Annotated in this window: 92 protein-coding genes and 2 riboswitches (1 of these 94 only partly in view); of the genes, 30 read left to right on the top strand and 62 right to left on the bottom strand. The window is 70.6% G+C overall.

The window, feature by feature from the left end:
• The 4 genes from ACFPIH_RS21465 to ACFPIH_RS21450 form a co-directional block, all read left to right on the top strand.
• Positions 1-519 carry the 3' portion of a sensor histidine kinase gene (locus ACFPIH_RS21465; protein ID WP_381174551.1) on the top strand. Its footprint begins 2,832 nt before the window's first position, so only the last 519 of its 3,351 coding nucleotides appear in the window; its start codon lies beyond the left edge, outside the window; its stop codon occupies positions 517-519.
• Between the two features lie 10 nt (positions 520-529).
• Positions 530-943 (top strand): roadblock/LC7 domain-containing protein, encoded by a 414-nt coding sequence (locus tag ACFPIH_RS21460; protein ID WP_328753410.1) that lies wholly within the window; start codon positions 530-532, stop codon positions 941-943.
• A gap of 96 nt (positions 944-1,039) precedes the next feature.
• Positions 1,040-1,627 carry a DUF742 domain-containing protein gene (locus ACFPIH_RS21455; RefSeq protein WP_381174549.1) on the top strand — a complete coding sequence of 196 codons (588 nt, stop codon included), beginning with the start codon at positions 1,040-1,042 and terminating at the stop codon, positions 1,625-1,627.
• The gene (locus ACFPIH_RS21450) at positions 1,608-2,189 is read left to right on the top strand and encodes a GTP-binding protein (RefSeq protein WP_006375305.1); all 582 of its coding nucleotides are present in this window, start codon (positions 1,608-1,610) and stop codon (positions 2,187-2,189) included. Before ACFPIH_RS21455 ends, ACFPIH_RS21450 begins: the two co-directional genes overlap by 20 nt.
• A gap of 293 nt (positions 2,190-2,482) precedes the next feature.
• On the opposite strand, the gene ACFPIH_RS21445 is transcribed toward ACFPIH_RS21450, so the two are convergent.
• Together ACFPIH_RS21445 and ACFPIH_RS21440 are read right to left on the bottom strand one after the other, a co-directional pair.
• Positions 2,483-2,674 (bottom strand): acyl-CoA carboxylase subunit epsilon, encoded by a 192-nt coding sequence (locus ACFPIH_RS21445; RefSeq protein ID WP_381174546.1) that lies wholly within the window; start codon positions 2,672-2,674, stop codon positions 2,483-2,485.
• Positions 2,675-2,731: 57 nt separating this feature from the next.
• Positions 2,732-4,327: an acyl-CoA carboxylase subunit beta gene (locus ACFPIH_RS21440; protein ID WP_381174544.1), complete on the bottom strand. Its 1,596-nt coding sequence runs from the start codon at positions 4,325-4,327 to the stop codon at positions 2,732-2,734.
• A gap of 325 nt (positions 4,328-4,652) precedes the next feature.
• On the opposite strand from ACFPIH_RS21440, the gene ACFPIH_RS21435 reads away from it, so the two are divergent.
• Both ACFPIH_RS21435 and ACFPIH_RS21430 read left to right on the top strand, forming a co-directional pair.
• Positions 4,653-5,261 (top strand): YceI family protein, encoded by a 609-nt coding sequence (locus ACFPIH_RS21435; protein WP_381174542.1) that lies wholly within the window; start codon positions 4,653-4,655, stop codon positions 5,259-5,261.
• A gap of 83 nt (positions 5,262-5,344) precedes the next feature.
• Positions 5,345-5,983, top strand: a complete 639-nt coding sequence (locus ACFPIH_RS21430; protein ID WP_381174540.1) for a hypothetical protein — start codon at positions 5,345-5,347, stop codon at positions 5,981-5,983.
• Positions 5,984-6,091: 108 nt separating this feature from the next.
• On the opposite strand, the gene ACFPIH_RS21425 is transcribed toward ACFPIH_RS21430, so the two are convergent.
• Complete coding sequence (locus ACFPIH_RS21425; RefSeq protein ID WP_381174538.1) at positions 6,092-6,850, bottom strand: TetR/AcrR family transcriptional regulator; 759 nt, start codon at positions 6,848-6,850, stop codon at positions 6,092-6,094.
• An 89-nt stretch (positions 6,851-6,939) separates the two neighbouring features.
• Between ACFPIH_RS21425 and ACFPIH_RS21420 the strand changes: the two genes are divergently transcribed.
• Together ACFPIH_RS21420 and ACFPIH_RS21415 are read left to right on the top strand one after the other, a co-directional pair.
• Positions 6,940-7,329 carry a VOC family protein gene (locus ACFPIH_RS21420; protein ID WP_381174536.1) on the top strand — a complete coding sequence of 130 codons (390 nt, stop codon included), beginning with the start codon at positions 6,940-6,942 and terminating at the stop codon, positions 7,327-7,329.
• Positions 7,330-7,482: 153 nt separating this feature from the next.
• Positions 7,483-8,265, top strand: a complete 783-nt coding sequence (locus tag ACFPIH_RS21415) for a serine protease (RefSeq protein ID WP_381174534.1) — start codon at positions 7,483-7,485, stop codon at positions 8,263-8,265.
• A gap of 73 nt (positions 8,266-8,338) precedes the next feature.
• On the opposite strand, the gene ACFPIH_RS21410 is transcribed toward ACFPIH_RS21415, so the two are convergent.
• From ACFPIH_RS21410 to ACFPIH_RS21400, 3 genes are read right to left on the bottom strand one after another with little or no spacing between them, the layout of a single operon-like run.
• On the bottom strand, positions 8,339-9,703 hold the full coding sequence (locus ACFPIH_RS21410) for a hypothetical protein (RefSeq protein WP_381174532.1): 1,365 nt from the start codon (positions 9,701-9,703) through the stop codon (positions 8,339-8,341).
• Between the two features lie 32 nt (positions 9,704-9,735).
• Positions 9,736-12,753, bottom strand: coding sequence for a glycoside hydrolase family 3 protein (locus ACFPIH_RS21405; protein ID WP_381174530.1), 3,018 nt, complete (start codon positions 12,751-12,753; stop codon positions 9,736-9,738).
• A 35-nt stretch (positions 12,754-12,788) separates the two neighbouring features.
• Complete coding sequence (locus ACFPIH_RS21400; protein WP_381174528.1) at positions 12,789-13,103, bottom strand: ATP-binding protein; 315 nt, start codon at positions 13,101-13,103, stop codon at positions 12,789-12,791.
• Here ACFPIH_RS21400 and ACFPIH_RS21395 point away from each other — a divergent pair.
• Positions 13,065-13,457 (top strand): hypothetical protein, encoded by a 393-nt coding sequence (locus tag ACFPIH_RS21395; RefSeq protein ID WP_381174526.1) that lies wholly within the window; start codon positions 13,065-13,067, stop codon positions 13,455-13,457. The genes ACFPIH_RS21400 and ACFPIH_RS21395 overlap by 39 nt on opposite strands.
• 1 nt (position 13,458) lies before the next feature.
• Here the strand turns inward: ACFPIH_RS21395 and cimA are convergent, their stop codons facing one another.
• From cimA to ACFPIH_RS21380, 3 genes are all read right to left on the bottom strand, one after another.
• The gene (cimA, locus tag ACFPIH_RS21390; RefSeq protein ID WP_381174524.1) at positions 13,459-15,072 is read right to left on the bottom strand and encodes a citramalate synthase; all 1,614 of its coding nucleotides are present in this window, start codon (positions 15,070-15,072) and stop codon (positions 13,459-13,461) included.
• Between the two features lie 533 nt (positions 15,073-15,605).
• The gene (locus ACFPIH_RS21385; protein WP_381174522.1) at positions 15,606-16,694 is read right to left on the bottom strand and encodes a branched-chain amino acid aminotransferase; all 1,089 of its coding nucleotides are present in this window, start codon (positions 16,692-16,694) and stop codon (positions 15,606-15,608) included.
• Between the two features lie 257 nt (positions 16,695-16,951).
• Positions 16,952-17,995 carry a 3-isopropylmalate dehydrogenase gene (locus tag ACFPIH_RS21380; RefSeq protein WP_381174520.1) on the bottom strand — a complete coding sequence of 348 codons (1,044 nt, stop codon included), beginning with the start codon at positions 17,993-17,995 and terminating at the stop codon, positions 16,952-16,954.
• A gap of 131 nt (positions 17,996-18,126) precedes the next feature.
• Here ACFPIH_RS21380 and ACFPIH_RS21375 point away from each other — a divergent pair, with 131 nt between their 5' ends.
• Entirely contained in the window at positions 18,127-19,719 is a 1,593-nt protein-coding gene (locus ACFPIH_RS21375) for a purple acid phosphatase family protein (protein WP_381174518.1), read from the top strand.
• Positions 19,720-19,785: 66 nt separating this feature from the next.
• Here ACFPIH_RS21375 and ACFPIH_RS21370 read toward each other — a convergent pair whose 3' ends face one another.
• The 4 genes from ACFPIH_RS21370 to ACFPIH_RS21355 all read right to left on the bottom strand — a co-directional run bounded on the left by ACFPIH_RS21370 (position 19,786) and on the right by ACFPIH_RS21355 (position 23,859).
• Positions 19,786-19,917: a hypothetical protein gene (locus ACFPIH_RS21370; RefSeq protein WP_381174516.1), complete on the bottom strand. Its 132-nt coding sequence runs from the start codon at positions 19,915-19,917 to the stop codon at positions 19,786-19,788.
• Between the two features lie 182 nt (positions 19,918-20,099).
• Positions 20,100-20,990 carry an alpha/beta fold hydrolase gene (locus tag ACFPIH_RS21365; RefSeq protein ID WP_381174514.1) on the bottom strand — a complete coding sequence of 297 codons (891 nt, stop codon included), beginning with the start codon at positions 20,988-20,990 and terminating at the stop codon, positions 20,100-20,102.
• A 77-nt stretch (positions 20,991-21,067) separates the two neighbouring features.
• Positions 21,068-22,699 carry an L-glutamate gamma-semialdehyde dehydrogenase gene (pruA, locus tag ACFPIH_RS21360; protein ID WP_381174512.1) on the bottom strand — a complete coding sequence of 544 codons (1,632 nt, stop codon included), beginning with the start codon at positions 22,697-22,699 and terminating at the stop codon, positions 21,068-21,070.
• Positions 22,700-22,932: 233 nt separating this feature from the next.
• On the bottom strand, positions 22,933-23,859 hold the full coding sequence (locus tag ACFPIH_RS21355; RefSeq protein WP_381174510.1) for a proline dehydrogenase family protein: 927 nt from the start codon (positions 23,857-23,859) through the stop codon (positions 22,933-22,935).
• Between the two features lie 175 nt (positions 23,860-24,034).
• On the opposite strand from ACFPIH_RS21355, the gene ACFPIH_RS21350 reads away from it, so the two are divergent.
• Positions 24,035-25,261 (top strand): PucR family transcriptional regulator, encoded by a 1,227-nt coding sequence (locus ACFPIH_RS21350; RefSeq protein WP_381174509.1) that lies wholly within the window; start codon positions 24,035-24,037, stop codon positions 25,259-25,261.
• A 51-nt stretch (positions 25,262-25,312) separates the two neighbouring features.
• Here ACFPIH_RS21350 and ACFPIH_RS21345 read toward each other — a convergent pair whose 3' ends face one another.
• Positions 25,313-25,897 (bottom strand): TetR/AcrR family transcriptional regulator, encoded by a 585-nt coding sequence (locus ACFPIH_RS21345; RefSeq protein WP_381174507.1) that lies wholly within the window; start codon positions 25,895-25,897, stop codon positions 25,313-25,315.
• 97 nt (positions 25,898-25,994) lie between these two features.
• Here ACFPIH_RS21345 and ACFPIH_RS21340 point away from each other — a divergent pair, with 97 nt between their 5' ends.
• Positions 25,995-27,512, top strand: a complete 1,518-nt coding sequence (locus ACFPIH_RS21340; protein WP_381174505.1) for an MFS transporter — start codon at positions 25,995-25,997, stop codon at positions 27,510-27,512.
• A gap of 90 nt (positions 27,513-27,602) precedes the next feature.
• Here the strand turns inward: ACFPIH_RS21340 and serA are convergent, their stop codons facing one another.
• The 6 genes from serA to ACFPIH_RS21310 all read right to left on the bottom strand — a co-directional run bounded on the left by serA (position 27,603) and on the right by ACFPIH_RS21310 (position 37,875).
• Positions 27,603-29,192, bottom strand: coding sequence for a phosphoglycerate dehydrogenase (gene serA, locus ACFPIH_RS21335; RefSeq protein ID WP_381174503.1), 1,590 nt, complete (start codon positions 29,190-29,192; stop codon positions 27,603-27,605).
• Positions 29,193-29,602: 410 nt separating this feature from the next.
• Positions 29,603-30,601: a ketol-acid reductoisomerase gene (ilvC, locus tag ACFPIH_RS21330; RefSeq protein WP_381174501.1), complete on the bottom strand. Its 999-nt coding sequence runs from the start codon at positions 30,599-30,601 to the stop codon at positions 29,603-29,605.
• Between the two features lie 118 nt (positions 30,602-30,719).
• Positions 30,720-31,244 carry an acetolactate synthase small subunit gene (gene ilvN, locus ACFPIH_RS21325; protein ID WP_381174499.1) on the bottom strand — a complete coding sequence of 175 codons (525 nt, stop codon included), beginning with the start codon at positions 31,242-31,244 and terminating at the stop codon, positions 30,720-30,722.
• 20 nt (positions 31,245-31,264) lie between these two features.
• Complete coding sequence (locus tag ACFPIH_RS21320; protein WP_381174497.1) at positions 31,265-33,112, bottom strand: acetolactate synthase large subunit; 1,848 nt, start codon at positions 33,110-33,112, stop codon at positions 31,265-31,267.
• Positions 33,113-33,366: 254 nt separating this feature from the next.
• Positions 33,367-36,531: a putative bifunctional diguanylate cyclase/phosphodiesterase gene (locus tag ACFPIH_RS21315; RefSeq protein WP_381174707.1), complete on the bottom strand. Its 3,165-nt coding sequence runs from the start codon at positions 36,529-36,531 to the stop codon at positions 33,367-33,369.
• A gap of 369 nt (positions 36,532-36,900) precedes the next feature.
• Positions 36,901-37,875 (bottom strand): 2-hydroxyacid dehydrogenase, encoded by a 975-nt coding sequence (locus ACFPIH_RS21310; RefSeq protein WP_381174495.1) that lies wholly within the window; start codon positions 37,873-37,875, stop codon positions 36,901-36,903.
• Positions 37,876-37,951: 76 nt separating this feature from the next.
• Here ACFPIH_RS21310 and ACFPIH_RS21305 point away from each other — a divergent pair, with 76 nt between their 5' ends.
• Together ACFPIH_RS21305 and ACFPIH_RS21300 are read left to right on the top strand one after the other, a co-directional pair.
• Positions 37,952-38,950 (top strand): aldo/keto reductase, encoded by a 999-nt coding sequence (locus tag ACFPIH_RS21305; RefSeq protein ID WP_381174493.1) that lies wholly within the window; start codon positions 37,952-37,954, stop codon positions 38,948-38,950.
• Between the two features lie 123 nt (positions 38,951-39,073).
• A complete protein-coding gene (locus tag ACFPIH_RS21300) occupies positions 39,074-40,219 on the top strand; it encodes a PQQ-dependent sugar dehydrogenase (protein WP_381174704.1) in 1,146 nt (381 codons plus the stop codon).
• A gap of 6 nt (positions 40,220-40,225) precedes the next feature.
• Here ACFPIH_RS21300 and ACFPIH_RS21295 read toward each other — a convergent pair whose 3' ends face one another.
• The 12 genes from ACFPIH_RS21295 to ACFPIH_RS21240 all read right to left on the bottom strand — a co-directional run bounded on the left by ACFPIH_RS21295 (position 40,226) and on the right by ACFPIH_RS21240 (position 51,997).
• A complete protein-coding gene (locus tag ACFPIH_RS21295) occupies positions 40,226-40,402 on the bottom strand; it encodes a DUF6191 domain-containing protein (protein WP_381174491.1) in 177 nt (58 codons plus the stop codon).
• Positions 40,403-40,440: 38 nt separating this feature from the next.
• On the bottom strand, positions 40,441-43,428 hold the full coding sequence (locus tag ACFPIH_RS21290; protein WP_381174702.1) for a helix-turn-helix transcriptional regulator: 2,988 nt from the start codon (positions 43,426-43,428) through the stop codon (positions 40,441-40,443).
• 95 nt (positions 43,429-43,523) lie between these two features.
• Positions 43,524-43,712, bottom strand: coding sequence for a hypothetical protein (locus tag ACFPIH_RS21285; RefSeq protein WP_381174489.1), 189 nt, complete (start codon positions 43,710-43,712; stop codon positions 43,524-43,526).
• 210 nt (positions 43,713-43,922) lie between these two features.
• The gene (locus tag ACFPIH_RS21280) at positions 43,923-44,525 is read right to left on the bottom strand and encodes a hypothetical protein (protein ID WP_381174487.1); all 603 of its coding nucleotides are present in this window, start codon (positions 44,523-44,525) and stop codon (positions 43,923-43,925) included.
• A 35-nt stretch (positions 44,526-44,560) separates the two neighbouring features.
• Positions 44,561-45,136, bottom strand: a complete 576-nt coding sequence (locus ACFPIH_RS21275; protein ID WP_381174485.1) for a GNAT family N-acetyltransferase — start codon at positions 45,134-45,136, stop codon at positions 44,561-44,563.
• Positions 45,114-47,321, bottom strand: coding sequence for an MMPL family transporter (locus tag ACFPIH_RS21270; RefSeq protein WP_381174483.1), 2,208 nt, complete (start codon positions 47,319-47,321; stop codon positions 45,114-45,116). Before ACFPIH_RS21270 ends, ACFPIH_RS21275 begins: the two co-directional genes overlap by 23 nt.
• Before the next feature lie 189 nt (positions 47,322-47,510).
• Positions 47,511-47,822 (bottom strand): hypothetical protein, encoded by a 312-nt coding sequence (locus tag ACFPIH_RS21265; RefSeq protein ID WP_381174481.1) that lies wholly within the window; start codon positions 47,820-47,822, stop codon positions 47,511-47,513.
• 86 nt (positions 47,823-47,908) lie between these two features.
• On the bottom strand, positions 47,909-49,423 hold the full coding sequence (gatB, locus tag ACFPIH_RS21260) for an Asp-tRNA(Asn)/Glu-tRNA(Gln) amidotransferase subunit GatB (protein ID WP_381174479.1): 1,515 nt from the start codon (positions 49,421-49,423) through the stop codon (positions 47,909-47,911).
• Between the two features lie 15 nt (positions 49,424-49,438).
• Entirely contained in the window at positions 49,439-49,678 is a 240-nt protein-coding gene (locus ACFPIH_RS21255; protein WP_381174477.1) for a hypothetical protein, read from the bottom strand.
• Entirely contained in the window at positions 49,675-51,180 is a 1,506-nt protein-coding gene (gene gatA / locus ACFPIH_RS21250) for an Asp-tRNA(Asn)/Glu-tRNA(Gln) amidotransferase subunit GatA (protein ID WP_381174475.1), read from the bottom strand. The genes ACFPIH_RS21255 and gatA overlap by 4 nt, the downstream gene beginning before the upstream one ends.
• A 5-nt stretch (positions 51,181-51,185) precedes the next feature.
• On the bottom strand, positions 51,186-51,482 hold the full coding sequence (gene gatC / locus ACFPIH_RS21245; RefSeq protein WP_018531282.1) for an Asp-tRNA(Asn)/Glu-tRNA(Gln) amidotransferase subunit GatC: 297 nt from the start codon (positions 51,480-51,482) through the stop codon (positions 51,186-51,188).
• A 143-nt stretch (positions 51,483-51,625) separates the two neighbouring features.
• Positions 51,626-51,997, bottom strand: a complete 372-nt coding sequence (locus tag ACFPIH_RS21240) for a DUF4267 domain-containing protein (protein ID WP_381174473.1) — start codon at positions 51,995-51,997, stop codon at positions 51,626-51,628.
• 101 nt (positions 51,998-52,098) lie between these two features.
• Here ACFPIH_RS21240 and ACFPIH_RS21235 point away from each other — a divergent pair, with 101 nt between their 5' ends.
• A complete protein-coding gene (locus tag ACFPIH_RS21235) occupies positions 52,099-52,701 on the top strand; it encodes a TetR/AcrR family transcriptional regulator (protein WP_381174471.1) in 603 nt (200 codons plus the stop codon).
• Between the two features lie 184 nt (positions 52,702-52,885).
• On the opposite strand, the gene ACFPIH_RS21230 is transcribed toward ACFPIH_RS21235, so the two are convergent.
• The 5 genes from ACFPIH_RS21230 to ACFPIH_RS21210 all read right to left on the bottom strand — a co-directional run bounded on the left by ACFPIH_RS21230 (position 52,886) and on the right by ACFPIH_RS21210 (position 60,076).
• A complete protein-coding gene (locus tag ACFPIH_RS21230) occupies positions 52,886-55,246 on the bottom strand; it encodes a putative bifunctional diguanylate cyclase/phosphodiesterase (RefSeq protein WP_381174469.1) in 2,361 nt (786 codons plus the stop codon).
• Positions 55,247-55,507: 261 nt separating this feature from the next.
• Positions 55,508-57,760: an NAD-dependent DNA ligase LigA gene (gene ligA, locus ACFPIH_RS21225; protein WP_381174467.1), complete on the bottom strand. Its 2,253-nt coding sequence runs from the start codon at positions 57,758-57,760 to the stop codon at positions 55,508-55,510.
• Between the two features lie 15 nt (positions 57,761-57,775).
• The gene (locus ACFPIH_RS21220) at positions 57,776-58,780 is read right to left on the bottom strand and encodes a methionine synthase (protein ID WP_381174465.1); all 1,005 of its coding nucleotides are present in this window, start codon (positions 58,778-58,780) and stop codon (positions 57,776-57,778) included.
• A 50-nt stretch (positions 58,781-58,830) separates the two neighbouring features.
• Complete coding sequence (locus ACFPIH_RS21215; RefSeq protein WP_381174463.1) at positions 58,831-59,529, bottom strand: SDR family oxidoreductase; 699 nt, start codon at positions 59,527-59,529, stop codon at positions 58,831-58,833.
• Positions 59,530-59,536: 7 nt separating this feature from the next.
• Complete coding sequence (locus ACFPIH_RS21210; RefSeq protein ID WP_381174461.1) at positions 59,537-60,076, bottom strand: LOG family protein; 540 nt, start codon at positions 60,074-60,076, stop codon at positions 59,537-59,539.
• A 50-nt stretch (positions 60,077-60,126) separates the two neighbouring features.
• On the opposite strand from ACFPIH_RS21210, the gene ACFPIH_RS21205 reads away from it, so the two are divergent.
• Positions 60,127-60,450 (top strand): DUF427 domain-containing protein, encoded by a 324-nt coding sequence (locus ACFPIH_RS21205; protein WP_381174459.1) that lies wholly within the window; start codon positions 60,127-60,129, stop codon positions 60,448-60,450.
• A gap of 38 nt (positions 60,451-60,488) precedes the next feature.
• On the top strand, positions 60,489-61,265 hold the full coding sequence (locus ACFPIH_RS21200; RefSeq protein ID WP_381174457.1) for an alpha/beta fold hydrolase: 777 nt from the start codon (positions 60,489-60,491) through the stop codon (positions 61,263-61,265).
• 13 nt (positions 61,266-61,278) lie between these two features.
• Here ACFPIH_RS21200 and mnmA read toward each other — a convergent pair whose 3' ends face one another.
• Complete coding sequence (gene mnmA / locus ACFPIH_RS21195) at positions 61,279-62,403, bottom strand: tRNA 2-thiouridine(34) synthase MnmA (RefSeq protein WP_381174455.1); 1,125 nt, start codon at positions 62,401-62,403, stop codon at positions 61,279-61,281.
• Between the two features lie 87 nt (positions 62,404-62,490).
• Here mnmA and ACFPIH_RS21190 point away from each other — a divergent pair, with 87 nt between their 5' ends.
• Together ACFPIH_RS21190 and ACFPIH_RS21185 are read left to right on the top strand one after the other, a co-directional pair.
• Positions 62,491-63,153, top strand: a complete 663-nt coding sequence (locus ACFPIH_RS21190; protein WP_381174453.1) for an N-acetylmuramoyl-L-alanine amidase — start codon at positions 62,491-62,493, stop codon at positions 63,151-63,153.
• Positions 63,154-63,368: 215 nt separating this feature from the next.
• Entirely contained in the window at positions 63,369-64,931 is a 1,563-nt protein-coding gene (locus ACFPIH_RS21185; RefSeq protein ID WP_381174451.1) for a multicopper oxidase family protein, read from the top strand.
• Here ACFPIH_RS21185 and ACFPIH_RS21180 read toward each other — a convergent pair.
• From ACFPIH_RS21180 to ACFPIH_RS21165, 4 genes are all read right to left on the bottom strand, one after another.
• Entirely contained in the window at positions 64,918-65,601 is a 684-nt protein-coding gene (locus ACFPIH_RS21180; RefSeq protein WP_381174449.1) for a GntR family transcriptional regulator, read from the bottom strand. The two genes, ACFPIH_RS21185 and ACFPIH_RS21180, sit on opposite strands and share 14 nt — an antisense overlap.
• A gap of 36 nt (positions 65,602-65,637) precedes the next feature.
• Positions 65,638-66,807, bottom strand: coding sequence for a cysteine desulfurase family protein (locus ACFPIH_RS21175; RefSeq protein ID WP_381174447.1), 1,170 nt, complete (start codon positions 66,805-66,807; stop codon positions 65,638-65,640).
• Positions 66,808-66,880: 73 nt separating this feature from the next.
• Positions 66,881-67,162 (bottom strand): DUF4190 domain-containing protein, encoded by a 282-nt coding sequence (locus ACFPIH_RS21170; RefSeq protein WP_381174445.1) that lies wholly within the window; start codon positions 67,160-67,162, stop codon positions 66,881-66,883.
• Positions 67,163-67,182: 20 nt separating this feature from the next.
• Complete coding sequence (locus ACFPIH_RS21165; RefSeq protein WP_381174443.1) at positions 67,183-67,341, bottom strand: hypothetical protein; 159 nt, start codon at positions 67,339-67,341, stop codon at positions 67,183-67,185.
• Between the two features lie 131 nt (positions 67,342-67,472).
• Here ACFPIH_RS21165 and ACFPIH_RS21160 point away from each other — a divergent pair, with 131 nt between their 5' ends.
• A complete protein-coding gene (locus ACFPIH_RS21160) occupies positions 67,473-68,117 on the top strand; it encodes a TetR family transcriptional regulator (RefSeq protein WP_381174441.1) in 645 nt (214 codons plus the stop codon).
• Between the two features lie 72 nt (positions 68,118-68,189).
• On the opposite strand, the gene ACFPIH_RS21155 is transcribed toward ACFPIH_RS21160, so the two are convergent.
• Both ACFPIH_RS21155 and ACFPIH_RS21150 read right to left on the bottom strand, forming a co-directional pair.
• Positions 68,190-68,570, bottom strand: coding sequence for a hypothetical protein (locus tag ACFPIH_RS21155; RefSeq protein ID WP_381174439.1), 381 nt, complete (start codon positions 68,568-68,570; stop codon positions 68,190-68,192).
• 225 nt (positions 68,571-68,795) lie between these two features.
• Entirely contained in the window at positions 68,796-69,635 is an 840-nt protein-coding gene (locus ACFPIH_RS21150; RefSeq protein ID WP_381174437.1) for a thioesterase family protein, read from the bottom strand.
• 140 nt (positions 69,636-69,775) lie between these two features.
• On the opposite strand from ACFPIH_RS21150, the gene ACFPIH_RS21145 reads away from it, so the two are divergent.
• A complete protein-coding gene (locus ACFPIH_RS21145; protein ID WP_381174435.1) occupies positions 69,776-71,014 on the top strand; it encodes an alpha/beta hydrolase in 1,239 nt (412 codons plus the stop codon).
• On the opposite strand, the gene ACFPIH_RS21140 is transcribed toward ACFPIH_RS21145, so the two are convergent.
• The 10 genes from ACFPIH_RS21140 to ACFPIH_RS21095 form a co-directional block, all read right to left on the bottom strand.
• Positions 70,923-71,579, bottom strand: coding sequence for a trimeric intracellular cation channel family protein (locus ACFPIH_RS21140; RefSeq protein WP_381174433.1), 657 nt, complete (start codon positions 71,577-71,579; stop codon positions 70,923-70,925). The two genes, ACFPIH_RS21145 and ACFPIH_RS21140, sit on opposite strands and share 92 nt — an antisense overlap.
• A 56-nt stretch (positions 71,580-71,635) precedes the next feature.
• The gene (locus ACFPIH_RS21135; protein WP_381174431.1) at positions 71,636-73,027 is read right to left on the bottom strand and encodes a M1 family metallopeptidase; all 1,392 of its coding nucleotides are present in this window, start codon (positions 73,025-73,027) and stop codon (positions 71,636-71,638) included.
• A gap of 96 nt (positions 73,028-73,123) precedes the next feature.
• On the bottom strand, positions 73,124-74,419 hold the full coding sequence (locus tag ACFPIH_RS21130) for an ABC transporter ATP-binding protein (RefSeq protein WP_381174429.1): 1,296 nt from the start codon (positions 74,417-74,419) through the stop codon (positions 73,124-73,126).
• Entirely contained in the window at positions 74,416-75,513 is a 1,098-nt protein-coding gene (locus tag ACFPIH_RS21125; protein WP_381174427.1) for an ABC transporter ATP-binding protein, read from the bottom strand. The genes ACFPIH_RS21130 and ACFPIH_RS21125 overlap by 4 nt, the downstream gene beginning before the upstream one ends.
• Entirely contained in the window at positions 75,510-76,508 is a 999-nt protein-coding gene (locus ACFPIH_RS21120) for an ABC transporter permease (RefSeq protein ID WP_381174425.1), read from the bottom strand. The genes ACFPIH_RS21125 and ACFPIH_RS21120 overlap by 4 nt, the downstream gene beginning before the upstream one ends.
• 110 nt (positions 76,509-76,618) lie before the next feature.
• On the bottom strand, positions 76,619-78,424 hold the full coding sequence (locus tag ACFPIH_RS21115; RefSeq protein WP_381174423.1) for an ABC transporter substrate-binding protein: 1,806 nt from the start codon (positions 78,422-78,424) through the stop codon (positions 76,619-76,621).
• A 105-nt stretch (positions 78,425-78,529) separates the two neighbouring features.
• Complete coding sequence (locus tag ACFPIH_RS21110; RefSeq protein WP_381174422.1) at positions 78,530-79,537, bottom strand: ABC transporter permease; 1,008 nt, start codon at positions 79,535-79,537, stop codon at positions 78,530-78,532.
• A 350-nt stretch (positions 79,538-79,887) separates the two neighbouring features.
• On the bottom strand, positions 79,888-80,685 hold the full coding sequence (locus ACFPIH_RS21105; RefSeq protein WP_381174420.1) for an enhanced serine sensitivity protein SseB C-terminal domain-containing protein: 798 nt from the start codon (positions 80,683-80,685) through the stop codon (positions 79,888-79,890).
• Between the two features lie 141 nt (positions 80,686-80,826).
• On the bottom strand, positions 80,827-81,630 hold the full coding sequence (locus ACFPIH_RS21100) for an enhanced serine sensitivity protein SseB (RefSeq protein ID WP_381174418.1): 804 nt from the start codon (positions 81,628-81,630) through the stop codon (positions 80,827-80,829).
• Between the two features lie 77 nt (positions 81,631-81,707).
• On the bottom strand, positions 81,708-82,382 hold the full coding sequence (locus ACFPIH_RS21095; protein ID WP_381174700.1) for an AAA family ATPase: 675 nt from the start codon (positions 82,380-82,382) through the stop codon (positions 81,708-81,710).
• Between the two features lie 171 nt (positions 82,383-82,553).
• A riboswitch (glycine riboswitch) is annotated at positions 82,554-82,662 on the top strand.
• Positions 82,663-82,785, top strand: a riboswitch (glycine riboswitch).
• 75 nt (positions 82,786-82,860) lie between these two features.
• Here ACFPIH_RS21095 and gcvT point away from each other — a divergent pair.
• The 8 genes from gcvT to ACFPIH_RS21055 all read left to right on the top strand — a co-directional run bounded on the left by gcvT (position 82,861) and on the right by ACFPIH_RS21055 (position 94,246).
• Positions 82,861-83,982 carry a glycine cleavage system aminomethyltransferase GcvT gene (gcvT, locus tag ACFPIH_RS21090; RefSeq protein WP_381174416.1) on the top strand — a complete coding sequence of 374 codons (1,122 nt, stop codon included), beginning with the start codon at positions 82,861-82,863 and terminating at the stop codon, positions 83,980-83,982.
• A 110-nt stretch (positions 83,983-84,092) separates the two neighbouring features.
• Entirely contained in the window at positions 84,093-84,470 is a 378-nt protein-coding gene (gene gcvH / locus ACFPIH_RS21085; protein WP_381174414.1) for a glycine cleavage system protein GcvH, read from the top strand.
• A 10-nt stretch (positions 84,471-84,480) separates the two neighbouring features.
• Positions 84,481-85,746 carry a serine hydroxymethyltransferase gene (gene glyA, locus ACFPIH_RS21080; protein ID WP_381174412.1) on the top strand — a complete coding sequence of 422 codons (1,266 nt, stop codon included), beginning with the start codon at positions 84,481-84,483 and terminating at the stop codon, positions 85,744-85,746.
• Between the two features lie 58 nt (positions 85,747-85,804).
• Positions 85,805-87,172, top strand: coding sequence for an L-serine ammonia-lyase (locus ACFPIH_RS21075; protein ID WP_381174410.1), 1,368 nt, complete (start codon positions 85,805-85,807; stop codon positions 87,170-87,172).
• Between the two features lie 1,218 nt (positions 87,173-88,390).
• A complete protein-coding gene (locus ACFPIH_RS21070; RefSeq protein ID WP_381174408.1) occupies positions 88,391-88,780 on the top strand; it encodes a hypothetical protein in 390 nt (129 codons plus the stop codon).
• Between the two features lie 1,357 nt (positions 88,781-90,137).
• Entirely contained in the window at positions 90,138-90,299 is a 162-nt protein-coding gene (locus ACFPIH_RS21065) for a hypothetical protein (RefSeq protein ID WP_381174406.1), read from the top strand.
• Positions 90,300-90,530: 231 nt separating this feature from the next.
• Positions 90,531-91,859, top strand: a complete 1,329-nt coding sequence (locus ACFPIH_RS21060; RefSeq protein WP_381174404.1) for a trypsin-like serine peptidase — start codon at positions 90,531-90,533, stop codon at positions 91,857-91,859.
• 146 nt (positions 91,860-92,005) lie between these two features.
• On the top strand, positions 92,006-94,246 hold the full coding sequence (locus ACFPIH_RS21055) for an autotransporter outer membrane beta-barrel domain-containing protein (RefSeq protein WP_381174402.1): 2,241 nt from the start codon (positions 92,006-92,008) through the stop codon (positions 94,244-94,246).
• A gap of 569 nt (positions 94,247-94,815) precedes the next feature.
• Here the strand turns inward: ACFPIH_RS21055 and ACFPIH_RS21050 are convergent.
• Together ACFPIH_RS21050 and ACFPIH_RS21045 are read right to left on the bottom strand one after the other, a co-directional pair.
• Complete coding sequence (locus tag ACFPIH_RS21050; RefSeq protein WP_381174400.1) at positions 94,816-95,343, bottom strand: hypothetical protein; 528 nt, start codon at positions 95,341-95,343, stop codon at positions 94,816-94,818.
• Between the two features lie 266 nt (positions 95,344-95,609).
• Positions 95,610-96,389, bottom strand: coding sequence for an inositol monophosphatase family protein (locus tag ACFPIH_RS21045; RefSeq protein WP_381174398.1), 780 nt, complete (start codon positions 96,387-96,389; stop codon positions 95,610-95,612).
• Between the two features lie 55 nt (positions 96,390-96,444).
• On the opposite strand from ACFPIH_RS21045, the gene ACFPIH_RS21040 reads away from it, so the two are divergent.
• On the top strand, positions 96,445-97,344 hold the full coding sequence (locus ACFPIH_RS21040) for a LysR family transcriptional regulator (RefSeq protein ID WP_381174396.1): 900 nt from the start codon (positions 96,445-96,447) through the stop codon (positions 97,342-97,344).
• Between the two features lie 9 nt (positions 97,345-97,353).
• Here the strand turns inward: ACFPIH_RS21040 and ACFPIH_RS21035 are convergent, their stop codons facing one another.
• The 6 genes from ACFPIH_RS21035 to ACFPIH_RS21010 form a co-directional block, all read right to left on the bottom strand.
• Positions 97,354-97,962, bottom strand: a complete 609-nt coding sequence (locus ACFPIH_RS21035; RefSeq protein ID WP_381174394.1) for an NAD(P)-dependent oxidoreductase — start codon at positions 97,960-97,962, stop codon at positions 97,354-97,356.
• 107 nt (positions 97,963-98,069) lie between these two features.
• Positions 98,070-98,672 carry a DedA family protein gene (locus ACFPIH_RS21030; RefSeq protein ID WP_381174392.1) on the bottom strand — a complete coding sequence of 201 codons (603 nt, stop codon included), beginning with the start codon at positions 98,670-98,672 and terminating at the stop codon, positions 98,070-98,072.
• 54 nt (positions 98,673-98,726) lie between these two features.
• On the bottom strand, positions 98,727-99,833 hold the full coding sequence (locus tag ACFPIH_RS21025) for an FAD-dependent monooxygenase (RefSeq protein ID WP_381174390.1): 1,107 nt from the start codon (positions 99,831-99,833) through the stop codon (positions 98,727-98,729).
• 124 nt (positions 99,834-99,957) lie between these two features.
• The gene (locus tag ACFPIH_RS21020; protein WP_381174388.1) at positions 99,958-100,824 is read right to left on the bottom strand and encodes a hypothetical protein; all 867 of its coding nucleotides are present in this window, start codon (positions 100,822-100,824) and stop codon (positions 99,958-99,960) included.
• A 66-nt stretch (positions 100,825-100,890) separates the two neighbouring features.
• Positions 100,891-103,566 carry a right-handed parallel beta-helix repeat-containing protein gene (locus ACFPIH_RS21015; RefSeq protein ID WP_381174386.1) on the bottom strand — a complete coding sequence of 892 codons (2,676 nt, stop codon included), beginning with the start codon at positions 103,564-103,566 and terminating at the stop codon, positions 100,891-100,893.
• Entirely contained in the window at positions 103,563-115,154 is an 11,592-nt protein-coding gene (locus ACFPIH_RS21010; protein ID WP_381174384.1) for a scabin-related ADP-ribosyltransferase, read from the bottom strand. Before ACFPIH_RS21010 ends, ACFPIH_RS21015 begins: the two co-directional genes overlap by 4 nt.
• Between the last annotated feature and the right edge of the window lie 189 nt (positions 115,155-115,343).

Raw genomic sequence — 115,343 nt, 5'->3', positions numbered from 1 at the left:
CAGTACGCTCCGGAAGCGGAGTCCACGCAGACCGCTGACGCGGGTGAGCGGGACCACGTAGGCTTCGACCGTCCGGGACCGGCCCCCTCCGCCGTCCACGCGCTGACCGACGCCGGGCTTCCCCGCCGCGGATCCACCGCGGCGAACGGTTCAGCCGGCGCCGCGCGGCCCGTGCACCAGGAAGCACCGGCCCCCACTCCGGACAGCAACGGCACCAACGGCGACGACAGCTGGCGTTCGGCCAACGACGCGCGCTGGCAGCAGGCCTCGCAGCTCCGGAAGCCCAAGGCAGGCGGGGTCACCTCGTCCGGTCTGCCGCGACGGGTGCCCAAGGCCAACCTGGTCGAGGGCGCCGCCGAGAGCACCCCCCAGGGAGGCCCCCAGGTCTCCCGCGCCCCGGAGGACGTCCGAGGCAGGTTGAGCAACCTGCGTCGGGGTGTCCAGCGCGGGCGCAACGCAAGCAGTGAAACGAACGGCCAGGGCTTCGGTCCTGACAGCACCTACAACCAGGAGCGTTAGTGTGAGCCCGATGAGCCAGGCGGCACAGAACCTGAACTGGTTGATCACCAACTTCGTGGACAACACCCCGGGGGTGTCCCACACGGTGGTGGTCTCCGCCGACGGACTCCTTCTGGCGATGTCCGACGGCTTCCCCCGCGACCGTGCCGACCAGCTCGCGGCCGTCGCCTCCGGTCTGACGTCACTGACGGCGGGCGCCTCCCGGATCTTCGAGGGTGGCGCCGTGAACCAGACCGTTGTGGAGATGGAGCGGGGATTCCTGTTCCTCATGTCCGTATCGGACGGTTCCTCGCTCGCGGTTCTCGCACATCCGGAGGCGGACATCGGCCTCATCGGGTACGAGATGGCACTTCTGGTGGACCGTGCCGGTTCGGTCCTGACCCCCGATCTTCGTGCGGAGCTCCAAGGGAGCCTTCTCAACTAACAGTCGGACGGTGCGTTTTGGCGTCCCGAGGCCGTAGGGTTTCGGGACGCGGCTCCACAGTGATGGGTGCCCGGCGCAGTCGGAGGAGGAGAGAAAGTGGCAACACCCCCAGGCGGTTCCCATTCAGGCAACTGGTCGTACGGCCCTGCCCAGGGCCCGAACGACGGTTCCCAGAACCCGAACCGTTACAACTTCCCCTCCACACCCAGCCAGCAGCGGCCGTACACGCCCCAGGGTCCGCAGGGCCCCGGTCCGTCGCCGTACGACCAGCCGCCGGCCCCGCGCATCCAGCCCGTGCAGCCGCACCGCCGCACCCCCGAGCCGGCACCCGCCGGGGCGTCGAACAACCCCCTGGTGCGTCCGTACGCCATGACCGGCGGCCGGACCCGCCCGCGCTACCAGCTCGCCATCGAGGCGCTGGTGCACACCACTGCGCAGCCGCACCAGATGCAGGGCCAGCTGCCCGAGCATCAGCGGATCTGCAATCTGTGCCGTGAGATCAAGTCGGTGGCCGAGATCTCGGCCCTCCTGACCATCCCTCTCGGCGTGGCCAGGATCCTCGTCGCCGACTTGGCGGAGGCGGGCCTGGTCGCCATTCATCAGCCCGGCGGCGACGAGAGCGCCGGCGGCCAGCCAGACGTGACACTGCTCGAAAGGGTGCTCAGTGGACTTCGCAAGCTCTAGCGGCGGTCCTTCCCGCTCCACCACCTCAGCGAAGATCGTGGTGGCGGGTGGCTTCGGCGTGGGCAAGACCACGTTCGTCGGGGCCGTCTCGGAGATCAACCCGCTGCGTACCGAGGCCGTGATGACGTCCGCGAGCGCGGGCATCGACGACCTCACCCACACCGGGGACAAGACCACCACCACGGTGGCCATGGACTTCGGCCGTATCACCCTCGACCAGGACCTGATCCTGTACCTCTTCGGTACGCCGGGCCAGGACCGCTTCTGGTTCATGTGGGACGACCTGGTACGCGGCGCGATCGGCGCGATCGTTCTGGTGGACACCCGCCGTCTCGCCGACTGCTTCCCCGCGGTCGACTACTTCGAGAACTCGGGTCTCCCCTTCGTGATCGCCCTCAACGGCTTCGACGGCAGTCAGCCGTACAACCCGGACGAGGTGCGCGAGGCCCTGCAGATCGGCCCGGACACCCCGATCATCACCACCGACGCCCGCCACCGCGCGGACGCGAAGTCGGCGCTGATCACCCTGGTGGAGCACGCCCTGATGGCCCGCCTCCGCTAGCGGACACAGCGGCCGGCCATGGGCGACTTCCGGTCACTCGTCACTCCTGACACACCGGTACGACGCCGTCGGCACCCCACAACGGCCCACACGGCACCTGTGCCGTCGTACGGCCCGGCATGGAGGATTCTCCCTGCCGGGCTGTCTCAAAGTCCCCCACAGAGGCGCACAGGGCTTCGGGGGACGAACGGTTTTGCGCCACGGACCGGTACACGACGCCGGGGACCGGTACACGAGAAGGGCCCCCTCCGGCTGGAGGGGGCCCTTCTCGTCGTTCTCGCGCGCTGTGCCGGCTAGTGCCAGCTGTGCGGGGCGCGGAAGCCGCCCTCGCGCTCCAGGCGGCGCCAGCCGGCCCGGGGGCGGCGGTGCGCCTGGGGGGTCTCGGAGGGGCGGGCGGCGGCACGGGCCAGCAGGATCGCCGTGATGGCGGCGACTTCCTCGGGCTCGGCGTGGCCCTTCTCGACGCGGATGTCGGGAGTGTTCATGGGTGTCAGTCTCCGTGAGAGAGGTTTCCGCGCGGGTGTCGCGGAGAGTCCGCAGGGTTACTGCGGGGGGTTGCCGTGCTTACGGGACGGCAGGTCCGCGTGCTTCGACTGGAGCATCGCCAGGGAGCGGACGAGGACCTCGCGGGTCTCGGCGGGGTCGATGACGTCGTCGACCAGGCCGCGCTCGGCCGCGTAGTACGGGTGCATCAGCTCGGACTTGTACTCCTTGACCATGCGGGCCCGCATGGCCTCGGGGTCCTCGGCCTCGGCGATCTGGCGCCGGAAGATGACGTTGGCGGCACCCTCGGCGCCCATCACGGCGATCTCGTTCGTCGGCCAGGCGTAGGTGAGGTCGGCGCCGATGGACTGGCTGTCCATGACGATGTAGGCACCTCCGTACGCCTTGCGGAGGATGAGGGAGATGCGCGGCACGGTCGCGTTGCAGTAGGCGTAGAGCAGCTTCGCTCCGTGACGGATGATCCCGCCGTGCTCCTGGTCGACACCCGGGAGGAATCCGGGGACGTCCAGGAAGGTGACGATCGGGATGTTAAAAGCGTCACACATCTGGACAAAGCGTGCAGCTTTTTCCGAGGCCTCGATGTCCAGGACGCCCGCGATGGTCATCGGCTGGTTGGCGACGATGCCGACCACCTGACCGTCGAGGCGGGCCAGGGCGCAGATGATGTTGCGCGCCCAGCGCTCGTGGACCTCCAGGTACTCGCCGTCGTCGACGATCTCCTCGATGACCTTGGTCATGTCGTACGGCCGGTTCCCGTCGGCCGGGACCAGGTCGAGCAGGGTGTCGCCGCGCCGGTCGGCCGGGTCGGTGGACTCGACGCGCGGCGGGTTCTCACGGTTGTTCTGCGGCAGCAGCGACAGGAGGTAGCGCACCTCCGCGATGCAGGTCTCCTCGTCGTCGTACGCGAAGTGGCAGACGCCGGAGGTCTCCGCGTGGACGTCGGCGCCGCCGAGGCCGTTCTGGGTGATCTCCTCACCGGTGACGGCCTTGACGACGTCCGGACCGGTGATGAACATCTGCGAGGTCTCACGGACCATGAACACGAAGTCGGTGAGGGCGGGGCTGTAGGCCGCGCCGCCCGCGCAGGGGCCGAGCATCACGCTGATCTGCGGGATGACACCGGACGCCTTTGTGTTGCGCTGGAAGATGCCGCCGTAGCCCGCGAGAGCGCTGACGCCCTCCTGGATACGGGCGCCCGCGCCGTCGTTGAGGGAGACCAGGGGCGCGCCGGCCGCGATGGCCATGTCCATGATCTTGTGGATCTTCGTGGCGTGGGCCTCGCCCAGCGCGCCGCCGAAGATGCGGAAGTCGTGGGCGTAGACGAAGACCGTACGGCCCTCGACCGTGCCCCAGCCGGTGATGACACCGTCGGTGAACGGCTTCTTCGCCTCCAGGCCGAAGCCGACCGCGCGGTGCCGGCGCAGCTGCTCGACCTCCTGGAAGGAGCCCGGGTCCAGGAGCAGCTCGATACGCTCCCGGGCGGTCAGCTTGCCCTTGGCGTGCTGCGCCTGGGTCGCCTTCTCGCTCGGGCCGGCCAGTGCCTGCGCACGGATTTCGTGCAGCTCGGCGACCCGGCCGCGCGCATCCGCCGGCTCGCTCGCCGGCTCGCTCGTCGCCTCTTCCAAAACGGTCATGTAGCGACCTTACGAAGCCCGCCAAGGAAAGCGAGACGTCGACTCCGTACAGTCTCCGGCGCGTTTTCCTGGTAGCACCGAACAGAACCCTGGGGGCATGCAGCCGTTCTGACTGCTCAGGGGGCCCGGGCCTTGTAGGGGTCACACAAAGAGGAAGAGCGAGACCCACCTGACATTCGGGGCGTGGCGGGCTCGTCCGGCCGGGTGACGGGAGGAGAGTATCCGGCCTCGAAGGGCACCCGGAAGGAATAGGTTCCGCATCACTCACGTTAGGCTCGTTGAAGATTCAACGTCATCGATCTTCCCGTCCCCCAAGGAGCACGTCATGGGTATCTTCGGCCGCAAGGACAGCACCGAGAACACCGCCGCCACGGGCGCCGGCGTGAATCCGGACCTCGCCGCGCTGACCGGCGAGTACACGATCGACCCGGCCCACACGACGATCGGCTTCGTCGCCCGCCACGCGATGGTCACGAACGTCAAGGGCAAGTTCGACGACTTCACCGGCTCGCTGCACCTGGACGGCAGTGACCCGGCCAAGTCCACCGCGACCCTCGACGTGACGATGGAGAGCATCGACACCGGGTCCGCCGATCGTGACGGCCACCTGAAGAGCGCGGACTTCTTCAAGACCGACGAGTTCCCGACGATGACGTTCCGCTCCACCTCGGCGGAGGCGCTCGGCGGCGACGACTACCGCGTCACCGGTGACCTCACCATCCTCGGTGTCACCAAGGAGCTGACCATCGACCTCGAGTTCAACGGCTCCGCCAAGGACCCGTTCGGCAACGAGCGCGTCGGCTTCGAGGGCAAGGCGGAAATCCTGCGCTCCGAGTGGGGCCTGACCTGGAACGCGGCGCTGGAGACCGGTGGCGTACTGGTCTCGGACAAGATCAAGCTCAACTTCGACATCTCCGCGATCAAGAACGCGTGACGATCTGATCCAAAGCGGTACATAAGGGCCGGAGGTGATCATCCTCCGGCCCTTCTCTGTGATATGTGCCACAGTCGCGTTCCATGAGCACCAGGACCGGACCCCAGCACTACCCGGGCGCGAACCGCGACCACTGGTACCAGAGCAAGTTCGGCGGTGACCGCATGGAGGTCAACGTCGTCGTGCTGCACACCACCGAGGGCCGCAGTCTCCCCGACTACCAGGGCGGCGCGAGCGCCCCGAACCTCACGGCGGTACCCGACTTCGCCGCGCGCAGGCTGCGCTGGTACCAGCACTTCGACATCGATGTCTCCTCGCGCGCGCTGGTCAACCTGCGCGGCGGCGTCGAGACGAACACCCTGAACGTCTGCCAGGCGGAACTCGTCGGCACCTGCGATCCCGACCTCCACACCAAGTGGAAGACCGGCGACAAGACCCACATCTACTGGCCGAAGGCCCCCGAGTGGGCCCTGCGCTCGCTGGCCGAGTACCTGGCCTGGATGAACATCCACCACGACGTCCCCCTGCGCGGCCCGTCCCTGTGGCCCGCCTACCCCAGGTCGGCCGGCAACCAGGGCGGCCAGCGGATGAGCCACAGCCGCTGGAACGCCTTCAAGGGCGTCTGCGGCCATATGCACGTCCCGGAGAACGAACACGGCGACCCGGGCGGGATCGACTTCGGCGCCCTGCTCGACTTCGCCAAGTCGGCGGCCCAGGACTGAAGCAGGTTCCCCGGGCACTGGTCCCGGCCGTCCCGGCCGTCCCCAGTGCCCGGCTCGCCGTCGACTTGACCGTCCGCAGCGCGGCGAAGGCGTCCTGAACCACTTGCGTCACGCGTCGATCAGCGTGGCGAACGAGTCGAGGACGCGCCGCAGCCCGAAGTCGTAGGCGTGGGCGGGGTCGTAGGCGCTGCCGTGCGCCGCACCCGCCGCCGCGCCGACCCGGACGGCGGTGGGGTAGGCGTCCTCGTCGAGGACCCGGGCGAGGAGGGGGCCGTTCAGCTCCCACCACCGCTCGTCGTTCATGGCGCTCTCCTGCCGCGCGGCACGGGCGTCGGCGGCGGCGCGGGAGCAGGCCTGCACGAAGGTGAGCAGATGGGCCAGGCAGTCGTCCATCTCGACGTCGCCGAGGCCGAGCCCGTCGAGCGCCGACAGTTCGTGCTCGTACTTCGCCATCTGGCCCGGCCCCAGCGGAGGGCGGGCGGTGGACACGGCGGCGGCCCACGGATGGCGCTCGTACAGGGCCCGGTTCTCCTCGGCGACGGCGGTGAGCCGCTGCCGCCAGGGCTGATCGGCGGTGTCGGTGCGGGGCATCCGGGCATAGGCGGCGTCGACCATGAGGTCGAGGAGTTCGGCCTTGCCGGGGACGTAGGTGTAGAGCGTCATCGGCACCACGCCGAGTTCCTTGGCCACGCGGCGCATGGTCAGCGCGTCCAGGCCCTCCGCGTCGGCGACGGCCGTGGCGGCCTCGACGACCGCGTCGACGCTCAGCCCCCGTCGTGGTCCTCGGCGACCGTCGGGGGACGTGTCGCGCCACAGCAGTTGCAGGGTGCGGGCCGGGTCGCCCGCGCTGGTTCGTTCCGTCGGCACCGGATCATCTTCCCGCACGACGTCTCCCACAACTCTGTACGATGTACATTGTACTGCGTACAGAGAAAATCAGCAGAGAAGAGACCGCCGTGCGTATCACCTCCAGTGCCGTGTCCCTCAACGTCGACGACGTCCCCGCGTCCAGCGTCTTCCTCGCCCGGCACTTCGGCTTCCGCGAGGAGATGTCCGCCGACGGCTTCGCCTCCCTGACCCGCGACGACGCCGGCCTGAACGTCATCTACCTGCGGCGGGGGCTGGACACCCTCCCGGCCGACCAGCGCGACGAGCGCGCCGCCGGTCTGATCCTCGCGTTCGTCGTCGAGGACCTGGAGGGCGAGCTGGCGCGGCTGCGCTCCGAGGGCGTGACGATCACCATGCCGCTGACGGAGGAGGAGTGGGGCGAGCGCGCCTTCCAGGTCCGCGACCCCAACGGCGTCGTCGTCCAGCTGGTCGACTGGAACGGGCCGGGGAGCCACTGAGCGCCGTGGCCGAATATCCCCCCTTGTGCGAGGGCTCACAGGATCCACATAATCCAGCAATAGATTTGACCTGACCATGCCAGTGCATGGCCGTTTCTTTGCCGTCTCTATTGGCATGTGCACGTCATCCCACCCCCCACGGAAGGCAGCACCTTGAAGAAACTCCTCACCGCCCTCAAGAGACTCGCGGCCGTCGGCGCGACCGCCCTCGCCGTCGCCAGCCTCCAGCCCGTCTCCGCCGCGCAGGCCGCCCCCTCCCCCGTCATCGGCGGAACCCGGGCCGCGCAGAGCGAGTTCCCGTTCATGGTCCGGCTCTCCATGGGCTGCGGCGGCGCGCTCTACACCCAGCAGATCGTGCTGACCGCCGCGCACTGCGTCAGCGGGACGGGCGCCAACACCAGCATCACCGCGACCGCCGGCGTCGTGGACCTCCAGTCGACCACCGGCCGGGTGCAGGTCAGGTCCACGTACGTCTACCGGGCCCCCGGCTACAACGGCAACGGCAAGGACTGGGCGCTCATCAAGCTCGCCGCGCCCATCAACCTGCCGACGCTGCCCATCGCCACGACCACGACGTACAACACCGGCACCTTCACCGTCGCCGGATGGGGCGCGGCCGTGCAGGGCGGTGCCCAGCAGCGCTACCTGCTCAAGGCCACCGTGCCGTTCGTCAGCGACGCCACCTGCCGTGCCTACAGCGGCTACAGCGGCCTGGTCGCCAGCGACGAGATCTGTGCCGGCTACGCGGCGGGCGGCGTCGACACCTGCCAGGGCGACTCGGGCGGTCCGATGTTCCGCCGGGACGCCAACAACGCCTGGATCCAGGTCGGCATCGTCAGCTGGGGCATCGGCTGCGCCCAGCCCAACGCTCCCGGCGTCTACTCCGAGGTGTCCACCTTCGCCTCGGCGATAGCCTCCGCGGCGGCCTCGCTCTGACGCCCACCGTCTGAACGCCGTGTCCCGGGGGCATCCTCCCGCTCCCGGGGCACGGCGTTCACGGCGTCCTGTGTCAGAAGCCGCCGCCGAAGTCGCCTCCGCCGCCCCCGCCGAAGTCCCCTCCCCCGCCTCCGTCGCCGAAGCCTCCGCCGAAGTCGCCGGAGTCGAAGTCCGCGCCGGAGACGTCACCGCCGTCGTAGCCGCTTCCGGTGAAGTCGCCGTAACCGGTTCCGTAGTCGGCGCCGTAGGCCGGCGCGGACATCAGTCCGCCGAGCATCGTGCCGACGAGGAGGCCGGGGAGCAGGCCGCCGCCGAAGTAGCCGCCGGCCCAGGGACCGTAGGCGGGGCCGGCCTCCCAGTAGGGGCGGCGGCCGTAGTCGCTGTCGACCTCGCGGATCACCGGGTCGCGGCCGTCGGCCAGCCGCGTGGCGTCCGCCGCGCAGACCGGCACCTCTCGTGTGGCCCCGCCGGGCGGGGTCCAGGTGGCGTCGGCGACGGAGGGGCCGTGGCGAGGGTCGAAGAAGCACGGCGGGCGGCGTTCCGGCAGGGGTTTCCGCTCGCGGCGGGCGGCCAGCCGGGCCAGGGAGAAACGGCCGTCCTCCAAGGCCTGGGTGACGGGGGTGACGTCCTCCGGTGCGGCCGCCGCGGCCATGGCCGTCTTGGCCCGGTCGTAGGCGTCGAGGGCGTGTTCGTAGTCGGCGCGCATCGCGTCGTCGGCGCCGGGCTCCGCGGGGTGGAAGTCCAGGCGGTCGAGTTCCTCGCCGAAGGCGGTGATGTCCTCGTCGACCACCACCCTCAGACGTTCCAGGGCGGCCCGCCGCTCCTCCTCGTGCCGGCGGCGGCTTCGGCGGACCAGCGCGTACGTGCCCGCGCCGCCCGCCACCAGGACCACACCGACCGTGACCAGGGCCGACGTCGAGACTCCACCGCCGCCAGAGCCGGACGAGCCGCTCCAGCTCGCGGGGGCCGAGCCGCCCATGTTGGCCAGGGCCCGGTCGGTGAAGTCGTCCAGCTGGGCCTTGGCGTCGCTCTCTCCCTGGACGCTGGTGACCAGGTTGCGGACAGCCGTGCGCGGCAGGACGGAGGAGTCGGCGCGGGCGTCGAGACGGTCGCCCAGGCGGATCGCGTACAGACCGGTGATCCCGGTGGCGGTGCGCAGGCTGGTGAAGAGGTCGGCGGTGGGGTAGTCCGCCGGGAGGACCGCGACGAACAGCGGCTTGTCGGCCTTCTCGATCCGCTCCTGAAGGGTGTGCGCGTCCGCCCGGGAGAGCTGGGCGGACGCCGCCGGATCGACGTAGACCGGGCTGTCGCGCAGTGCCCGGGCGACGGCCGACACGCTGGTCTCGGCCGTCGCCCGGGGCGCGAACACGGTCAGGAACGCCAGCGCCAGCGCGGCGAGCAGCACCAGGAGGCTTCGGGGCCGTACGACACCCTTCATGCTTCGAAACTACCCGAAGCCCACCGAACCGGTCACTCGGCGCGATACGCCTCGATCAGCTTCCGCACCGCCTGTCCGTACCGTCCGCCCAGCAGCAGGTGGTCCGCCTCGGCGAAGGGCTTCGCCACGGCGGCCGTGATCCGGTCGCCGACGCGCTGCTGGACGATCTGGCGGGCCTGGTCGACCGCCGCGCGGCCCGCCTCGGCCGTACGCGCCCGTCCGGCCTCGGTCCACAGCCGGTGCAGGGTGTGCAGTCCGCCCCCGGGCACCTTCGTCAGCGTGGTCAGACCCCAGCCGTACGGGAACTGCGGGTCGTACGCCGCATCGCCGACGTTGATCGGCAGCTGGGCCTCGGAGCGGGGCCAGGTCACCGGGAGCCGCCCGGAGAAGGCACGGCGGCCGTAGAGGACGTCGGCCACACCGTCGCCCTCGGTGCCGGGCAGCCAGCTCGCGACCAGGGCGTCGATCCCGCCGAGCCGGTCGCCGATCAGCTGCGGACGCCCGGAGACGATCAGTACCGCGCACCGCATCGCCGCGCACACCTTGTCCACCGCCGCCCGGTCGGCGGCGCTCAGCTCCAGGTCGTGGCCGTTGCCGACGTCTCCGACACCCTCGGCGTACGGGGTCTCGCCGACGACGACCACCCCGACGTCGTGGCCGGTCAGTGGCGCGGAGGCGTCGCGCGAGTAGGTGATCCGGCCGGTGGTCGCCGTCTTCCGCATGGCGTCGAGGATCGTCGTGCCCGGGGTGATGTTCCCGGAGGAGCCCTGCCAGGTGACCGTCCAGCCGCCGGTCTGGTTGCCGAGGTCGTCGGCGTTGGAGCCGGCGACGTACACCTTCTGGTTCTTGCGCAGGGGCAGCACGCCGCCCGCGTTCTTCAGCAGCACCTGCGACTCGGCGGCGGCCTCGCGGGCCACGGCCCGGTGCGCCGGGGAGCCGATCTTCGCGGCGCCGGCGGTGTCAGCGTACGGGTGTTCGAAGAGGCCGAGCCCGAACTTCTGGGTGAGGACGCGGGAGACGGCGTCGTCGATCCGCCGTTCGCTGATCCGGCCCGCCGTCACCTCGTCGATCAGGGTGGTGGTGAAGTCCTTGTAGGCGTACGGGACCATGATCATGTCGAGTCCGGCGTTGACGGACGTACGGACGTCGCTCGCGTAGTCGCCGGGGAGCTGGTCGATGGCCGCCCAGTCGCTGATCACGAAGCCGTCGAAGCCCATCCGGCCCTTGAGCACGCCGTTGATCATGTCGGCGCGGGCGTGCATCTTCACCGGGCCCTGTCCGTCGCCCGCGATGTCGAGGGAGGAGTAGGAGGGCATGACCGTGCCGACGCCCCGGTCGACCGCCTCCTGGTACGGCGCGAGGTGGACGGCCTCCAGCTGCTTCCGGGTGACCTCGGTGACGCCCTGGTCGATCGTGTACGTACCCGTGGTGGAGGAGCCGTAGGTGGTGCCGCCGTCGCCGACGAAGTGCTTGGCGGTGGCCAGGACCTTGTCGTTCCGCCGCAAGTCCCGTCCGTCGGGGCGGCCTTGGAGGCCCTGGATGACCGTCTCCATCTGCTCGACGAGTGCCGGGTCCTCGCCGAAGGACTCGTAGGAGCGGCCCCAGCGTTCGTCGCGGGTGACGCAGAGACAGGGGGCGAAGTCCCAGGGGACTCCGGTGGCGCGGACCTCGGCGGCGGTCACCGCGCCGGTGCGCTCGGCGAGTTGGGGATCCCTGGTCGCCCCGATACCGATGTTGTGGGGCATGACCGTGGCGCCGACCAGGTTGTTGTGGCCGTGCACGGCGTCGACACCGTAGATCAGCGGGATCTGGAACCGGGTTGCCCGCGACCGGAGTTGGAAGGCGTCGATCATCCGCGCCCAGGCCTCGGGGGTGTTGGGCGTGGGAGTCGAACCGCCGCCGGAGAGAAGCGAGCCGAGGTCGTACGCGGCGATGTCGCCGGGGGCGGTCAGCGCGCCGCGCTCGGCCTGGGTCATCTGCCCGGCCTTCTCCGCCAGGGACATCCGGGAGAGAAGATCGGCGACCCGCTTCTTCACGGGCAACTCGCGGTTCAGATACGGCAGTCCGTGCGCGTCGACGACGACCTGCGGGGTCTCGGCGGGCGCCTTGGCACCGGTGACCGTGAGCTTCAGCGGGATGGTCTCGGCGGACTCGGCGGTACGGTCCTTCGTCGTCGCCACCTGGATCGTGCGGGTGGCTCCGGAGGCCGTGCCCGCCGGGAAGGTGACCGTGCCGGTGACCGGGGTGTAGTCGCGGCCGGGCTCGGCGGTACCGCCGGCCGTCTCGTACGTCACCGTCACGGGCTCGTCGATCGGGGCGGAACCGGTGGTGGCGACGGTGATCCGCACGCTCGCCGTGCCGCCCTCCCGCACCGGGTACACGGCCGCGTCGGTGGTGACGGAGGCGCGCAGGGCCTGGTCGGCGCGCCCGTACAGCTCGACGCCGTCCATGGCGAAGTCGCCCCGGGTGCCGGGCGGGAGGGTGACGGCGTATCCCCACATCTGCGTCAGCCCGAGGACCTGGTCGATGCCGCCGACCGGCTGGTAGTCGGTGCGGTAGACGAAGTCCGTGAAGGGGATCTCGATCTGCCGCCAGCCGGTGAAGTCGTCGGTGAAGGAGGTCGTCCAGAGTTCGGAGGCCTCGCCGTGGGCGCCGCCGTCCTTGATCTCGAAGCCGACACCGCGGCCGGTGCCGCGGCCCTCCCACCAGAAGCGGATGCCCCGGTGGGCGGACCAGTCGTGGGCGGGCTCGGTCGCGGCGTAGTCGTGGGTGAAGCCGCCCCAGCCGCTGATGTCGTACGTCCCGGCCAGGACCTTCTGTCCCTCCGGGGCGTCGGACCGCTCGGCGAGCCCCAGCGTCGGCGGGTCGTCGGCGTCGCTGCCCCAGGTGAAGATGCCCTCGGCGGGCTGCCCCCCGAAGGGAACCTCGCCCTCGAAGCGGTCGACCGGGGTGGGGGCGGGGTCGTCGGCCGCCCCGGCGGCGATCGGGGGCAGCAGCGCGGCAACCGCGGCGAACACAGTGGCGGAGACGAGCAGGGCGGTTCTCTGCATGGACCTTCCCTCGGCTCTCGTGGCTCTCTTACGGCTCAGAACACCCCGTGAGTCAATTGGCGACCTGGCGAACCGTCAAGGCACCCGTCGGCCACTCGGCCGAACTCGCACCGCACGACCTTGCCGGGGTCCCGCTCCCCCACCCCCCACCTGTCGGCCAACGCGGCGACCAGCAGCAACCCCCGGCCGGGTGGAACGCCGTGCAGCGGCGCGTTGGTGGCGAGTTCGCCGACACAGACACCGACCAGGTCCAACTGCCGGGCGTGGCCAACGCGTTGATCGTCGAGGAGCTGTAGCGGGAACCCACGACCGTGGGTGTCCTGGGTGCGTTCCGCGGTCTGGCCGCCCATCTGGGGGCGGCCCGGGACGAGCCGTCCGAACCGACGGGCCAACTACGTGCCGCGCTGGTCCTCCTCGTCACGTACGAGGCCACCGCCCACGTGTGCTTCTGCCTCACCCTGCTGGACGTCTTCGGCAGAGCGGACGTCGACGGTCGCCTGGCGACGGCGACACGGAGCCCCGACGGATACCTCGAACTGCTCGCCGAGGCCCGTCGGGAGTTGGCCGTGTCGCCCCACAGTGCTCGGGTCGTCATCGACGACGTCCGCCAGGCCTGGCAGTCGGAGCGCGTGCCCGCCGGGGCGCCGAGCCCGGTCGTCGTGATCCCTCCGCCGCGTCCTACGCCGTCGACGGCGGCCCCGTGACCTACTCCACCGGTGCCACGCCCGCGCGCAGCAGGCCGTATGTGTACGCGTCCTCCAGGGCCTGCCAGGAGGCGGCGATGACGTTTTCGGCTACGCCCACGGTGGACCACTCGCCCGTGCCGTCCGTCGTGGAGATGAGGACGCGGGTGGTGGACTGGGTGCCGTGGACGCCCTCCAGGATGCGGACCTTGTAGTCGACCAGGTCGAGCTTGGCCAGCTGGGGGTAGATCTTCTCCAGGGCGACGCGCAGGGCGCGGTCGAGGGCGTTGACCGGGCCGTTGCCCTCGGCGGTGGCGACGATGCGCTCGCCCTTGGCCCAGAGCTTGACCGTGGCCTCGTTGGCGTGGGTGCCGTCGGGGCGGTCCTCGACGATGGCCCGCCAGGACTCCACCTGGAAGTAGCGCGGAGGCTTGCCGCCCTGGACCTCGGTGCGCAGGAGGAGTTCGAAGGACGCGTCGGCGGCCTCGTAGGTGTAGCCCTTGAGCTCGCGCTCCTTGACGCGCTCGACGACCCGGCCGACCAGCTCGCGGTCGCCGCCCAGGTCGATGCCGAGTTCCTTGCCCTTGAGCTCGATCGAGGCGCGGCCCGCCATGTCCGAGACCAGCATGCGCATGGTGTTGCCGACCTGCTCGGGGTCGATGTGCTGGTAGAGGTCCGGGTCGACCTTGATCGCGGAGGCGTGCAGCCCGGCCTTGTGGGCGAAGGCGGAAACTCCCACGTACGGCTGATGGGTGGAGGGCGTGAGGTTGACGACCTCGGCGATGGCGTGCGAGATCCGCGTCATCTCGCGCAGCCGGCCCTCGGGGAGGACCTTCTTGCCGTACTTCAGTTCCAGGGCGGCGACCACCGGGAAGAGGTTGGCGTTGCCGACGCGCTCGCCGTAGCCGTTCGCCGTGCACTGGACGTGGGTCGCGCCCGCGTCGACGGCGGCCAGCGTGTTGGCGACCGCGCAGCCGGTGTCGTCCTGGGTGTGGATGCCGAGGCGGGCCCCGGTGTCGGCGAGGACGGTCGCCACCACCGCCTGGACCTGCGCCGGGAGCATGCCGCCGTTGGTGTCGCAGAGGATGACGACATCGGCGCCCGCGTCGGAGGCGGCGCGGACGACGGACTTGGCGTACTCGGGGTTGGCGCGGTAGCCGTCGAAGAAGTGCTCGCAGTCGACGAAGACCCGGCGGCCCTGGGCGCGCAGGTGGGCGACGGTGTCGCGGACCATCTCCAGGTTCTCGTCCAGCGTGGTGCGCAGGGCGAGCTCGACGTGGCGGTCGTGGGACTTGGCCACGAGGGTGATGACGTCGGCCCCGGAGTCCAGGAGGGCCTTGACCTGCGGGTCCTCCGCCGCCTTGGCACCGGCCCGGCGGGTGGCGCCGAAGGCGACCAGCTGGGCGTGCCTGAACTCGATCTCCTGCTGGGCGCGGGCGAAGAACTCGGTGTCGCGCGGGTTGGCACCGGGCCAGCCGCCCTCGATGAATCCGACGCCGAAGTCGTCCAGGTGCCGTGCGATCGCGAGCTTGTCGGCGACGGTGAGGTTGATGCCCTCCCGCTGGGCGCCGTCGCGCAGGGTGGTGTCGAAGACGTGGAACGAGTCGTCGAGCTCGCTGGTGTGCGTCGCGGTCATGTCTCAAGGCTCCTGTTGGGGATCTTCGGTCTTACCGGAATGACCGGCTCCACCGCCCTCATGGTCTCTCGTGCGCTCGCCTCCGGCTGCGGGTGGGCCAGAAAAGCGAAAAACCTCTCGCGGGTGCGAGAGGTCTGCGCGCGGGTCGAGGACGACGGTGGCCGCTCGTACGTGGTCGTACGTGGCGGTCACTGCGGACCGGCGCGCCTGCTGCCAATAATCGTGGCGAACGAGAACACGGGGGCAGTTTGGCACAAGTCGCGCCGGTGCGAATCGGGTGTCTCAGGATGCGAGCCACGAACTGGTCAGCGGGGTCGTAGCGGACGGGGCCGTGGGGGTACCGGGAGAGGCCGAGGGCGCGCAGCTTGCGGTAGGCCTCGTCGTCGAGGTTCTGACGGTGGAGGCCTCGTCGCCGTCGGGAAGTCGAGCGTCTCCACGGCCGCCTCACCCGCGCCCCGCCGTCCGAGCTCGCACCATGTCATGGGCGGGGCCCGCCCCGGGAGGCGGGACAGGCCCCTGCATCAACTTCCGGCTCAGCCGATGCGGTGCATCCAGCCGTGCGTGTCCTGCTTCACCCCACGCTGGATGCCCAGCAGGGCCTCGCGGAGACGGACGGTGACCGGGCCGGGGGTGCCGTCGCCGTGGGTCCAGGCGTCGGTCCGGGTCCTGACGTGCCCGATCGGGGTGACGACGGCCGCGGTGCCGCACGCGAAGACCTCGGTGAGGGCACCGGAGGCGGCGTCCGCCCGCCACTGCTCCAGGGTGATCACACCCTCCTCGGCGGTGTAGCCGAGGTCCCGGGCGACCTGGAGGAGGGAGTCACGGGTGATGCCCTCGAGGATCGAGCCGGTCAGCTCGGGGGTGACGATGCGGTCGCCGTAGACGAAGGCGACGTTCATGCTGCCGCTCTCCTCGACCCTGGTGCGGGTCACCGCGTCGAGGTAGACGACCTGGTCGCAGCCGTTCGCGGCGGCCTCGGCCTGCGGGAGGAGGGAGGCCGCGTAGTTGCCGCCGGTCTTGGCGGCTCCGGTGCCGCCGGGGACGGCGCGGACGTAGTCCTCGGCGACCCAGATGGTGACCGGCTTGACGCCGCCGGCGAAGTAGGCGCCGGAGGGGGAGGCGATCAGCATGAACAGGTACTCGTTGGCCGGGTGGACGCCGAGACCGGTCTCCGTGGCGAACATGAACGGCCGTAGGTAGAGGGACTCCTCGCCGCCGTGCGGCGGCACCCAGTCGGCCTCCTGGGCGAGAAGCGCGTCCAGAGCGGCGATGAAGAGGTCCTCGGGCAGCTCGGCCATGGCCATGCGGCGGGCGGAGGTGCGGAAGCGGCGGGCGTTGGCCTCCGGGCGGAACACCGCGACGGAGCCGTCGGCCTGGCGGTACGCCTTGAGTCCCTCGAAGATCTCCTGGCCGTAGTGCAGGACGTGGCTGGAGGGGTCGAGGGAGATCGGCCCGTACGGAACGAGCTGCGCGTCGTGCCAGCCGCGGCCCTCGGTCCACTTGATGGTCACCATGTGGTCGGTGAAGTGGCGGCCGAACCCGGGGTTCCCCAGGATCGCCTGCCGCTCGGCGGCGGCCAGCGGGCTGGCGGAGGGCTTGAGCTCGATCGTGGGCGTCGTCATGAGTGGTTGTCCTTCACCGGTTGTAGTGACGGGCCGCGCTCACACCCCCAGCGACCGGTGAGTTCCGGCCAGTGCTTGGACGTCCGAGCAATACCTCATTCCGCGGCTCCGCGTTCGATTATCGCAAGCGGGGTCCGGGGAAGAAAACGGCGTGAATGCGACCCGGGATTGATGGTGGCACCCGGCGGGGGACATGCGGAAGCCGCCGGGCGCGGAAGCGACCCGACGGCTTTTCGCGAATGACGCGGCTCGACGGGTCAGCCGGCTACGCGTACGGAGAGCGCGTCGCCGATCTCCGAGGTGCTGCGGGCGGGCTTGCCGGTGCGGTCGGCGAGGTCGGCGGAGACCGCGTCCTCGATCCGGGCGGCCTCGGCCTCGTAGCCGAGGTGGCGCAGCAGCAGGGCGACGGACAGCACGGTGGCGCTGGGGTCGGCCTTGCCCTGGCCCGCGATGTCCGGGGCCGAGCCGTGGACGGGCTCGAACATGGACGGGAACTCGCCGGCCGGGTTGATGTTCCCGCTGGCGGCGACGCCGATGCCGCCGGAGACGGCCGCGGCGAGGTCGGTGATGATGTCGCCGAAGAGGTTGTCGGTGACGATGACGTCGAAGCGGGCGGGGTCGGTGACGAGGTAGATCGTCGCCGCGTCGACGTGGATGTAGTCCGTGGTGACCTCGGGGAACTCCTCGGCCACCTTGTTGAAGATGTTCGTCCACAGGTGACCGGCGAAGGTCAGCACGTTGTTCTTGTGGACGAGGGTGAGCTTCTTGCGCGGGCGGGCCTGGGCGCGGGCGAAGGCGTCGCGGACCACGCGCTCGACACCGAAGGCCGTGTTCACGGAGACCTCGGTGGCGACCTCGTGCTCGGTGCCCTTGCGGATCGTGCCGCCGTTGCCGGTGTACGGGCCCTCGGTGCCCTCGCGGACCACGACGAAGTCGATCTGCGGCTCGCCGGCCAGCGGGGTGGCGACACCCGGCAGCAGCTTGCTCGGCCGCAGGTTGACGTGGTGGTCGAAGGCGAAGCGGAGCTTGAGCAGGAAGCCGCGCTCCAGGACGCCGGACGGGACCGCCGGGTCGCCGATCGCGCCGAGCAGGATCGCGTCGTGCTGCTTGAGCGCGTCGAGGTCCGCGTCGGTGAGGGTCTCACCGGTGGCGTGGTAGCGCTTGGCGCCGAAGTCGTACTCCTTGGTCTCCAGCTTCACATCCTGCGGAAGGACGGCGGAGAGGACCTTCAGGCCTTCGGCCACGACCTCCTGGCCGATGCCGTCACCGGGAATCACTGCGAGATTGATACTGCGAGACATGACGGCACCGTACTCCGGGTCCCATGGGATGACACGGACTGTCCGGCATACGGACAGCACATACGGGGTGGTCGACTGGCGTTCACCCGTACGCAGGACGCCCGTTGGGCGATGGGGGAAGCTTCGAAAACATGACCGTGCCTTCCAGGGGGACACCCCCCGGACCCCCCGTACCGGATGTCGGCATTCCGCCCCGGCTGGCCCGCGGCATGAGCATGGCGGAGCAGTACGAGTACCTGCGCACCAGGCTGACCAGGCGCCGCACGCTGGTGACGGCGGGAGCGGTGGCGGCGGGCGGACTGCTGACGGGGTGCGGGGGCGACTCCCCCGCCCCGAGGACGTCCACGAGCCCCACTCCGAGCGCCACGGGGAACTCCTCCGTCACGCCCTTCGGCCGGCATCTCGCCTTCGGCGCGGACCCGCGTACGCAGATGCGGATCTCCTGGCAGGTCCCGGCCGCCGTGCGCACGCCGTACGTCCGGATCGGCACCCGCCCGGACGACCTGGGCGGGAAGGTGCGGGCGGAGGTGCGCGACCTGCACACCCCGGGGATCGACGGGGTGCGCGGCGCGCTCGACCAGTACTACGTGCACGCGGCCGTGGCCGATCTGCTGCCCGGGACGACGTACTACTACGGCGTCGGCCACGAGGGCTTCGACCCGGCCGACGCGGCCCACCGCGCCACGGTCGCGTCCTTCCGTACGGCACCCTCCGGCGCCGAGCGGTTCGTGTTCACCGCGTTCGGCGACCAGGGCGTGGGCCGCTCGGCGGCGGCGATCGACCGGCTGCTGCTGAAGGCGGCGCCCGCCTTCCATCTCCACGCGGGTGACATCTGCTACGCCGACGGCACCGGCCGGGGCGAGAAGTCGGACGGCTACGACCCCACCGCCTGGGACGCGTTCCTGAAGCAGAGCGAGCCGGTGGCGCGGTCGGTGCCGTGGATGGTGACGACCGGCAACCACGACATGGAGGCCTGGTACTCCCCCGACGGCTACGGCGGCCAGCTGGCCCGCTTCTCCCTCCCCGACAACGGCTTCGACCCGCGCACGGCCCCGGGCGTGTACGCGTTCAGGTACGGCAACGTGGGCGTGGTGGCGCTGGACGCGAACGACGTGTCGTACGAGATCCCGGCGAACCTGGGCTACACGGAGGGCCGGCAGACGGCGTGGCTGAAGCGCACGCTGGACGCGCTGCGCAGGTCGGCGGACGTCGATTTCGTCGTCGTCTTCTTCCACCACTGCGCCTACTCGACCTCGGCGCACGCCTCCGACGGCGGGGTGCGGTCCGAGTGGCAGCCGCTGTTCGACCGGTACCAGGTGGATCTGGTGATCAACGGCCACAACCACGTCTACGAGCGGACGGACGCCCTCAAGGGCGGCCGGGTGGGCCGTACGGTCCCGGTCGGCGGGTCCACGGATCCGACGCGGGACGGCACCGTGTACGTCACGGCGGGCGGCGGCGGCCGTGATCTGTACGGCTTCCCGGTGGGCGTACCCGAGAGCTACGAGGGAAGCGTCCGCGACCGGGAGTCCGTGGACACCTTCCACTGGACACGCTCGCGCGAGAACGCGGCGGAGACGGTGGAGTGGTCGCGGGTGCGCTACCGGGGCTTCTCCTACCTCTCGGTGGAGGCGGTCGGCGGGCCGTCGGCGCGGCTGACGGTGTCGGCGCACGCGGAGGACGGCGGGCGCATCGACCGGTTCGAGGTGCGGCGCGGGTCCTGAAGTCCCTTTCGGGACCCGCGCCGCCACCCGTGCGGGTGCGGCTCCCGGACTACTCGCGGGCGAGGGTCAGTGGCCGGTCTCGCCGCCGTTGTCGCGGCGGTCGAGGGCGCGCTGGAGCGCGGCGGCGGCGTTCTTGCGGTCGGACTCGCTCGCACGGGAGGAGTGGCGGACGCGGCGGCGGACGGTCGTCTCGGCCATGGGAAATCGACTCCTTCAGAATTCCGTGGAGTGCGGAAAGGGGTACGAGACGCCGGTGGGCGGCGAGCGCTGGCCGCAGGGATTGCCTGCATCGGGCCCGGCTCACGACCGCCATTCGCTGGATCGAGCGAGTCGTTCGGCTCCTACAAAGCTAAGGGAGGAGCGCGCGCCTGTCTCCACAGTTAGTCGGACTTCCTACTATCTGAGACGGCGCCGGAGACCGCGCTGGTCAGAAAGCCGCTCACCGCGGCCCGGAATCCGTCCGGATCCTCGACCCACGGCAGGTGCCCGGCCTCCGGCAGCACCACCCGCCGCACCCGGGGCAGGGCCTTCTCCAGGGAGTCCACCGCCGAGCGCGGCCGGATGTCGTGGGCCCCGTCGATGATCAGCACCGGCACGTCGAGTCTGCGGCAGGCCGCCTCGATCGCGGGGTCGCGCCAGGTGGCGCTCAGCTCCTCGTCGAGGCGCGCCCTGCACTCGTCGTTGATCCCGAACCAGGGGTCGGCCATCCGGCGGGCGTGCTCCGGGGCCCGCGCGCGGTCGGGGAACTCCGCCGACCACCGGAGTTCGGCCCGCTCCCGCTCCTCGACCTCGGTCCGCTCCGGGCGGTCGGTCAACTCCCGCCAGCGGGCCAGCCGTTCGGGGTCCTCGCCGATTCGGCCGAGCAGGTTCTTGCGGAACGGCTCGAACCAGTCCTTGGCCGGCCCGATGCCCGTCCCGGCCACGTAGATCAGCGCCCGGACCCGTTCCGGGTGGGCGAGGGTGTAGGCGAGGGCCAGCTGGGCGCCCCAGGAGTGGCCGAGCAGGGCGATCCGGCCGGGGCCGTGGTGGTGCCGTACGGCGTCCAGGTCGGCGACGAACCGGGTGGTGGTCCAGGGCCCCTCGCACCGCTCGGAGCGCCCGCAGCCGCGCTGGTCCCAGCGCACGACCCGGGCGGAGCCGGCGACCAGCGCTGCCATGTCGCCGAACATGTCCCACAGGCCGGGGCCACCGTGGCAGAGCAGCAGGGGCGCGCCGCGGCCGGACACACTCGTCCACAGCTGTATGCCGTCTTCCGTGATCACCGTTGTCATGGCGGTCAGCCTGCCCAGCGGGCCGGTCCGTGTCAGATCCGGCCCGCTGGGTTGCGGCGATTATCGGCCCATGTCGCTCAGCCCATGTGCGGGTAGGTGTAGTCGGTCGGTGCGACCAGGGTCTCCTTGATGGCGCGGGTCAGCGTCCAGCGCAGGAGGTTCTGCGGGGCGCCGGCCTTGTCGTTGGTGCCGGAGGCCCGGCCGCCGCCGAAGGGCTGCTGGCCGACGACGGCACCGGTCGACTTGTCGTTGATGTAGAAGTTGCCGGCCGCGTAGCGCAGCTTCTCCATGGTGTACGCGGTCGCGGCGCGGTCACTGGAGACGACCGAGCCGGTGAGGGCGTAGTCGGACACCGCCTCCATCTGGGTGAGCATCTCGTCGTACCGGTCGTCCTCGTAGACATGGACGGCGAGGAACGGACCGAAGTACTCGGTGCGGAACACCTCGTTGTCCGGGTCGGAGCACTCGACGACGGTCGGCCGGACGAAGTACCCCACCGAGTCGTCGTAGGACCCGCCGGCGACGATCGTGCAGGTGGGGTCCTGCTTCGCGCGGTCGATGGCGGCCTTGTTCTTGGCGAAGGCGCGCTCGTCGATGACGGCACCGATGAAGTGGGACAGGTCGGTGACGTCACCCATGGCGAGGTGGTCGACCTCGGCGGCGAACTCCTCGCGGAAGCCGCCGTTCCAGAGGGACGCCGGGATGTACGCCCGGGAGGTCGCGGAGCACTTCTGGCCCTGGTACTCGAAGGCGCCGCGCGTGAGGGCGGTCTTCAGGACCGCGCGGTCGGCGCTCGGGTGGGCGACGACGAAGTCCTTGCCGCCGGTCTCGCCGACGATCCGCGGGTAGGAGCGGTACTTCTCGATGTTGGCGCCGACCGTCTTCCACAGGTACTGGAAGGTCTTCGTCGAGCCGGTGAAGTGGATGCCGGCCAGGTCGCGGTGCTCGAGCGCGACCTCCGACACCGCGATTCCGTCACCGGTGACGAGGTTGATGACGCCCTTGGGCAGGCCCGCCTCCTCCAGCAGCCGCATCAGCAGCACAGCCGCGTGGGTCTGCGTGGGCGACGGCTTCCACACCACCACGTTGCCCATGAGGGCGGGCGCGGTCGGCAGATTGCCCGCGATGGCGCTGAAGTTGAACGGCGTGATCGCGTAGACGAAGCCCTCCAGCGGGCGGTGGTCGAGGCGGTTCCACACGCCCGGGGAGTTCGCCGGGGGCTGCTCGGCCAGGATCTGGCGGGCGTAGTGGACGTTGAAGCGCCAGAAGTCGACCAGTTCGCAGGGGGTGTCGATCTCGGCCTGCTGCACGGTCTTGGACTGGCCGAGCATGGTGGAGGCGGCGATCGTCTCGCGCCAGGGCCCGGCCAGCAGCTCGGCGGCGCGCAGGATGATCGCGGCGCGGTCGTCGAAGGACATCGCACGCCAGGCGGGCGCGGCGGCGAGGGCCGCGTCGACGGCGTCCTGCGCGTCCTGCCGGGTCGCGTTGCGGTAGGTGCCGATCACGGCGCGGTGGTTGTGCGGCTGGACCACGTCGAAGGCGTCGCCACCGCCCATCCGCCGCTCGCCGCCGATGGTGCACGGCAGCTCGATCGGGTTGTCGGCCAGCTCCTTGAGCCTGGCCTCCAGCCGGGCCCGCTCGGGCGAGCCGGGGGCGTAGCCGCGCACCGGCTCGTTGACGGGGGCGGGGACCTGGGTCACAGCGTCCATGGGTGCTTTAACTCCTTGTCAGTGCTTGGTCAGAGTCGAGCGCACGAAAAACAGCAGGCTGGCCGGCTTCTCCGCGAGCCTGCGGCGAGACCACGTCGTGTCAGCCACGGGTGATCACGCTCCGGGCGAAGAAGAGCAGGTTGGCCGGCTTCTCCGCGAGCCTGCGCATGCTGCGCCTTCCCGGGGGACAACCCCCGGACCCCCGGCAGATGCTGCGGCGAGACCACGTCGTGTCAGCCACGGGTGATCACGCTCCGGGCGAAGAAGAGCAGGTTGGCCGGCTTCTCCGCGAGCCTGCGCATGAAGTAGCCGTACCAGTCGGTGCCGTAGGCGGTGTAGACACGCATACGGTGGCCTTCGGCGGCGAGCCGCAGGTGTTCGTCGCTCCTGATCCCGTACAGCATCTGGAACTCGTACTCGTCGGGCTTGCGGCCGGCCTGCCGGGCCAGCTCCTGCGCGATGGAGATGAGACGCGGGTCGTGGGACCCGACCATCGGGTACCCCTCACCCTCCATCAGAGTCCTCAACACCCGGACGTACGCCTTGTCGATCTCGTGCTTCTGCTGGTGGGCGACCTCGGCGGGCTCCTTGTACGCCCCCTTCACCAGCCGTACCCGGCTGCCGGCCGCGGCGAGCCGGCGGGCGTCGGCCTCGGTGCGGAAGAGGTAGGCCTGGATGACACAGCCGGTCTGCGGGAAGTCCCGGCGCAGTTCCTCGTGGATGGCGAACATCGAGTCGAGGGTGGTGTGGTCCTCGGCGTCGAGGGTGACGGTGGTCCCGATGGCGGCGGCGGCCTCGACGACGGGCCGGACGTTGGCGAGCGCCAGCTCGTGCCCGCCCTCCAGTGCCTGGCCGAACATCGACAGCTTCACGGACATCTCGGCACGGGTACCCAGCTCCAGCGGCCCGAGCCGTTCGACGAGGCGCAGGTAGGCGTCCCGGGCGGCGGTGGCCTGCGCGGGGGTGGTGATGTCCTCGCCGACGACGTCCATCGTCAGCTCCAGGCCCCGGCCGGTGAGGTCCTCGACGATCGGTACGACGTCGTCGACCGTCTCGCCCGGGATGAAGCGGTCGACGACCTGCCTGGTCACCGGGGCCGCCGAGATCAGGCGTCGCATCCGGTCGCTGTGCGACGCGGCGAGAATCACGGGACCCAGCACGGGGCACCTCCACAGACCAGCGGTCCGCAGACCGGCAGACAGAAGAGCAGCAGACAGAACCACCGTGAAACCTAAGGATCCCCTCGATCGTCGGCCATCGACAGCTGTCACGCATCCGTGCCGCAGATCTCAGACAGATGTATGAAGGCCTGCGGAATTGAGCGAGAATGCCCGGGTGACAGGCGATTACGAAGGCGACTACCAAGAGCTGGTCGATGAGATCTCGGAGCTGCTCGGCGTCCCCGCGACCCTGGAGAACCGGGACTTCGAGCTGATCGCCTTCGGCGCGTACGACAGTGAGGGCGAGCTGGACGCCTCGGCCCTCGACCCGGTGCGGGCCCGTTCGATCCTGACCCGGCGCTCGACGGCGGCCGTGCGCACCTGGTTCGAGGGGTTCGGCATCACGCGGGCGACCGGCCCGGTCCGGATCCCGCCGACCCCGGAGGCGGGGGTGAACCGGGGGCGCGTCTGCCTTCCCGTACGGCATGGCGGGGTCGTCCTCGGCTACGTCTGGCTGCTGGACGGCGATCCCGGGCTCTCGGACGCCCAGCTGGCCGCCGCCATGGAGGTGGCCGCCCGGATCGGCGCCCTCCTCGCGGACGAGGTCCGGCACGGCGCCGACCTCACGAGGGAGCTGCGGGCGGTGCTGACCGCGCGGTCCGGCTGGCCGCTCGACATGGCGGTGGCGGAACTGCGCACCGCCCTCGGCGCCCGCGCGGACGCCCCGCACACGGTGATCTGCGTGGCCCCCTGGCCGACCGGCGCCCCGTCCCTGCGCACCCTCCCGGGAGCGACCGCCCTGTGCACGGTGCCGTGGGGGCCGACGTCCCAGTGCCTGGCAGTCCTGATCCGACTCCGCTCGACCGACACCCTCACCCCGGCGACATCGACAGCGGGACGCCTGCTGGAGCGGGGCGGGGGCCTGGGCGCGGGCGGGGCGGGCGGGGCGAGCCGGGAGGGGGGCGCCGGTGGGGCGGGGGGTGCCATGGGTGGAGGCGCTGCGGGGGTCGCCGTTGGGCGGGTCGGGCTTGCGGAACTCGGGGTGGCCTGGCGGGAGGCCGTCGCGTCGGCGCGGGCGGTGCTGGCGGAGCCGCGGCTCGGGCCGGTCGCCCGGTGGGCGGCCCTGGGGCCGTACCGGATGCTCACGGCGCTGCCCCCGGAGTCCGGGCACGACCCGGCCGTACGGGATCTCCTCTCCCCCGCCCACCGGGACCTCGCCCACACCGCCGAGGTCTACCTCGACTGCGCGGGCCAGGCCGGCCGCACGGCCGCCGAGCTGGGCATCCACCGCCAGACGCTGTACTACCGGCTGTCGCGCGTCGAACAGCTCACCGGCCTCGACCTGGACGACGGCGAGGACCGCCTCCTCCTGCACATGGCCCTGAAGGCGGCCCGCCTCTGACCTCACGGGTCACATGCGGGCAGTTCCGTGCGGCCGGGTCGCCGGGGCTGATCAGCCAGCACGCGAGGCAGTCGCAGCGCCCTCGATGACCTGGCGCAGACCCTCGGTGAGTGCGTCGGCGTCGGGCGCGGTCTTGGGATCGAAGGTCCACTGCGCGATGAGCCCCAGCATCAGGGTCGAGTAGAAGCTGCCGAGCGTGTCGGCGGTGGCGTCCGTGACGTCCTCCTCGGGCACTCCCCTGAGGAGCGCGACGAATCCGCGTGAACCCTCCCGCTGCGCGCGCGCCAACTCGTCGCGCACATCGGGCAGTTGGTCACCCATGACGACGATCTCCATGCTGAGCCGCCAGAGCGAGCCGGGCTCCCGCATGGTGGCGACGACACTCGCCCACACGCTCCGGAACCGCTCCAGCGAGCCGGGCTCGCCCGCCACGTCCCCCTCGAAGGCGTCGGACGTCTCCTCGACCAGAGCGACGTACGCCTGCGCCAGCAGCGCGTCCTTCGAGCCGTAGTGGTAGCCGATGGAGGCGAGGTTGGTCCCCGACTCCTTCACGATGTCGCGCGCGGTGGTGCGCACGAACCCCTTCGCCAGCAGGCAGCGCTTGGCGCCTTCGAGCAGATCGTCGCGGTGTCCCATGGCCGCCATCGTACCGCCGATCCATACAGACGTCCCATACGAGCGACTTATACATCCGTCATAGACAAGCGTTTAATACGTGCGTACATTCCTCGGCATGACGAACTCGACGTGCACCGACCTGACCGCGACCGGCCACCGCGCCGGCCGCCGGGAGTGGACCGCCCTCGGCGTGCTGATGCTTCCGCTGCTGCTGGTCTCCATGGATGTCTCGGTCCTGTACTTCGCGATCCCGGCGATCAGCGCGGACCTGGAACCGAGCGGCACCCAGCAGCTGTGGATCTTCGACATCTACGCGTTCGCGCTGGCCGGGCTGCTGATGACGATGGGCTCCCTCGGCGACCGCATCGGCCGCCGCAGGCTGCTGCTCCTGGGCGCCGCCGCCTTCGGCACCGCCTCGCTCCTCGCGGCCTACGCGAACAGCGCCGAGACCCTGATCGCCGCCCGCGCGCTCCTCGGTGTCGGCGGGGCGACCCTGATGCCCTCGACGATGGCCCTGATCCGCACGATGTTCACCGACCCGGCGCAGCGCGCGAAGGCGATCGGTCTGTGGTCGGGGGTCATGACGGCCGGCGTCGCGCTCGGCTCGGTGATGAGCGGGATCCTGGTCGAGTACTTCTGGTGGGGCTCGGTCTTCCTGGTCAACCTGCCCGCGATGCTCCTGCTGCTGGTCCTCGGGCCGATCCTGCTGCCGGAGTCACGCGACCCCGCTCCCGGCCGCTTCGACTGGCCGAGCGTCCCGCTGTCGATGGCCGCCGTGCTCCCGGTCGTCTACGGCCTGAAGGAGATCCCCTCCGAGGGCCTGCACCCCCAGTACGTCGTCTCGATCACCGTCGGCCTGCTCTTCGCCGCGCTCTTCGTCCACCGTCAGCGCACCGCCGCGAACCCGATGATCTCCCCGGCCCTCTTCCGCGGTCCCGGATTCGCCCCCGCGGTCGTCCTGAACCTGGTCTCCTCCTTCGGGATGATGGGCTCGGCCTTCTTCACCACGCAGTACCTGCAGTCGGTGCTCGGCAAGAGCGCGCTGGAGGCGGCCCTGTGGGCGCTGCTGCCCTCGGTGCCGATCGGCATGGCCGCCCCGCTGGCCACCAGCCTGGTCCAGAAGGGCGTCGAGCGGGCCCACGTCGTCACGGCGGGCTTCGCGACCGCCGCGGCCGGCTACGCCCTGCTGGCCCTCGCCGGCACCGACTCGATGTGGCTCGTGCTGGTCGCCTGCGGGGTCCTCGCCTCCGGGATCGTCATGGTCATCTCCCAGATGACGGACCTGGCGATGGGCGCGGCCCCGGCCGAGCGGGCCGGCTCCGCCTCCTCCCTCCTTGAGACCGGCGCCGAGTTCGGCGGCGCCCTCGGCATGGCGGTCCTCGGCTCCATCGGTACGGCGATCTACCGCCACGAGATCCCGTCCTCGGCACCGGATCCGGCCCGGGAGACACTGGGCGGCGCGCTGGCGCTGGCCGACCGGGTCCCCGGACTCGCCACGGCCGCGCGGGAGGCGTTCACCAGTGGAATGCAGGCCGCGGCCATCGCGGGCGCGGTGGTGCTGGCGGGGTCGGCGGTGGCGGCGACGGTGAGCCTGCGCGAAGTAGCGTCCACAAGCAAACGCCGGACGAGCTGATCAACTCAGCCGTCCGGCGTTTGAGGACAAGGCCCGTTCAGGGCCGAAGCGGGGGCCTGGGGGCGGCAGCCCCCAGACCGGGCGGCAACCTCAGGCGAGGTTCACCGCACGAGCCGACGTCGCGCCGATCTCCGCCGCGACCTCGGCCAGCACCGCGGAGGACACCGTGTCGTCCACCGTCAGGACGGCCAGCGCCTCGCCGCCGACCGCCGCGCGGGCGACCTGCATGCCGGCGATGTTGATGCCGGCCTCGCCGAGGATCCGGCCGACGGTGCCGACGACGCCGGGACGGTCCTCGTACTTGAGGACGACCATGTGGTCGGCGAGGGCGAGGTCGACGTCGTACTCGCCGACCGCGACGATCTTCTGCAGGTGCTTCGGACCGGCCAGCGTGCCGGAGACCGACACCTCCTCGCCGTCCGAGAGCGTGCCGCGCACGGTGACGACGTTGCGGTGGTCGGTCGCCTCGGAGCTGGTGGTGAGGCGCACCTCGACACCGCGCTCCTGCGCGAAGAGCGGGGCGTTGACGTACGACACCGTCTCGTCGACGACGTCCTCGAAGACACCCTTGAGGGCGGACAGCTCCAGCACCTTCACATCGTGCTGGGTGATCTCGCCGTACACCTCGACGTCGAGGCGGACCGCGACCTCGCCGGCGAGCGCGGTGAAGATACGGCCGAGGCGCTCGGCGAGCGGCAGACCGGGCTTGACGTCCTCGGCGATGACACCGCCCTGGACGTTCACCGCGTCCGGCACCAGCTCACCGGCGAGGGCGAGACGGACCGACCTGGCGACCGCGATACCGGCCTTCTCCTGGGCCTCGTCCGTCGAAGCGCCGAGGTGCGGGGTGGCGACGACCTGGTCGAACTCGAACAGCGGGGAGTCGGTGCACGGCTCCTTCGCGTACACGTCCAGGCCGGCGCCCGCGACGCGGCCCTCCTTGAGCGCCGAGTACAGCGCCTCCTCGTCGACGATGCCGCCGCGCGCGGCGTTGACGATCCGCACGCTCGGCTTGACCTTGCGCAGCGCCTCGTCGCCGATCAGGCCGACCGTCTCGGGGGTCTTCGGAAGGTGCACGGTGATGAAGTCGGCGACCTCGAGGAGTTCGTCCAGCGACAGCACCTTGACGCCCATCTGCGCGGCTCGCGCGGGCTGCACATAGGGGTCGTAGGCGACGACCTTCATCCCGAAGCCGGACATGCGCTGGGCGACCAGCGCGCCGATCCGCCCCAGACCGACGACACCGAGGGTCTTCTCGGCGAGCTCCACACCCGTGTACTTGCTGCGCTTCCACTCGCCGTTCTTCAGCGCGGCGTTGGCCTGCGGGATGTGGCGGGCGGTGGCGAGGATGAGACCGCAGGCCAGCTCGGCGGCGGTCACGATGTTGGAGGTGGGCGCGTTGACGACCATCACGCCGGCCTTGGTGGCGGCGGAGACGTCCACGTTGTCCAGGCCGACGCCGGCTCGTGCGACAACCTTCAGCTTGTTCGCGGCGGCGACCGCCTCGGCGTCCACCTTGGTGGCCGAGCGGATCAGGATCGCGTCGACATCGGCGATGGCCGGGAGCAGTTCGGCTCGGTCCGCTCCGTTGCAGTGCCGGATCTCGAAGTCCGGGCCAAGCGCGTCCACGGTCGCGGGCGACAGCTCTTCAGCGATGAGTACGACAGGTTTCGAGCTCACGTGAGTCCTCACAAGTCCAATGCGTGCGGACGGCCGTCCCGACGGCCGCAGGCGGTGGAGGGGGGCTTTCCCGCGTGGAAGACGCACGACGTTGTGGGCCTGAACGCGTATATAGGCAGCAGTGTAGTGGTGCGCCGGAGGCCGCCTCACGCCTCTTGCGCAGGATCACCCGTCCGTGGAGGCAGGGATGGCCGAAAGGACCGGAGCAACACGCTCCGGCCCTTGAGGGGGCACCGCCAATCTCCCGCCTGCCCGGCGGCGTCTGGCACGCACATCTGCCGCGTTGTCGTCGGTCGCCGACGCTCCGCGTCGACTCCCTCCTCCGCCTTGCAGCTGCACGCACCAGACGCCGCCGGGCCCGCCCTACGGGCGGACGACGCGAGATTGGCGGTGCCCCCTCGGCCCGAGGCTTACGCCTCCTCGTTCACCCAGCTCATCAGCTTGCGGAGCTGCTTGCCGGTGGTCTCCAGCAGGTGCTCGGAGTCGGCCGTCTTGTACTCGTTGTACTTCTTCAGACCGCCGTGGTACTCGTCCATCCAGTTCTGGGCGAAGGTGCCGTCCTGGATCTCGGCGAGGACCTGCTTCATCTCGGCCTTCGTGGCGTCGGTGATGATGCGCGGGCCGGTGACGTAGTCGCCCCACTCCGCGGTCTCGGAGACCGACCAGCGCATCTTCTCCAGGCCGCCCTCGTACATGAGGTCGACGATCAGCTTCAGCTCGTGCAGGCACTCGAAGTAGGCGATCTCCGGCTGGTAGCCGGCCTCGACCAGGGTCTCGAAGCCCGCCTTGACCAGCGCGGACGTACCGCCGCACAGCACGGCCTGCTCACCGAACAGGTCGGTCTCGGTCTCCTCGGTGAAGGTCGTCTTGATGACACCGGCACGGGTGCCGCCGATGGCCTTGGCGTACGACAGGGCCAGCGCGAAGGCGTTGCCGGTGGCGTCCTGCTCGACGGCGGCGATCGCGGGGACGCCGCGGCCCTCCTCGTACTGGCGACGGACCAGGTGGCCCGGGCCCTTCGGCGCCACCAGGGCGACGTCGACGCCCGCGGGGGCCTTGATGAAGCCGAAGCGGATGTTGAAGCCGTGCGCGAAGAACAGCGCGTCGCCGTCGCTCAGGTTCGGCGCGATGGACTCCTCGTAGACCTGGGCCTGGATCGGGTCCGGGATCAGGATCATGATGAGGTCGGCCTCGGCGGCGGCCTCGGCGGGCGTCACCACACGCAGGCCCTGCTCCTCGGCCTTGGCCTTGGACTTCGAGCCCTCGTGCAGACCGACGCGGACGTCGACACCCGAGTCACGGAGCGACAGCGCGTGGGCGTGGCCCTGGCTGCCGTAACCGATGACCGCGACCTTGCGGCCCTGGATGATGGACAGGTCGGCGTCGGCGTCGTAGAACAGCTCGGCCACTTTGGGTTCTCTCCTTGTGTGCAGGTGTTGCGTCCCACCGTATGACGGCGGGGTGAAGGGCAGTTTCGGGGTCTCGGTATACGGGCGGCCGGTGCTCCCCGGCCGCCCGTTCCCAGCCTTACGCGGAACGGTCCAGCGCGCGCAGCGAGCGGTCCGTGATGGAGCGGGCGCCGCGGCCGATGGCGATCGTGCCGGACTGGACCAGTTCCTTGATGCCGTACGGTTCCAGCATCTTGAGCATGGCGGTCAGCTTGTCGCTGCCACCGGTGGCCTCGATGGTCACGGCCTCCGGGGAGACGTCCACGGTCTTGGCGCGGAACAGCTGGACGATCTCGACGATCTGGGAGCGCGTCTCGTTGTCGGCGCGCACCTTCACCAGAACGAGTTCACGGTGGACGGCCTGGGAGGGCTCCAGCTCGACGATCTTCAGCACCTCGACGAGCTTGTTGAGCTGCTTGGTGACCTGCTCCAGCGGCAGGGCGTCGACGCTCACCACGATCGTGATGCGGGAGATGTCGGCGTGCTCGGTGACGCCGACGGCGAGCGAGTCGATGTTGAAGCCGCGGCGGGAGAACAGGGCGGCGATCCGGGCCAGGATGCCCGGCTTGTTCTCCACCAGGACGGAGAGCGTGTGCTTGGACATGTCTCTTGGATCTCTCTCGCTCAGTCGTCTTCGTTGTCGCCGAAGTCGGGGCGGACGTCCCGGGCGGCCATGATCTCGTCGTTGGAGGTGCCGGCGGCGACCATCGGCCACACCATCGCGTCCTCGTGGACGATGAAGTCGACCACGACCGGGCGGTCGTTGATCGAGTTCGCCTCCTCGATGACCTTGTCGAGGTCGTCCGGGGACTCGCAGCGGATCCCGTAACAGCCCATGGCCTCCGACAGCTTCACGAAGTCGGGGACGCGGGTGCCCCGGGCGTCCGGGTTGACGTCGTTCGGGCCGCTGTGCAGCACGGTGTTGGAGTAGCGCTGGTTGTAGAACAGCGTCTGCCACTGGCGGACCATGCCGAGGGCGCCGTTGTTGATGATGGCGACCTTGATCGGGATGTTGTTCAGGGCGCAGGTGGTGAGTTCCTGGTTGGTCATCTGGAAGCAGCCGTCGCCGTCGATCGCCCAGACCGTCTGCTCCGGAGCGCCGGCCTTGGCGCCCATCGCGGCCGGGACGGCGTAGCCCATGGTGCCCGCGCCGCCGGAGTTCAGCCAGGTGGCGGGCTTGTCGTACTGGATGAAGTGGGCGGCCCACATCTGGTGCTGGCCGACGCCCGCCGTGAAGATCGTGCCCTCGGGGGCGAGTTGGCCGATGCGCTCGATGACCTGCTGCGGGGAGAGCGAGCCGTCGTCGGGCTGGTCGTAGCCCAGCGGGTAGGTCTCGCGCCAGCGGTTGAGGTCCTTCCACCAAGCGGTGTAGTCGCCCGGCTGGCCCTCGCTGTGCTCCTTCTGCACGGCCTGGATCAGGTCGGCGATGACCTCGCGGGCGTCCCCCACGATCGGCACGTCGGCGGCGCGGTTCTTGCCGATCTCGGCGGGGTCGATGTCCGCGTGCACGATCTTGGCGTACGGCGCGAAGCTGTCGAGTTTGCCGGTGACACGGTCGTCGAAGCGGGCGCCGAGGGCGACGATCAGGTCGGCCTTCTGCAGACCGGTGACGGCGGCCACCGAGCCGTGCATGCCCGGCATGCCCAGGTGCTGCGGGTGGCTGTCGGGGAACGCGCCCAGGGCCATCAGCGTGGTGGTGACGGGCGCCCCGGTCAGCTCGGCGAGGACCTTCAGCTCGGCGGTCGCGCCGGCCTTGATCACACCGCCGCCGACGTACAGGATCGGCCGCTTGGCGGCGGTGATCAGCTTGGCGGCCTCACGGATCTGCTTGGCGTGCGGCTTGGTCACCGGGCGGTAGCCGGGCAGGTCCATGACCGGCGGCCAGGAGAACGTCGTCTTCGCCTGGAGGATGTCCTTGGGGATGTCGACCAGGACCGGGCCGGGGCGGCCGGTGGAGGCGATGTGGAAGGCCTGCGCGATCACCCGGGGGATGTCCTCGGCCTTGGTGACCAGGAAGCTGTGCTTGGTGATCGGCATGGTGATGCCGACGATGTCGGCCTCCTGGAAGGCGTCGGTGCCGATCGCCTTGGACGCGACCTGCCCGGTGATCGCCACGAGCGGCACCGAGTCCATGTGCGCGTCGGCGATCGGCGTGACCAGGTTGGTCGCGCCGGGCCCGGAGGTGGCCATGCAGACGCCGACCCTGCCGGTGGCCTGCGCGTAGCCGGTGGCCGCGTGCCCGGCCCCCTGCTCGTGGCGGACCAGGATGTGCTGGACCCTCGCCGAGTCCATCAGCGGGTCGTAGGCGGGCAGGATCGTACCGCCGGGAATGCCGAATACCGTCTCGGCTCCGACCTCTTCGAGCGAACGGACGAGGGACTGCGCGCCCGTGACGTGCTCGACGGGGGCGGAGTGCTGTCCTCCGGATCGGGGCCGCGGCTGCGGATGAGCCCCGGGTGCCTGCTCGGTCATCGGTCTTCTCTTCTCGATGCTGAGGGTTCTGCTGAGGGTCGTACTGCGGGTTCTGCGGGTTTTTCGGGGTCTGCTACTGGTTTTGTGCAACAAAAAACCCCTCGTGCCAAAAGGCAAGCGAGGGGAGCGCGCCGGGTGTGGGTCGCTGGGATTCCGGGTCCGTCCGGACGTCACCAGCTTCAGCCGACGCGCTTTCCAAGTACGAGAATTCGGGTGCGCATGGCATTGACCCTCCCCCCGACGCGCACCGACTGTCAAGTGGGTGGGACGGGAGTCTCATTATGTGAGCGCAGCGCACTGCCGCCTCCGATGACGCCGCCTCCTATGACGGCCGCCACTCCACCGGTGTACACCCCCGCGCCGCCGCCCGCGAACGCTGGTTCCGCGGGCCCGTGCGGCACCGGACAGCGGCCGGTCGCGAGGGACCGCCGCAGCCGGTACTCGTCGAGCGGCCCGGAGAACGCCATGCCCTGGCCGTGGGTGCACCCCATGGCGCGCAGCGCGACGACCTGCTCGGGCAGGTCCACGCCGTCGGCGACGGAGTTCAGCCCCAGGTCGCACGCGATCCGCAGCAGCCCGCTGGTGATCTTGTGCAGCCGCGCGGACTCCACGACCCCCTCGACCAGGGAGCGGTCGAGTTTCAGTACGTCGACGGGGAGCCGGCGCAGCGCCGTGAGGGTGCCGTGGCCGCCGCCGAAGCCGTCGAGGACGATCCGTACGCCGTGCCGGCGCAGGGCGCCCAGGCGCCGCTCCAGTTCGTCCAGCGACACCTTGGGATCCAGGTCGGCGAGTTCGATCACCAGCGCCCCTGAGGGCAGCCCGTGCCGGGTCAGCAGCGCCTCGACGGAGCCGGGGGGCATCGACCGGTCGAGCAGCCGGCGGGCGCTCATCCGGACGGCCACCGGGACGGTGAGTCCGCTCGCGGCCCGGTCGGCGGCCTGCTGTACGGCTTCCTCCAGGATCCAGCGGCTCAGCTCGGCCGTGCGGTCGCTGTCCTCGGCGACCCGCAGGAACTCGGCGGGCGTGAACAGCACGCCCTGGGACGAACGCCAGCGGGCCTGTGCGGCGACGGACGAGATCCGGCCGTCCTCAAGGCGCACCACGGGCTGGTGCAGCAGCGCGAACTCGCCGTCGTGCAGTGCGGCCCGCAGCCGCGTGGCCAGCTCCGCCTTGCGTACGACGTCCTGCTGCATCTGCGGCTTGTACAGCTCGACCCGGCCCTTGCCGCCCGCCTTGGCGCGGTACATGGCGAGGTCGGCGTTGCGCAGGATCTCACCGGCCCCGAGCCCGGGTTCGGCGAAGGCGACGCCGATGGAGGCGGCGACCCTGACTTCGTTGCCATCGATCAGATAGGGCTGCGAGAGGGTGATCCTGAGGCGGTCGGCGAGCTCCAGGATGTGCCGCTCGCGGGCGGCCCGGTCGCGCGTGGTGTCACCGACGATCAGGGCCGCGAACTCGTCGCCGCCGAGCCGGGAGGCGGTGTCGCCCTTGCGGACGGCCTCCTGGAGCCGGTGGGCGGCCTGGACGAGCAGTTCGTCGCCGGCCTGGTGCCCGATGGTGTCGTTGACCGCCTTGAAGCCGTCCAGGTCGATGAAGAGGACGGCGGTGTTGCGCAGGGCGGTGCCGCGGTCGGAACTGCGGCGGCCGGACAGGGCCTGCTGGACGCGCCGGGTGAACAGGGCGCGGTTGGGCAGGTCGGTGAGCGGGTCGTGCTCGGCGTTGTGCTGGAGCTGCGCCTGGAGGCGCACCCGTTCCGTCACGTCCCGGCTGTTGAAGATCAGGCCGCCGTGATGGCGGTTGACCGTCGACTCGACGTTGAGCCAGCCGCCGTCGCCGGAGCGGAAGCGGCACTCGATGCGGGTGGTGGGTTCGTCCTGGCGGCTGGCGGCCAGGAAGCGGCGCACCTCGTGCACCACGCAGCCCAGGTCCTCCGGGTGGATGAGGTCGGCGAGTTCGGTGCCGACCAGGCCCTCGGCGGGCCTGCCGTAGACCCCGGCGGCGGCCGGGGAGACATAGCGCAGGATGCCGCTGGGGGCGGCGATCATGATGACGTCGCTGGAGCCCTGCACCAGGGAGCGGAAGTGGTTCTCCTGCTGCGCGAGTTCCTGGGTGAGGGTGATGTTGTCGAGCAGCATGATCCCCTGGCGCACGACGAGGGCGAGCACGACCGCGCCGCCGGTGAGCAGCACCACGCGGTCGACGCTGCGGCCGTTGAGGACGTTGTAGAGGATCCCCAGGGTGCAGACGGCGGCGGCGAGGTACGGGGTGAGGGCGGCCAGGGAGCCGGTGATGGGCCGGGTGGCCGGGTACCGGCTGTGGTCGCTCCCCGGCAGGGGCGTCCGGTCGGCTGGATGCGGGTCCGGATGCGATGCAGGGTGTGCGGCCGGATGCGGGTCCGGATGCGAGGCCGGTTGCCCGGCTGAATGCGCGGCTGGATGCGGGTCCGGATGCGAGACCGGGTGCGCGGCCGATTGCGGGGCCGGGTGCGGGTGGCCGTCGGGCCGTCGGCCGGGGCGGTGTTCGTGCACCACGCGTGTGTGCCCTTCGCCCTCGGCCGGGCGGTGCGACCGCATGGCGGCCCAGGGCGCGTAGGCGAGGAGCAGGGAGCCCGCGAACCAGCCCGCGTCGAGGAGTTGCCCCGAGCGGTAGTGGTTGTGCATCAGCGGCGAGGTGAACAGGGCGTCGCACATCACGGTCAGGGCGAGCGCGCCGACGGCGGTGTTGACCGCGGTGCGGTTCACCGAGGACCTGCGGAAGTGCAGCACTAGCACCATGCTGACCAGGGCGATGTCGAGCAGCGGATAGGCCAGGGACAGCGCGGCGTGCGCCACGCTCGGTCCGTCGAACTGCGCGGCCTGCGCGAGGGCGAGGCTCCAGGAGAGCGTGAGCAGCGAGCCGGCGATCAGCCAGGCGTCCAGCGCCAGACAGACCCAGCCCGCCTTGGTCACGGGCCGGGCGGCCAGCACCAGCAGCCCCACGATCGCGGGCGGCGCGAAGCACAGGAAGAACAGGTCGGCGTAGCTGGGGCTGGGCACGGGCCGGCCCAGGACGACCTCGTACCACCCCCAGACCAGGTTGCCGAGAGCCGCCATCGTGGAGGAGAGGCCGAACAGCAGCCAGGCGGGTCGAAAGCGGACGCGCCGGGAGCGCGCGTAGAGGAAGCAGGACACGGCGGCGGCGCCGGCCGCGGCGGTCAGTCCGAAGTCGCCCATGATCAGCGCGACTTCCTCGGAGCCCCAGCCGACCGCGGAACCGACGGCGTATCCCGCGCAGACAAGGGCCAGCAGCAGTTGGTGGACCAGGTTCGGCCTGGTGCCGATCAAGCGCGGTCCGGCCGGCGGTGTCTTCGCCGGGGGCTGCGCGCGCAGGGCCGGGTCGACCCCGTCGAGGACGGTCGCGGAGGTGGTCGGCGGGCTCACCGGGTGCCCCCGGTCCACGCCCCCGGGTCCCTCGGGTCCCGGTGCGCCTGCCTGCCGCGGCCGACGGGCCTGCGGTGGTGATGGCTGTGGTGAGTGTCGTGACCGCGTCTGCGCGCGGCCGTGCGCCAGGGTCGTCGCCGGCGGCTGTGCCGCGTCGGATCGTTCGTCCATAGGCCGTGCATCGCCCGTCGCCCCCCTCACAAGTCTGAAATGTCCATCCCCGGCGCCGAACGGTGCACGGCGCAGCCCCTGTCGGGACGATACACCAGTCTCGTCACTCAGGGACATAGGTTCTCTACTCTCCGTGACGATCATCGGCATGCGCGTACGGACCGCTTCCGGAGGACTGCGGAGGGTGCCCGAACCGGACTACGCGCCTACCCCGCCCGTCGTCAAAATCACGTGGCGCAGCGGTTCCTGGTTCACGAATCGGTTCAATTGGTCGACCAGCAGCCGCTTGGCGCGGGGCAGGAAGGCCGAGGTGGGACCGCCCACGTGCGGGCTGATCAGCACACCCGGCGCATGCCACAACGGGTGCCCCTGGGGCAGGGGTTCGGGGTCGGTGACGTCCAGCGCGGCGGTGATCCGGCCGGTCTCCAGTTCGGCGAGCAGCGCCTTGGTGTCGACGACCGGGCCGCGGGCGACGTTGACCAGCAGGGCGCCGTCCTTCATGCGGGCCAGGAAGTCGGCGCCGGCCAGGCCGCGGGTGGTCTCGTCGAGGGGCGTGCACAGGATGACGACGTCCGCTTCGGGGAGCAGGGCGCGCAGTTCGGTGAAGGGATGCACGGGACCGCGCGCGGTCGCACGCGGGGAGCGCGCCACGCGCGCCACCCGCGCGACCTCGAACGGTACGAGCCGGTCCTCGACGGCGGCGCCGATCGCCCCGTAGCCCACGACGAGGACGTTCTTGTCGGCCAGCGCGGGGCGGAATCCGCCCTGCCAGATCCCCTGGTCCTGCGCGCGCACGAAGTCCGGGATGCCGCGCAGCGCGGCCAGGGTGAGCGCGAGCGCGAGTTCGGCGGTGCTCGCCTCGTGCACCCCGCGCGCGTTGCACAGCCGTACCCCGGGCGCGAGGTCCGCCACCCGCGCGGTGATGTCGTCGACACCGGCGGTGAGCGTCTGGACGACCGCCAGGTTGCGCATCTCCCGCAGCGGCCCGACCCGCACCTGGAGCCGCTTCATGTACGGCACGACGTAGACGAGGCAGTCGGCGGGATCGCCCGGGTACGGCTGATCGCCGTCCTCTCCCCCGTCCCAGAAGAGGTGGTTGAGTCCCTCGGGGAGCCCGTCGATCTCACCGGGCGGGATGGGCAGCCATACGTCACGGGGTGTGTCAGCGCTCATGGAAAGGAGGCTATGTCAGGTACGCACGCGTGCAGACGTTAGGTTGGGGGGTCGGGAAAGGGAGGGTCGCGAGCAGGTGGAGCGCAGGACGATCGGCGCGGGGGCGCTCTCGGTGGGGGCGGTGGGACTCGGGTGCATGCCGATGAGCTGGGGCTACAGCGGGTCGCGGCAGCGGGGTGACGAGTCGCTCAGGGCGGTGCACCGGGCGCTGGATGTGGGCTCGGACCTCCTGGACACGGCCGACATGTACGGCCCGTTCACCAATGAGCTGCTGGTGGGGCGGGTGTTGAGGGAGCGGCGCGGGGACGCGTTCGTGTCGACGAAGGTCGGGCTGCTCGTGGGCGAGCAGCACATCGTGGCCAACGGCCGCCCCGGGTACGTCAGACGAGCCTGCGACGCGTCGCTGCGGCGGCTCCAGACGGACGTCATCGACCTCTACCAGCTGCATCGCGCCGACCCCGAGGTCCCGGTCGAGGAGACCTGGGGCGCGATGGCGGAGCTCGTCCGGGCGGGCAAGGTTCGGGCGCTGGGGCTGTGCGCGGTGGGCGCGCGGGGCGGCCGGCGCTCCGGCGGGCGGCTGCACGACGGGACGATCCGGCAGTTGCAGCGGGTGCAGCAGGTGTTCCCGGTGAGCGCGGTGGAGGCGGAGCTGTCGGTGTGGTCGCCGGAGGCGCTGGACGCGCTGCTGCCGTGGTGCGCGGCCCGCGGGGTCGGATTCCTCGCGGCGATGCCCCTGGGGAATGGTTTCCTCACCGGCACTCTCACGCCCGGCGAGGGCTTCGAACCGGACGACATGCGGGCCCGGCATCCCCGTTTCACGGCCGAGATGATGGCCGCGAACCAGCCGATCGTGGCCGGTCTGCGCCGGATCGCCGCCCGGCACGGGGAGGGCGTCACGACCGCGCAGGTGGCGCTGGCGTGGGTGCTGGCGCAGGGGCGGCACGTGGTGCCGGTGGCGGGGACCAAGCAGACACGGTGGGTGGCGGAGAACGCGGGGGCGGCCGGGGTGCGGCTGACGCCCGGGGACCTCGCCGAGATGGCGGACCTGCCGCCCGCGCGGGGATCGTGGGAGTGAGCACCGCTTTCGGGTGGGCTTGCCGGTGATCGGGAACCTGCGGGGTACGTGGGGCGTAGGACAGGGGGAGGCGGGCGCGAGTCCGCCGGGAGCGAGGGGAGCGGAATCGTGCGACGTCGGACGATGACGGCGGTGTTCGCCACAGGGGCACTGCTGCTGACGGCGGGCTGCTCCTCCGGCGACGGAGGGTCGTCCGGCTCCGGCGCGAGCGCGTCCCCGAGCGGTACGACGGTCCAGGGCTCCTCCTCGCCGAGCGCCGAGGAGACCCCGCCCGCGAAGGGCACGGTCGAGGTGGTGCGCACGGTCGCCGAGGGCCTGAACTCGCCCTGGGGTCTGGCCCCGCTCCCCGAGGGCGGTCTGCTGGTCGCCTCCCGCGACGAGGGGACGATCACCCACGTCGACACGGAGACGGGCAGGAAGACCGAGGCGGGCGAGGTCCCGGGCGTCTCCGCGGCCGGCGAGGGCGGTCTGCTCGGCCTGGCCCTCTCCCCCGACTACGCCTCGGACCACATGGTCTACGCGTACTTCACCTCGGCCTCGGACAACCGCATCGTGCGCATGATCTACGACCCGAAGCGGCCGGCCGGCGACCAGCTGGGCGCGCCGGACACGGTCTTCAAGGGCATCCCCAAGGGCATGATCCACAACGGCGGGCGGATCGCCTTCGGCCCGGACGGCATGCTGTACGCCGGTACCGGCGAGAGCGGCGACCGGGGACTGTCCCAGGACAAGGAGTCCCTGGGCGGCAAGATCCTGCGCCTCACCCCCGAGGGCGAACCGGCCACCGGCAACCCGTTCCCCGACTCTCCGGTGTACTCCTACGGCCACCGCAATGTGCAGGGCCTCGCCTGGGACTCCCGGCAGCGCCTGTTCGCCGCGGAGTTCGGCCAGGACACCTGGGACGAGCTGAACGCGATAGCCCCGGGCGCGGACTACGGCTGGCCGTCGGCCGAGGGCAGGTCCGACGACCCGAAGTACCGCAACCCGATAGCCCAGTGGCACACCGACGACGCCTCCCCCAGCGGCATCGCCTACGCCGAGGGCTCGATCTGGATGGCCGGCCTCAAGGGGCAGCGTCTGTGGCGGATCCCCCTCAAGGGCACCGAGGCGTCCGCCGACCCCCAGGCGTTCCTCCAGGGCGAGTACGGCCGGCTGCGCACGGTGGTCGCGGCGGGCGGCGACAGGCTCTGGGTCACCACGAGCAACACGGACGGCCGGGGCGACCCGAAGAACGACGACGACCGCATCCTGGAACTCAAGGTCACCTGACCCCGCTCACTCCCCCTCGGGCTCCTCCGGCAGCCGTACGACCACCTTCCCGGACGCCAGATCTATCGGCCCCCGCCCCGGATCCGCGTCCCCGACGTCCTCCCGCGTCAGCTCCAGCCGGTTCTGCTCGTCCTGGGTGTGCTTGCGCCCCGGCGAGAACAGCTCCTCGAAGGCGTTGAACATCGCTCTTCCCTTCGGCCGGCGTCAGCTGGTTCCCTCCATCATCGCGCGAGCGCCCGGTTCTCGGTCTCCGGTGGGAAGAGGCCCAGGCGGTGGGCGACGGCCGCTGCCTCGCCGCGGCCGGCGACGCCGAGTTTGCCGAGGATGTTGGAGACGTGGACGCTGGCCGTCTTCGGGGAGATGAAGAGTTCGTCGGCTATCTGGCGGTTGGTGCGGCCGGCGGAGACCAGGCGGAGGACGTCGCTCTCGCGGGCGGTGAGGCCGAGCGAGTCGGCGTTGTGGTCTCGGGGGCCCAGGGGGATGCGGGCGCGCCTGCCGAGGGCGGTGACCGCTTCGGCCAGCGGGCAGGCGCCGAGCCGGGTGGCGACGGCGTGGGCGAGCCGGAGGAGTTCGGCGGCGCGGTCGGGTTCGTCGGCGCCGGTGGACAGCAGGGCCTCGGCGAGGCGGTACCGGGTGCGGGCGAGGTCGTAGGGGCGCTCCAGACGCTCGAAGGCGGAGACCGCCTCGAACCACAACTCCGGGTCGGGGCGGCGTTCGGCCCGCAGCAGTTCGGCGCGCAGCCAGCGTTCGTGGGCCTGCCAGACGGGGGCGATGGTGGGAAGTCTCCTGGCCGCTTCGCGGATACGGGCCAGAAGGTCGTCGGTGAGCTCGGCTGTCATCGCGGCGAGCAGGAGGGGCCAGGCGTAGCGGTGGGAGCCGAGCGGGAAGCCGGCGTCCAGGGTGCGTTCGAGGTGGCCGCGGGCGTCGTGGTGGCGGCCCTCGGCGACGGCGAGGGCGATGGTGTGCCGGGCGAGGGGCAGATGGTGCTGGGGAGCGTACTCGTGGGAGTCGAAATGGCCCTGCGCCGTCGCCAGCTGGCGGCTTGCTTCCGCGAAGTCGCCGCGGGCGACGGCGAGTTCCGCGCGAAGGGTGGCGTGCAGGCCCCTGGCGCCGACGCCGAGCCCCATCCGCCCGACGTCGACGCAGGCCCCGTCGGCCTCGTCCCAACGGCCCAGGGAGAACAGGGACTCCGCGAGGTTGCCCCACGCCCAGGCCTCACTGTCGGGCAGCCCGTACCGCCGGGCCAGCTCGACGCCCTCATGGAGGATCGGCACCGCTTCCCGGGAGCGGCCGATCGCCTCCAGCTCGGAGGGCAGGTTGATATGGGTGTCCACCGCGACGGAGGGGATGTCCTCGGCCAGGGACCGGTCCTTCACCTCGTGCAGCTCGGCCAGCCCGGCCTCCAGATGGCCGGCGTCGACCATGAGGATGCCGAGGACCTGGCGGGCCTGGAGCTCGGTCGCGCGGGCACCGACCATCCGGGCGTACGCGACGGCCTGCTCGGCGGCCTGGAAGGCGTCGGGGCCGGAGTCGTGGAGCATGGACCAGTGGGCGGAGCGGGTGAGGACCTCGGCGTGCACCTCGCTGGGCGGCAGACCGCGTACCAGTTCCTGGGCCCGGGCCAGTTCCTCGCGCCCGCCGCCCCGGCCCAGGGAGCGTACGAGACGGGAGCGCTGCACCCAGAACCAGGCGGAGCGCTGGGGATCGCCGTCGTCCTCGAGGAGGTGCAGTGCCCGCTTGGTGATCTTCATGGCGCTTTCGCGTTCCCCGGCGTAGCGCCCGGCGACGGCGGCCTCGGCCATGAGGTCGAGGTAGTGCAGCGGGGTGGTGGCGGGGTCGCAGCCGCAGGGAGGGTACACCTCGGTGTAGTCGACGGGGCGCAGCCGGGCCCTTACCTCCTCGGGGGCGGCCTCCCACAGCTCCATCGCCCGTTCCAGGAGCCGTAGTTGCTCGCTGTAGGCGCGGCGGGAGCGGGCCGCGACGGACGCGTCGAGGACGGCGGGCAGGGCCTTGGCCGGGTCGTGGGCGTGGTACCAGTAGCTGGCCAGCCGCATGACCCGCTGGTCGGCGGGGACCAGCGTCGGATCGGCCTCCAGGGCCTCGGCGTAGCGGCGGTTGAGGCGCGAGCGTTCGCCGGGCAGCAGGTCGTCGCCGACCGCCTCGCGGACGAGGGAGTGGCGGAAGCGGTACCCGTCGCCGTCAGGGGTGGCGAGCAGCAGGTTGGCGTTCACGGCGGCCCGCAGTGCCTCGATGAGGTCGTCCTCGGCGGACCGGGCGACGGCGGCCAGCAGCCGGTACTCGACGGTGGAGCCGCCCTCGGCGACGATCCGGGCCACGTTCTGCGCGCTCTCGGGCAGCGCCTCGACGCGCACCAGGAGCAGGTCGCGCAGTGAGTCGGTGAGGCCTGTGCGGCAGCCCTCGTGGGCGGCGACGGCGAGTTCCTCGACGAAGAAGGCGTTGCCGTCGGAGCGTTCGAAGATGGCGTCGACCTGGCCGGGGTCGGGTTCACGGGCCAGGATGCCGGCGATCTGGCGGCCGGCCTCGTCGCGGGTGAAGCGGGCGAGTTCGAGCCGCCGGAGGGTGCGCAGCCGGTCGAGTTCGGCGAGCAGGGGGCGCAGCGGATGGCGGCGGTGGATGTCGTCGGCGCGGTAGGTGGCGAGGACGACGAGCCGGCCGGTGCGCAGGGTGCGCAGCAGGTAGGACAGCAGATGGCGGGTGGAGGCGTCGGACCAGTGCAGGTCCTCCAGGGCGAGGACGACCGTCCGCTCGGCGGCCACCCGTTCCAGCAGGCGTGCGGTGAGTTCGAAGAGGCGGGCCATGCCCTCCTCGTCGTGGCGGGCATGCCCGGCCTCGCCCAACTCGGGCAGCAGCCGGGCGAGTTCCTCCTCCTGCCCGGCCGCGGCGGCGGCCAGTTCGTCGGGCAGGGCGCGGCGCAGGGCGCGCAGGGCGGTGGAGAACGGCGCGAACGGCAGTCCGTCGGCGCCGATCTCCACACAGCCGCCGAGCGCGACGACGGCACCCGCGCGGCCGGCGGCCTCGGTGAACTCCTCGACGAGCCGGGTCTTGCCGACCCCGGCCTCGCCGCCGATCAGCAATGCCTGCGGCTCTCCCGCGGCGGCGCGGGAGAGCGCGTCGTTCAGTGTGTCCAACTCGTCGCCGCGGCCGACGAAGACGGGGCTGACGGACCTGGTTTCCACGGAGGCGAGCATCGCACAGCGGTCGGACACCGCCCCAGTGGATATCGCCGTCACAGCGGTCGCGGGGCGGCCGATCCCCGTACGGCCGCCCCGCTCGACCCCGGTGCTCACACGGACCGGGCGAACCGGAACCGGCGGGCACGGGGGCCGGGGTCGGGGTCGGGACTGTCCGGTTCCCGCTCCGCGGCCTCGCGGCGGGCATCGCGCCGGCCGCGGACGGCCTCACGGGCCAGCCGTTCGCGCTCGGCGCGGCGGAGCAGTTCGGCGGACCGGGCCTGGATCTCGTACTCGAACACGGTGGGTCCCCTCGGGAAGGCGGGTGCTGGCTTCGCTCGTTGCGATGCCTCAACCCTCGTCCGCGAGGGGGGTCCGCCACATCGGGAGAGTTCCGCATCTTCGGCGGCGGGCGGGGCCTTAGACGCGCCGGAGGGGTCTCAGGACGGCCGTAAGGTGCTTACGGCCCTCCTAAGACCCCTCCTGACGTGCGGGGACTGACGTGCGGGGACTCAGCTCGCCGAGGGCAGGCCGAGCAGGGCGTCGGTGTACTTGAGCACGGCCAGGAGCAGGCCGACGACACCGAGGGCGACACCGGCCCACGAGACGGACTTGATCCAGGGTGCCTGCGGCCCGGCCGGCTTGCCGAACGCGGGGCGGGCCAGTACGACGACGCCGACGACCAGCGCGGTCAGCGCGAACAGGCCGGCCCACAGCGCGGTGGTCTGCCAGGCGTCGCCGTAGACGGCCTGGATCTGGTTGGCGACGCTCGCGGTCGACGAGGTCTCCAGCTGGCCGACGAGGGTCTGGCGGGCACCGGCGACGGTGCCGATCCAGCTGCCGCTCAGCGACACGAAGCCGAGCGCGGCGGAGACGACCGCTGCCGCGCCGAGGCCGACGCCGGTGGCGCCCTCGGCCTCGGCCGTCAGATCGTCGTCCGCTGAGTCCTCGGGGTCCCCGGAAATCCCCTCGACGAGGTCGTCCGTCTCCTCCCCGTTCTCGACGTGCTCGATCACGTCGTCGGACGCGTCGGTCTTGGTGATGTCCACCGGCTTGTCGTCGGTGTTGGGCTCGGTGGCCTCGGTGGCCTCGTCAGCAGTCTTGGTGGTTCCCATACCTCGCACCGTACGGACGCTCTCTGAGAGGTCCATTAATGATCGTCGTGAGCGGCACGCGCGCGTGCGGCGCGCCACTCCTGGGCCAGCACGGACCACACTTCGAGGTCGTGCCGCACCCCACCATAGGGGTAGGCCTCCCGGCGTACACCGTCGCGGGTGAACCCGAGCCTCCGGGCGACGTTCAGGCTGTTGGTGTTCCCCGCCGAGGCGACCCACTCCACACGGTGGATGCCGCGCCGCTCCACGGCGAAGTCGATCAGTACCCGCATGGCCCGGCTGACCAGTCCGCGCCCGGTGGCGGCGGGCTCCAGCCAGCAGCCGACCTCGCAGTTCGCCTGTTCGGCGTCGAAGTTGAGGAAGAGCACCCCGCCCACCAGGGTGCCGTCCAGCCACAGGCCGTGCAGCGAGGCGGTGTCCGCGGCGCGCATGTCGGCGTACCGCTGGAGCGCCTCGCGCGCGGTGGGCGGGTCGACGGCCTTGGCGCCGAAGGGGATGAACTCGTTGACGAACTCCCGGCCACGTTCCAGGTGGGCCAGGAACTCCTCGGCGTGCCAGGGCTCCAGGGGCCGCAGTTCCGCTCCGTCGTCACCCAGCGATATCGCGTACATCCGCTTCCCGCTCCTTCTCCAGCGCCTCGACCTCCTCGGTGAGCCTCTCATGGGCGGCGCGGCACTCGGGCGGCTCGATGCTGATCCGGGGCAGGTAGCGGTCGAGGCCGCGCGGCAGCCACCAGTTGGCGCCGCCGAGCAGGTGCATGAGGGCGGGCACCAGGAGCGTCCGCAGCACGAACGCGTCCAGGGCGACGGCGGCGGCGAGCGCGATGCCGAACATGGCGATCACCCGGTCGCCGCTGAGGACGAAGGCGAGGAAGACGGAGATCATGATGACGGCGGCGGAGTTGATCACCCGGCTGGTCTCGGCGAGACCGATCCGCACGGCCCGCCGGTTGTCGCCGGTCTCCAGCCACTCCTCGTACATCCGGCTGACCAGGAAGACCTGGTAGTCCATGGAGAGGCCGAAGAGGACCGACACCATGATCACGGGCAGGAAGGGTTCGATCGGCCCGGCCCGGCCGAGACCCAGCAGCTCACTCCCCCAGCCCCACTGGAAGATCGCGACGACGACCCCGAAGGCGGCGGCGACGGCGGCCACGTTCATCACGGCGGCCTTGAGCGGTATGCCGACGGACCGGAAGGCGAGCAGGAGCAGCAGACAGCCCAGGCCGATGACGACGCCGACGAAGAGGGGCAGCTTGCCGACGATGACGTCCGCGAAGTCGTCGTAGCCGGCCGTCACCCCGCCGACCTGGACGTCGAGGGAGGTACCGGCCTCGGCCCGGGGCAGCACCTCGGTGCGCAGCCGGTCGACGAACTCGCTGGTCCGCTGCGACTGCGGGGAGGACTCCGGCACGACGGTGAGATACGCGATGCGTCCGCCGGAGTCGAAGGTCACCGGGGTCACCGAGGCCACGCCCTCGGTGGCGCGCAGGGTGGTGTCGAGGTTGTCGAGGGCGAGCCGGTCCTCGGCGCCGCCGACCCGGGTCACCAGGGTCAGCGGGCCGTTCACCCCGGGGCCGAAGCCTTCGGACAGGAGGTCGTAGGCCTGGCGGGTGGTGGCCGAGGTGGGGCCGTTGCCCTGGTCGGAGGTGCCGAGGCGGAGGGAGAACGTCGGCAGGGCGAGGACGGCGATCACCACGAGGGCGACGCTGCCGAGCAGCTTGGGGTGACGTTCCACGAACGCCGACCAGCGGGCGGCGAACCCGGTGGGCAGCTCCGGCTCGGGCCCGTGCTCGGCGAGCCGACGCCGCTCACGGCGGCTGAGGGCGCGCGGTCCGATGTACGACAGCAGGGCGGGCAGCAGGGTGACGGAGGCGGCGACCGTGAGGACGACGGTGAGCGAGGCGGCCATCGCGACGCCGTTGAGGAAGTTCAGGCGCAGGATCAGCATCCCGAGCAGGGCTATGCACACGGTGGCGCCGGCGAAGACGACCGCCCGCCCGGTCGTCGCCACGGCGTTCTCGGCGGCCTCGGCGACCGTGAGCCCGCGTTTCAGTCCGCGCCGGTGGCGGGTCACGATGAACAGGGCGTAGTCGATGCCGACGCCCAGTCCGACGAGCAGGCCGAGCATGGGCGCGAAGTCGGCGACGGTCATGGCGTGGCCGAGCAGCTGGATGCCGGCGTAGGCGGTGCCGACGCCCACCAGGGCGGTGGCGATGGGCAGCAGCGAGGCGGCGAGCGAGCCGAAGGCGAGGAACAGCACGACCGCGGCGACGACCACGCCGACGGCCTCGGCGAGGTGTCCGCCGGAGGGTTCGGTGAGGGCGACGGCGCTGCCGCCCAGTTCGACCTGGAGCCCGTCGCTCTCGGCGGCCTTGGCGGCCCGTACGACGGCCTGTGCCTCGGATGTGTCGATGTCCTCGGCGCGGTCGGCGAAGGTCACGGTGGCGTAGGCGGTGTGCCCGTCCGCGCTGACCCGGGCGGCGGAGACGGCGCCCACGCCGGGCAGGTCGGCGATCTTCTCCAGGGTGCCGGTCATGGTCTGTTCGACGTCGGCGGCGCGGACGGTGCCCGAGGTGGTGTGCCAGACGACGGTGTCGCTGTCGCCGCCGAGGGTGGGGAAGCCCTCGGCGAGGAGCCGGGTGGCGCGGCCGGACTCGGTGCCGGGGACCTCGTAGTCGTTGGAGTACGCGGAGCCGGTGGCGACGGCGGCGGAGGCCGTGCCGACGAGGGTGAGCAACCAGAGCAGAACCGCCAGGAAGCGGTTACTGACGCACCATCGCGCGAGGGCTGCCACTGACGTGCTCCCGGGGGGGGTGAATTGTGGATCTTTGACCGGGAAACAGTCGTGCTCTAACTGGACAGCCCGCAAAGAACGTCTGACGAATGCGAGATCACTCTTGCAGGCGCAAGAGATCGTTTGTTTCGATCGTGCGTCTTTTCACAAGAGTGGGAGCCAGATCACAGGACAATAACGACGGGCCTGTCAGTCGGCCTGATCGCCCAGGGCCATCACCATCACCCCCGCGATGAGCAGCCACAGGGCACGGCGGGTACGGCCCCGTGAGCCGAGGAAGGCCGCGAGGGCGCAGACGGCGGCGCCCAGGCCGTAGGCCGCCGGGACGAGCGCCGGGGCGGCGGAGGTCAGGCGCATCAGGGACGCGGCGACACCGGCGAGGGCGAGGAGGGCGCCGGTGCCGGTCGCCGTCCAGCGGGCACGGCGGGCGTCGTCGTAGGCGTCGTATTCCTCGGGGTCGTCTATGTCGTCCTGCGCATCTGAGTCGGTGCGTGCACTCATGGCGGGCGAGCGTAGCGCCTCCGGCTGAGAGACGAGAGGGGGTGCGCCCTGAGCGGACGCACCCCCTCTCGCGGAGTTACCCGAGGTCAGCCCTCGCTGACCCCCAGCTTCTCCAGGATGAGCTCCTTGACGCGGGCCGCGTCGGCCTGTCCCCGCGTGGCCTTCATCACGGCGCCGACGAGGGCGCCGGCCGCGGCGACCTTGCCGCCGCGGATCTTGTCGGCGACGCCCGGGTTGCCGGCGATGGCCTCGTCGACGGCCGTGCCGAGCGCGGAGTCGTCGGAGACGACCTTCAGCCCGCGCTTGTCGACGACCTCGTCCGGGGTTCCCTCGCCCGCGAGGACGCCCTCGATGACCTGACGGGCCAGCTTGTCGTTCAGGTCGCCCTTCGAGACCAGCTCGGTGACCCGGGCGACCTGCGCCGGAGTGATCGCCAGCTCGTCCAGGGACTTTCCGGACTCGTTGGCGCTGCGCGCCAGTTCGCCCATCCACCACTTGCGGGAGGAGGCGGCGTCGGCACCGGCGTCGATCGTGGCGACGATCAGGTCCAACGCACCGGCGTTGAGGATCGCCTGCATCTCGGTGGCCGAGATGCCCCACTCCGCGAGAAGGCGGTTGCGGCGCACCAGCGGCAGCTCCGGCAGACCGGCGCGGATCTCCTCGACCCACTCACGGGACGGGGCGACCGGCACCAGGTCGGGCTCCGGGAAGTACCGGTAGTCCTCGGCCTCCTCCTTCACGCGGCCGGAGGTCGTGGACCCCGTGTCCTCGTGGAAGTGCCGGGTCTCTTGGATGATCGTGCCGCCGCTGTCGAGGACGGCGGCGTGCCGCTGGATCTCGAAGCGGGCCGCGCGCTCCACGGACCGCAGCGAGTTGACGTTCTTGGTCTCGGAACGCGTGCCGAACTTCTCGCGGCCGTGCGGGCGCAGCGACAGGTTCACGTCGCAGCGCATCTGCCCCATCTCCATGCGGGCTTCCGACACGTCGAGCGCCCTGATGAGCTCGCGCAGCTCACGGACGTAGGCCCGGGCGACCTCCGGCGCACGCTCGCCCGCACCCTCGATCGGCTTGGTGACGATCTCGATGAGCGGGATGCCGGCCCGGTTGTAGTCGAGCAGCGAGTGCGAGGCGCCGTGGATACGGCCCGTGGCGCCGCCCACGTGGGTGGACTTGCCGGTGTCCTCCTCCATGTGGGCACGCTCGATCTCCACGCGGAAGGTCGTGCCGTCCTCCAGCTGTACGTCGAGGTAGCCGTTGAAGGCGATCGGCTCGTCGTACTGGGAGGTCTGGAAGTTCTTCGGCATGTCCGGATAGAAGTAGTTCTTCCGGGCGAAGCGGCACCACTCGGCGATCTCGCAGTGCAGCGCGAGACCGATCCTGATCGCGGACTCGACGCCGATCGCGTTGACGACCGGGAGCGCGCCGGGCAGGCCGAGGCAGGTGGGACAGGTCTGCGCGTTGGCGTCCTGACCGAGTTCGGTCGAACACCCGCAGAACATCTTGGTCTTGGTGCCGAGTTCGACATGGACCTCGAGGCCCATGACGGGGTCGTACGACGCCAGCGCGTCCTCGTACGACACCAGGTCGGTCGTGGTGGTCACGGTGCTACTTCCCTCTCAGCCCAGCAGGACGTCGTCGTCGCCCAGCCGCTTCAGCTCGCGGTACAGGATGGCGAGACCGGTGACGATGGCGACCGCGGACACGGTGGCGTCGATCAGCCGCAGCGTGTCGTTCTCGGCCCGGGCCCTCTTGATCTGCTTGGCCACGCCGATCGCGCCGAAGGCCGTGCCGGCCATGGACAGGTACGTACCGGACTTGGACTTCTTGAAGCCCTTGGCCTTGTTCAGTGCACTCACAGCGACGGAGCCTCCTCGAGGAGCGGATGCCCCCACCTTTCCACGAAGGCGGCCTCGACGGCGGCTCCGACCTTGTAAAGCCGCTCGTCCTTCAGCGCCGGGGCGATGATCTGCAGACCCACCGGGAGGTTGTCCTCCGGGGCGAGACCGCAGGGCAGCGACATGGCCGCGTTGCCCGCGAGGTTGGTCGGGATGGTGCACAGGTCGGCCAGGTACATCGCCATCGGGTCGTCGGCACGCTCGCCGATCGCGAAGGCGGTGGTGGGGGTCGTCGGGGACACGATCACGTCCACCTGCTCGAAGGCCTTCTCGAAGTCGCGCGTGATGAGCGTGCGGACCTTCTGGGCGCTGCCGTAGTAGGCGTCGTAGTAGCCGGAGCTCAGGGCGTAGGTGCCGAGCATGATCCGGCGCTTGACCTCGGGCCCGAAGCCCGCCGCCCGGGTGAGGGAGGTGACCTCCTCGGCCGAGTGGGTGCCGTCGTCGCCCGTACGGAGGCCGTAGCGCAGGCCGTCGAAGCGGGCGAGGTTGGAGGAGCACTCGGACGGCGCGATCAGGTAGTACGCCGAAAGGGCCAGGTCGAAGGAGGGACAGTCCAGCTCGACGATCTCCGCGCCCAGGTCCTTCAGCAGCGCCACGGACTCGTCGAAGCGCTGGATGACGCCGGCCTGGTAGCCCTCGCCGCGGAACTGCTTGACCACGCCGACGCGCATCCCGGCGACGCTGCCGTTGCGGGCGGCCTCGACGACCGGCGGGACGGGCGCGTCGATGGACGTGGAGTCCAGCGGGTCGTGCCCGGCGATCACCTCGTGGAGCAGCGCCGCGTCCAGGACCGTACGGGCACAGGGCCCGCCCTGGTCGAGGGAGCTGGAGAAGGCGACCATGCCGTACCGCGAGACGGCCCCGTACGTCGGCTTCACGCCGACCGTGCCGGTGACGGCGGCCGGCTGGCGGATGGAGCCGCCGGTGTCGGTGCCGATGGCGAGGGGGGCCTGGAAGGAGGCGAGGGCGGCACTCGACCCGCCGCCGGAGCCACCGGGGATCTTGGTGAGGTCCCACGGGTTGCCGGTGGGCCCGTACGCGCTGTTCTCCGTGCTCGACCCCATGGCGAACTCGTCCATGTTGGTCTTGCCGAGAATGACGACGTCGGCGGCCTTCAGCCGCTTGGTGAGGGTGGCGTCGTACGGCGGGATCCACCCCTCCAGGATCTTCGAACCGACCGTGGTCGGGATGCCCTCGGTGGTGAAGATGTCCTTGAGCGCGAGCGGGACGCCGGCCAGCGGGCCGAGCTTCTCGCCGCGCTCCCGCTTCGCGTCGACGGCGCGGGCCTGGGCCAGCGCGCCCTCACGGTCGACGTACAGGAAGGCGTGCACCTTCTCGTCGACGGCCTCGATCCGGGCCAGATGGGCCTCGGCGACCTGTACGGCCGTGAGCTCGCCGGAGGCGATCTTCGCGGCGGTCTCGGCGGCGGTCAGCCTGATGATGTTGACGTTGGTGTCCGTCATGGTGATTAGTCCTCCCCCAGGATCTGCGGCACCTTGAAACGCTGCTGCTCCTGGGCCGGGGCGCCGGAGAGCGCCTGCTCGGGGGTGAGCGACGGACGGACCTCGTCCGCCCGCATGACGTTCGTCAGCGGGAGCGGGTGCGAGGTCGGCGGTACGTCTTGGTCGGCGACCTCGCTGACGCGGGCGACCGCGCCGATGATGTCGTCCAGCTGTCCCGCGAAGTGGTCGAGCTCTTCGGGCTTCAGCTCCAGACGCGCCAGCCGGGCGAGGTGGGCGACCTCCTCGCGCGTGATGCCAGGCATGCAGCGTTCCTCTGGGGTGAGTGTGTGCGGTTCGGGGCTAGGTTTGCGGCTAATCCTAGGGGGCGGGGCGGCAAGACCGTGAAACGGTTTCCCCGGGACCGGACCGGACCCTCGACGCCGGGGGTCTCCGCGGCTCGGGTGGGTCAGACGGCGAAGAGCAGGGCGGCGCTGACGAGTACGACGACGGCGGTCGCGAAGTGGATCCCGAAGGCCACCGCCCTGGTGCCGCCGTGCCGCAGCACTATCAGTGTGTCACCGAGCGGCACGACCGCGACGGCCAGCATGAACCAGGCCTCCGCGGTGGCGCCGGCGAAGGCGAGCAGGGCGAGGCCGAGGAGGCCGAGGGTGCCGTCCCTGAGGCCCTTGATCGCGAGGTAGGCGGAGGCGTCGCCGTGCGGGTCGGCGGGGACGCCGTAGCCGGCTGCGGCGGGGCCGGGCCGGAACAGGAACCGGGCGCCGATGAACACGACGAACAGGTCGAGCAGAACGGCCAGGGTGTAGGCGGTGACGGTCATCTCTGCCTCAGCTCTCCTTCTCTGTTTTCTAGCACTGCTAGCGACAGGAGCGAAGCTAGCAGAGCATCGACAGGTTGGCTAGCGACGCTAGAATCCCTTGCATGTCGATCCAGACGCGCCGGGAGCGCGAACGAGCGGAGCGCGAGCAGTTGATCGTCACGGCGGCTCGCGAGCTGGCGGAGGCGGAGGGCTGGGACGCGGTCACCACCCGCCGTCTCGCAGCGGAGATCGAGTACAGCCAGCCGGTCCTCTACAGCCACTTCAAGGGCAAGGACGCGATCATGGCGGCGGTCGCGGTGGAGGGCTCCGTGGAACTGGCGGCGGAGATGCGGGAGGCCCGGCGGGCGGCGACCCGGGAGGGCGTGCCGCCGGGGGTGCGGGCGGGGCTGGCGGCCGTCGGGGAGGCGTACGCCTCCTTCGCGAGGCGGCGGCCCGCGCTGTACGACGCGATGTTCACGCACCGGGTGGATCTGCCGTTCGCCACGGCGGAGGCCCCGGCGGCGCTCTGGGAGGCCTTCAACGAACTGGCAGCCGCCGTCACACCGGCCGCGGCCGAGGGCGACGACCCCGGCCTCCTCACGGAAACCTTCTGGGCCGGCCTCCACGGCCTGGTCACCCTGACCCGCAGCGGCCGCCTACCGGAGGAGGCTCACGAGCGGCGCCTGGAACTGCTCATCGCACACTTCGCGCCGGCGACGGACTGAGTCCGACGCCGACGGCGGACGCGCCCCACGGGTAAGGCGCGCCCTTCAGCTGGGCAGAAGCAGGTGGGAAAACGGGGTTCGGGGCGGAGCCCCGGGACGGGAAGACGCCGACGGCGGACGCGCCCCACGGGTAAGGCGCGCTTTCCAGTTGGGCCGAAGCGGGTGGGTCGGTGGGAGAGGGGGGTCAGTCGTCCGCGGCGGCAGCCGGGAGTGCCGCCGCAGGGCGTTGCCAACCCCGGGATCCTCGGGCCCGCAGCCACGCCGTGGTCTCCTCGGGGGGCATCGCCGCGGCCACCAGCCAACCCTGCACCGCGTCACACCCCAGGTCCCGCAACCGCTCCCAGGTCTCGTCGTCCTCGACCCCCTCCGCCACGACCAGCAGCCCGAGGGAATGAGCGAGGTCCACCGTGCAGCGCACGATCTCCGCGTCCTCGTTGTCCACCGCCAGCCGCGCCACGAAGGACCGGTCGATCTTCAGCTCGCTCACCGGCAGCCGGCGCAGATGGACCAGCGAGGAGTACCCCGTACCGAAGTCGTCGAGGGACATCTTCACGCCGTGACCGGTCAGACCGTTCAGCGTGTCCGCCGCCCGCTGCGGATCCTCCAGCAGCACATGTTCGGTTATCTCCAGTTGGAGCGCTCCCGCCGGCACCCCGTGCCGGGCCAGCCGCGCCGCGACGGAACCGGCGAAGCCGGGAGTGTGGACGTCGCGCGGGGAGACGTTCACGGCGACGGGGACGTACAGCCCCTGCGACCGCCACTCGGCGACCTGCCCGAGCGCCGTCTCCAGCACGTACTCCGTGAGGTGCGGCATCAGCCCCGAGGACTCGGCGATCGCTATGAACTCGTCCGGCGGCACCTTCCCCCGCTCGGGATGCACCCACCGCACCAGGGCCTCGAGCCCCGCCACCTGCCCGTCGAAACGGACCTTCGGCTGGTAGTGCAGCTGCACCTCGTGCGCGTCGAGCGCCCGCCGCAGATCGCCGAGCAGACCGAGCCGGTCGGGGGTGTTGGAGTCCCGCTTGGACTCGTACACCTCCACCCCCGTACGGTCCCGCTTGGCCTGGTACATCGCCACGTCCGCCCGGCGCAGCAGCCCCTCCGCGTCGAGCGCGTGGTCGGGGAAGACGGCGACCCCGGCGCTGGCCTCCAGGACGAGGGTGAGCCCGTCGAGGTCGAGCGGCGAGCTGAGCGCGGCGACCAGCCCACGGGCGACCCGGGTCGCGGAGGTCGTGGAGTCGGCGACGGGCAGCAGGACGGCGAACTCGTCGCCGCCGAGCCGCGCGACCTCCGCCCCGCGCGGCAGCGCGACCCGCAGCCGGTCGGCTATCTGGAGCAGCAGACGGTCGCCGGCGAGATGCCCGAGCGTGTCGTTGACGGACCGGAAACGGTCGAGGTCGATCAGCATCAGGGCGGCGCGGGCGCCGATGCGCTCGGCGTCGTCCAGCGCGGTCCAGATGCGCTCGAGGAGCCACTGGCGGTTGGGCAGTCCGGTCAGCGGGTCGCGCAGCTGCTCCTCGGCGCGGGCCCGGGCCATCCACAGGGTGGAGTCGAGGGCGATCAGCGGGATCGCGAACAACGGCAGCAGGATCGGCTTGGCCACGGCCACCACGCACACCAGCGGCGCGATGCCGAGCAGGGCGACGGCGACCAGGCCCTGCCGGACCAGGGCGGTGCGGGCGACGGTGGGCAGTCCGCCGTGGCGGGGGGCGTGCAGGTACCACAGGAGGACCCGGGTGACGGCGAGGTAGGCGACGGCCACCAGGACCACCTGAGGGCCGGTGTAGACCGTCCAGGTCCCGGGGTACCAGGGGCGCTCGACGGACGGCACCCGCCCGCACGCGGCGAGCAGTAGCGCGCCCGCGCCGATGCCGAGGATGTCCACCGCGCCGTGCAGGACACCCTGTCGCCAGCGGTTGCGCCGGGCTATGCCGACCAGGACGACGACGGTGAGGCTGACCAGGCCCGCGGACACCCAGCCGTACAGCAGCAGGACGGCGAGGGTGAGGGCGGCGCCGGAGCCGGTGCCGCCCCACCAGCGGGCGCGGCCGAGCAGCACCAGGTGGCCGACGATGACGCCGGTCAGCAGGGCCAGCGCCCAGCCGACGGTGCCGGACGGGAAGAGGGCGTGGCTGCCCGTGAAGGCGCGGTAGAAGCCGGCGCCGAGACCGAGGGCCGCGGCGGCGACGACGGTGGAGGGCAGCGTGGGCCAGGTCAGGTGCCGTTCGGGTTCGGCGCCGGGCAGTCCGGAGGTGCCGGGGAGCGCGGATGCGGCCCCGGGGGGCAGGGCGGCGAGGGCGCGCCCGCCCCGACCGGTGTGCGGGGTGTACTCCGTCTCGGTGCCGGGATAACGCCGGGACTCCACGCCCGGATAGCGCTCGGGCCCGGCCCCCGGATAGCGCCCGGGCTTCGCCCCCTGGTGGCCCCCGGACTCCGCGCCGGGATGTCGCCCGGACCGGCCCGCCCACCGGCGTCCCCACCGGACGCCGGCGGCCCGGAGTCTGCGCAGGCGTGAGTCCGGGGCGACGCTCTCGGTCGGTTCCATTCCCGTCCCTCTCACAGCCGGCGGTGCCCACGCCACACGTCTTCCCTGTGTTCCCCAAGGGCCCTTCGAGAACAAAAGGAGATGCCCCGACCGAGCTGGGCACGGAAGGCGCACAACTCAACAGTAGGCTGCGAAAGGCTTCCAGGGGCAGCGGTCGCCGACGGTTGCCCGAATGCGCCCCGGCCACCCTTATGCATCTGGTATGCGCCGATCGGGTGGCCTTCAGCCGCCACGCGCCCCCGCCTGCTCCCTCTGCTCCCCCTACTCCTCGGCCGCTTCCCCGGCCGCTTCCTCCACCGCTTCGCCGGCCGGCTCCGCGCCCGGTTCCTCGGCCGGAAGCGCTGCTTCCGCGGCTGCCTCGGGCCCCTGTTCCAGGAGCACGGTGAACCCGTCCTCGTCCAGCACGGGCACCTTGAGCTGCATCGCCTTGTCGTACTTCGACCCGGGGTTGTCGCCCACCACCACGAACGAGGTCTTCTTCGACACCGAACCGGTCACCTTCGCCCCGCGGCTCTGCAGGGCGTCCTTGGCGCCGTCGCGGGTGAAGTGTTCGAGCGTGCCGGTGACGACGACGGTGAGACCCTCGAGCGGGCGCGGGCCCTCGTCCTCGCCGGTGCTCTCCTCCTCCGTGCGGACGCCGGCGGCCTTCCACTTGCGGAGGATCTCCTGGTGCCACTCCTCGGCGAACCACTCCTTGAGGGAGGCGGCGATGATCGACCCGACGCCCTCGGTGGCCGCCAGTTCCTCCTCGCTCGCCTCCTGGATGCGGTCGATGGAGCGGAACTCCCGCGCCAGCGCCTCGGCCGCGACCGGCCCGACATGACGGATCGACAGACCGGTGAGGACCCGGGCGAGCGGGCGCTCCTTGGCCGCCGCGATGTTCTCCAGCATGGCCACCGCGTTCTTCTTCGCCTCGCCCTGCTGGTTGGCGAAGACGGTGGCGATCTTCTCCTCGCCGGTCTTCGGGTCGCGCTTGGGCAGCCCGCTGTCCTGGTCGAGGACGTACGCCTTGATCGGCAGCAGCCGCTCGATGGTGAGGTCGAACAGGTCGCCCTCGTCGGCCAGCGGCGGGTCGGCGGGCTCCAGCGGCTTGGTGAGGGCCGCCGCCGCCACATACCCGAAGTGCTCGATGTCCAGCGCCTTGCGGCCCGCGAGGTAGAACAGCCGCTCGCGCAACTGGGCGGGGCAGGTGCGGGCGTTGGGGCAGCGCAGGTCGACGTCGGCCTCCTTCATCGGCCGCAGCGGCGTACCGCACTCCGGGCACTCGGACGGCATCACGAACTCCCGCTCGCTGCCGTCCCGCAGGTCGGCGACGGGTCCGAGGATCTCCGGGATGACGTCACCGGCCTTGCGCAGCACGACCGTGTCCCCGATGAGCACACCCTTGGCCTTGACCACGTCCTGGTTGTGCAGGGTCGCGAACTCGACCTCGGAGCCGGCCACCATCACCGGCTCGACCTGCGCGTAGGGCGTGACACGACCCGTACGGCCCACGCCCACACGGATGTTGACGAGCTTGGTGTTGACCTCCTCGGGCGCGTACTTGTACGCGATGGCCCAGCGCGGCGCGCGCGAGGTGGACCCGAGACGCCCCTGGAGCGGAATCTCGTCGAGCTTCACCACCACCCCGTCGATCTCGTGCTCCACGGAGTGCCGGTTCTCGCCGTAGTACGCGATGAACCGCCGTACGCCGTCGAGGTCGTCGACCACCTTGTTGTGCCGGGAGGTGGGCAGGCCCCAGCGCTTGAGGAGGTCGTAGGCGTCGGAGAGGCGGCCCATGCCCTCGAAGCCCTCCAGGGCGCCGATACCGTGCACCACCATGTGCAGCGGGCGGGTGGCGGTGACCCGCGGGTCCTTCTGGCGCAGCGAACCGGCCGCCGCGTTGCGCGGGTTGGCGAAGGGCTTGTCGCCGGCCCCGACCAGACGGGCGTTGAGCTCCTCGAACTGCTCCATCGGGAAGTAGACCTCGCCGCGGATCTCCACGAGTGTGGGCACCCCGTCGCCGGTCAGCCGGTCCGGGATCTCCGCGATGGTTCTCACGTTGGGCGTGATGTCCTCGCCGGTACGGCCGTCACCGCGCGTCGCCGCGCGCGTGAGGCGGCCGTTCTCGTACGTCAGGTTGACGGCGAGGCCGTCGACCTTCAGCTCGCACAGGAAGTGGTGGACGGAGGCCCCCACGTCCTTGTGGACCCGCTCGGCCCAGGCGGCCAGCTCCAGATCGTCGAAGGCGTTGTCGAGCGACAGCATCCGCTCGCGGTGCTGGACGGCCGTGAACTCCGTGGCGTACGCCCCCGAGACCTTCTGGGTCGGCGAGTCGGGTGTGCGCAGTTCGGAGTGCTCCTGTTCCAGCGCCTCCAGGGCGCGCAGGAGGCGGTCGAACTCCGCGTCACTGATGACGGGAGCGTCCTTCACGTAGTACCGGAAGCGGTGCTCCTCGATCTGCTCAGCGAGCTTCGCGTGCTGCTCCCGTGCCTCGGCGGGCACCGTCGTCTCCGCTTGCTTGTCGCCGGCCACCGTGTTGTCCTCCCGTTACTCTGGGTTGTCCGCGAGGGATCTCGCCGCCCGGACACAGTGGGCGAGCGCCTTGCGCGCGTACTCGGGGGAGGCCCCCGCGAGTCCGCACGCCGGGGTGATCGTGACCGCTTCCGGGAGAAGCCCCGGTCGCAGTCCCAGCCTGCGCCACAACGTCCTGACACCCATGACGCTACCGGCAGGGTCGGACAATGCGGAGTCCGTGCCCGGGACGACACCGGCGAAGAGCCGGGTCCCGCCCTCCACCGCCTCACCGATCGCCTCCTCGTCACGCTCTGTGAGCAGCGAGAAGTCGAAGGAGATCCCGTCGACGCCGGTGCGGCGCAGCAGGGCGAACGGGACGTCCGGCGCGCAGGAGTGGACCACGACCGGGCCGTCGTCGCCGTGCACCCCGGCGATGTCCCGCAGCGTGGCCTCGACCCGCTGGCGGTCGACGGCGCGGTGCGTGCGGTAGCCGCTGGCCGTTCTGATCCGGCCGAGGAGTACCCCGGTGAGCGACGGCTCGTCGAGCTGGAGCACCACTCGCGCGCCGGGGATGCGGCGGCGCACCTCGCCGAGGTGGAGCCGCAGGCCTTCGGCGAGCGACCCGGCGATGTCCCGGCAGGCGCCGAGGTCGGAGAGGGCGGCCTCGCCGTTCTTCAGCTCCAGCGCGGCGGCCAGGGTCCAGGGCCCCACCGCCTGCACCTTCAGCGGGCCCTCGTAGCCCTGGGTGAACTCCTCCAGCGCGTCCAGGTCCTGGCCCAGCCAGGAGCGGGCCCGCCTGGTGTCCCTGCCCGGGCGGTCGCCGATGCGCCAGCCGCTGGGCTCCACGCGTGCGTACAGCTCGACGAGCATGCCGGCGGTACGGCCGATCATGTCCGCGCCGGGGCCGCGGGCCGGCAGCTCGGGCAGGAACGGAAAGTCCTCGAAGGAGCCGGTCGCCGCCTTGGCGGCTTCCCGGGCGTCCTCGCCGGGGAGAGAGCCGACTCCGGTGGCGGGGCCGTAACGCGTGTTGTCGTTCACGGGGGAAGCCTACGTAGGGCCGAGGACCTGTTCTACCGCGCTTTCGTGGGTCAGAGGCCCGGGCGGACTGTCACGTCGTTCAGTTCGGCGTCGCGAGGAAGATCCAGGGCGAGAAGGATCGTCGTGGCGACCGACTCCGGCGTGATCCAGACCCCGGCGTCGTACTCCTTGCCCTCCTGCTGGTGGACCTTGACCTGCATGGGGCTGGCAGTCCGACCGGGATAGACCGAGGTGACCCGGACACCATTGCCGTGTTCCTCGTGACGCAACGCGTCCGCCAGCGCCTTCAGCCCGTGCTTCGATGCCGCGTACGCGGACCAGTCGGCGCTCGCCCGCAGCCCCGCACCGGAGTTGACGAACACCACATGACCGCGCGCGGCACGCAGCTGGGGCAGGAAGTGCCGGGTCAGCTCGGCCGGGGCGACGAGGTTGACGTTGAGCTGGTGGTGCCAGGACTTCGGGGTGAGGTCGCCCACCGGACCGAGGTCGACCACCCCGGCGATGTGGAGCAGCGAGTCCACCCGCTCCGGCAGCGTCTGGTGGGAGAAGGCCCAGCTCAGCCTGTCGGGGTCGGCCAGGTCGCCGACCAGGGTCCGCGCTCCCGGGAACTCCGCCGCCAACTCCCTCGCCCGGCCCGCGTCGCGCGCGTGGAGGACGAGTTCGTCCCCGCGCGTGTGCAGCCGACGGGCGACGGCCGCGCCGATGCCGGAGCCGGCTCCGGTGATCACATGTGTAGCCATGCCCGCCATGCTCGCATCACCGTATGCCGGCACTCTCCTCCAGGTACGCGAGCGCCCCCACCGGCTCCTCGGCGAAGAACACCAGGTCGGTGAGGGGCAGCGGCAGAAATCCCTCGTCCTCCATGCGCCGGAACTGCGTCTTCAGGCCGTCGTAGAAACCCGCGGTGTTGAGCAGGACGACCGGCTTGTCGGTGTGGCCGTGCTTCTTCAGTTCCAGGATCTCCGTGGCCTCGTCCAGGGTCCCGGTCCCGCCGACCATGACCACCACGGCGTCGGCCTTCTCGAGGAGCAGCTTCTTGCGTTCCGCGAGGTCGCGGGCGATGACCATCTCGTCGGATCCCGCCCGTGCCTTGGCCGCGAGGAAGGTCACCGACACCCCGCACAACCGGCCGCCGGACTCCTGGACGCCGTCCGCGACGACCTTCATCAGACCGGTGTCCGAACCGCCCCACACAAGCGTGTGGCGCCCCTTGCCGAGCAGTTCGGCGAACTCCCGCGCGGGGCGCGTGTAGCGGTCGTCGAGGTCGGCTGCCGAGAGGAAGACACAGATACGCATGCGGTCACCGTATCCGGGAAGAACCGGGCCGCCGCGAGTGCTTTTCCAGCATGAGCCTAGGACACACGATCACCGTCGAGCAGGGCACCCGGCACATCAGGGTCGTCCACGGAAGCCATGTGCTGGCCGAGACCGACCGGGCCCTCGAACTGCGCGAGACCGGCTGTCCGGTGCGGTACTACATCCCCGAGGCGGACGTCCGCATGGACCTCCTGGCCCCCTCGGACACCCAGACCTACTGCCCCTTCAAGGGCACCGCGTCCTACTGGTCGCTGCCGGACGCACCCGATCTGGTGTGGTCGTACCCCGACCCCAAGCCCGATGTCGCCGAGATCAGGAACCACCTCTGCTTCTACGAACCGGAAGTGTCGTAGGCCGATGACCGCCGTGCCGTGCGGCAGTCTGCATGAGCATGGACAAGAAGACCATTTCGCGCGACGGCACCGAACTCGCGTACGCACGCGTGGGGCAGGGTCCCGCCGTCATCCTGGTGAGCGGGGCGATGTCCACGGGCGGCACGACGGCCCCGCTGGGCGACCTGCTCGCCGACCGCTTCACCGCTGTCCGCTACGACCGCAGGGGCCGCGGCGAGAGCGGTGACACGGCGCCGTACGCGGTGGCACGCGAGGTCGAGGACCTGGCCGCGCTGATCGACGCGGTGGGCGGCGAGGCGGCGCTCTACGGCATGTCGTCGGGCGGCGCGCTGGCGCTGGAGGCGGCGGCGAGCGGGCTGCCGGTGCGGCGGGTGGCGGTGTACGAGCCGCCGTTCGCGCTCGGCGAGGAGGCGCTGCGCGAGCGCGGCGAGTACACCGCGCGTCTCACCGAGGCGCTGGCGCTGGGGCGGCGCGGCGACGCCGTGGAGCTGTTCCTGCGCCTGACGGGCCTGGCCGAGGAGATGATCCAGCGGGCCCGTCAGTCGCCCATGTGGGAGGGCATGGAGGCGATCGCGCCGAGCCTGGCCTACGACGACGCCGTCATGGGCGGCGGACGGGTGCCCCGGGAGCGCCTGGCGTCCCTGGAGGTGCCGGTGCTCGCCGTGGCGGGCGGGGCCGGCCCCCGATGGCTGCGCGACGCCACGCGCGCGGTGGCGGAAGCGGCGCCGCAGGGGTCGTACCGCGAGTTGGCGGACCAGACCCACATGGTCGACCCGCACGTCCTCGCACCCGTACTCGCCGAGTTCCTGACCTAGAGCGGCGGGTGGCTCACACCCCGGCCGTCGCCCTCACCGTCGAGGCGATCGTCGCCGAGCCCACCACGCGCGTGTCGTCGTACAGGACGATCGCCTGGCCGGGGGCGACGCCGCGGACGGGGGCGTCGAACGACACCCGCAGCTCGCCGTCCACCAGCTCCGCACGCACCTCGGTCTCGCCGCCGTGGGCGCGGAGTTGGGCGGTGTACGACCCGGGGCCGACGGGGGCCGCTCCGCACCAGCGGGGCTTGATCGCCGTCAGCGCGGTGACGTCGAGGGAGGCGGCCGGGCCGACGGTCACGGTGTTGTTCACCGGGGAGATGTCGAGGACGTAGCGCGGCTTGCCGTCGGCGGCCGGGGTGCCGATGCGCAGGCCCTTGCGCTGGCCGATGGTGTAGCCGTACGCGCCCTCGTGGGTGCCGATCCTGGTGCCCGACTCGTCGACGATGTCGCCCTCCGCCTTGCCCAGCCGGTTCGCCAGGAAGCCCTGGGTGTCGCCGTCGGCGATGAAGCAGATGTCGTGCGAGTCGGGCTTCTTGGCGACCGCGAGGCCCCGGCGCTCGGCCTCGGCGCGGATCTCGTCCTTGGTGGTCACCGTGTCGCCGAGCGGGAAGAGGGCGTGCGCGAGCTGCCGCTCGTCGAGGACGCCGAGGACGTACGACTGGTCCTTGGCCATGTCGGAGGCGCGGTGCAGCTCGCGGGAGCCGTCCTCGCGGACGACGACCTGTGCGTAGTGGCCGGTGCAGACGGCGTCGAAGCCGAGGGCGAGGGCCTTGTCCAGGAGGGCCGCGAACTTGATCTTCTCGTTGCAGCGCAGACAGGGGTTGGGGGTGCGGCCGGCCTCGTACTCGGCGACGAAGTCCTCGACGACGTCCTCGCGGAAGCGGTCGGCGAGGTCCCAGACGTAGAACGGGATGCCGATGACGTCGGCGGCGCGGCGGGCGTCCCGGGAGTCCTCGATGGTGCAACAGCCCCGCGCGCCCGTGCGGAACGACTGCGGGTTCGCGGAGAGCGCGAGGTGGACGCCGGTCACGTCGTGGCCGGCTTCGGCGGCTCGGGCGGCGGCGACGGCGGAGTCGACCCCGCCGGACATGGCGGCGAGTACGCGAAGGGGGCGCGGGTGCGAGTTATCGGTCATAGCCCTTCCAGGGTACGGGGCGCCGGGAACCGGAGCCCGCGAGTATCCGTTGACGATCACGAGGGCGACGAAGGGCGGGCAGGACTGGTGACGGAGGCGAGGCGGAAGGACTCCGACCGGCGGATCGGGCGGCGTGCGCTGCTGGTCGGCGGGGCGGCGGCGGCCGTGGGGTCGGTGGCACTGGCGCGCGAGGAGCTGGCGCAGCTGTACTGGCGGCTGCCGGGGGTGCGCAGACCGCGGGTCGAGGGCGCGGTGGACTACCGGGGCGCGCGGTGGGTGGCGGCCTCGGAGGCGAACTTCCGCTGGGCGGACCGGCCGGACGACTACGGGATCGACATGGTCGTCATCCATGTCACCCAGGGCGATCTGGCCAGCGCGGTGGCGGCGTTCGAGAATCCGGGTCACCGGGCGGCGGCGCACTACATCGTGGGCCAGGACGGGCACGTCACGCAGATGATCCGTGAGCTGGACGTGGCGTACCACGCGGGGAACCGGGCGTACAACGAGCGGAGTGTCGGGATCGAGCACGAGGGCTTCGTGGACCGGCCGGAGGACTTCACCGACGCGATGTACACGGCCTCCGCGCGGCTCACGGCCAGGATCTGCGGGCGGTACGGCATACCCGTGGACCGGGAGCATGTCATCGGGCATGTGGAGGTGCCGGGGACGGACCACACCGATCCGGGGGAGCACTGGGACTGGGACCGCTATCTGCGGCTGGTCACCGAGGCGCGCACCGCCTCCACATGAACAGGCAATGTGACGCAGGTCTCATGTGCTCAATATCGTGAACGATTGATGAGCGTGAGCCGTCCGATGTGTCCCCCACCCCGAACATGACCTGCGACGTGCCAACTCGACTTTTTTTCAGGGGAGTTGATCTGCTGGGTGGCCGCACAGGATCCTTGGCTCCCCGCTAGGTTCGACTCAGTCTTTACATAGCCCTTAGCTCAAAGCTCCGGGCCATGACCCACACCACGGATCCCGCCTCCGGCGCGGGAGAGCAGAGCAAGGGCGCCCACGCGAGGAGCGGCAAGGGCGAGCACACCAAGAAGAACCGGAGCAGCAAGGGCCTGCACCGGCGGAAGTTCCTCGGCGGGATGGCCGGGTTCGGTTTCGCCGCCATCGGCGTGGGGGGCGGCGCGGTCGCCCTGCTGACCGACGGCAACGCCAGCAAGGCCTCCGCGGCCGACGCCACCGCCACCCTCAACATCCCCGACCTGCTGGAGGGCACCTCGTCCGACGGCACGGTCACCTACACCCTGACGGCGAAGACCGGCACCGGCGAGGTGCTCAGCGGCGTCACCAGCACCACGGCCGGCTACAACGGTTCGTACCTCGGCCCCACCATGAAGTGGACCAAGGGCGACACCGTCCTGCTGAACATCACCAACACCCTGGGCGACGACACCACCGTCCACTTCCACGGCGCGCACATCCCGCCCAAGATGGACGGCGGCCCGCAGAACGCCTTCGCCGACGGCGAGACCTGGTCGCCCACCTTCGAGATCCTGGACGAGGCGAAAACCCTCTGGTACCATCCGCACGCCCTGGGCACCACGGCCGAGCAGGTCGTCAAGGGCCTGGCCGGACTGATCATCGTCGAGGACGACTCGGACGTCTCGGCCGCGCTGCCGAGCGAGTACGGCGTCGACGACATCCCGATCATCCTGCAGTGCCTGGCGGTGGACAGCGCCGGCGACATCAAGTACGACGCCGCCGGTTACCGCCTCGCCGGCGTCACCTTCCCGGTGCTGGTCAACGGCACCAACGTCGACGCGACCACTCTCGGCTTCACCGCCACCAAGAAGCGCACCCGCTTCCGGGTCCTGAACGCCTCCCCCTCCGACATCATGACGGTCCAGCGCAGCGACGGCGGCACGCTCACCCAGATCGCCACCGACCAGGGCTACCTCACCGAGGCCACCGAGGTGACCACGATCCGGCTGGTGGCCGGCGCCCGCGCCGAGTTCGTCCTCGACCTGGAGGACGCCGTCACGCTCCAGGCCGTCGTCACCACCGGCTGGATCCGCGGCGGCAGCGGCACGTACGACTTCCTGACCGTGACCCCGGACGCCACCGACACGCCGGCCGACCTGCCGAGCGCGCTCAACACCATCACCCGCTACGACACCAGCGACTTCACCGCGCGGACGATCACCCTCGGCCAGAACGGGGCGACCATGCTGATCAACGGCTCGGCGGGCACCACCATGGCCGGGATGGCGATGATCAGCACCACACTGGACTCCGAGGAGATCTGGACGATCACGAACAGCACACAGCTGGAGCACTCGTTCCATCTGCACGACGTGCCCTACCAGGTGATAGAGATCAACGGCGAGGAACCGACCGGCGTCAATCTCGGCTGGTTCGACACCTTCGAGGTGGTCGGCGGCGGCTCGATCAAGATCGCGATGAAGTTCACCGACTTCACCGACGACACGTACATGTACATGCTCCACTGCCATCTCCTGCAGCACGAGGACGAAGGCATGATGGCCTCCCTCATGGTCACCGAGAGCTAGCAGTTCCGGCCTCCCGGGAAGTGGCTGCCGCCGGCAGTGGAAGTGCCGGCGGCAGCCACTTCCGATCAGCACGGCGGCGAGCTCGCCGTCCCGCTCCTCGCAGGCCTGGAGCAGCCGTTCCTGGTCGTCGACGCTGTGGGCGAGCCGGCCGGGGCGGGTCGGACTGAGGTGACGGAGCATCAGGGTGCGCGGGGCCAGGGAGCCGGCCCACAGCGCGCTCCTGGAGTTGCACATGGCTCCAGAAGTACGCGTCGACGTTCCCCTCGTCTGCGAGGCCGCGCATCTCCTCGACCCGGCCGCGCAGTTCGGCGAGTTCCCCGTCGGTGGCCCGCTCGACCAGCAGCGCGGCGAGCATCGACAGGAGCTGGCGGCGCACCTGGTAGATGTCCCGGATGTCCTGGAGGGAGGGCGCGGCGACCCGGGGCCGGCGGCGGGCCTTCATCTCGACCAGACCCTCCTGCTCCAGGACCATCAGCGCCTCGCGCACGGGGGTGCGGCTGGTGTCGAAGCGCCGCGACAGATCGACGCTGTTGAGGTCCTGGCCGGCCGCCGGCCGGCCCTCGATGATGCCCGCGCCCACCCACTCGGCGATCCGCGTGACCAGCGGCTCCCGCCGGTCACGCAGCCGCAGCAGCCGTGCGAGCACCACATGCGTGTGCTGATCGGTCATCCGGCGGCCTCCCCGCGCGTGTCGCGGAGCAACGTCTCAGGTCAGGCCCGCGGCCCTCGCCCGTTTGACCGCCGGTCCGATGGCCGCGGCGACCGCCGCCACGTCGGCCTCGGTGGAGGTGTGGCCCAGGGAGAAGCGGAGGGTGCCGCGGGCCAGGTCGGGGTCGGTGCCGGTGGCGAGCAGGACATGGCTGGGCTGGGCGACACCGGCGGTGCACGCGGAGCCGGTGGAGCACTCGATGCCCTGCGCGTCGAGCAGAAGCAGCAGGGAGTCGCCCTCGCAGCCCGGGAAGGTGAAGTGGGCGTTGGCCGGGAGGCGGCCCCCGGGTGCCGGGTCGCCGCCGAGGATCGCGTCGGGGACGGCCTCGAGGACCGCGTCGGCCAGGGAGTCGCGCAGGGCGCCGATCTCGCGGTCGAACCACTCGCGGCGCTCGGCGGCGAGGCGGCCGGCGACCGCGAAGGAGGCGACGGCGGGGACGTCGAGGGTGCCGGAGCGCACATGGCGTTCCTGGCCGCCGCCGTGCAGGACGGGGACGGGGGTGTACTGGCGGCCCAGCAGCAGGGCGCCGATGCCGTAGGGGCCGCCGACCTTGTGGCCGGAGACGGTCATCGCGGCGAGGCCGGATCCGGCGAAGTCGACCGGGACCTGGCCGAAGGCCTGCACCGCGTCGGCGTGCAGGGGGATCCCGAACTCGGCGGCCACGTCGGCGAGGGCGCGGACCGGCATCACTGTGCCGATCTCGTTGTTCGCCCACATGACGGTGGCGAGGGCGACGTCGCCGGGGTCGCGGGCGATGGCCTCGCGCAGTGCCTCGGGGTGGACGCGGCCGTGGCTGTCGACCGGAAGGTACTCGACGGTCGCGCCCTCGTGCTCGCCCAGCCAGTCCACGGCGTCGAGGACCGCGTGGTGCTCGACGGGGCTGGCCAGCACCCGGGTGCGGGCCGGGTCGGCGTCGCGCCGGGCCCAGTACAGGCCCTTGACGGCGAGATTGTCCGCCTCGGTGCCGCCGGAGGTGAACACGACCTCGCTGGGGCGGGCGCCGAGCGCCTCCGCGAGGGTCTCGCGGGCCTCCTCGACCGTTCGCCTCGCCCGGCGGCCGGACGCGTGGAGGGAGGAGGCGTTGCCGGTGATGCCCAGGTGTGCGCTGAGTGCCTCGACCGCCTCCGGGAGCATCGGGGTGGTCGCGGCGTGGTCGAGGTATGCCATGGTGGCCCCGATTCTACGGGGCGGCTCCGGGGAATCTGGTCGCCAGGTGCCGGGGAGCGCTTCGGTGGCGGGCTCAGAAGCCCCAGGACACGGTCGAGTCCAGCTCCATGAAGGCCAGCAGGACCAGCAGGTCGGCGACGCCGAGGGTGAGGCCGAGCCAGGCACGGCCACGGCGGGCGGTGCCGCGCACCAGGGCGACCGACGCCAGCACGATGGCGATGGGGCCGAGGAGGATGTTGAGGACGAGCAGGCCGAGCAGGCCGAGGACGAAGGACGCGACGGCCATGCCGTCGGTGTCGCGGACACCGGTGTCGCGTGGGGCGCGCTCGGTGGTGGCGGGTGCGGTGAGCTGCATGGTGGTTCGACTCCTGAGTCTCAACGGGCCTGTCGGCGGGCGTGGCGCTCGCGGAGCGCGAAGACGCCGAGCCATACGGCGATCACGGCGGCGGCGACCAGGGTGAAGCCGATCGGCGCGTGGGCCACGGTGCCCATGACGATGCCGAGCAGCAGCAGTGCGGCGACGAGGAACAGCATGGGATCGGATCCCCCTCCGTTACGTCCGTTACGGTTGAGTGAACAACTGTGGTTACAACTGTTCACTGACTCACAAGTCTAGCGTGCGCTCCGGCTTTCCAATTACGGAGAACAGTTGTTAACTGGATGACATGAGTCACACCCTCGGCATCCGGCAGGCCCAGAAGCAGAAGACCCGGCAGTCGCTCCTGGACGCGGCACTCGGGCTGCTGGAGGAGCAGAGCCTGAGCAGCCTCGGTCTGCGCGAGGTCACCCGCGCGGTGGGGGTCGCGCCGACCGCCTTCTACCGGCACTTCCGCTCGACGGCGGACCTCGGTGTCGCGCTGGTCGAGGAGGCGCTGGGCAGCCTCCACCCGATGATCCGCGACACGGTGACGTCCGCCGAGTCCAGCGACGAACGCATCAGGCGGGCCGTGGAGTTGATAGAGCGTCATGTGACCACGCACCCGGCGCACGTCCGGTTCATCGCCCGTGAGCGGCACGGCGGGGTACAGCCGGTGCGGGAGGCGATCCGCGCCCAACTGGGGCGGTTCGCCGAGGAGGTGAGGGACGAACTGGCCAAGGACCCCGAGGCGGCGGGCTGGAGCGACGACGACCTGCTGATGCTCTCGCATCTCTACGTCGACCAGATGCTGATCACCGCCTCGCTCTTCCTGGAGTCCCTGGAGGGCACGGAGGGCGAGGAGCCGGCACCGGAGGAACGGGAGCGCATCGTCCGGCGCGCGACCCGCCAGATGCGGCTCATCAGCCTCGGCCGGCACCACTGGCTGGACTGAGCCCCCGGCACGCGCGGGGGCGGCGCACCCGTCTCCGGGTACGCCGCCCCTGCGCGTGAGTGGACCGGCCGGTCAGCCCTGCTGCTGGGCCTGCTGCCCCTGGCCGCCGCCCGGACCGCCACAGCCACCGCCCTGGCCACCGCCACCGGGGCCACCCTGGCCGCCGGGACCGCCGCTCGGCGCGCCCGAGGGGACACCGGTCGGGCTGCCGGTCGGGGTACCCGTCGGCTGACCTGAGGCGGCACCGCTCGGCGCGCCCGAAGGAGCACCGCTCGGCGCACCGCTGGGCGCACCACTCGGCGCGCCGCTCGGCATGCCGGACGGCGCCTGGCAGTTCTGGGAGCCGGAGTTGCCGCTGGAGGACGACGAGGAGTCGCCCGAGCCACAGGCCACGAGGACGAGGGGCGAGAGCGCCAACAGGGCCACCGCGGGAACGAGACGCACACGCTTCATGAGAGACAGCTCCAAGCACGATGAGGAAGTCCTGAGGCGGGCACTCAACCAACGGCGGCTGAGCCTTCCTTGGGCCCCTTCTGTCCCCTGCCTGTCAATGAGGTAAAGCACGCCCCATGAAACCCCGCTGACCTGCGGATCCATGACTCCTGGCCACTCAGTGCGCTGGTACAGCTCCGTGACAGAACGCCCGGCCGGGCCGCGAGCCGCTCGCGCGGGGCACCGCTACCCGAGCCTGACCCTGGCCAGTTGCCGGGACTGGGCCACCAGCCGGTCCGCGCTGTCCCAGACCTCCGCGTCCTCCTCCAGGAAGCCGCCCGCGAGATTGCGGGTGGTGATGGAGACACGCAGGGGGCCCGGGGCGGGACGGCAGCGGACGTGGACGGTGAGTTCGACCGTCGGGACCCAGCCGCGCAGGCCGATCTCGAAGGCGGTCGGCGGCAGCGCGTCCACGGCGAGGAGCAGGGAGAGCGGGTCGGGATCGCGGCCGTCCTTCAGGCCGAACCAGGCCCGCATCTCGCCCTTGCCGGAGGGCTGCCCCAGCGCCCACCCCAGGGTGGACGGGTCGAGCTTGAGCATCAGCCGGTCGGCGATCGCCGAGCCGCCGTCCACGGGGGCGGGTCCGTCTTCGGGGCCGAAGCACTGCTCCATCGGCGGGAACGCGGGCGGCTTCGCCGCGGTACGGACGTCGTCCGGGAGGGAGTCCAGGTCGCCGTAGGAGGCGAGGACGCGGATCCGCTCGACCTCGGTGCCGTCCTCGTCGTACTGGAGGAGCGAGGCCTGGCCGGTCGACAGGGTGCGGCCGGTGCGGACCACGTCGGTGCGGACGACGGCGGGGCCGGGCCGGGAGGCGGTGAGGTAGTGCGCCGAGATCGTGAACGGGTCCCCGTGCGGCAGGGCGTCCGCGAGGGCACGGCCGAGGACGGCGAGCAGATAGCCGCCGTTGACGGCGCCGAGGATCGTCCAGCCGGCCGAGAGGTCGATGTCGTAGACGCCCGGTGCGCGGCGGGTGAGCGCGGTGTCGCGATCGAACTCACTGCCCACGGCGATTGCTGCTTCTGACATGGCTGAACAGTACAACAGGAATTACTAAGCGGTAGCTTTGGCTCGGCTGGTGAAACATCAGGGTGAGACGCGGGCAATTTCTTGGTAAGTGTCCCTACTGGTCCGTCAACCCGGCGCCCCTGTGTTCCTTCTATGAGGGCATGAGCCTCACCGGGACCGCTTTTCTCTACACCCTGATCGTGCTGGCCGCCGTCGCCGTCGCGCTGCCGCTGCTGCTGTGGTCGCGGCTGCGCGGACCGCGGGTCCTGCGGGCCGTCGCCCGGGTGGTGATGCTGCTGTTCGCCCAGGGGACGGCCGTCGCCCTCGTCTTCGTGCTGGTCAACAACGCGAACAACCTGTACGACACCTGGGGCGATCTGCTGGGCACCGGCGACCATGTGCAGCAGGCGGCGGACCTGGGCGCCGACGGCACCGGCGGTATCTCGGTGAACCGGCTGCCCAAGGTCAGACAGCAGTTCACGCGGGCCCAGGGAGCGGGCATGCGCCAGGCCGGCGGGGTGCGCGTCACCCAGCTCCAGGGCCGGGTCTCCGGCGTCAACGCCGAGGTCTACGTCTGGCTGCCCCCGCAGTACGACCGCCCGGCCTACCGGCACCACCGCTTCCCGGTGGTGGAGCTGCTGCCCGGCTACCCGGGCTCCCCGAAGTCCTGGTTCGGCTCGCTGCGCGCGAACAACCAGCTCGCGCCGCTGATGCGCGAGGGCAAGGTCGCGCCGTTCATCCTGGTCGCCCCGCGCACCACCCTGCTGCCCGGCATCGACACGGGCTGCGCCAACGTGCCCGGCACGGTCGACGCGGACTCCTGGCTGAGCGTGGACGTGCCGAAGATGGTCATGGACAACTTCCGCGCGCTGCCCGCACCGAAGGGCTGGGCGGTGGCCGGCTACTCGGCCGGGGCGCACTGCGCGGTCAAGCTGGCCGTCGCCCACCCCGACCGCTACCGGGCGGCGGTGAGCCTCTCCGGCTACAACGACCCGATCGGCGAACGGGACTCGCTCACCGCCCAGGACCCGGCCCTGCGCCGGTCCACCGACCCGTATCTGATGCTGGCCCGGGCCGCCGCCCCGCCCGCCGTCGCGCTCTACCTCTCCGGCCAGCCGGGCGACGGCTACCAGGCCGCCCTCGCCCTCCAGCGGGAGGCGAAGGCGCCGACGGCCGTGCACGTGGTCTACATCCCGAAGAGCGCGGGCGGCCACACCATGGCGCTGTGGCGGCCCCAGGTGATCCCGGCGTTCCGCTGGCTGACCACCCAGCTCGACCAGCACCGCGCCACCACGCCGCTGAAGGGGCTCACTCCTCCCGTACCGTCGAGCGCCGGTTCCACGCGCGAGGCGCTCGCCAGTGGTACCGCATCGCGAGCAGGCGCAGTACGAAGGCGGTAGCTGCGGCGAGCGCGCCGGCAGCAGGGGTGAGGGCGTCCCAGCGGATGCACAGCGCCACCATCGTGGCGCCGACGATCGCCGGGACCGCGTACAGGTCGCGGTCCCAGCGCAGCAGCGAGGGCACCTCGTTGGCCAGCACGTCCCGCAGCACACCGCCGCCGACGGCGGTGGCCAGGCCGAGGGCCGCCGAGGCGGTGAGGCCGAGACCGTGGCCGTACGCCTTCGTCGTGCCGGTGACGCAGAACAGGCCGAGGCCGGCCGCGTCGAAGACGTTCACGGCCGACTGGATCCGCTCCACCTGGGGGTGGAGGAAGATCACCAGGAGGGCGGCGAGCAGCGGCGTGAGGAAGTACCCCAGGTCGGTGAAGGCGGCCGGGGGCACGGCCCCGATCACCAGGTCCCGGAACAGCCCTCCGCCCAGCGCGGTGACCTCGGCGAGCACGGCGATGCCGAACACGTCGAAGTTCTTGCGGACGGCCAGCAGCGCGCCGGAGATCGCGAACACGAAGATGCCGACGACATCGAGCGTGTGCTGGACGGAGGGACTGAAAATCTGCTGGATCACCTTTACATTGTCACCCAACAGCGGGCGTGCACCTTACAAACCCAGGCCGTACGGCCTCACAGCGACGGTTTCCCAGAGGTGAAGAGCCAGGTCTGGAAGAGGTCGTCGAGCTGCTGCCCGGAGACCCGCTCCGCGAGGCGGACGAAGTCGGCGGTGTCCGCGTTGCCGTACCGGTGGAGTTTCGTCCAGGCCGGGAGCAGCTTGAAGAAGGCGGTGTCGCCGATGCGCTCGCGCAGTACCTGGAGGGTCATCGCACCGCGCTGGTAGACGGCCGAGGCGAACATGGTGTCGCGCTGCGGGTCGCCGACGACCGTCTGCCAGAAGGCGGAGGTGGCGGGGCGGGAGTCGTAGCCGGCCAGGAAGGAGTCGTGCGCCGAGCGGGTGCCCTGGTGCTCGGCCCACAGCCACTGGGCGTAGGTGGCGAAGCCCTCGTTCAGCCAGATGTCCTTCCAGTGCGCCACCGAGACCGAGTCGCCGAACCACTGGTGGGCCAGTTCGTGCACGATCGTCGTCTCGTTGCGCACCGCCGAGTAGACCGGCTTGGACTGCACCTCCAGCGAGAACCCGGCCTGCGGCATGTCGTCGACGATCGCGCCGGTCTCCTCGAACGGGTACGGGCCGAAGACCTGCGACCAGTAGTCGGTGGCGGCGGCCGTCACGCCGTACACGTCGACGTTGTTGCTGTTCGCGAGGACGGGGTCGATGGCGACGTAGATCGGGATGCCGCCGGGGGTCCGCCCGGTCTTCACATCGAACTTCCCGATCGTGGCGGTCGCGAGATAGGTCGCCATCGGCTTCTTCTCGCGCCAGTGGGTGTACGTCGAGCCGCCCTTGTCGTACGTCGAGACCAGCCGGCCGTTGGAGACGCCGGTCAGGCCCTTGGGCGCCTTGATCCGGATGTCGTAGGTGGCCTTGTCGGAGGGGTGGTCGCTGGACGGGAACCAGGTGGAGGCGGCGTTCGGCTCACAGGCGACGAAGACGCCGTCGGCGGTCTTCATCCAGCCGTAGTCCGAGCCGAAGACGATGGGGCCGCCGAGGGGTTCGGGGACGCCGCCGTAGGTGACGGCCACCTCGAAGGTGCGGCCCTTGCGCAGACTTCCGCGCGGGGTGATCCGGATCTCGTCGCCGTCGCGCGTGAACGGCGCGCGTCTGCCGTTCACCTCGACCCGGGTGACCTCCAGTTTCTGCAGGTCCAGATCGAAGGACGAGAGGTTCTGGGTGGCGCGGGCGGTGATCGTCGTACGGCCGTCGAGGCGGTCGGTGTCGGGGTTGTACGCGAGGCTCAGGTCGTAGTGGCGGGCGTCGAAGCCGCCGTTGCCGAGCTGCGGGAAGTAGGTGTCGCCTGAGCCGTCGGCGCCCGGGGCGGGGGCGGGAGAGGCGGCGATGACAAGAAAAGAGGCCGCCGCTGTCGCGAGGGCCCCTAAACGTGCCGAACGGGAGAGCGCCATGAGTCGTCCCTTCGAACGTGTTCCGATCATGCGGACACGAAGGACTCTGCGCTCTCCCGTTCGGGCATGTGCATGACTTTGCCAACTCGTCATGCGCTACTTGTCGGTTGACTCCTGGCCTTCGGTCTTCGCCGTCTCCGTCGGCTCGGTCGGCTCGGTCGGCTCGGTCGGCTCGGTCGGCTCGGTCGGCTCGGTCGGCTCGGTCGGCTCCGTCGGCTCGGCCTGCTCGGAAGCGACCTCCGCCGCCACCGCCGCCGATGTCTCCGCCGACTCGGCCAGCACCTCGTCGGCCACCAGCTCCGCCGCTTCCTTCGCGACCGCCAGCAGCACGGTGTCCTGCGGGGCCTGGTCCGCGAAGTTCTCCGGGTGGTGGCAGGCGACCTGCTGGCCGGTGCGCAGCTCGACCAGCACCGGCTCCTTGGTCCGGCAGACCTCCGTCGCCTTCCAGCACCGGGTGTGGAAGCGGCAGCCGCTCGGCGGGGAGATCGGCGAGGGCACGTCGCCCTTGAGCAGGATGCGCTCGCTCTTGGCGTTCTTGCGCCGGGGGTCCGGGATCGGCACCGCCGACATCAGGGCCTTGGTGTACGGGTGCATCGGCGACTTGTAGAGCAGGTCGCGGTCGGCCAGCTCCACGATCTTGCCGAGGTACATCACCGCGATCCGGTCCGAGACGTGCCGGACGACGGAGAGGTCGTGCGCGATGATCACGTAGGTCAGGCCGAGCTCCTCCTGGAGGTCGTCGAGGAGGTTCACGACCTGGGCCTGGATCGACACGTCCAGCGCGGAGACCGGCTCGTCCGCCACGACCAGCTTGGGGTTCAGGGCGAGCGCGCGGGCGATGCCGATGCGCTGGCGCTGACCGCCGGAGAACTCGTGCGGGTAGCGGTTGTAGTGCTCGGGGTTGAGACCGACCACCGACAGCAGCCGCTGGACCTCCTTCTTGACGCCGCCCTCGGGCGTGACGCCCTGGAGCTTGAAGGGGGCCCCGACGATCGTGCCGATGGTGTGGCGCGGGTTCAGCGACGAGTACGGGTCCTGGAAGATCATCTGAACGTCGCGGCGCAGCGGACGCATCCCGCTCACACCGAGGTGCGTGATGTCCTTGCCCTGGAACTCGACCTTGCCGCCGGTCGGTTCGAGGAGCCGGGTGATCAGCCGGCCCATCGTCGACTTGCCGCAGCCGGACTCGCCCACCACACCGAGGGTTTCGCCGGAGCGGACCTCGAAGTCCAGGCCGTCGACCGCGTGCACCGCCCCGACCTGCCGCTGGAGCAGGCCCTTCTTGATCGGGAAGTGCTTCTGCAGCCCGGTGACCTTGAGCAGGACCTCGCGGTCGGCCCGACGGGGCTCGTCAGCCTGCGCGGGAATCGTCACCGCTTTCTCGTCACTCACAGCTTCGGCGCAATCTCTTCGGTCCAGATCCGCTCCCGCTGCTCCGTGCTCAGGTGGCAGGCGGCCCAGTGCCGGCTGCCGACCTCGGCGAGCTCGGGCCGGACGGTGCGGGTGACGTTGTCCTTCGGGAGGTCCGCGTACGGGCAGCGCGGGTTGAAGGCACAGCCGGACGGGATGTTGATCAGGGAGGGCGGGGAGCCCTTGACCGGGATCAGGCGCTCCTGCTGCTCGCGGTCCAGCCGCGGCATCGAGCCCAGCAGACCCCAGGTGTAGGGGTGCCGGGGCTCGTAGAACACCTGCTCCGCCGGGCCTCGCTCGACACAGCGGCCGCCGTACATCACCAGGATGTCGTCGGCGAGTTCGGCGACGACGCCCAGGTCGTGGGTGATGACGATGACCGCGGAGCCGAACTCCTTCTGCAGATCGCGGATGAGGTCGAGGATCTGCGCCTGGACGGTCACGTCCAGGGCGGTCGTCGGCTCGTCCGCGATGAGCAGCTCGGGGTTGTTGACCAGCGACATCGCGATCATCGCGCGCTGGCGCATACCGCCGGAGAACTCGTGCGGGTAGCTGTCGACCCGCTTGTCCGGCTGCGGGATGCCGACCCGGTCGAGCATCTCGACCGCGCGCTTCTTCGCGGTCTTCTTGTCGACGTCGTGGTGGATCCGGTACGCCTCCACGATCTGCTGGCCGATCGTGTAGTACGGGTGCAGCGCCGACAGCGGATCCTGGAAGATCATCGCCATCTCGCGGCCGCGCAGCTTGCGTACGTAGTCCGGGTCGGCGCCGAGCAGTTCGGTGCCGTTCAGCCAGATCTCGCCGGAGATCTGCGCCTTGCGCTTGCCGTACTGGCCGGCGGTGTGCAGGCCCATGATGCCGAGCGAGGTCACCGACTTGCCGGAGCCGGACTCGCCCACGATGCCGAGGGTCTTGCCCTTCTCCAGCTGGAAGCTGAGCCCGTCGACGGACTTGACCAGACCGTCGTCGGTCGGGAAGTGCACCTTGAGGTCGCGCACTTCCAGGAAGGAGGACGGGGCCGCCGAGACGGGGGTGGGCTCGCCCACGGCCGCTCCGGTCTTGCTGAGGTCGGTCATGCGAGCCTCACTCGGGGGTCGATCACGGCGTAAAGGATGTCCACCACGAGGTTGGCGACGAGCACCGCGAGGGAGGTGATCAGGGTGACGCCCAGGATGATGGGCAGGTCCTGGTTCTTGATGGCGCCCAGGACCGCCTGGCCGAGGCCGGGCAGGTTGAACGCGGTCTCGGTCAGGATCGCGCCGCCGATGAGGGCGCCGAGGTCCATGCCGAGCATGGTCAGGATGGGGGTCATCGTGGAGCGCATGGCGTGCTTGCCGATGACGGTCTGCTCCTTGAGTCCCTTGGCGCGGGCGGTGCGGATGTAGTCCTCGCCGAGGATCTCCAGCATGGTGGCGCGGGTGATCCGGGCGTACATCGCCGCGTAGAGGAACGCGAGGGTGATCCACGGCAGGATCATGCCGCCGAACCAGCCGGTGAAGCTGTCGTCCAGGGGCACGTACTGGCCGTCGAACAGGTCCAGTCCGTAGACGAAGATCGACAGGGCGATCATGCCGGTGAAGTAGATCGGCAGGGAGACACCGGAGAGCGCGATGACCATCGCGCTGCGGTCCCACAGGCTGCCCCGCTTGAGCGCGGAGAGCACACCCGCCGCGACACCGAGGACCAGCCACAGCACGGCGGCACCGAGCGCGAGGCCCAGGGTGACCGGGAAGCGGTCGGTGAGCACCGGCCAGACGGCCTGCTCGCTGCGGAAGGAGTAGCCGAAGCACGGGGCGGCGCAGTGGATGGTGTCCCCGCCGCCCGTGTAGGTACGGCCGGCGAAGATGCCCTTGAAGAACTCCCAGACCTGGACGTAGATCGGGTCGCTCAGGCCCAGCTTCTCCCGCACGCCCGCGATGGCGGCAGGGTCGGCCTGCTTGCCCACGAAGCTCAGCGCGATGTCGACGCCCGCCCACTTGGGGATCAGGAAGAAGATGCCGAAGACCACCATGACGATGACCACAAGCATCACTGCGGCGGCGAACAACCGCCTGATGAGGTAAGCGAGCACAGCTCTCGGCCCGCCGCGGACCGCGGGCCACCGGAGGTCTTCCGATGGCCCGCGGTCACGCCGCGCCGGCCTTCACCTGCCTTTCGTGCCGTTCGGCGGGTGTGCCGGGTTTACTTCTTGGGGTTCTTCAGGGCGAGGTTCACGAAGTCGTACGTGCCGTTCTCGCCCGCGCTGGTGTAGACGTTCGCCAGGTTGTCCGAGCGCCAGTTGATCGTCTTCTCGAAGGTGAAGGGCAGGTAGTACGCGCCCTCCATCACCTTGTGGTTGATCTCCGTGGCGATCCTGGTCTTGCCGGCGTCGTCCAGGGTGGTGACGTAGGAGTCGAACAGACCGTCGATGGTCTTGTCCTTGATGAGCGCGTAGTTGTTGTTACCGCTCTCCGCGATGTACTTGCTGTCCCACAGCGGCAGACCGAAGCCCTGGACCGTCGGGAAGTCGGCGCCCCAGCCCATGATGATGATGCCGTAGCCCTTCTTCTTCACGTTGGTGGGGCTACCGATGATGCCGGAGGACTGCGAGCCGTCGAACTGGTCGATGTCGGCGGTGATGCCGATCTTCTTCAGCGACGCCTGGAGCGACTGGGCGGTGGCCACCTCGGCCGGCTTGTTGTTGCGGACCGCGATGGTGGTCTTGAAGCCGCTCGGCTGACCGCAGGCCTTCAGGGCCGCCTTGGCCTTGGCCTCGTCGCCGTTCTTGCCGGCACCGGCGATCCCGTACGGGTCGTACTTCTGGCCCTCGCCACCCGGGAGGAACGGCGGCAGCATGTTGGTGCCGATGTCACCACCGGCGACCGGGCCACCGCGCGCGGTCTGCAGCGACACGTGGTCGGCGCCGTAGATCACGGCCTTGCGGCACTCGGCGTTGTCGAACGGCTTCACGCTCTGCGGGAAGACCGCGTAACGGATGTACCCCGTGGTCGGGTTGTCCAGGTTGGCCTTGTGCTCCTTCAGGGCGGTGGTGCGGCCCTGCGGCGACATACCGGTCTGGTTGATGTCGAGGTCGATGTCACCGTTGATCAGACGCTGGTCGAGCTGGTTGGCGTCCGAGAAGAACTTGACGGTGATCTTGTCCGGGTACGCCTTGCGGATCGGGTCCGAGGCCTGCTTCCACGCGGTGTTGCGGACCAGAGTGAGGTCCTTGCCCGGGGTGTACGACTCGAACTTGTACGGGCCCGAGGAGAACGGGTGCAGGGTGTACTTGGCCTTGGTGTCCTTGTCCTGACGGACCGGGGAGGCCGAGACCAGCGACAGGATGTCCTGGAAGTCCGAGTTGGCCTTCGGCAGGTGGAAGACGATCGTCTTGTCGTCGGGCGTGTCGATCGCCTTCAGACCGAGCTTGTCCTTGGTGGTGTCCTTGTAGGGACCCTTGTACGCGCCGTCGGGGTCGAGGATGTCCTTCAGGTACGTCGGACCGCCGGAGAGCACGTCCTGCGCCCACACGCGCTCGATGCCGTACTTCACGTCCTTGGACGTGATCGGCTTGCCGTCCTCCCACGTGATGCCGTCACGCAGGGTGTATGTGTAGGTCTTGCCGTCGTCGGTGACCTTGGCGAGACCGGTGGCGAGGTCCGGGGTGAGCTCGGAGCCCGCATCACCGGCCGCGGCCTTGTTCGTGACCAGCTGGCGGCTGTAGTAGCGCGCGAAGTTCCACATGAAACCGTAGTAACCGCGCGTGGTGTCCCAGAAGTCGGCGTCCTGGGCGCCGCCGAACTTCAGCGTGCCGCCCTTCTTGGCGAGGGATGCCTGGGCGACCTTCTTGTTCGCGGCGTCGTAACCGGCGGCGCCGGTGGCCGAACCCTTGCCGTTGCCGCTGTCACTGTCACCGCCGCCGCACGCCGCCGTGGTCAGCAGCGCGGCGACCGCGGCGACAGCGGCAAATGCCTGCTTCCGCCGCCCTGAGGTGCGTTGGGTAGTCACGATTCTCGGATCCTCCGGATTAGATGAGAGACCCCGTGTCAGTGCCACGGGACGTTTGGGGTGCGGGTGTGGTGCGGGCTGTGAGGTGAGCTGTGGTGCGGCGGTTCAGCGGGATCCCTTCGGGTCCAGCGCGTCCCGGACGCCGTCGCCGAAGAGGTTGAAGGCCAGCACGGTGATGAAGATCGCCACACCCGGGACCACCATGTACATGGGGTCGGACTCGTAGTAGTCGATCGCGCTCGAGAGCATCTGGCCCCAGGAGGCCGTGGGCGGCTTGACGCCCACGCCCAGGAAGCTCAGGGCCGCCTCGGTGAGGATGTTGGTCGGGATCATCATCGTCGTGTAGACGACGATGGGGGCGACGAGGTTGGGCAGCAGCTCCTTGAACAGGATGTACATCTGCCCGGCGCCCAGGGAACGGGCCGCCTCGACGTACTCGCGCTCGCGCAGCGAGAGGGTCTGGCCGCGCACCACGCGTCCGATGTAGGGCCAGCCGAAGAAGCCGATGACCACGATCATCACGAACACGCGCACGCTGGAGCCGCTCAGGCCCAGCAGCTCGCTCGGCATGACGGAGACCAGCGCGATGATGAACAGCAGCTGGGGGAAGGCGAGCAGACCGTCCATCACCCGGCTGATGACGGAATCGACCCAGCCGCCGAAGAAGCCGGCGAGGATGCCGAGGACGGTGCCGAGGATCACCGCGACGACCGCGGAGAGGAAGCCGACGAGCAGCGAGATCCGGGCGCCGTAGAGGATGCGGGCGAAGATGTCGCGGCCGTTGACCGGTTCGACGCCGAGCAGGTGGTCGCCGCTGATGCCGCCGAGGGAGCCGGTCGGGGTGCCGAACAGCGGGTCGATGAGGTTCTCGTGATACTCGTTCGGGTCCTGGCCGAGCAGGTTCGTGAGGACCGGGGCGAGCAGGGCGACCACGACGAGGACGAGCACCACGACGCCGCCGGTCAGGGCGAGCTTGTCCCGCTTGAGGCGCTCCCAGGCGATCCGGCCCAGGGAACGGCCCTGAACGGCCTTGGCGCCGGCGGTTGCGACCGCCGCTTCTTCAGCCGCGCTCGGGGCCGCTTCCGCGGTCGGCTCGTGCAATGGTGCCGTCATCTGGCAGGGACCCCTCTCAACCGGCGGTGGCCGGCCCGCACTTGCCGCTGTGGCGGCATGATCGTCCGTCGTACACAGGGACGAAGTCCCCTGGACCGGGAGTCTTCAACGCTTTGGCGATCTGTAGCCAGAGTTGGCGGCGAAAGGATGCGCAAACGTGATGCGGGTAGAAGGGTTCCGTTATCCGGACGGTGGGTAACGCGGGGCGGACGGCGACGAACTGGGGCGGATATTTCCAAAGCGGATGCAATCGCCGCTATCTACGCGCGCAGAACTCCGGCCGACCGTTCGCTCGGGAAGCGGTGAGTGACTGGCGGGAGATGGCTCGTGGTCCGGTCGGGTGTCCGGACTCAGTACCGGCCGGAGGGCGGGTAGCCGTAGCCGCCCGCGGGAGCCTGGGCCGGGGCGGCCGGCACATGCGCCTCGCGGTCGTAGAACGGCCGGACGCCGGCCCGCATCCACATCACGACCGGGTCGTGCTCGTCGGTCATCGCGACCGTCGACACCGGCAGCCCGTCGGGTACGGCCCCGATCGACTGCTGCATCATCGTCCGTACGGCGTCCACGGCCGGCGGCGAGGTGTCGTACACATCGAGCCCGATGGCCAGGTACGGCGCGCCGAGCGCCGGCTGCACCCAGGCGCGGCGCAACGCCCGGACCACCGGGGTGCGATGGGCGTTCTGCGCGAGCAGGGCGTAGAACTGCGGGATCTCGATGGCCGGTTCGGACAGCCGCAGCGGCCCTGCGGGCTGGCGGTCCAGACCGGTCGCGATACGGCGCAGATCCAGCCACGGGATGCCGACGCCGCCGCCGGGGGCGTGCGGGTTCAGCCAGAGGCCGTAGTGGTCGGGGTAGAGGGTGCGGGCCACGTCGACTCCGTCGACCACCTCGTAGGAGCGGTTCCAGCCGCTCGCCGAGAGTTCCTGGGCGGAGGTCACGCAGGGGGCGTAGCCGTGGCCGTCCACCTCCATGTTCCCGTACTGGGCGTCCGGGGAGCCGGCCTGGCCGTGCCACAACAGCATCCAGACCTGGCCGGAGGAAGGGGTCGCGAGAGCGCGCAGGAGGGCCTCGTAGGCGTCGTAGCGCCCGGGCGTGACCTGGCGCAGCATGTGCTCGACCTGTCCGGCCGCGATGCCGCTGGCGCTCACCTGAACCGCCCTTCTTTTATGAGTTGCCCCGCGTTTGTGAACAGCTTAAGCGCCTACGAGCTCGGGGCCTGTTGCGCGTTTGCGAGTGCGGGTGCGCGGGGGTCGTTCGCGTAGTTCCCCGCGCCCCTTGGGTGGGTGCACTCAGCGTTGGTAGAAGGGGCGGACCCGGTCCCTCATCCACTCGGCCACCGGGTCCTGGGCGGCGTCCAGGAGGATCAGGTTGACCGGCCACTTGACCGCGACCCGGCCCATCGCGCGGCCCAGGGCGTCGAGGGGGAGTTCGCGGAGGTCGGCGTCCAGGTGGGAGACCTCGACGCCGACGAACATGACCGGGTCGGCGGTCTCGATCGCGGCCAGGCAGCGGCGGGCGGTGACGACGACGCCCGTCGCCTCGAACTCCGCGGAGGCGGCGGCCAGGAAGTCGACCGGGTCGTCCTGCCAGTCCGGTTCGAAGAGGCGGACCCGGCCGCCGCCCGCCGGGCCGTCCAGGAGGCTGCGGCCCATGCGGCACAGCTCGGCCACGGCCGGCGGCGGCAGCGGGACGCCGACCACGCCGTCCGGGTTGACGAGGATGCCGACCTGCGGGGGCAGGCCCCGGGCGAACTCGACCGCCGGGGCGATCGTGTACGACATGTGCGAGCCGGCGACCTGGCGGAACTGCTCCTCGGAGCTGAACACCGGCACGAACGCCTGGCCTTCGATCTCCACGGTGGGCAGGTCGAGGGGACCGCTGTGCGGGCCGCCGCCGTTGGGCAGGGGCACCCAGACGAAGCTGCGTCCGAGCACCTCGAGGATGCGGCCGGAGGCGGTCGGCATGCCGAGGGAGGCGGAGAGCGCCTCCTCCAGTTCGTTGCCGGGCCATCCGCCGTGCGGATGGGGGTGCGCCTGCGCCGGGAATTCCGGGAAGTCCGGGGAGACCGGGAAGTTCGCCGGGGGGAAGTCCATCTGCTACCACCTGCTGGGGACCGCTGCTGTGGCTGAAAGGCTATCGGGTGTCGGGGACTTTCCTCAGGGTCTGTGGGTCAGCCCGTGAAGCCGATCCGGCGCAGGGTGTCCGCCGCGTCCCGGTCGAGCAGGACCGCCGAGCCCACGCCCTCGGGCAGCCGGCCCTTCTCCACGGAGCGGATCAGCCGGGCGGCGGCCGTGCGGTGGCGCAGGAAGGCGTAGCGCGAGACGCCCCGGCCGCGCTCGCGCTGTCCCTCGAGGGCCGTGTCCGGGTCGACGTCCAGCAGGAGCAGGTGCAGGATGCCGCCCCGGCGGCGGGCCTCGCGGGCCAGCCAGTCGCGCACCCAGGCCTGCGTACCGCAGTCGTGTACGACCACTCCCCCGCCGGTGCGCAGCGCGCGGCGCAGCCCGGCGTAGTGGGCGAACCGGACGAGGGGGCGGTAGACCGCGTAGGGCAGGAAGCGGGGCGCGCGGGCGTCCCAGCGGTCGCGGGTGTCCTGGGAGTCGATACGGGCGCCGGGCACGGCACGGGCCATGAGCGTGGACTTTCCGCTGCCCGGCAGACCGGTGACGACGACCAGGTCGCGGGGGCCGAAGAGCAGGCCGTGGGGGCTGTGGCCGGCGCGCTCGCGCAGGTCGCGGACGACCGGCGCGGGCCGCGCGCCGGACGTCGCCCGGGTGGGGGCGGCCGGCTGTGCGGGCAGCGCGATGGCCGAGGTCGTCGCGTACGCCGTGGTCCTGTTCACCTTGATCGTCCTCCCCTGGGGTCAGACACGTCTTCTCCCCGTCGAGTGTAAAGAGAAGGTAATGCGTGGTGTCTCGCGTTTTCGTACGCGTACCGCCACAAGCCGGTTACAGATGCGGCCTGCCGCGACGGGGGCGCGGCGTGCGATGATGTCCGCGCCAACTGCATACCGGCCGTTTGAATCCGCGCGGGAGAGTCCCCGGCAGCACTTTTCGCACTGTCGTCGGGGCGCCGAAGGAGCAAGTCCCTCCCTTGAATCTCTCAGGCCCCGTTACCGCGCGGGCGAGGCACATCTGAAAAGCGGGCCGCCGTCGCCGGTGGTCCCACCCACGGTGCAAGCCAGGATCATGTACGTGTCCATACGTGTGATCATGGCGAACCTCTCAGGTTCCGATGACAGATGGGGAGGAACGACCTCGCCCTCCCCCACGCTCGGCTTCGCTCGCGCGGGAGGGACCCCCATTGCCTTGGGAGACGACCGACCGATGAGCAGCAGTACCGAACTCCGTCACACCGCCCTGGACGCCCTGCATCGCTCGCTCGGCGCGACGATGACCGACTTCGCCGGCTGGGACATGCCCCTGCGCTACGGCTCCGAGCGCGACGAGCACACCGCGGTGCGGACCCGGGCCGGCCTCTTCGACCTCTCCCACATGGGCGAGATCACCGTGACCGGCCCGCAGGCGGCGGCCCTTCTCGACTTCGCCCTGGTGGGGAACATCGGGGGCGTGAGGACCGGACGCGCCCGCTACACCATGATCTGCCGGGCCGACGGCGGCATCCTGGACGACCTGATCGTCTACCGGCTCGCGGAAACCGACTACATGGTGGTCGCGAACGCCTCCAACGCCCAGGTGGTGCTGGACGCGCTGGTGGAGCGCGCGGCCGGCTTCGACGCCGAGGTGCGCGACGACCGGGACGCCTACGCCCTGATCGCCGTCCAGGGGCCCGAGTCCCCGGGGATCATGAAGGCGCTCACGGACGCCGACCTCGACGGCCTGAAGTACTACGCGGGCCTGCCGGGCACGGTGGCCGGTGTCCCCGCGCTGATCGCGCGCACCGGGTACACCGGCGAGGACGGCTTCGAGCTGTTCGTGAGGCCGGAGCACGCGGTGGCGCTGTGGCAGGCGCTGACCGGGGCGGGCTCCCAGGCCGGTCTGGTCCCCTGCGGACTGTCCTGCCGGGACACGCTGCGCCTGGAGGCGGGCATGCCGCTGTACGGGCATGAGCTGTCCACGTCCCTGACCCCCTTCGACGCGGGCCTCGGCCGAGTGGTCAAGTTCGAGAAGGAGGGCGACTTCGTGGGGCGCGAGGCGCTGTCCGAGGCCGCCGCTCTCGCCGAGCGCAGGCCCCCGCGCGTCCTGGTCGGCCTGGTCGCCGAGGGCCGCCGGGTGCCGCGCGCCGGGTACGCCGTCGTCGCCGGGGGCGAGGTGATCGGCGAGGTCACCTCCGGCGCGCCCTCCCCCACCCTGGGGAAGCCGATCGCGATGGCGTACGTCGACGCGGCGCACGCGGCGCCGGGCACGCCGGGCGTCGGCGTGGACATCCGGGGCAGCCACGAGCCGTACGAGGTCGTGGCGCTGCCCTTCTACAAGCGTCAGAAGTAACGCCACAGGCGATGCCGGACGTGCTTAACCACGGCGTCACCGCTGCTCACGCACGTCTTCCGTAGTCTCCCCTTCATCACCCCTCCCCCGTGTACAGGAGAATTCAGGCCATGAGCAACCCCCAGCAGCTGCGCTACAGCAAGGAGCACGAGTGGCTGTCGGCCGCCGAGGACGGCGTGTCGACGGTCGGCATCACGGAGCACGCGGCCAACGCGCTCGGCGACGTGGTCTTCGTCCAGCTTCCGGAGGCCGGTGCCACGGTGACCGCGGGCGAGTCCTGCGGTGAGCTGGAGTCGACCAAGTCGGTCAGCGACCTGTACTCGCCGGTCGACGGCGAGGTCGTCGAGGTCAACCAGGACGTCGTCGACGACCCGTCGCTGGTGAACTCCGCCCCCTTCGAGGGCGGGTGGCTGTTCAAGGTGCGCGTCACGGGCGAGCAGGACGAGCTGCTGTCCGCCGACGAGTACACCGCCTTCACCGCCGGCTGAGGATCCGTAGATGACTGTTCTGAACACGCCCCTGCACGAGCTCGACCCGGAGATCGCCGCCGCGGTCGACGCCGAGCTGAACCGTCAGCAGTCCACGCTCGAGATGATCGCCTCGGAGAACTTCGCTCCGCTCGCGGTCATGGAGGCGCAGGGCTCGGTGCTGACCAACAAGTACGCCGAGGGCTACCCGGGCCGCCGCTACTACGGCGGCTGCGAACACGTCGACGTGGCCGAGCAGATCGCGATCGACCGGCTCAAGGAACTGTTCGGCGCCGAGTACGCCAACGTCCAGCCGCACTCGGGTGCCTCCGCCAACCAGGCCGCCCTGTTCGCGCTGGCCCAGCCCGGCGACACCATCCTGGGACTGGACCTCGCGCACGGCGGCCATCTCACCCACGGGATGCGGCTGAACTTCTCCGGGAAGCAGTTCGACGTGGTCGCCTACCACGTGGACGCGGAGACCGGCCTGGTCGACATGGCCGAGCTGGAGCGGCTCGCCAAGGAGCACCGCCCGAAGGTGATCATCGCGGGCTGGTCGGCGTACCCGCGCCGGCTGGACTTCGCCGAGTTCCGCCGGATCGCCGACGAGGTCGAGGCGTATCTGTGGGTCGACATGGCGCACTTCGCGGGCCTGGTCGCGGCGGGCCTGCACCCGAACCCGGTGCCGTACGCGGACGTCGTCACCTCCACCACCCACAAGACGCTGGGCGGCCCGCGCGGCGGCATCATCCTGGCGAAGTCGTCCTTCGCCAAGAAGCTGAACTCGTCCGTCTTCCCGGGCTTCCAGGGCGGCCCCCTGGAGCATGTGATCGCGGCGAAGGCGGTCTCCTTCAAGGTCGCGGCCTCGGAGGACTTCAAGGAGCGCCAGCGGCGTACGGTGGACGGCGCGAGGATCCTCGCCGAGCGCCTGACAGCGGCGGACGCCCGGGAGGCCGGCGTGAACGTCCTGTCCGGCGGCACGGACGTCCACCTGATCCTCGTCGACCTGCGTGCGTCCGAACTGGACGGGCAGCAGGCCGAGGACCGTCTCCACGAGGTCGGCATCACCGTCAACCGCAACGCCGTCCCGAACGACCCGCGCCCGCCGATGGTGACGTCCGGTCTGCGGATCGGCACGCCGGCCCTCGCGACCCGCGGCTTCACGGCCGAGGACTTCGCGGAGGTGGCGGACGTGATCGCGCAGGCCCTGAAGCCCTCCTACGACGCGGAATCGCTGAAGACCCGGGTGAAGGCCCTGGCCGACAAGCACCCGCTGTACCCCGCACTGAACAAGTAGTTCCCCGGTGGGGGGTACCCGACGACCCGTACCCCCCGCCCTCTCTCGAGGAGTCCCCGTGGCCATCTCGGTCTTCGACCTGTTCTCGATCGGCATCGGCCCGTCCAGCTCCCACACGGTCGGCCCGATGCGCGCGGCCGGCCTGTTCGCCCGCCGGCTGCGCAACGAGGGGCTGCTGGACTCCGTGGCGGCGGTCCGCTCCGAGCTGTACGGCTCCCTCGGCGCGACCGGGCACGGCCACGGCACCCCGAAGGCGGTCCTGCTGGGCCTGGAGGGCTCCTCCCCGCGCACGGTGGACGTGGAGACGGCGGACGAACGGATCGAGCAGATCAAGTCGACGGGCCGGCTGCGCCTGCTGGCCGAACGGGAGATCCCCTTCTCCTTCACCGAGGACCTGAAACTGCACCGCCGCAAGACCCTCCCGTACCACGCGAACGGCATGACCCTGTGGGCGTACGACGCCTCCGGCGCCGAACTCCTCTCCAAGACGTACTACTCGGTGGGCGGCGGCTTCGTCGTCGACGAGGACGCGGTGGGCGCGGACCGCATCAAGCTGGACGACACGGTCCTGAAGTACTCCTTCCGCACCGGCGACGAACTGCTGCGCCTCACGAAGGAGACGGGCCTGTCGATCTCCTCCCTGATGCTGGAGAACGAGCGCGCCTGGCGCACCGAGGACGAGATCCGCTCCGGGCTCCTGGACATCTGGCGGGTGATGCAGTCCTGTGTCTCCCGGGGCATGTCCCGCGAGGGCATCCTCCCCGGCGGCCTGCGGGTCCGCCGCCGCGCCGCGATGACGGCCCGTCAACTCCGCGCCGAGGGCGACCCGTTGGCCCACTCCATGGAGTGGATCACGCTCTACGCCATGGCGGTGAACGAGGAGAACGCGGCGGGCGGCCGCGTGGTGACGGCCCCCACGAACGGCGCGGCCGGCATCATCCCCGCCGTCCTCCACTACTTCATCAACTTCATCCCCGGCGCCGACGAGGACGGCGTCGTCCGCTTCCTGCTCGCGGCCGGCGCGATCGGGATGCTCTTCAAGGAGAACGCCTCCATCTCCGGCGCCGAGGTCGGCTGCCAGGGCGAGGTCGGCTCCGCCTGCTCGATGGCGGCGGGCGCCCTCGCCGAGGTGCTGGGCGGCAGCCCGGAACAGGTCGAGAACGCCGCCGAGATCGGCATGGAACACAACCTCGGCCTCACCTGCGACCCCGTCGGCGGCCTCGTCCAGATCCCCTGCATCGAACGCAACGGCATGGCCGCGGTCAAGGCCGTCACCGCCGCCCGCATGGCCATGCGCGGCGACGGCTCCCACAAGGTGTCCCTCGACAAGGTCATCAAGACGATGAAGGACACGGGCGCCGACATGAGCGTCAAGTACAAGGAGACGGCCCGGGGCGGGCTGGCGGTGAACATCATCGAGTGCTGAGGGGATACGCCCTGACCAGCGCGTTCGTGTCTTTCGGCGCTGTCGGTGCCTTCCCTGCTTACGCGGCGGAAAGTCCCCGGAACGTCCCTGGGACAGGCGTGAAAGTCCCCGAAAAGTCCCCAGGAAATCCCACAGGTTGGGCGTCTGACCTGCGGGGTCGTGGCACCTTCGATCACTGTCCCGATCCGTCCTGGCCATCAGCCGCCAGGGCGCATCAAATCGATCCCATAAACCCATTCAAGGGGCACCATTCGATACATGGACACTACGGAAGGCTCCCGTGTGCAGCAGCGGTTGGCCGACCTCCCCTCTACGTCCACGACGGCGCAAGCACGTCAGGCCCTGCTCTCCCCCCGCGATCTGGCGGGCTTGGTCACCGAAGGGGAGATAGACGAACTGTCCCGTGGCGTGTACCGGCGGGCAGACGCCCCGGAGACCGCGCACGCTGATCTGCTGGCTGTGTGCGCACGGGCTCCTCGCGCTGTCGTGTGCGGTGAGCCCGCCCTGGCCCTGCACGAGCTGATCGACGACATCCCCACAGCAGTGCACATCGCCGTACCGCGCGGTTCACGACGCCCCACGATTTCCTACCCGCCGACCGTGGTGGCGCAGTACGCCTCGAAGACCTTCACCCTCGGCGTCGAACGATTCGAAGCAGCCCCAGGAGAGACCGTCCCCGTGTATAACGCAGCCCGGAGCGTCGTCCGGCTTGTCGAGATCGCACATACGAGACGATCGCCGCTACTCGCGGGTCCCTCGCCAACATCCCTCACGCCGATGAGCACAGCAGCACACGCAGCAGCAACAGCCGCTCAACGAGGAACGGCCCAGGTCCGTCTTGGGTGTCGCAGCCGTCGGCTCTTCGACGCCTGCGGGCCCCGGTACGTCGATGTGGAGCAGCTTGAGCAAGTCGGCAGTGACGACCCGGCAGGCGTTGCCCAGACGCAGGACCGTGCACTGGTACCGGCCGCACTTGGCAAGGTCGTACCCCGTGGTGCGGCTGAGGAACAGCGCACGGTTCCGGCCAGAGCCGAGGTGTGCAGCGGGCGGCCGATCGCACCCTTGTTGGAGACCGCCTCCACGACGAGCGTGAGCGCCTCGATCTCGACGGCGCCCCGGCCGTTGCCCAGTGGATCTCACAGCCGGGGCGTACCTTGCTGGCCGTGCACAAGGGAGAATCCGCGGTTGGTCGCGCTTCCGACGCAGTACCGTGGGCCGGTGGATGAGATGCCAGCCCCGACGCCGGGTATGACGATCAGCGTTCGGATGCGCCAGGACGTGGTGATCGTCGATCCGGAGCGTTTTGTCGCTTCGGCCCGCGCCGTGTACCGCGAAGCCTCCCCTGAAATCACCGAGGAGAGGGCAGCCGAGGAAATCCGTGATGTCTACGACGCTGTGTGGGCTCTGCTGGACCGCTTCGGTCGACTCGCAGCCGACGCACCAGCGTCCGCCGGACTCCCGGGCCAACGAGTTCTGGACCGCTCAGACGGACTCTCACCTGCGGGCGAGTGGAAGCGGATCGTGCTGAACGATCCGCAACCACTGCAGGACTACGGCTGTTTAATGCCCGAGGGGTATGACCCGTTCGCCATCCCGTCAGGGGTGTGATTCCGTCCACCGCGACAGGCTAGTTCGCAAGATCATTTCTCTGAGAAAACCTCACTGAGTAGGGTCGGGGACTGGCGCAGTGACTGGCACTCCGGTTGCAGCCCTCGATCCGACCTCAGTGGACGAGTTGGCCTCGATGCTCAGGTCAACTGATGAGTTGCCAGTTTCCCGTCCCGCGTACCGACCGCGAGCAGAGCGCTCCCCTCAGGGGAAGACACTGCGGATACCGCACGTCCAGCAAATGTCTGACCGACCGGAGCACCCGTCAACAGATCCCACTGCCTGACCGTGTCACTCTCATCCGCCGTGAACAGCCTCATCTGGCCCGAGACGGCGGCCAATGCCATGCCCACGACCATCTCCGGAGTTGAGATCAGCGGGCCTACTTCCTCTCCTGTCTCAGCATCCCATCGGTACACAGACTCTCCGTCATCCACGGCCCCAATGAGCACAGTCCGACCGTCTGGCGGATACGCGGTTTCCAGGAGAACTATGTGTGGTGCCGAGAGCGGTTCGCCATGAGGTCGGCCGGAAGTCGCGTGCCACCTGTGGACTCGCCCGTCTTCGGAACTTGCCACGATCAAAGGCATGCCGTTCGGAAGTACCGCCGTCGTCACTGCTACGACATAACCAAGCGGTTCCTCCGGGACAGGTCCGGCAGGGCGGCCAGTGAGCAGGTCCCATCGGTACAGACCGCTCACCCCGCCCCCGACAAGGAGACCCCCGCCCTCGACCGACCCGTCTCCGGCAACCGCGAAAAGCTGGTGGGCGCCGCTGTCGGGCATCTGGAGCAGACGTCCGCTCACTCCGTCCCAGAGGCACAATCCGTCTTCATCCGGTGCCGCGATTCTCACCCGGCCATCCGACAGGATGGCTGCCGCCATGCTGGGGACGTCACCCGCACCAGACTCGAGGGTCTGAAATTCACCCAAAAGTTCCCCGGAGTCCGGATCCCAACGGCGCAATCGCCCCAAAGCGGCAGTCACCAACTGCGCCTGGCCTGTTGGCAAGCGATACATCAAGGGCAAGACCGGAGCTCCGAAGCCCGCGACCTCCATGCCGTCTCGGGTCCTGACCGATTGCATCACGCCTCCCTGGTGCCTTGCTCTACGTCAGCGAACTACATCATTCGCTGACACCGCCCGGGTTTGGCAGGCCAACCGGCACCATCTCACCAGCAACATCCTCGATCCATCACTTCGAGCGGCTCTTCCGCGAACGGGACCTGCACGACGCAGACCACGATCTGTTCTGCTTCAGCGGAGCAGGACTCTTCAGAACCATGGCTAGGCGCCGGGCCTTTGTGCGTCAAGTACAAGGAGACGGCCCGGGGCGGGCTGGCGGTGAACATCATCGAGTGCTGAGGGGATACGCCCTGACCGCCGACCGTCGCGAGCATGCACTGCTGGCCGTGTGCGCACGGGCTCCGCGCGCCGTCATGTGCGGTGAGTCCGCTCTGGCCCTGCACGAGCTGATCGACGACATCCCCTACCCACTCGCAACCGTCATCGCCGAATAGCTCTCCACCGCCTGCTCACGCTCTCAAGCACAGCTACACCTCTGGTTGTACAGCGACAACCACCCTGGTTGCAGGCGCAGTTCAACCCCCCGTTGGACGAGAGGGAACGGCCCTTCCGGCTAGCTTTCCATCGAATGCGCCGGTGTACGCGGGAAGTCGTCCAGCCCCGCAGAGGGGGCCGGAAACCGGGGTGCCGGTCAGCCATCGCTCGGCAGATTCGGGGAGTTCTCTATGCGAAGAACGCAGGAAATCGTCAGAACGGTCTGGGCGGCCGCACTCGCGCTCGCAGTGCTGGGGGCCGGTGCCGGGGAAGTGCGCGCGGCGGGCACCGACACGGCCACGGTGCGACCGCCGGTCGCAGTCAACCAGGCGTCCTGGGCCTCCTCCACCGACCGGCAGAACGCCGTGATCGAGTACTGGACCAGCGAGGACATGGCCCTGTGGAACGCGAACAACACGGACTACGGCGTCGACGGCCCCAACTACAGCAATCTGGACGAGGGCCGTATCTGGAGCCGCGCCGGAGCGGTGCACCAGACAATCGGGCGACTGTACTACCGCCAGACGCTGGCCTGGCCGTCCAAGACCCGGCCCAGCCGTCCGGAGGACGCGATCGGCGCGGTGGACTCGACGCAGTGGTTCCATGTCGACTCCACTGGAGCCTATGTTCCGGCCGTCACCACCGCGCAGCACATCTTCAAGGACAGCACGACTGTGACCGCTGTCGCGAACGGGATCACCACCACGGTGCGCACCGTGGCCTACCCCACCGAGTGCACGGCGAACGCGGTGGACAGCGCCAACGGCAGCACCATCCTGTCTGCGGGCCACTGCGTGTCCAATCCGCTGGCCGTGGTCGCGCTCGGCTCGCTCATCGGCACCATTCAGAAGGGCTCGGTGAGCGCCACCGACGACGCCTGGATGTTCATTCCCGGCTACGACGGCACCAAGGTCGGCCTGGCCCAGGCCCCCTACGGGCTCTGGCCCGCGACCAGCGCCTACACCACCGCGCAGTGGAACGACTTCACCACGCTGAACCCCGACACGGTCAACCTGTCCAACTTCAACTACGACGTCTCGGCGCTCACCGTCGCAGACCCGACCAGACCCGGTGTGCGCCTGACCGACGTCGTGGGCTCCCAGCACGTGGCCTTCAACCAGCCCTACAACCAGACCATGTTCGCCTTCGGCTACCCCAACGCGGGCAGTTGGGACACCGTCACCACACCTGTTCCGGCACCGGGTCAGGAGCCGGGCACGACTCGTGAGATCTCGCGCTACCGCTACGACGGGCGCCAACTCGTCGAGTGCAACGGCAGCACCTGGAAGGACTTCATTCTGAAGACCGACTACGAGATGACCTGCAACATGACGGGCGGCGCCAGCGGCGGCCCCTGGTTCCAGGACTTCGACCCGGTCAGCGGTACCGGCACCCAGGTCGGGGTGAGCTCCACCAAGTACCCGAACTTCGTCGAGGGCGAGGGCGTCTGGATGATCGCCCCGCACTTCGAGGACAACGACCAACTGCTCTACAACACGGTCCAGAACCTCACGCCCTGACCTTCCGCACCGGGCGACCGGGTGACTGCTCCTTCCGAGGGCGTCCCTTCCGCGCCTCACGGTCACCGCCGCCGGCCCGCACCGGATCCAGGACCCGCAGGTCCACGTCACGAGATCGTCCCTGCCACAGCAAAGGAGCTCGTGTGATGTTCCGTCATGTTCGACGGTGGGCGCACGCCGCCGCCGGAAGGATCAGACCTGTTCGCCCCCGCACCCCCCGTCACGGCCTGACCGGGATGGTCGCCGCAGCCGGCGTGCTGGGGGCCATGCTGGTGCCCTTGTCGGTGCCTGCCACCGCGACCGCCGCGACCACCACCACCAGCACCGTCGGCGCCACCGCCACCAGCGCCGCCGCCGGTCAGTGGCACATGGTCCGTGGGCGGATCATGGACAACGTGGAGGTCGCGGGCAACACCACGGTCACTGTCACGGTCGCCGGAAAGGGCTGGCTGCCCTCGTCCAACCTCGCCTCGGTCGCACTGAACATAGGCGCCGAAGGCAGGTCGACGACCGGGTCGCTGAAGGTGTACTCGACCGACGACACCGAGCCGGCCAGCACGGCGATGAGCTACGGCACGGACAACTACCAGGCCAACCTGGTGATCACCAAGGTCGGCGCGGACGGCAGGATCAAGCTGGTCAACACCGGCTCCGGTGCGGTCAGGGTCTACCTCGACGACCAGGGCTACACACTCACCACCGCGGGATCGACGGTGGGCGGCACCTACGTGCCGGTCGACCCCACCCAGATCCTCAACAACGTGACGGTGGCCGCGAACTCCACCTACCGGATGACACCGCTCGGCCAGAGCCCGGTCCCCTCCTCCGGCGTCCAGGCGGTCAGCGTCTCCGTCACCGCACTCAGCACCGGGACCGGAACCGTCCGCGTCTACGGTGCCGGCGACATCACTCCCGCCGACGCCACACTCGACTACGCGGCCGACACCATCGACCAGAACTTCGCCATCGCCAAGATCGGCACCAATACGCTGCTGGACTCGGCAGGTGCCGGTGTCGTGAACATCAACAACTTCGGCTTCAGCCCGGTCACCATCTCCGTCGCCGTGACCGGCTACTTCACCAGCGGTACCGCCAGCACCACCGGCGCGCTGGTGCACGCCCTCACCCCCTCGCGTATCGCCGACACCGTCAGCATCGCCGCCGGGGACGACTTCGCCCTGCCGGTCCTCGGGCAGGGCGGCATCCCCACGTCCAAGCCGGCGGCGGTCGGTCTCAACCTCACCGCCGACAGCGCCGGCGCGGGCGTCATCACCGTCTCGTCGGCCGGACTGACCGACACCGGGTTCAACACCGTCGCCTACCATGCGGACGCCCCCATCAGCACCTTCACCACCGCCCGTGTCGGCTGCTCCGGTCAGGTGGTCCTCACCAACACCGGTTCCTCCGCCGTCACCGTCTCCGTCGACGCCTACGCCTACTTCGGAAACCCGGACACGACGGCCACCTCGGCCGACGGCACGACTGCCGCGACCGTCGAGAACGTCACCGGGGTCAGCGACATCAACCAGCGGACCACCAGCGACGCCGGCAACGTCGCCGTTTCCTCGTGCACGGACGACATGGGAACCAACACGGTCGAGGTGCCCAGGACGGCATCCTCGGGCGTATCCCTGACCAGCATGTACGGAACCATCAAGGTGGGGCTCCCCGCGACCGGGACCGGAACCCGGTCGGTGACCGGCACCGTCGTCTACCCCGGTTCACAGAGCGGATACTCCACCGCGGTCCAGCCCACCGACGACGGTGGCTTCCGGGCCCTGGTCACCCTCGACGGCAGCTCCTCGCCGACCTCCTACGACTTCCCGGTGACCCTGCCCGCCGGCGTCCGCATGGTCGCCGGTGACGACAGTGACGGGACCGTCGACATCGTCCAGGACGTCACCGCCGCCGACGGCACCACCGAAGCCCAGCCGCTGGGCGTCATCGAGGAGCCCTGGGCCACCGACGCGGCCGGCGTCAGCTGGCCCGCCACCTACACCGTCAACGGCAGCACGCTGACTCTCCACGTGGATCTCACCCCCGTCACGGACGCCTCAGGAACCACCGTCTCACCGACGTTTCCCGTGGTGGCCGACCCCAGGTGGAAATGGTCGTGCTGGAGGGTGTTCTGCTACAAGGGCACGCTCTACCTCAACCGCGGTGAGACGGCCAACGCAAGGAACGCGGGGTGGATCTCCAATACCCTCTTCGAGGCCTGCACGATGATCCCGGGACTGGCGGGCGCCATCTGCAGAGCCCTCCACTGGTACTCCTCGTATCTGGCAGGCCGGGCCACTCGCTACTACGCGTGGGGCGGATGCCTCAAGATCGTGCTCCCCTACGGTATCGCCCAGTACCAACAACGGGGCGCCTACAACTGCTCCTAGCTAGTGGCTGACGCCCTGACCGGTAGGTCAAGCAGCCGTTGATCGCCGGCGCGCTGTCACCAAGGACCCGGTCCTTGGTGACAGCGCACTTCGGCGAAGACCCAGCGGAACTCCTCGCCGGTCAGACCCGGTTGTCGCGACGCAGGCGCAGGACGCCGCGGTAGAGACGGAGCAGGGAGGCGGGGCCAGCGGCTGCTGCTTCGGCGGTGCAGGACTTCCAGGCCCGCGGGCTGGGGGAGCCAGGGGACGGATCGGGGCGGGCCGGAGCCGAAGGGCGGGGCGTCGCCGGTCCACGGGAGGGGGACGTGGCAGCCGTCGCGGCCGCAGACGGTGTGGCCGGAGCGTTCCCGGGCGGGCGGCATGAGCAGGGCGGCCGCTCGGGCGCGGAGGGTGCCGTGGGCCAGTTCGGAGGAGTCGTGCTGGTCACACAGGGGGGGCGCCGAGCCAACCCGAGACCCACGCATGACGAGTACAGTTCGTGTCCTTCAGCGCTGTCGTGGCCTTCCTTGGTCCCGGGCCGGTGTGTGGGGCCGGCGGCCTTGCTGGAAGCAGTGCTGACCGGGCGAGAACTACTTGCGGACTCTGCCCCACGGCTTGAAGACCGAGAGCACCATCGCGAAACCCAGCGACACCATGGCGGTGGCGGCGAGGAACGCGACGAACCAGATGTCCCGCAACGGCTGTTCGCCCGAGGCCAGTTCGGTGATCGGGCCCAGGAACGCCAGCAGCATCACGCAGGCGATGACGTTGAGGACCAGCTTCACCGCGACCCACCGGTAGCGAACGAGTCCCCACTTGGTCGCCATCCCCAGCAGGACACCGGTGACAAGGCAGACCACCCCCGCCACGAGAGCCGACAGCAGCAGGGGAACGACGAAGAAGTCCGCCAGTGCCCGGTATACGGCGGTGCGGTCGTCGCCCGCGCGTACCCAGCCGATCGCCACCAGAACGGTGGAGATGACATCTATGCCGATCCAGGCTCCCGCCGACACGACATGCGTGACCAGGATGCTCTTGCGCAGCCGAGCCGGGATGCGCCAGCGGACTCGGTTCCCGCGTGCCGGCGGGGTGGTTCGGGGTGTGGTGAGGGTACTCATGGCCGTCCTGGTCTGTGGAGTGCGTGGGGTACGTTCAGGGCCCGGCGCGAAGAAGTGGCTCGTGTCCTCGCGGACGGCCAGTGCCCGCGTCGAGCCGACGTGCGGCGAGCCGAGGCCCAGGGCCTCCGCACGGACGTCGACGCGCTGGTCGCGAAGTCGGCGTAGGCCATGATCTCGGTCAGCTCGGCCGGGCCCGGCGGCACGGTGGTCGTCATCGGGAATCTCCCGTTCGTGGCGGTGGTGAGGAAGCTGGATCCGGTCTTCCCTCAGGCGGTGAGGACTTCCAGCGCGGCGGCGTGCACGCCCGGCGCGGCGGCGAGGTAGCTCTGGCCGGCCAGTTCCCACGGTTTGCCCTCGATGTCGGTCACGACGCCTCCGGCCTCCTGGACCAGCAGCACACCGGCCGCGTGGGAGCGGACGTTGTCGAACTGCCAGTGCAGGTCCATCCGGCCCGCGGCGACCTGGGCGAGCTGGTGGGTCACCGGTACGGAGATCCGCACATGGAGGGCGGCGTTCGTCATCGCGGTGAAGGCGGAGCCCATCTTCTGCGCGAGTTCGGGGTCGTGACCCGGCTGGGCCTGGCCGGTCCCGGCCAGTGCGCCGTCCAGCGACGTCTTGGCCGAGACCCGCAGCCGTACACCGTTGAGGAACGCCCCGCCACCCCCGGTCGCGGTGAACATCTCGTCGAGGACCGGGAAGTAGACCACCGCCAGCACCGGGCGGCCGTCACGGACGAGGCTCACGCCGATGTTCCAGTCGGGCATGCCGTGCACGGCGTTGACGTTGCCGCCGACCGGGTCGATGAGCCACCACTCGCCCGCGGCCAGCGGTCCCGATCCGTGTTCGTCGTTGAGCCAGCCCGCGTCCGGGCGGGCCTGGGTCAACGCCGGGCGCAACGTGTCGACCACGGCCGCGTCATTGGCCTGGAGGTCCGCGAGCAGTTCGGGGAGCCCTGGCTGACGGGCTTCGGTGGAGTAACGCGTCATCATCCGGGCGCCGGCGTGGCGGACGGCGGCGACGGTGGCGGCAAGCAGGTCCTGGCTCATGGGATGCTCCTGGAATTGATCGAAGTGGATCTGTATCTTGTGAGGATTTACTCTTATGCAATTGGACTTGAATCTGCTGACCGTGCTGGACGCCCTGCTCGAAGAGGGCAGCGTGATGGGCGCGGCCGAGCGGCTGCACCTGTCCTCGCCCGCGGTCAGCCGCACCCTCGGCCGGCTTCGCGCCGTCACCGGGGACGACATCCTGGTGCGCACCGGCCACTCGATGGCTCCCACCCCGTACGCGGTGTCGGTACGCGAGGACGTGCACCGGCTGGTCAGGCAGGCACACGAAGTGCTCTCGCCGGTCCGTGAGCTGGACCTGGCCGGGATGGAGCGCACCTTCACGATCCAGTGTCACGACGCGGTGGCCGCGTCGCTGGTACCGGTCCTGGTCGCAAAGATCCAGCAGCAGGCTCGCGGGGTGCAGCTGCGGGTACTGGCGGAGAGCCCCGTCGACACCGACGACCTGCGACACGGCCGCGTCGATCTGGAACTCGGCGGCGGCAGGCCCGCCCTGCCCGAGTTCCGCTCCGAGCCGCTCGGCGAGGACCGGCTCGTCGTGGCGATGCGCGCGGACCACCCCTGCGCCACCGGACTCGACCTGGCCTCCTACGCGGCGCAGCCGCATGTGGTGATCTCCCGGCGCGGCCGCCTCACCGCGCCGATCGACGACGTGCTGGCCGCCCAAGGCCTGCGGCGCCGGGTGGTCGCGGCGGTCGCGACGGTGTCCACCGCGCTGCAGATCGCCGCCCGCGGCGACGCCCTGGTCACCTGCACGGCGATCCACGGCCGCCCGCTCATCGAGGCGTTCGGACTCGTCGCCCGGCCACTGCCGATCGAGTCTGCCGCGGCGACGATCAACTGCAACTGGCACCAGCGCTACGACTCCGACCCCGCCCACGCCTGGCTCCGCGAGCAGGTCCGGGCATCGATGCAGGAGATCACCGCCCGCTGATTGCCCTGCCTACTGCGCCAGCGGCAGGGCCACCGCGCCGGGAAAGGCAGGCACCTCGGCCTCGTCGAGCATCGCCGCGGCGACGGTTTCCCGGCTGACCTTCGCACCGAGGTCGAAGACGGGCGCGGCCTCCAGGCCGACCGTGCGCCGGCGGGGGCTCTCCGGCCCGTCGGCCAGCATCCCGGCATGGAAGACCGTGCCCCCGGCCGCGAGAACGGTGTTGTCGGCCTCGACCTTGTCCGCGAGCCGGTCACCCAGCACCTGGGCGAGCACGCCCGCACCCTCCCCCGCCACCTCGGCCGACCTGCCCGTGCCATAGGCACCGAGCCAGATGACACGCCGCGGACCGGCGGCGACGACGGCCCGCGCACCGGTCAGGAGAATCCCCGCCCGGTCCGTGCCCAGCGCGGAAAGGACCACGGAATCCCCGTCCACCACGGCGGCGATGCCGGCCGCGTCGTTCACATCCCCCGCCACCTTCCGCAGATTCGGGGAGTCGGGCAGAGCGATCCGCTCGGGATCACGCGCGATGGCGGTCACGGTGTGACCACGCCGCAGCGCCTGTCGGGTGAGGGCGATTCCGGTCTGGCCGGAGGCCGCGAGGACGGTGAGGTTCATGCCGAGAACGTTAGAGAGCCCCCCACTTAACATCAAGTGCAGGTAACTGACTTGATAAGTTACCCAGACGCAATCACGGAGTTCACCGTGACATCGCCGTAGGGCCGTCATCGTCGATTCTTGCGGCGCCGAATATATCGCGAGAACTGCACCGCACCGGTTACCGCGAACGCGAGCCCGACGCCGACGGCGACAGCAAGGAGCGTGTTCTCCTGGAAGAAGACGCCACCGAGGTATCCCGACAGTGCGGTATAAGCACTCCATGTGGAGGTGGAAATCGCAACGTACAGCATGAACCTGCGCAGCGGGTATCCCACCACCCCCGCCGTTCCTGTGGCGAGATAGCGTCCGACCGGAATGAACCGCGTGGAGACGAGTACAAAACCGCCGCGTAATTCAAGTTCGCGCTCGAACCAGTCGTACGCCGTCCGGCGCTTGGTACCGACTGGCAGGCGTTTTAGTACGCGTTCCCCCATCAACCGGCCGATGGAGTAGGGAACGAGGTCGCCGAGAAAGGCACCGACCGTCGTTGCGGCGATGACAAGAACGATATTCGTCTGCCCGGTTGCGCCGGCGATGCCTGCGAGGATCACGACGGGTTCACTCGGGACCAACGGGAGGAAGGAGTCGAGTAAGGACACCGCAATGAGTACGGCGTAGAGGGCGGGCGACGCTGTCAAGGATTCCGTGAGGTCTATCCAGTCCGGCATTCACTACCCGCCTCAAGTCGTATGGGTACGGAACTTCACGGGTGATTCCCTGATTCAGGTGGCGGGTGCCGTGGTGAGCATCCAGCGGCTGAACGCGGCGTAGCGTTGCGCGAATTCGACTGCGTCGCCGGCATGTTCGACGGCAGCGGAGTGCTCGCGTACCGCGTCGAAGCGGGCGCTGCGGGCGTGCTCGTAGGCGGTGAGGGCCTTTTCCAGGTCGGCCTCGGCTGTCAGGCTGCCGCGCAGGACGCCGACGTCCTCGATGCCTAGAGTGCCGCCGGAAGCGATGTGGGGGGACAGCCCGTGCGCGGCGTCGCCGATCAGGGCGACGCGCGCGCTGGTCCAACGGGGCAGTTCCGGGACCAGCGTGACCTGGTTCTCCAGGACGGACTCCTCCCGCGTTTCGGCGATCATGGACAGGAGTTCGTCGTTCCATCCCGCCTCGGCCAGATTCCGTGCGCGTGCCAGTGCCCGTTCGCGCTTGCTTCCGGTGAGCGGTCCGGCATCGAACTGGTTGACCATCCACATGGTCCGATCACGAGCGATCCTCGCGTACCCGCCGCGGGTTCGGCGGTGGCCGACGGTGAGCACGGTGGCCTGTGAATTCTGGTTTCCGGTCGGCACGATCGCGCGCCAGGCATAGTGGCCGGAGTGCGTCACGGCGTCGCTCCCCGGCACCAGTTGCCTGCGCACGTGCGAGTGGACGCCGTCCGAGCCGATGAGCAGATCCGTGCGAAGTTTCTCGCCGTTGGCGAGGTGCACGACGACGTCCGATCCGGTCTCGGTATATCCGGTCACGTGGGCGTCCAGGCGTATTCGGTCGCGACCGATGGTGTCGGCCAAGAGGTTGTTCAACTCGGGGCGCGGCACAAGGAGGAACCGGTGATCGCTGTCGGTGTAACCAGCAGCGCGGACCGGATCGCCGGCGGGGCTGAAGAACCACGTGTTCTGTTCCACGCCCATGTCGCGGATTTCCGGGCCGATGCCGAGGTGGTCGAACTCTCGCAACGCGTTGGCCCACAGGCCGATTCCGGCGCCGACGGCTCGAATCCGCGGTGCCTGTTCCAGCACGACGACATCGTGGCCGATGAGTTTGAGGGAGGCCGCGGCTGTGAGCCCTACCAGGCCGCCACCGACGATCACCGTGGATTTCGTGGACAACTTCTTTGCTCCTTCGCGCGACGGACCTCAGTTGCCCCCAGGGGCACGTCTCGACACTAGGAGCAGCCACCGCCTGCATCAAATGCAATCTGGTCAATGAGAGATTTACTCACGCGCATTTGATTCAGAAGCCGCCGGAGCGGAACTCGTCGTCGGAGTCGGTGGCCACGGTGGTGACGTTGTAGCGGTCGCCGCCCGCGCCACGGTCGCCCTGGTCGTGGTTGTACTGGAACTTGAATACGTAGGTACCGGGGTCCAGCGTGTTCCCCGACTTCAGCGTCACCACGTAGTCCAGTTCGCCGCTGCTCGCCCCCGTGGCCACCGACACCTTGTCCCCGAGGTTGCTCCAGGTCCCGGAGCTGGAGACACCGCCGGTCTGAATGATCTTGACGACCACCTTGAGGCTGCTGAGGGGCTTCGTGGACTTCACGGTGACGACACTCTGGTCCCAATAGGCGTTGTCCTCGGACGTGTCCACGCTTCCGTCCGACCACAGGTAGCTCGCCGGCGTGTCCGGCTGGGAGTTCCGGGTCGTCGACGAGGAACTCTGCTTCCCAGTGCTGCCGGTCGAGCCCGAGGCGCCTTCGGCGCTGTCGGTCGGGTCGGACGTCGACGCGCCCGCGCCCGCGCCTGCGCCGCCCGACACGGGCACGTAGACGACCTCGGGGCTCTTCCTGCCGCTGTCCTCCTCCTTCTCGGACGGGGCGGTTGTCGGCTTCTCGGCGGTCTCGGCGTGCTCCTTCTCCCGCGGTGCCTCCTTGCCGGCCGCGGTGGTCACCTTGTCGGAGCCGCCGGAGCTCCAGTCGATGGCGGAGACGACCGAGGCGGACCCCGCGATCACCAGGACCGCGGCCGCGGAGCCGCCGACCGCGGTCCAGACCCGGCGGCCGGGCAGGAAGCCCCGCAGCGGAGTGCGGGCCCTGCGGGCGAACAGATCGGCGAACTCGCCTTCCTGGCGGTCACCTTGCTGGGGGTCGGGCGTGTGCGGCATGAGTGTCGGTCCTTACGCGGTCGTCCGTCGTGGGAGGTCTGTGGAGGGGGGGCAGAGGTCAGGCGCTCACAGGGTCTGCGGGATGTCCTCCGGCCTCAGCGTCATCACGTCGGACTCCGAGACGTCCGACAGCTCGGCGACGCGGTACGCCTGACGCTCCGTCATGGCCTGGAACAGCTGGCGCGCGGTACGGCCGTTGCCGAACCCGCGGTCCCGGGGCATCGCGTCGAAGCGCGCGGTCAGCGCCTCACGGGCTTCGGGGCCGAGTTCGTACTGGTGCTGTGCGGCCTGGTGCTCCACGATGCCGACCAGTTCGGCGCTGCCGTAGTCCTCGAAGAGCAGCGTGCGGTTGAAGCGTGAGGCGAGGCCGGGGTTGGAGCGGACGAACGTCTCCATCTCCTCGAGGTATCCGGCGACGATCACCACCACGTCGTCGCGGTGGTCCTCCATCAGCTTCAGCAGGGTGGCGATCGCCTCCTGGCCGAAGTCGTTCGTGCCGGCGTACTGGGTGAGGGAGTACGCCTCGTCGATGAACAGCACTCCGCCCCGGGCCTGCTGGAAGACGCGTGAGGTCTTCGGGCCGGTGTGGCCGACGTACTCCCCGACCAGGGCGGAGCGGTCGGCCTCGACCAGATGGCCGCGCTCCAGCAGGCCGACGGCGGCCAGGATGCGGCCGTAGAGCCGGGCCACGGTGGTCTTGCCGGTGCCCGGGTTGCCGGTGAAGACGAGATGGCGGCTGAGCGGGGGCGGTGCCAGGCCCATCTCCTCGCGGCGGCGGACCATCCTCATCAGCTTCACCAGGGACGAGACGTCCTGCTTGACGCGGTCCAGGCCGGCGAGTCCGTCGAGTTCGGCGAGCAGGTCCTCGATGGTGTCCTCGGGAGGTGCCTCGGTCTCCCGCGCGGTGGTCTGCGGGTCCGTTCCCGGGCTGCCGGCAGCCGCCAGGGACCGGTCCGCGCCGGTGGGCAGGGACGGGTTCTTCACGTCCCGTGAGAGACAGTCGTCGAACACCGGCCGGGCGCCCTTCTCCAGGGCCACGTCCTCCTCGGTGTCGCGGACCAGACAGCCGCGCAGTACGGGCGCGCCGCCGGCCGACACATGCAGCGCCGGGTAGGCCGCGCCGTCCCCGCCGGCCCCGGCGAAGACGCAGTCCTCGAACGTGCCGCGGGCCTTCTCGCCGACGAACAGGCTGTTCTTGCCGGTCCGGGCCACCATGACGGACCGGATCCGGGGTTCGGCCCCCGGGCCCACCACCAGGCCGGATCCGGCGGCGTCCCGTACCGTGCAGCCCTCGACGCCGGGCGTGGCGCGCTCCCCTATCACCAGGCCGGCCGTGCCGCTGCCGCTGATCCGGCAGTCCCTCAGCACCGGGGCCGTCCCGGTGCCGCAGGAGATCCCGGCCCGCTCGGCGTCCGTGACGTCGCACTCCTCCAGGACCACCGTCCCGGTCGACTCGGTGGTGATACCGGCCCGGCCGCGCAGCACGGAGAGGCCGCGCATCCGGGCCTCGGCCGCGCTGTCGATCCGCACCCCGGACAGTCCGCAGTCCGTGATGCGGCCGCCCTCGACGGTGAGGCCGGCGCGGTCGGTGGCCCGGATCCCGTGCTCCGCCGTGGACGCGATACGGCACGACGTGAGCGTCACCCGGGAGTCGTCGCAGGCGTGCACCGCGCTGAACGAGCACGCCGTCAGGTCGCCGGCGGTCATGCGGACCTCGGAACGGTCGCCCGCCAGCAGACCGTTGGCCCGGCTGCCGGTCACCGACGTGCCCTCGGCGGTCAGCCGGGCGGAGCCCCGGGCCACCAGACCCGAGCCGTGCGCCCGGTCCACCTGGCAGTCCACCAGCTCCGTACGGCTCTCGCCGTCCGCGCTCACCCCGGGCCCCGAGCCGTCCCGCAGCCGGCAGCCACGCAGCAGGACGTCCCCGGTGCCGGAGACGGCGACCCCGTCCGTGCCGGTGCGCAGGACCTCACAGCGGATGAGCAGGACCCCGCCGTCCGTACTCTCCGGGTCCTCGGGACGCGGTGAACTGCCGAGTACGCGGATGCCCTCGGCGGCCGTCTCCTCCACCCGGCAGTCCAGGGCGGTGAGGGCCGCCTCGTCCTCCACCAGCAGCCCACTGCGGCCGGGTCCGGAGATCCGGCAGTCGCGCAGCACGGCCCGGGCGTCGCCCCGTACCCGGACACCGGACCCGGTGACCCGCCGTACCGTCAGTTCCATGGCCTCGGCGGCGGCCCGGGAGCCGATGACGACGCCGGTTCCCTGGATGTCCTCGACCACGACCCGGGTCAGCCGCGCCGAGCCGGCGGTGTTGACGTGCACCGCGGCCAGCCCCGCCCCGGACACCCGGCAGTCCGTCAGGGCGAGCGAGGAGTCGCCGCCCGCCTCGACGCGGCCACCGGATATCTCGCAGGCGTCGAGCTCCAGGTCTCCGGCTCCGACCAGCACGGCGGGCAGCCCCGGGTCCTGTCCGGTCAGGGCGATGCCCTCGACCCGTACGCCGGGGGCGGCGACCTCCAGTACGGGCCGCCCGGGGGACGCGGCCAGCAGCCGTACGGCGTGCTGCGGCCCGTCCTCCGGCAGCAGGTGCACCGTGCGGTCGACGAGCAGCTGTTCGACGTACTCGCCCGGGGCGATGCGGATCTCGTCGCCGTCGCGGGCGGCACGCACGGCGGAGGCGATGCTGCGGTGCGTGCCGCGGCCCTTGGGGGCGACCCGGTGCACGGTGGAGGTGGGGGTCACAGGAGTTCCGTTCCGTCGGGGAGAGCGGCCGGGTCGATGGTCAGCGGCTGCGGTGGTGCGGGGGCCGGGGGCGGGGCCGGTGTGGTGGGTGTGCTGCCCGAGGGCGGGAAGGCACGGGACGGCTGGATGTCGGCGCCCTTGTTGTTGATCCCGTAGTTGAGGGTGCCCGCGCCCAGCGCCTCGGCGGCCTGCCAGATCAGCTCGCCGGGGCCGCCCCGGTGGAAGATCCGTGAGCCCGCGGTGGCGTGCCAGGTGTACCGGAGCAGACCGCTGGTGATGCCCGTGAAGGCCGAACCCGCCGCACCCCAGGCGCCCGCTTCGAGGGCTTCGAGGCCGGTGCGCTTCTGCCCGTTCACCCCGAACACGGCCGCGTTGACGGCGTTGTTGACGAATCCGGTGAGCACACCCACTCCCAGGCCGTTGAAGTAGTCGTACGAACCTGAGCGCCAGCGGGTGGGGTTCTCGTACACGGTCCACTCGCCGTCCCAGTCGTCCTTGGAGGCCAGGGGGTGACGGTTCCAGTCCTGGCCCTGGTCGAGGTTGGTCAGGCCGTACTTGAGGTAGCCGAGGCGCGTGGTGTCGTAGGCGATGTTGACGCCGACGCGGATGCCGCCGCCGATGGCACCGTTGAGGGCCGCCCGCTGGAGAGCCGTGATCGGGTCGAACTTCGTGTTACCGAGGTCCGCGGTGATGGCGGACACGGCGAAGCTGGTGCCGAACTCGATCAGATAGCCCATGGTGAAGTCGGTGACGGCCTTGCGCAGTTGGTGCCGCCACATCGGCATGGAGGCCGAGGAGCCGTCCTCGACGCCGGTCCAGATGTCGTGGAACACATCGCGGAACTCACGGTTGTAGCCGCGCAGTTCGGTCGTGTAGCCGCGGAAGTCCACCTCGCGCCCGATGAGCCGCCAGCTGCGGTGTCCGTCCAGGCCCACCTCTCCGCCGACCTTGGGCAGACTGCTGAACTCCGGCAGCTTGGCGCTGTCGAAGGCGGACCAGCGGCCGAAGGCGTCGGTGGCCCAGACCCGTCCGGTGAGGGTGCGCTGGGCCACCAGCCGGCCGTCCTGGTACTCGCGCCACTGGTTCCACAGCGACTCCGACTCCCGGAACCGGCCCTCGACGCCCTGCACGGGGTCCCGGCGGTGGACCACCTTGCCCATGTCGAACTCCTGCCAGACCTCCCGGTTCACGGTGGCCGACGCGTCCGTCTCGAAGTGGCGCGCGGACCGGGCGAGGAGATCGGACAGGGTGATCCGGCCGGTGTCCACGGGCGGTGCGACGGCCGGCCGGTTCACCGTGTACGCGTACTCGCGGACCCGGCCGCCGTCGCGATAGCGCACGACGTCGGTGCCGATGTGGTCGGTCCAGCGGCCCTTGGCGAGGTCCTGGTAGGTGCGGACGCCCTTCGAGTCGACCGTGCCGTCGGCGCTGATCCGCTGCCAGGACCAGGTGTCGCCGGGCTGCCGGGTGGCGTCGACCCAGACGGTGCCGTCGCCGGTGGCGGCGCGCTCCCGGACCGCGGCGCCGCGCCGGCCGTTCTCCAGCCGCTCGAAGTCGGTGAACGAGTCGTCCCAGGTACGGGAGTACAGCGAGCCGCGGTTCTGGACGCGGATGCCCTCCGTGACCTGTCCGTCGGGGCGGGTGGCCGTCCAGGTCCAGCGGTCCTCGCGGGGGTCGCCGTGGGACTCGACGTACAGATCGCCCCAGTGGTCGCGTCGGCCCGTGATCTGGAGCTGGGTGTTCTTGTCCACCCACACCCCGGACACGTCGTCGGCGCCGATGCCGCGCGCCGGGTTCTCGGTCAGGTACTCGCGCACACCGGTGCCCTGCGAGCGCATGGCCAGCAGCTCGTTTCCCCGGGGGCCGGTGAACACGTCCTCGAAGCTGCCGTCGGCGGCGACACGGCGGGTGCCGGAGGTGCCGGTCTTGGTGTCCAGCCAGGGCAGTTCGTACGAGGCCGCCGTGCCGTCCCACTTCGGGGCCGGAGCCCACTGCTTGGGGTCGGTGACGCTGCGGCCCGCCTCGATGACGTTGCCGTTCTCCAGCGTGCGGGTCTCCCGGACGATCCGGCCGAACCGGTCGATGTCCTGCCAGCTGTGACCGCCGTGCGAGGCCAGCCGCACGCCGCGCAGCTTCGTTCCGTCGGCGGCGGTCTCCGTCCACTTGGACACCTGGAACATGGAGTCGCCGGTGACGAGGTTGCGGAAGAACCCGTCGAACCGGCCGTGGCCCGCGCGCGGGTACCAGGCGGCCGCCGGGAGGCGCTGGTCGGAGATCCGGGCGACGTGCAGGGTGCCGCCGTCGGCGAGCTGCGCGAGCTCCTCGGTGAGTTCGTCGACGAAGTCGATCGGCTTGTTGTTCGGGCCGACGGCGGTGTGCACCAGGGGGTTCGCCCGCGTCCCGCCGGGAGCGTGACCGGACAGCAGCGGGTGTTCCAGGTACTGGCGGGAGCCGTGGTAGCCGTCCAACGGCCATATGTCGCCCCGCCGCTGGGCCACGGCATGCTGCCCGGTGGCAGGGTCGAGGTAGGTGTCCTTGTAGCCGATCCGGGTCCAGGACCACTCGCGGGTACCGTGCAGTGCCTCGGTGCCGTCCTTGGCGAAACGCGTCCAGACCCAGTCGCCCTTCGCGTTCGTCTCCGCCCGGATCAGACCGCCGTCGAGGGCCTTGGTGTAGGTGCGCACGTCGAGGACGTCCACCGGGGCCCAGCGGTACGGAAGTGTGTCGTGGAAGGTCCTGCGGTCGCTGTCGAAGATCCGCTCCCCGGCCCGCAGCCTGTTCCCGGCCCTGTCGAACTCGGTCCAGCGAGCCCGGCCGAACCGGTCCAGGTCGAGGTGGAGGACATTGCCGTTGCCGAGGATCTCGCGCTCGAACAGCGTCACCCTGCCCTCGCCGGTCAACTTGGTCTGACCGGTGGCGGACTTCTCCGCCGTGGCGGTGTCGAAGCGGCCGGTGAGCGGGTTGCCCGAGGAGTCGAGCCGCACGGCCTTGCCGGTCGTGTGATCGATCTTCCAGTACTGGCCGTTGACCTTTCCGCCCTTGACCCGTACGGCGACGGTCTCCTCCCGCAGCGTGCCCGCCGGGTCGAACACCGTCCGCTCCAGGGGCTGGGCGCCCCTCCCGGTGGGGACGAGGGCGATCCGGCCGTCGTCGAGCACCTCGGTGCGGAACCCGGGCAGTTCACGGCCCGTCGGGTCCAGCAGCCGCGGTGTGCCGCCCGGGGCGTCCGCGTCGAAGCGGAACATGCCCCGGTCGCCGGGCAGTTGGACGTCCCGGAGGACGTGCACTCCCTCGGGGCCGTAGTGCCAGTGGGTGGTGCCGGCCGCGTCGGAGAGGGTGAGACCGCCGTGCGGTCCGGTGCCGGGAGCGACCGTGTAGAGGTCGTCGGCCGGGCGGGCGGCGACGAAGTCGACCGCGGTGGGTGTCCACGGCCCGCCGTCCGCCGAGCGTCCGGTGACCCCGAGCTTCAGCCCGTCCAGGTCGGCCGGGCCGCCGCGCAGGAACACCTCCTGGTAGGCCGGCCCGCGGTTCGCGTCGAAGCCCAGTGTCAGGTCCGAGGGGGTGTGGTGCACGGTGTAGCGGCTGCCGCCGGGCCCGCCGTGCGGTGTCGGCGTGACGGTGAAGTCGCCGAGGACGCGGCCGGCCGGGGGCATGGCCCGAAGGTCGTCGAGGCGGGTCGCAAGCGGCAGGTCCAGATAGTCGCCGAGGGCGGTGACCGCCTGACGCCGCAGCGCCAGTCGGGCCTGCGCGGTCATCTCCCGCAGCTGGTCGCCCAGCAGCCCCGGGCGCAGACCGAGCCCCTCGAGCGAGGCGGTCGCGTCGTCGGCGAGCCGCTGCACCCCGGGCAGGTCCAGCCCCTGGAAGGGGTGCGCGTCGGGCGCGGCGTGCAGGAAGTCCATGGCTCCGGCGATGCCGGACAGGTCCGCCGGGGCGCCCTCGGGCACCGTACGCAGGCTCGACGCCTCGTCGAGTGTGCGGTCGAACATGCGGGCGAGATCGACGTCGTTCAACTCGCCGCCGAAGTCGCCGAGATCGCCGAGATCGCCGAGTCCGTCGAGCCGGACGGGTGGTGTGTCGGGCCCGGCGCCCTCGGTGAAACGGAGGAATCCGGAGCCGTCCTCGGCCGGCAGGTCGCGGAAGGCGAGGCGGCCGGTGTGGTCGAAGTGGAAGCGGGAGCCGGTGATCGTGTCGGTGAGGGTGAAACCGCTGGGCAGCCGCCCGGACAGCTCGCTGTTCACCGCGGTCAACCGGACGGAACCGGCGGTGCCGGTGGGGACGAGTACGTCGACCGTGACCCGCCCGGTGCCGTCCGCCGCGGGGTCGATCGTCACCTTGAGCCGCAGCCCCTCCGGCAGCCCGTCGGCGGTGAGAACGGTCTCCCGCCCGAGGAAACGGCCGTCAGGACCGAAGGCGAACCGGGTGGTGCCGGCCGGATCGATGACGGCGAACCTGCCACTCCCGTCGAGCAGTTCGACCTTGAAGTCCGATCCGCGCACCGGTCCGGTCCCGCCGGGGGTGCGGTCGGTCAGTTCCAGCCGGTACGAGCCCTGCGGTGCCGTGTCGGTCGCCGGGAGGCGTGTCACCCGCAGGTCGAGGTCCGCCAGTTCGTCCACACCGGACAGCGGCACACGGATCGCTTCGTCCACGCCCTGGAGCTCACCGTCCATCCGCCGGAGGTTGTCCAGGCGCGTCTGGAGCGCCTCCGGATCGACGTCCGGCAGGTCGCCGAGTTCCGAGAGCGTGTCGGTGCGCGGCGAGTCGGGGCCCATGACGCGGTTCAGTTCGTCGGCGGACAGCGGCCGTACGTCCTGGACCAGGTCGTTCCAGAGGTCGTCGACGAGTGCTCGTTCCTCCGGGCCGGGACCGTCCGGTCGCGGGAGCGCGTCGGTGCGCGGTGCGTCCGCACCCGTGACGCGGTCGAGACGGTCGAGGTCGCCGAAGGGGCCTCGTACGCCGCCCGCCTCCTCAAGCGTACGGTCGAAGATCTGGGACACATCGCCCAGGTCACCGGCGAAGTCGCCGAGATCGCCGAGATCATCGAGCCGGACCGGCGGGGTGCCGGGCGTGGCGTCCTCGGTGAAGCGGAGGAAGCCGGAGCCGTCCCGGGCGGGCAGGTCCCGCAGGGCGAGGCGACCGTCGGCGTCGTAGTGGAAGCGGGCGCCGGTGACGGTGTCGGTGACCGTGAAGCCGTTCGGCAGCCGCCCGGCGAGGGTGGCGTCGATCGGCCCGAGCCGGAAGGAACCGGTGAGGTTCGACGGCCCGGTCAGTTCGATGAGCCTGGTCGTGGTGCCGCCCGGACCAGGGGTGATCGTCACCTTGACGCCCAGGCCGGCCGGGCCGTCGATGCCCGGCAGCGTGAGCGGCAGCTCCTGTTGGCGCAGGGCGCCGCCGGGTTCGAACCGCCACACCGCCGTGAGCCCGCCCGTGTCCGGCACGGGCACCCGCACGGTCAGCTCGCTCAGCGTTCCGGTCGCGTCCCGGACCGGGGTGAGAGTCGCCCCCTGGACGGGCACCCCGTCCGGGCCGACCACCCTCGGCATCGGGTCGAGGGCGTCGTCGGTGAAGCGCAGGGCCAAGTCGGTGCCGGTCAGCGGAAGTTCCCGGTACTCCAGGTGCCCCAGGGCGTCGAACTGCCAACGCACACCGCCCCGCGGACCCGCGATGCTCACCCCGCCGCCCTCGCGGAGGGTCACCGTCACGTTCTCCAGCCGCACCGGACCACCGGGGGCGCCGAAGTCCACCACGTCGATCCGGAACGACGCCGGCGCGAGATCGGTCGCCGGGAACTCCGTGACCCGCAGCCGCAGATCCGTCAGCTCGTCCGCCCCGGACAGAGGCATACCGTCGAACCGTGACGGATGCACCGGCGTCGGGGCGCCGTCGGTCACGTGCGCCGTGAACCGGGCGTCGAGGCCGACGGGTTGCGGTGTGAGATCCGTACGGGACGGATCCGGCAGCGAGAGCCGGTTCAGCGAGCCCGGTTCGCCGAGATCACCGAGGCCGTCGAGGGTCGAGGGCGGTCCCTGGGCGGTGTCCGGCACCGCCGCCCCGGACACGTCCAGGCGCACCGGCGGCGCCCCGTCCACCGGAAGGTCCACGAACCGGCCGCCCCGGTCGAACACGAACCGCGCCCCGGTCGCCGTGCCGGTCACCGCGAACCCGCCCGGCAGCCGCCGCGCCGGATCCCCGTCGAGCCGTACGACGGCGAAGGCGCCGTCGGCCGACCCCGGTACGGTCAGCCGGTATGTCGCCGACTGCGCGCCGCCCGGCAGTTGTGTGAACGTCGTGGTCAGGCGGGCGCCGGTCAGCGGGCCGCCGACGGGGCCGGACAGGGTCAGCTGCTCGGACAGCCGCGTACCGTCCAGGTCGAAGCGGCCGGTCCAGGCGCCGTCCAGTGACCGCACCCGTACACCGGTGACCACGCCCAGCGCGCCCCTGACCGGTTCGATCACCGCACCGCCGGGCAGCGGCAGGCCGTCCTCGCCGACGACTCGGGGCAGGGACCCCGGCACCGCGTCGCCGTCGAAGCGGAGGAAGCCGTCGCCGGCCGGGAGCCGGAGGTCACGGAACTGGAGGACGTCCTCCGCGGTGAACACCATCCGGATGTCCCCGGCCTCGCCGATGTGCGTGAACCCGCCGTCCTCCAGCGGCGTCCGCTGCCACTCCGTGCGGAAGCCGGTGGTCCCGGCGAACTCCTGAGGGTCCACCAGCACGGTCTCGGTCCGGGGTGCGGGTGCGTCGAAGCGGTCGAAGGTGAAGTCGTCGGACAGATAACCGGGGTCGTCCAGCCGGCTTCCGACCTCGTCGAGGGCGTTGACCCCGTTCGGGGAGCCGAGGTCGTCGAAGGCCCTGGTCTCGCCCAGGTCGAGCTGGTCCAGCAGCCGCAGCTGGTCGTCGAGGGACAGACCCCGGAAGTCCAGCGCGCTCGGACCCGACGTGCCCTCCCCGGCGACCCGCAGATCCGCCGCGAGCTCGGGCAGCGGGTTGCTGCCTCGGAAGTCGGGGTTCGGGATCCATTCGAGGAGGTTGTGCTGGGCGTCCATCCGGTACGCGCCACGGATGAACTCCGGGGCGATACCGCCGGGGAAGGCGATCTCGTTCTCCGACGCCCAGCCCGATGTCCGCCAGGCGTCCGGGCCCATGGAGCGTTCGAAGGTCCTGCCGACGTCGATCCCTCCGGAGGCCTCGATCTCGAACTTGAAGACGCCGTCCCAGACGAGGGTCTTGTCGGTGGTGGTGCTCACGAACGCCGACGGCTGGCCGGTCCTGACCATGATGTCCAGGTTGGTCTCCAGGGGGTCGCGGACGGTGAACCCCTCGCTGAAGATCTGGTCGAGGGGGCGCCTGCCGCCGATGCGCCACAACGTCTCGTCGGTCGTGCGCCAGACCGGCGCGGGCGTGATGGTCCGAAGGTCGACGGACCGGTCGGCGGCGAAGGCCAGCCGGTCCGGGACCGGTCCCGGCCGACCGGAATTCATGCCGTCCGGAGTACGCCACTCGACGGAGCCGGTCTTCACCTCGAAGTCCGTCTTGAACGTGTCCGACAGCCGGAGGTCGCCGGCGGCTTCGTCGAGACCCTGGAGCGCATCACCGACGGGCACCGGGCCACCCGCGGCCTCGGCCCCTGTCGCCCTGGGGTAGGGGCCCTCCAGGTAACTCCGGGGAATGGTGCCCTTGATCAGCCATTCCTGGTCACGGGTGCTGTTGAGCAGGACGCGGACATCTCCGGCGATCTTGCCGATCGCGTCCTTGCCGCCCCGGCCCACGATATTGACGTCGTTCTTCCTGAGGAACTCGATGACGTCGTTCCGGGAGCTGGTCCCGGTGAGCCCCGAGAAGTCGAGACGCTTCCCGATGGTCCGCTCGATCTGATCGCCGATCAACTGCTGGAGATCCCGGGCCGGGAGAATTCCCACGTTCTCCAGCTTCCCGGCCTTGATGTCCAGACCCAGCTTGTGGACATCGAGAGCGAACTCCGTGTCGCCGTACACCTTCTCGCCACCGGACACGGCGAACGAGGTGAAGGGACTGTTGGTCTTCCGCTCCGCGATCTCGGCACCCGCCACATGCTGGAAGGCGCCGGTCCTGCCGTCCGGGTTGGCCGGGACCATTCCGATGTCGGGCTTGAAGTGCGACTTGCGCAGGCCCTTGGCGTCGGCCTCCCACGCGTGGAAGTCGTCCTGCCGGATGAGCTTGACACCGCGCAGCTGCTCCAGGTCGACGTTCGACATGAGGAATTCGTCCGTCCTCATCACCAACTGCGGGGTCTCCATGGGAGGGAACCCGGAACCGGAGGCCCGGCCCGCGGAATCCAGCAGGTCCGTGGGCGCCTGGATCGTGGTGGTGGTGGCCGGCGCGGCCGGTACGAACTTCAGGGAGTCGACGGTCGGATAGGGGCCCGTCAGATACTCCTTCGGAATGGCCCCCTGCACGAGCCAGGTGTTGTCGCGGCGCACCTGGAGCAGCGTTTTGATGTCCGCCGCGACCGAGGCGCTCAACTTCTTCGGCACGTTGTATTCGGCGAGGAACTTCTTGATGTCGTCGTTCTTCGTCAGGTGGGTGAACTTCGACGGGATCTCCAGAGCCGAGTCCCCGACGGCGAACCGGATCTCCTTGAGGATCTCCTGCCGCAGCTGGGTGTTGGAGAGTATCCGCACACTCCTGACGTTCTCCGCACCGGCTGTGATGTCCTTGCTGAGGGATGCGAGGTCGAGCCCGATCTCGCTGTTCCCGAAGGGCTTTCCGGTGCCGCCGGGCGCGGAGAACGCGGTGAACTGACTGTTCTCCTTGAACACCTTGGCATTGGCGGTGGACACCGCCTGGAGCGGTGTGATGGTGCCGTCTGTCCTGACCGGTACGAGACCGTCCTCGGTCAGCCGTGTCTTCAGCCCGGACTTGCCCACCGTCGCCGAGAAGTCCGCGTCCTGCCGCACCAGCCAGTGGACCTGCGGGACGGTCGACGGACCCGCGGGCGACGCCGGCCGGACCGGGATGTCGTCGAGCAGGGGTCTGCCGTCCGGGCCGATCCTGGTGACGAGGCCGTCGGCCCGGGTGAGGGTGAAGACGCCGTCGGTCATGGTCACCCTGACGTCGGGGACGACCCCGGAGTCCCCCTTGAGGACCCAGTTGGCGGTCGGCCCGGGCTCCATCGTGATCCACTGGCCGGTGGGCCGCCCCAGGCTGTCCAGCAGCCCCAGTTCACCGGTGGGCAGGGTGGCCGCCGGGCCGTCGATACGGGTCATCATCACCGTGACGTCCCGGCGGACCGTGTCCAGGTTCATCCCCAGCCGGTCGAAAGCGATCCGGGCCCGGCTGAAGTCGATCTTCGCGGCGCTCAGGTCCAGCTCGGCCCGGGCGCGGCCCAGCGGCGGTGCGTCGGTCAGTCCGTCGATCTCGGAGAGCCTGCGCCCGGCGGTGTCCAGCTGGAACTGGGTGGCCTGGGTGCGCACCCAGGTCTGGAAGCGTTCCGTGGCGAGTTTGCCGGTGGCCCCGCCGGTGACGATGTCCCGCAGGGTCAGGGGCGTGAAGCCGGGGCTCATGGCGAGCGGGGGCGCGGTGAGGTCCGTCCTGACCGGTCCGAGGCCGAGCAGGTCGCGTGCGGTGCGCGCGTCGTCGCCGGTGTCGGGGATCAGCCGGGTGAGGTCGTCGGGCCTGATCCCGAGCTGGTCGAGGCGGTCGGTGCCGGTCGTCGTGTTCAAGGTGGGGACGCGGGGGTCGGCCGGGCCGAGCACGTCGACCTTCACCCCGTCCTTCAGCCGCACCCGGACGTCCACCGGATCGGTCGTCCCGACACGCAGGACGACCCCGTCCGGCGCGACGTTCACCAGGTCGATCTCGCCGTCCAGGATCTGCCGCACCTGGAACCCGGTCAGACCGCCGAGCCTGCCGTCGAGGCTCAGCTCCGCCAGGTCCGACAGCTCGTCGAGCGGCTTGAGCAGCCCGGTCCCGGTGCGCTCCAGGCCCGTCAGGGTGTCCAGGTTCCGCAGCTGGTCCCCGAGCCCGAGCCGCTGTCCTCCGGGGACCGTACCGACCGGCAGTCCGACCGTGTCGAGGGTGTCCACGGAGTTCAACCGGACGCCCACGTCGTCGAGACGGCCCGGCATCCGGACGGGCGTGCTGCCGGGCAGGGAACTGAAGCCCCGTGTACGGGGTGCCGTGACCGAGGTGACCGGGATGTCGGCCAGTTCGTCGAGGGTTTCGTTGAACTCCGGGGTCCCCGGGACGGCGAGCCGGCCGGTGTTCGTGGCGTCGAACGGGCGAAGGTTTCCGCCCCGGTCGAGGTTCCGGCCGGTCAGCTCCGCGAGGTCCCCGGCCAGGGAACCCGTCCTGCCCAGGGTGCCGAGGGGCCGCGAGGTGAAGTGCAGGCCCCGGTCGATGAACCCCATGCGGAAGGCGCCCCGGTAGCCGAACCGGGCGATCTCGGAGTACCGCATGGGCAGCAGCGCCGTCATCGTGAGCCGGCCCAGGCTCAGAGCCGTGAAGACGCCGAGCCGTCCGGCCGTGCTGCCGCCGACGAACGCGGTCGACTCGACGAAGTCGCGGGTCAGCGCGGACCAGCCCTGGCGGAAGGTGTTCCGGGCGAATCCGCCCATGAACCTCAGGGCCGACCCCAGCATCGCGGGCGTCCTGGACAGCACCCGGGGCAGCGCCGTGAACCCGCCCGCGGCCCGGCTACCGAGCCCGCTGCCGAACCGGACGAGACCCTGTCCGGCCAGCGACAGGAGTCGGCCGGGAGAGGAGAACAGCATCCTGCCGCCCCGGAACAGCAGCCGCCCGCTCGCGGAGAGGGCACCGCTCAGGGCCTTCGCGCCCGTCGAGGCCATGCGGGCCAGTCCGCCGAGCGTGGTGAGGCCCTTCGTCGACGGGAACAGGATGCCGAGGAAGGCGAGGCCCAGGCTGAGGGCGTTGCCGTTGCCCGTCGCGTAGTCGACGAGGGCCTTGGCGAAGAGCACCGCGCCGAGCCCGAAGGCCACCAGGCCCAGCGGGCCGCCGATGACGGCCGCGACGAGCGTGATGACCAGCGCGACGATCTCCAGGACCTTGAAGAACGTCGACACGAACCGCTTCCAGAAGCTCTTCTTCGGCTTCTTCACGGGCCGCGACACCAGCCGCGACGCCTCGTGCAGGGCGTCCTCCAGGATCTTCCCCTCGGCCTGGATGGTGTCGATCTCCGCGTCCACCTCGTTGCGGGCGCGGGTCATCTCCGGATCGTTCTCGGCGAGCGGCTGACCGCCGACCCGCTCCAGCGCGGCGACGGTGTCGGCGGCGTTCTCGGCCCGGTCCTGAGAGTCCCCGAGGGCGCGCGCGTAGCGGGCCGTGGCGTCGGCCGCCATCTCGAACGAGCGGTTGATGTTCGCCATGAACGTCTTGAGCTCGTCCTTGACGTACGTCCGCAGCGCGTCCGCGGTCCGCCCCTCGAAGCCCCCGTCCTCGGTCTTGTTCAGCAGGGTGTCGAGGCCGCCGTCGACCCGGCCGGCCAGGTCGCCGAGGCCGCGCAGTTCCTTGGTGATGTTCTCGACGACGCCGGGATTTCCCGTCACCGGATTGCCGGTGAATCCGACTCTGCTCCACTCGTCGGAGGTGGCCAAGGAGTCCTCCACGCGGTCCGGGACTTGGGGGTACCGGAAGCAGACGTTCCAGGGCGGGCCGAGAGTTCAAGAAAGTGGCGCACGCCACAGTTCTCGCCGGTCAGCGCGGTGCGGACGAAATCTCTTTGAACCATCCGGACCCGACTCCTCGTCTACAGGGCGGCTCGGCACCGACACGGGACACGACCG

The organism is Streptomyces vulcanius, from assembly GCF_042653945.1.
Lineage (GTDB): Bacteria > Actinomycetota > Actinomycetes > Streptomycetales > Streptomycetaceae > Streptomyces > Streptomyces mangrovi.
The sequence above is the reverse complement of the archived record's forward strand: the minus strand, read 5'-3'. Positions and strand labels throughout refer to the sequence as shown.

What these genes read in the sequence shown, in the direction of transcription:
- ACFPIH_RS21460 (WP_328753410.1), top strand. Translation starts at nt 530, where the DNA reads ATGAGCCAGGCGGCACAGAACCTGAACTGGTTGATCACCAACTTCGTG.
- ACFPIH_RS21445 (WP_381174546.1), bottom strand. Translation starts at nt 2,674, where the DNA reads ATGAACACTCCCGACATCCGCGTCGAGAAGGGCCACGCCGAGCCCGAG.
- ACFPIH_RS21440 (WP_381174544.1), bottom strand. Translation starts at nt 4,327, where the DNA reads ATGACCGTTTTGGAAGAGGCGACGAGCGAGCCGGCGAGCGAGCCGGCG.
- ACFPIH_RS21435 (WP_381174542.1), top strand. Translation starts at nt 4,653, where the DNA reads ATGGGTATCTTCGGCCGCAAGGACAGCACCGAGAACACCGCCGCCACG.
- ACFPIH_RS21430 (WP_381174540.1), top strand. Translation starts at nt 5,345, where the DNA reads ATGAGCACCAGGACCGGACCCCAGCACTACCCGGGCGCGAACCGCGAC.
- ACFPIH_RS21410 (WP_381174532.1), bottom strand. Translation starts at nt 9,703, where the DNA reads ATGAAGGGTGTCGTACGGCCCCGAAGCCTCCTGGTGCTGCTCGCCGCG.
- ACFPIH_RS21405 (WP_381174530.1), bottom strand. Translation starts at nt 12,753, where the DNA reads ATGCAGAGAACCGCCCTGCTCGTCTCCGCCACTGTGTTCGCCGCGGTT.
- ACFPIH_RS21400 (WP_381174528.1), bottom strand. Translation starts at nt 13,103, where the DNA reads ATGGGCGGCCAGACCGCGGAACGCACCCAGGACACCCACGGTCGTGGG.
- cimA (WP_381174524.1), bottom strand. Translation starts at nt 15,072, where the DNA reads ATGACCGCGACGCACACCAGCGAGCTCGACGACTCGTTCCACGTCTTC.
- ACFPIH_RS21385 (WP_381174522.1), bottom strand. Translation starts at nt 16,694, where the DNA reads ATGACGACGCCCACGATCGAGCTCAAGCCCTCCGCCAGCCCGCTGGCC.
- ACFPIH_RS21380 (WP_381174520.1), bottom strand. Translation starts at nt 17,995, where the DNA reads ATGTCTCGCAGTATCAATCTCGCAGTGATTCCCGGTGACGGCATCGGC.
- ACFPIH_RS21375 (WP_381174518.1), top strand. Translation starts at nt 18,127, where the DNA reads ATGACCGTGCCTTCCAGGGGGACACCCCCCGGACCCCCCGTACCGGAT.
- ACFPIH_RS21370 (WP_381174516.1), bottom strand. Translation starts at nt 19,917, where the DNA reads ATGGCCGAGACGACCGTCCGCCGCCGCGTCCGCCACTCCTCCCGTGCG.
- ACFPIH_RS21365 (WP_381174514.1), bottom strand. Translation starts at nt 20,990, where the DNA reads ATGACAACGGTGATCACGGAAGACGGCATACAGCTGTGGACGAGTGTG.
- pruA (WP_381174512.1), bottom strand. Translation starts at nt 22,699, where the DNA reads ATGGACGCTGTGACCCAGGTCCCCGCCCCCGTCAACGAGCCGGTGCGC.
- ACFPIH_RS21345 (WP_381174507.1), bottom strand. Translation starts at nt 25,897, where the DNA reads ATGGGACACCGCGACGATCTGCTCGAAGGCGCCAAGCGCTGCCTGCTG.
- ACFPIH_RS21340 (WP_381174505.1), top strand. Translation starts at nt 25,995, where the DNA reads ATGACGAACTCGACGTGCACCGACCTGACCGCGACCGGCCACCGCGCC.
- ilvN (WP_381174499.1), bottom strand. Translation starts at nt 31,244, where the DNA reads ATGTCCAAGCACACGCTCTCCGTCCTGGTGGAGAACAAGCCGGGCATC.
- ACFPIH_RS21320 (WP_381174497.1), bottom strand. Translation starts at nt 33,112, where the DNA reads ATGACCGAGCAGGCACCCGGGGCTCATCCGCAGCCGCGGCCCCGATCC.
- ACFPIH_RS21310 (WP_381174495.1), bottom strand. Translation starts at nt 37,875, where the DNA reads ATGAGCGCTGACACACCCCGTGACGTATGGCTGCCCATCCCGCCCGGT.
- ACFPIH_RS21300 (WP_381174704.1), top strand. Translation starts at nt 39,074, where the DNA reads ATGACGGCGGTGTTCGCCACAGGGGCACTGCTGCTGACGGCGGGCTGC.
- ACFPIH_RS21295 (WP_381174491.1), bottom strand. Translation starts at nt 40,402, where the DNA reads ATGTTCAACGCCTTCGAGGAGCTGTTCTCGCCGGGGCGCAAGCACACC.
- ACFPIH_RS21290 (WP_381174702.1), bottom strand. Translation starts at nt 43,428, where the DNA reads ATGCTCGCCTCCGTGGAAACCAGGTCCGTCAGCCCCGTCTTCGTCGGC.
- ACFPIH_RS21280 (WP_381174487.1), bottom strand. Translation starts at nt 44,525, where the DNA reads ATGGGAACCACCAAGACTGCTGACGAGGCCACCGAGGCCACCGAGCCC.
- ACFPIH_RS21275 (WP_381174485.1), bottom strand. Translation starts at nt 45,136, where the DNA reads ATGTACGCGATATCGCTGGGTGACGACGGAGCGGAACTGCGGCCCCTG.
- ACFPIH_RS21265 (WP_381174481.1), bottom strand. Translation starts at nt 47,822, where the DNA reads ATGAGTGCACGCACCGACTCAGATGCGCAGGACGACATAGACGACCCC.
- gatA (WP_381174475.1), bottom strand. Translation starts at nt 51,180, where the DNA reads ATGACGGACACCAACGTCAACATCATCAGGCTGACCGCCGCCGAGACC.
- gatC (WP_018531282.1), bottom strand. Translation starts at nt 51,482, where the DNA reads ATGCCTGGCATCACGCGCGAGGAGGTCGCCCACCTCGCCCGGCTGGCG.
- ACFPIH_RS21240 (WP_381174473.1), bottom strand. Translation starts at nt 51,997, where the DNA reads ATGACCGTCACCGCCTACACCCTGGCCGTTCTGCTCGACCTGTTCGTC.
- ACFPIH_RS21235 (WP_381174471.1), top strand. Translation starts at nt 52,099, where the DNA reads ATGTCGATCCAGACGCGCCGGGAGCGCGAACGAGCGGAGCGCGAGCAG.
- ACFPIH_RS21230 (WP_381174469.1), bottom strand. Translation starts at nt 55,246, where the DNA reads ATGGAACCGACCGAGAGCGTCGCCCCGGACTCACGCCTGCGCAGACTC.
- ACFPIH_RS21215 (WP_381174463.1), bottom strand. Translation starts at nt 59,529, where the DNA reads ATGGCGGGCATGGCTACACATGTGATCACCGGAGCCGGCTCCGGCATC.
- ACFPIH_RS21210 (WP_381174461.1), bottom strand. Translation starts at nt 60,076, where the DNA reads ATGCGTATCTGTGTCTTCCTCTCGGCAGCCGACCTCGACGACCGCTAC.
- ACFPIH_RS21205 (WP_381174459.1), top strand. Translation starts at nt 60,127, where the DNA reads ATGAGCCTAGGACACACGATCACCGTCGAGCAGGGCACCCGGCACATC.
- ACFPIH_RS21200 (WP_381174457.1), top strand. Translation starts at nt 60,489, where the DNA reads ATGGACAAGAAGACCATTTCGCGCGACGGCACCGAACTCGCGTACGCA.
- mnmA (WP_381174455.1), bottom strand. Translation starts at nt 62,403, where the DNA reads ATGACCGATAACTCGCACCCGCGCCCCCTTCGCGTACTCGCCGCCATG.
- ACFPIH_RS21185 (WP_381174451.1), top strand. Translation starts at nt 63,369, where the DNA reads ATGACCCACACCACGGATCCCGCCTCCGGCGCGGGAGAGCAGAGCAAG.
- ACFPIH_RS21180 (WP_381174449.1), bottom strand. Translation starts at nt 65,601, where the DNA reads ATGACCGATCAGCACACGCATGTGGTGCTCGCACGGCTGCTGCGGCTG.
- ACFPIH_RS21175 (WP_381174447.1), bottom strand. Translation starts at nt 66,807, where the DNA reads ATGGCATACCTCGACCACGCCGCGACCACCCCGATGCTCCCGGAGGCG.
- ACFPIH_RS21170 (WP_381174445.1), bottom strand. Translation starts at nt 67,162, where the DNA reads ATGCAGCTCACCGCACCCGCCACCACCGAGCGCGCCCCACGCGACACC.
- ACFPIH_RS21165 (WP_381174443.1), bottom strand. Translation starts at nt 67,341, where the DNA reads ATGCTGTTCCTCGTCGCCGCACTGCTGCTGCTCGGCATCGTCATGGGC.
- ACFPIH_RS21160 (WP_381174441.1), top strand. Translation starts at nt 67,473, where the DNA reads ATGAGTCACACCCTCGGCATCCGGCAGGCCCAGAAGCAGAAGACCCGG.
- ACFPIH_RS21155 (WP_381174439.1), bottom strand. Translation starts at nt 68,570, where the DNA reads ATGAAGCGTGTGCGTCTCGTTCCCGCGGTGGCCCTGTTGGCGCTCTCG.
- ACFPIH_RS21150 (WP_381174437.1), bottom strand. Translation starts at nt 69,635, where the DNA reads ATGTCAGAAGCAGCAATCGCCGTGGGCAGTGAGTTCGATCGCGACACC.
- ACFPIH_RS21145 (WP_381174435.1), top strand. Translation starts at nt 69,776, where the DNA reads ATGAGCCTCACCGGGACCGCTTTTCTCTACACCCTGATCGTGCTGGCC.
- ACFPIH_RS21135 (WP_381174431.1), bottom strand. Translation starts at nt 73,027, where the DNA reads ATGGCGCTCTCCCGTTCGGCACGTTTAGGGGCCCTCGCGACAGCGGCG.
- ACFPIH_RS21125 (WP_381174427.1), bottom strand. Translation starts at nt 75,513, where the DNA reads ATGACCGACCTCAGCAAGACCGGAGCGGCCGTGGGCGAGCCCACCCCC.
- ACFPIH_RS21110 (WP_381174422.1), bottom strand. Translation starts at nt 79,537, where the DNA reads ATGACGGCACCATTGCACGAGCCGACCGCGGAAGCGGCCCCGAGCGCG.
- ACFPIH_RS21100 (WP_381174418.1), bottom strand. Translation starts at nt 81,630, where the DNA reads ATGGACTTCCCCCCGGCGAACTTCCCGGTCTCCCCGGACTTCCCGGAA.
- gcvT (WP_381174416.1), top strand. Translation starts at nt 82,861, where the DNA reads ATGAGCAGCAGTACCGAACTCCGTCACACCGCCCTGGACGCCCTGCAT.
- gcvH (WP_381174414.1), top strand. Translation starts at nt 84,093, where the DNA reads ATGAGCAACCCCCAGCAGCTGCGCTACAGCAAGGAGCACGAGTGGCTG.
- glyA (WP_381174412.1), top strand. Translation starts at nt 84,481, where the DNA reads ATGACTGTTCTGAACACGCCCCTGCACGAGCTCGACCCGGAGATCGCC.
- ACFPIH_RS21060 (WP_381174404.1), top strand. Translation starts at nt 90,531, where the DNA reads ATGCGAAGAACGCAGGAAATCGTCAGAACGGTCTGGGCGGCCGCACTC.
- ACFPIH_RS21055 (WP_381174402.1), top strand. Translation starts at nt 92,006, where the DNA reads ATGTTCCGTCATGTTCGACGGTGGGCGCACGCCGCCGCCGGAAGGATC.
- ACFPIH_RS21050 (WP_381174400.1), bottom strand. Translation starts at nt 95,343, where the DNA reads ATGAGTACCCTCACCACACCCCGAACCACCCCGCCGGCACGCGGGAAC.
- ACFPIH_RS21045 (WP_381174398.1), bottom strand. Translation starts at nt 96,389, where the DNA reads ATGAGCCAGGACCTGCTTGCCGCCACCGTCGCCGCCGTCCGCCACGCC.
- ACFPIH_RS21040 (WP_381174396.1), top strand. Translation starts at nt 96,445, where the DNA reads ATGCAATTGGACTTGAATCTGCTGACCGTGCTGGACGCCCTGCTCGAA.
- ACFPIH_RS21035 (WP_381174394.1), bottom strand. Translation starts at nt 97,962, where the DNA reads ATGAACCTCACCGTCCTCGCGGCCTCCGGCCAGACCGGAATCGCCCTC.
- ACFPIH_RS21030 (WP_381174392.1), bottom strand. Translation starts at nt 98,672, where the DNA reads ATGCCGGACTGGATAGACCTCACGGAATCCTTGACAGCGTCGCCCGCC.
- ACFPIH_RS21020 (WP_381174388.1), bottom strand. Translation starts at nt 100,824, where the DNA reads ATGCCGCACACGCCCGACCCCCAGCAAGGTGACCGCCAGGAAGGCGAG.